We start from the raw sequence: 115,343 nt of genomic DNA, 5'->3' as shown, positions 1-115,343 counted from the left end.
ATGGCATTGTACTAACGGTCATACCGGACGTGGCTTTTTCCTTTTGTCCGGAACGATTGAGAACTGGCGTCCCAATAATAAAATCTTTTTGCTGGTATCTTTTATGCAAGTAGACGAAGAGTCCTAAAGTAAATAAAGAGTTGATTGAACAATGATGGACATCTATAAATTCATAGATTCGTTCTGAGAGTTGTCGATCAAGATAATGGCTTTGCCGATGGCCTTTGATTTGGTCAGTTCCCTGTACCAAATAACTATCAGACACATCAGATAATGCTTCTTTCCAAAATTGCTGATCTTTTTTAAATCTTGGGGAGTTCATATATTTTGATTCTTTATCAATAAATACAGAGTGATTGTCTGCTTCTTGTTCGATAGAGGAGCTGTGGGTAAGAGCAGTGTAAAGCTGGCTAATTTTATCGATGATTACTTTCATCGACCATCCATCTGCTACTGTATGATGGCATTTGATGAAATAACCGGATTGTTGTTCACTGATTTTTAGTACCGCAAATTCGGCGAGAGAGGTTTCTGTTAATTGAAATGGTGTTTTAAAGGCTTTTTCGGCCCATTCTAGCATGTCTTCATGTGTGGAAAACTCATAGGTAGGAATAGGGCTATCGGCGTTTGGATCAACGTATTGAAGCGTTTCACCATCTTTCTCTACTAGCTTGAGACGAAGAGATTCTGTCATCATGATACAAGATGCAATGGCCTGCTTCAGTTTATCGAGATGCAATGGCCCATTGACGAAAATGATACCGCCAATATGATTGATCGGTGTTCCTGGATAAAATGTTTCCATGTTCATCACGCGCCGCTGCGGATGTGTTAATGGCCAATATACTAAACTATTAGTCAATTACGCCACCTCTACTTTTCATATAGTTAACATTTCTACCAACATATTAAATCACATAATGGTATTTTTGTAAATAATTGAGATAAAATGTCTAAATTTGTTCATTTTTTAATCTAGACGCTAGGAAAGCCGACACAGTAAACAGGGCAACGTTTATAAAAAAGACGACTCTTGCCCCAAAGAGATCGGTCATGGTGCTCATAACGAGGATGGACATTCCGTATATAAAAGTTGATAGTGTATGTTGAGCTGATAGTATTTTGGGCAATTCAATTTCACTCAGTGTATCTTGTACATAGGTTCGAATGGAAATACTGCGAAGCTGAAAGGCTGGTCCTAATAAAAAGACAAACAACAAACTCATCCATGCAGAATGATTCAATCCTAAGCAAAGGGTTAGCACAGCCACGATCACCGAACTGTAAAAAATGTGATCAAACAAACGCTGTTCCACATGCTTTGCGAACCGCAACACAAGCAGGCCGCCTAGAATGGTTCCGCCAAAATAGCTTGCGTTAATAAAGCCCCACCATGTTTCAGGCTGATGTAAAACTTCTGTGACATACACAAGGATAATGGCACCAGTCCAAATACTTCTACCGCTCATGGATAGCATTTCTAAAATCGTTAATGTTCGAATAGTTGGTTTTTCATACATGAGCTTCCACCCTGAAAAGACCCTTGTAGCAAATGATTCAGACTGTTGCTCTTGTTTAGCTGCAGCCCCAGTATCAATGATAAAGAGCATAGATATGAGTGACAAACTGTATAAAACAAGTGTCGTCAATAGGAGAAACTGTGGTCCAAGAATGCCAATAAACAGCCCTCCTAATAGCCAGCCTAGTAAAAGGACCATTTGATCAGAAGTTAAGATATAGCTATTTGCTTTTAGTAAAAAGTTCTTTTCTACTAGACGTGGGATCATCGAATTTCGAACTGGAATGGTTCCTCCATCTATCAAAGAAAGGAAAAATACAATGATAAAAAAGAGAGGAATAGTAAAAGTTGATAGTTGTAGAATATAAATGAAAATTAAGCAACCGAAGAAAGCAATTTGACACATTTGTAAATAGATAATGAGTCTTTTTAGCTTAAATTGATACATAAAGAAAGGAATGAGTACCGCTCCAAGTGCTTGTCCAACAAACTGTGAGACAGCCACCATTGAAGCAATCAGTGTAGAATTTGTTAATTGATATGTCAGGATGGTCAATACGAGGACATATAGCGAATCCCCAAAATTAGCTAGGGATTGTCCCCCTAATAAAAAGTAAAATGATTTATTTTTCATAGTGATCTCCATTTTCTCTTCATTATCACCCATAATAATACATTATTTTCTACACTTCTACTTTTTATAACAATATTTTCATAATTTGATACATTATGACTAATTTAAAAAACCGCCAAAAGGCGGTTTTTATTTAGTCATATATATGGACGGTTGGTTCTTTGTCTTCAGCATTTTTCGTGATCAAGGCTTCTTGTTGATCTGAAGATGTGATGTTAATTTCGATATTCGTACTCTTATAGTAATCCATGACTTCACCTGTTAAATATTGCGTGAAGGCTACGACTTCCGTTTTTCCGTAGAACTGCATTGGAATTTCGACTTTCATTTTTTGCAGGTTGCCGTCTTTGTAAAACCCTTTTCCTACGACACCAGTATAATTCGGGAAGTAGTCTTCGACTTTTGTTTTGAAGCGGTCAAATCGCTCGGAATCATCTTTGTAGTTGCCTTTCGCATTATCTGAAGGGAAGAAGACATTCTCCTCTTTGATCGTATCCCAATTGCCGATATCAGCTGAGCCCGCTTTCACATCCGTTTTGGCGATAAAGTTTCCTGGAACGATAGATGATTTTGGTGCTTGCTTATAAAGGGCAATCATGACAGGCACTTTTTGCAGCCCATCCATTTGACGAATTCGTTTGATCACTTGTTCAGCAATTTTTTCGCCTTCTGCCAAAAGTTTCTTTGAATTTTTCGAAGAATCGATCGTCACTTCTTGCTGCGGGTCACCGATATTTTCACGGTAATAATAAACAGAGTTCAGCGCAAGCCCAATGACAACTCCGCCAAGCTGTAAGCTGTTTTTATCTTTTCGAATTAAGTAATTATGCTCTAGCATCGAAGCTAAGTAAATTGGACTACTTTCATTTTTAGACTTTGTTGAACCTGAGTTCGGAAGAGCAGGGTTTAAGCCTAGATTCTTAAAGTCTTTATCTTCTTTTTCTGCCTTTTTCAGATCACTGCCTGTTTTTTTGCGCGCCAGCCAGCCTAGAACGGTGTCCTCATCAAAATGCTGTCCTTCTTGGAAAAGGTAGTCGTTTGTATTAAATGACTCTGTTGCAAGGCGCATGAGTCCTGTTTCAAATTCATCGATGTCCAGGCGTGTGTTGAGACGCTCTGCTGTTAATCCTCTCGCAGCCCCTTGTTTAAACGGCAGCACCATTTTGTAATAGGAGTCAGAGATATTGTACATCGGGATGATGGCTGTTTCCTTCGTTTCATCCGTTTTTTGTGTGACCTCTTCCTCTTCCTTTCCCCCAAAAGGTGCACACGCTGACAATATCAGTGTGAGCATTGTCAGCAGCAATAACAACTTTTTCAATAGAAAACACTCCTCTTATTTCTTTAGCTCCTCGAGCATTTTAGCTTCGTCCCAAATTTCTATATTGAGTTCTTCTGCCTTTGTCAGCTTACTTCCCGCTGCTTCTCCGGCTATGACTAAATCTGTTTTCTTACTCACACTACCTGCCAGTTTACCGCCTAGTGCTTCGATCGCTGCTTTTGCATCGTTTCGAGCCATTTCTTCTAATTTCCCTGTCAGCACAATGGTTTTGCCTGCAAAATAGGAATCACTTTCTTCAACCTTCACCGGTTTTGGTCCTGTGTAGGTCATATTAACCCCAAGCTCTTTTAGTTCATTTAGCAGATTGAGTATTTCTTCTTTCTCAAAGTATGTGACGACAGCATCAGCCATTTTTTCACCGATTTCATCGACTTCGAGTAATTGTTCTTTCGTCGCTTGCTTTAATTGATCGATATCACCGAAATGCATCGCCAAGGTCTTCGCCGCTTTAGAGCCAATAAATCGTATACCGAGTCCAAATAGTAAACGCTCTAGAGAGTTTTCTTTCGATTGCTCAATCGAACGCAGTAAATTGTCGACAGATTTTTCGCCCATTCGCTCAAGCTGAATGAGCTCTTCTTTCGTTAATCGGTAAAGATCAGACACACGAGAGACAAGCTGTTCTTGGAAAAGCTGTGTAATGACCCGCTCGCCAAGCCCATCAATGTTCATTGCATTGCGGGAAACAAAGTGAATGAGTCCCTCACGTATTTGGGCAGGGCATTCTGGATTGATGCAACGCAAAGCCACTTCGCCTTCAATTCTCACCAGCTCACTATGACACTCCGGGCATTCAGTCGGCATGTGAAACGGCTTTTCTTCTCCTGTACGCTGATCGATCAGTACACCTGCGACTTCCGGAATAATATCGCCCGCTTTTTTCACAATCACTTGATCAAAAAGGCGAATATCCTTTTCTTTGATCAAATCTTCATTATGAAGGGAAGCTCGCTGCACTGTCGTTCCTGCTACTTTGACAGGCTCAAGGATCGCCGTTGGTGTGATGACACCTGTACGCCCGACACTTAGTTCAATATCAAGCAGCTTTGTCACCACCTCTTCAGCTGGAAACTTGTACGCAACAGCCCAGCGGGGACTTTTTGCTGTAAAGCCGAGCTCTTCTTGCTGAGCTAACGAATCGACTTTGATCACAATTCCATCGATTTCATATGAAAAGTCGGCACGCTTCGTTTTTAGTGTTTCAATGAGCTCAATCACTTCCTCAATCGTTTGGCACATCCGTCTTTCTTTGTTTGTTTTAAAGCCAAGTTCGTCGAGAAGATCAAGTCCTTCGCTTTGCGATTCAACACCAATTTCATCAAGCTCCGCTATACTGTAGACGAAGATATCAAGGTTTCGTTTCGCCGCAATTTTCGTATCAAGCTGACGAAGCGAGCCTGCCGCCGCATTACGCGGGTTCGCAAACGGCTCTTCTTCGTTTTGTAATCTTTTTTCGTTTAATGCTTCAAAAGAAGGTTTTGGCATAAATGCCTCGCCTCTCACTTCAATTGACAAAGGACGTTTGATTTTGAGCGGGATGGATCGAATGGTTTTGAGGTTTTCTGTAATATCCTCACCCGTTGTCCCATCTCCACGTGTGGCACCTCGGACAAACAGGCCATTTTCATAACGGAGAGAAACAGCGAGTCCGTCAATTTTCAGCTCGACATTGTATGCAATATCGTCACCGACTGCTTGACGAACCCTGCGGTCAAAATCAAGAAGGTCCTGTTCATTAAACGCATTCCCGAGGCTGAGCATCGGTGTGCCGTGGCGCACTTTTTGGAAGGCGTCTAACACAGCGCCTCCGACTCTTTGTGAGGGAGAATCCGCTGCTTTTAAATCAGGGTGCTCTTCCTCTAAAGAGATCAGCTCACGCATCCGCGCATCATATTCAGCGTCAGGAACACTTGGACGATCCAGTGTATGATATTCGTAGTTGTATTGGTTCAAAATCTGGTGCAGTTCCTCGATCCGGCGTTTCGCTGCTTCTTTATCCATCTGCTTCTTCCTTTCAATTCATCCGTTTTATATGTCCTATCGGTTTATTGCTTCTCAATTGGCGCAAATGCTGCGAGAAGACGCTTAATGCCTGTAGGGCTTGGGAAAGCAATATCAAGCTCCGTGCTGTCTCCACTGCCTTTTACGCTCACAACCGTTCCAACGCCCCATTTTTTATGAGCCGCTTTATCGCCCACAGCCCAGCCAATACTTCCGCCGCCTGTGTTTTGAATGGTTTGAGTTTGCGGACGTGAGACAGGTCCCCGTCTTTGTGGTCTTTCTCTAGTTTGGCCAAAAGGTGTTTTCGTTTCTTTTTTCTCATTTAGGTTGTCCAATAAATCGGCTGGTATTTCTCGAATGAATCTTGATTCAAGGTTCATGTTTGTCCGGCCGAAGAGTGTTCTCATCTTGGCACTTGATAAATAAAGCTCTTCTTCCGCCCGTGTGATGCCTACATAAGCAAGGCGGCGCTCTTCTTCCATCTCTGCATCTTCCATTAATGAGCGGCTGTGCGGGAAGACACCTTCCTCCATGCCCATTAAGAAGACAACCGGGAATTCTAGACCTTTTGCGGCGTGAAGCGTCATTAAAATGACCGCATCTTGATCTTCTTCCTCATTCTCATCCAGCTTATCAATGTCTGCGACAAGAGCGAGATCTGTCAGGAAGGTCACAAGGGACTTGTCTTCATTTTGTTCTTCAAAGTTCTTAGTCACAGAGAGAAACTCATCAATATTTTCTAGACGGCTTTGTGCCTCAATCGTTTTTTCAACCTTTAGTGCCTCTCGGTAGCCTGTTTTCTCTAAAATTTCTTCTGTTAGTTCTGTGACAGATAAATAATCCTGCATATTTGTCAATTGATCGATGAGCTGTTTGAACTCATCAAGCGCATTGGCTGCCCTTGCACTGAGTCCAATGAAATCTACCTGACCAAGCGCTTCAAACATAGACAGGTCATTCATCTCCGCGTATGCTGCGATTTTATCAACAGATGTCGCACCGATTCCGCGCTTTGGTACGTTCACAATTCGTGCAAAGCTAATGTCGTCATCTGGGTTAGCTACTAGGCGTAAGTACGCCAAAATGTCCTTGATCTCTTTTCTGTCATAGAACTTTGTGCCGCCGACAATGTTGTATTGAATGTTTGACTTCAATAATGTTTCCTCTATGACACGAGACTGGGCATTGGTTCGATAAAGAATCGCAAAATCGGATAATTTACGCTTACCGCTCTGATAAAGCTGATGAATCTTTCCAGCAACAAATTGACCCTCGCCGAATTCATTATCTGCACGGTAATAGGCAATCTTCGCCCCTTCATCATTTTCTGTCCAAAGGTTTTTCGGCTTACGGTTTGAATTGTTTTGAATCACCGTGTTTGCGGCATTCAGTATACGTTTCGTCGATCTGTAATTTTGCTCAAGCAGAATCACTTCACTGGATGGATAATCTTTTTCAAAGGAGAGAATGTTTGTAATATCCGCTCCGCGCCAGCGGTAGATGGACTGATCCGAGTCACCGACCACACATATATTTTGAAAACGCTGAGCAAGCAGTTTCACAAGCATGTACTGCGCTCTGTTCGTATCCTGATACTCATCGACATGAATGTATTGAAATTTTCGCTGATAGTGTTCTAATACTTCAGGGATGCGCTCAAACAGACGAATCGTCATCATAATAAGATCATCAAAATCGAGTGATTGGTTCTTAAGTAATCGCTTTTGGTAATCTGTGTAGACGTCGCTAACAACTTGATCATAGAAATCACTGGCTGTTTTGGCGTATTCCTCTGCGTCAATGAGTTCGTTTTTTGCACTGCTGATTGATCCTAAAATGCTGCGAGGATCGAACTTTTTAGGATCGATATTTCGTTCTTTTAAAATGTTTTTAATGACTGAAAGCTGATCAGATGTGTCTAATATAGAGAAGTTGCGATTTACACCAATACGGTCAATATCGCGTCGTAAAATACGCACACACATGCTGTGGAACGTAGAGATCCAAATGTCATCCGCACCAGGTCCTAAAATGGCTTGGACACGCTCACGCATTTCACGTGCTGCTTTATTTGTAAACGTAATCGCTAAAATGTTCCACGGAGCCACATGCTTTTCTGCCATTAAGTAGGCAATTCGGTGTGTGAGCACCCGCGTTTTCCCGCTTCCTGCTCCTGCCATCAAGAGTAGCGGACCGTCTGTTGCTTTGACCGCTTCTTTTTGCGCGTCATTTAGCCCTTCTAATAGATGATTCGATATTTCATTCATTCCATTCACCGCCAATTCGAACTTATGTTCTATTTTAACCCTTTTCGTCTTGTTTGACTATGATGACTTTTTGACTGCGCTCACTGTCTTTAATGCTTCTTTGAAATTGTCATAAATGACGTTTCCTACAACAACCACGTCCGCATGCTGCGCAAAATCTTCCGCCTGCTTTGCGTTTTCAATGCCCCCGCCATAAAAAAGAACCGTATCAGAAAGCACTGCTTTCGTTTCTTTCACAAGCTCTATATCTCCAAGCGTTCCGCTGTATTCTAGATAAAAAATGGGCAGCTTCATCAAATGCTCTGCCACTCTTGCATATGCTCTTACGTCATCGATGTCCAGTGCTGTATTTGCCTCTGTGAGCTTGGCCGCTTTACACTCTTCATTTAAAATAACATAGCCTTCAGGCACGATCTCTTCCATCGACATCAAATCACCGAATTCCTTCATCGCATCCTTGTGAAGCCCAACAATCCAATCAGGATGAGAACTGTTTAAGACGGTCGGGATGAAATACAGATCGAAGCCCGGCACAATCATTTCATGTGTTGAGATTTCGAGTACACATGGCACAAGAAACCGGCGGACCTTTGACATCAATTGAAGCACGTTGTCCTCTGTCACATTGTCACTGCCGCCAATCAATATAGCATCCGTACCAGATTCGCAAATTGCCTCTAGCTGTTCATCGGATATTTCTTTATTTGGATCGAGTTTAAAGACATGCTTCCACTCGGTAACATCATACATGAAAAACGTTCCTCCATTCGTTTCATTCCATTTAAATATTATAACAAAATCAGTGACCGCAAAAAATGGGTAACCTCCTTCAGCTAAAAATTTCATTCTTTTGAAAATGGGGTTCGTGACTTTCGGTTAGAATGCTGAAAACATCTAGGAGCTGAGAGGGATGATCTTTGACCGTTCACTGATAGAAGAGCTTTGTATCACCACATGTTATTATACAATAAAGGCACATTTTACTATTGATCAAAAAACCATACATAAAGCAGGTGACCCACATGAAAAGAACCATCACATATGATCAAACGATCAACATCGGATACATCTATCTCCTGCCTGTAGGAATCGGGACAATCAAAGAAACCATTGAATTAAATGTGAATGAATGTATGAACGCAGATATCGACAAAGAGGGACGAGTAGCTGGTCTGGAGTTATTTGCAGAAGAAGCCGAAGTTTTGAAGCATGCACTCGTGTATGAGGACGAGCTTTCTTTACGTTTTACAGATCAGGACGTTCTCTCAACCTATCATTTATCAGGCATTGAATTTCATTTCTCGACGCCTGATCACAAAGGGCTAATCGGTTTTACGTTTGTCGATCCTCATCGATATAACGTCAAAAGAAAGACAAGAAAAAACCGTTTTGAATGGTCAAAACGGTTTTTCCAAGCTATTGTCTCACTTCATTGAAATAATGGACGGATGTCATGGCCCCTTCATCGACCATCTTGTTGTCTTGAATATCTAATGGATCAGGGTGTCCAGCTTTTTCAGGAATCTTTTCATCTGAGCGGAACATGCTTGCCCATTTTTTGAGATGCTGTTTATTTTTCACTGCTAATAACACTGCACCACCAACCCCTAATCCTGCAAGTACATACGCATTCGGACGCTTATTCATGTATGTTCCCTCCCCTTATGATCTTATTTGTAAGTTACCCCGCCTTTTTATTTCTAAACGTCACAATATGTTGAAGTGGTTTCTCTTTCAATGAAAAGTGGAATAACAACAACAATGATAGAGAAAAGAGGGGATCTTCGTGACAACAACTTTCATTGTCATTGTTGGCGCACTATTAGTGATTTGTTTCATCATACCAATCATTTTATTCATCTGGATTTGGATGAGAGATGAAAAACAGGAAGAGCATTCTGTCCTGCGAAATTATCCGGTCATTGGAAAGCTGCGGTTTATTTTTGAAAAAATAGGACCTGAGCTTCGTCAATATCTGTTTCTGAATGATCGCGAGGAGCTTCCTTTCTCAAGAAGAGAATACGAGCAAGCTGTCATGTCTGGAAAGTACAAAAGCCGGACGATGGGCTTTGGATCAAAACGTGATTTTGACAAGCCTGGTTACTACATTCGCAATGTTCTATTTCCAAAGCAGCGAGATGAGTTACGCATCGATCAATCTGAAAAAATCCAAACAAAAGTGTATCAGATTGATCAAGACAATTTACTACGAAGAAGTGAACATACCAAAGAGGTCGAAGCAAAACCTTACTATCTCCATCAAGACGATGTACAAGTGATTGGCGAGCACACATGTCAAAAGCCATTCCGTGTAAAAGGCCTGATTGGGCAGTCTGCCATGAGCTACGGCTCTTTAGGCGACAGGGCCATTACAGCACTATCCTCGGGATTAAAAATGGCTGGCGGTACGTGGATGAACACAGGTGAAGGCGGGCTTTCTCCCTATCATCTCAAAGGCGGAGCCGATATCATATGCCAGATTGGGCCCGGTCTATTCGGCGTGAGAACAGAAGATGGCGCTTTTTCCTTTGAAGAATTTAAGAAAAAAAGCGAGCATGAGGAAGTCAAAGCCTTTGAGCTGAAGCTAGCACAAGGAGCTAAAACACGCGGCGGTCATATTGACGGCGAAAAGGTCACCGAAGAAATTGCGAACATCCGTAAATTGCCGCCCCATCAATCCATTGACAGCCCAAACCGATTTGAGATGTTCCACTCCATTCCGGATATGTTTGATTTCATTGAACAGCTGCGAAGTATAGGCGGAAAGCCTGTCGGCATCAAGCTTGTGGTCGGACATAAAGAAAACATTGAAGAGCTTGCAACGTACATGAAAAAAAGCGGAAAGCACCCTGATTTCATTACAGTGGATGGCGGAGAAGGCGGCACTGGCGCATCTTTTCATGAATTGGCAGATTCCGCAGGGCTGCCGATTTTCACGGCACTCCCAATGGTTCATCAAATATTGAAGGAATACGGTGTCAGAGATCAGGTCAAACTCTTTGCTTCTGGCAAACTTCTCTCACCAGATAAAATTGCAATTGCCCTTTCCATGGGTGCTGACTTTGTCAATATCGCACGGGGACTCATGTTTTCAGTCGGATGCATTCGCGCCCAAGTGTGCCACACGAATAAATGCCCAGTCGGGGTCGCCACAACTGATCCAAAACTGCAAAAGGGTTTATCAATTGAAGAAAAGAAATACCGAGTCTGCAATTATATCCTTTCTCTAAGAGAAGGCTTGTTTAACTTATCCGCAGCCGCTGGTATTGAATCTCCCATTCATTTTAATGAGAAACATATTGTCTATAGACAAGAAAATGGTCAGACAAGTGAAGTGCCTATTTTTACAGGGACACAGCCATCCGTCTAGTTTGAGAAAGGTGCGTTTTTGCACCTTTTTTTCAATTGCCATTTTGGCTCAATCGCGTATAAAGAACTTAGGGCAAATAACCAGGAAGTGGAGAGATGGAGGATGCGTGAGAAAAAGGTTCGCGGGATGAAACGGAAGACGAATGAGATGGTTACAAGAATTGAGGAAAGTACACGAGAGTTCCCGGCAGATATTGAACAAGGGTATTGGCATCTTCCTCTACCATTTGCTTATGATTTTATTTGTACAAACAAAACACCTTAAAAAATCAAGCGATTGTCCATCCAGACACTGATAAATAGAGCTGAACATCTCATTGATTTGAAGCCAATTGATGGAGAAGTATATCGTGTCGTGGTTGTAGTAGATGCCATTGAATGATGGGGATCACAAATCATTGTGTTTAAAGGAGATTCCTATGTTAAAGACTTTTTCAATAGACATGATGATGATCAGAGTTGACTGCCTCTTTCCGATGCGAGAAACATTCAAAGGGAATGGCAGTAACACAAATTTAAAAATAACCGTTGTCCTTTTCGGCAATAGTCAATTTTTTGTATCTGTACTCATGTATCTCAAAATAAAAAAAAGTAGCCGCAGCCACTCTTAATTTTACTTATTCAACAATCGCGCCCTATTCTGGAAGAGACTTTCATGTTAACCTGCCATTTCTTGCGAGAACCTAAGTAAATATCCATCAGGATCTTGAACAAGAAATTCCTTTTGTATAAACGTAGTATCATTACTTTTATATTTGCTAACAGTTGGCTCTCTGAATAGTGGAATGTTTTGCTTTCTTAAACGGTCAATGACAGGCTGTACGTCTTCAATGTCTATTTGAAAATTGATTCCCCGTCCAAATGGGTATTTTAACTCCCCAGTGTCCCAATGGCCATTGATTTCTTCTAACATCATTTGTGTTTCCTCTTCCAACGAAACAAATATAAATTTATCGTCTTCACGCTCATATTCCAATTTAAAACCAAGCAATTCTATATAGAACCATTTAGACTTTTCGATGTCTATTACAGATAACTCTGGTATCAAAGCATTGAATCTCATTTTTTCTTCTCCACAACCTTCTGATAAAGTTATTCGGTTAAATGACCCGTTTGTTGCTTCTTTCAAGCCAGTCCTTGCTTGTCTTTTCAGCGCTCTTCATAAAAAAACTGTAAACAACGCCATTCTTGTTGAATAGGATTGTTTACAGTGAAGTCTGCTTTATTTTGTTTCGTCATTTGCCTGCTGTTCTGCTACGCGGTCAAGTGCCATTGTGTAGGCATCATTTCCGTAGTTCAAGCAGCGTTTGACACGTGAGATGGTTGCAGTGCTCGCACCTGTTTCCGTCTCAATTTTATGATACGTGTTCCCCTCGCGAAGCATACGTGCTACTTCAAGACGCTGTGATAAAGATTGGATTTCATTGATGGTACACAAATCATCAAAGAATCGATAGCATTCTTCCAGGTCTTTAAGGGATAAGATGGAGTTGAATAACTGATCTAAGCTTTTGCCCCTTAATTTATCAATTTGCATCTTTATACATCTTCTCCTTTACTATTGGCACCGCTTCGCACGACATTCTGCGGAGAAAGCGGTATCTTTCCTGACTATTTTTTTTCAACCTCAGCAATGAGCTTTGAACGAATCATGACAGGTTTGGTTATACGCTGGAAATGCCGTCAGTTCTTTCGTAAGCCGAAGCTTCTTTATCGTATACAAAATCGACAAGTTCTGTCATTTTCCTTGTTCGACAATCTGACAAACTTGTTTGCTTCCGATATCAAGAACACTTCTGCTTGATTAGGTCTGCCCTAAAAATACAGGTTGTGCGGAAAGCTCGGCGAGACCACAAACATGCGCCCCGCCTCGCTCAATTATTCAAAATATGTTGGTCGGTCAGCGTAACCGACAGATTCATTTTTCAATCAGGCCATTTCACTCGTCATGTCAAAGCCCTCTGCTTCAACAACTCCACATAAGTATTTTCACTTACATGGCAGTGAAGAGATCCATTGCTCACGTCTGCCCTATAACAGTTGTCAGAAATGTGGCAAAGATGATACAGCTCCACTCTGTTATATTTTAACGCATTATAGACGGAAAGAGTACAGTTTTTTTCATGACATCAAATATTCCTCTTGGTGTCACTCGAATATACGGCAAATGGGTACTTTGGAAAAAGACAAGTGTATCAATTGGGCAATCAAATGGATAGCCTCGCTCAATGAGCAGCTCACGCAAGGTTTGTATTTGCTGAAGAACTGTCTCAAACGGTTCAGCAGAGGCACAGCCTGATAATTGCAGCGGGATTTCGTGCAAAATTTTCCCGTTCTCTGTGAGGACGATCCCCCCGCCGATTTCTTTCATTCGCTTATGTGCCAGCATCATATCTTCTTTATTTTTCCCGATCACTAAAATGTCACCCGTGAGCGAAAATGAGCTGACAAACCCTTGCACTTTGTTTGCAAAGCCTTTGAGCATCGTATTCACACGCCACTCGCCTTTTCGGTCAATCAGGCTAAAGAAACTTTGATCATGATCACATGACAGCTGGTTCACAGAGTTATCAATCTCCACTGTATAAGGCTCCATGATGACAGCATTTCTCATTTTGACACCTAGCGGCATGGAAAATTGCAAATCACTCGTCGTCAGATCATAGCCTAAATCTAATGGAACAAGCCCGCCATTTTCCCATTTAGTTTCTTGAAATTGATGCTGGTTCTCTCCATCTAATTTGAGGATAACCCCTTTAGATATCACCGTTTCCGGATTTGGATTCATTGGATCATCTAACACATTCAATGAAGCCAGACGTCCTGGACCGACAACACCTAATAGGTCATCAATTTGATAGTATTTCGCAATGTTAAAGGTCGCCATATTGTATGCATCGATGATAGGCACGCCTTCTTCAAGGGCAATTGAAATCAAACGATTAATCATACCCTCCTCATAAAAATGAGGCGCTGCTCCATCTGTTGTATAGAAGAAGTGATCATAGTGTCTAAAATCACGCTCGTGCAGCTCTCTTAAAATGTTCACTAAATCTGGGCGGATGGAAGAATGACGAAGTGAGACATGGTAGCCAAGGGACAAGCGTTTGAGCACATCGTCTGCATTCATCGCTTCATGATCGCTGTCCGCGCCAAACAGCTTCATTTTTGTTAGCGTTTTCTCAGAAGCTCCGGGGAAATGCCCTTCAATTCGTTTCCGCTGCTTCTTCGTTTCTTGCATGCAATATAAAATGAGATCATCACCGTCCATCAATCTTGGCCAGCTTGTTAATTCGCCGCCTTGAAGGACATCAGGATGATCAATCCATTCCTTCCGGTAGTTGATAGGAAGCATCTCATCTTCATATCTGACTTCAGTTTGAAGATCATATCTAGACCACCAGAAATACTGAAATGGCTGCTGTTTTAATTCACACAGAGTGGAAAGCGCTTTCTTTTCATTGCTCTGCAAAAGAAGAAATAAGTTATCACTGACCATCGTTGTTGTGCCAAATTGAGACACATATTCTGCAAGTGATTGGGGATTATAAATATGGAACGGGTGCGCGTGAGGCTCTATATACCCAGGCACAATGTATTTCCCTTCACAATCAATCACACGTTTAGCTGATTTATTTTGAGGAAGCTCTGCTCCGACATAAACAATTCGATCATCATGTATCCAAATATTTGCCTTCACCCATTGTTTTAAAAACGGGTTTAGCACGAGTCCATTCGTTAAAAGGAGTGTTGGAACTATTTTTGAGTCGACTACATCGATTTGTGTGCGGATGTCATTGTTTCTCCAATTAAAAGTACGTTCGGACATTCACATACTCTCCTTCATTTGTATTAGCCCTATCGTAACATAACGAACCACGTTACGCATTAATGAAACGTTACAATTTCTTGAAATCACACTTAAAATATTTAAAAAAGGAGATTTACCTTCAATGAAACCTAATCTCGGCTTAATGGAAGCGCTCATTCGAATTGCCTGTGGAATGACAATATGTACTGTAGCTGGTTCTTTATATGCTAGAAAACCATGGAGTAAAATGCTTCTTTTCAGCATCATGTTCGGCGGAATGAAACTGGCATCTGGCATTCTTCGTTTTTGTCCAGTGACGTATATGTGTGAGCAGCAAGACACACATAAAGAGAAGGCTGAGTGAGACAGCCTTCTTTTTTTGTGATCGTTTTCATATCACTCCGCTGCTTCACACCATTCCACCATCGTACCTGCGATAATTTCCGCTGCTTCAATCACATGCTCAATGTCGATGGATTCATTCGGGAAATGGGCAAGCTCCGTTGTTCCAGGTCCGAAGACGATGATCGGGATACCTGCCGCCTGTGACAGTAATCCGCCGTCTGTTCCCCAAGGAGCGGCTTCGATCTTTGGCGGCTCCTTCTTGACCGCTTCATATTGTTCCTTCAATAGGCCTAAAAGTAGATGATCCGTATCAATTGAGCCTGGAAGCCATCTTGCCCCAAACCATTCGACCTCAACAGGATGCTCTTTGAACCATTCATCCTTTTCCCCAAGTCCCATCATCCAATTTTCTAGTTCCTTCTCTGCCTGCTCAACCGTCTCACCTGGCATCACACCAAGTCTTCCCTCCATTGTGACCAGATCTGCTACAGAGGACGGCCAATCACCGCCTTGAATTTTCCCTATGTTGATGGGGATTGGAATCGGGATATGCTGAAATAACGGCTCGGTGATGCGCTGATTTCGTTCTTCTTCAAGTGCTGCTATATGTGAAAGAACGATCATACTTTTTTCAATAGCGGAAACGCCGTGATATCTTGTTCCGCCATGAGCTGCCCTTCCTTTAATATGCAGTCTGAACCACTTAGATCCCTGCTGAATCGGAAAGATTTTCATATGACTTGGTTCTGGAATGATGGCCGCATCTGCTGTATACCCTCTCAGTATGGCTGCAAGGGTGCCTGCACCGCCGCTCTCTTCTTCGACGACACTATGAAACACGACATCTCCTTTCAGCGGAATCTGTAGTGCATGCAGTGCCTCTAGTGCAAAGAGTAAAGAAACGTTTCCGCCTTTCATATCTGTTGCCCCGCGTCCATAAAGTCTCCCGTTTATGATATGCCCGCTGTAGGGCGGATATGTCCATTGTTTCGTATCTCCTGCTGGCACAACATCGACGTGCCCATTTAATAAAATGGATTTGCCGCCCCCTTTTCCCTTCAATCGTCCGGCGACATTGGGACTTCCTTTAAAGGAACGTCTCGGGGAATAGAAATACGGGTGTTCTAGCAAGTCTTCTCCGCCAATGTCCCATACATCTACATCAAAACCAATGGCAGACAGCTTATTTGCTACGATTTGCTGCACACCTTGTTCATTCCCTTGGGTGCTCTCACATTGCACCATTTGCTGAAGAAGCGCAATCGCTTCATCTTGGTGCTCTCTCATCCAGCTTCTGATACGTGTGATTGGCTGCAAGTCATTCATCCTTTCTACACAACAGATTTGACATCAGGCGCTAAAATTAAAGGTGCCTCTGTCGCCCTTATGACATCTTCCGGCTGATACGGCGGCATGACTTCACGTAAAATGAGCAGCTGCGATTTGACCTCAATGACTGCCATATCCGTTATAATCAGATCCACACAAGACTTAGCAGTTAAGGGCAGTGTGCAGGCAGATTTCACCTTTGATTCACCGTGTTTATCGAGGTGGCTCATCACCACCACAACCTTTTTCGCCTTTTGCGCAAGCTCAATCGCTCCGCCCATCCCGGGTACTCGTTTGCCTGGCACAATCCAATTCGCAAGATCACCCTGACTGCTTACTTCAAGTGCACCTAAAATGGTCATATCCAGCATGCCTTTTCGAATGATGCCAAAAGCAGTCGTGCTGTCCATGTATGAGCCGCCTTTTGTTAACGTAATAGGAAAACCACCGGCATTGCACAAGTTCGAATCTTCTTCTCCTTGTGCTGGTGAGGCGCCTGCCCCCATAATGCCGTTTTCTGCATGAAGCCATACGTTGTAATGCGCTGGAATGTAATCAGCCGCAAGGGTTGGGATGCCGATCCCAAGATTGACGATCATGCCATCTTCAATTTCCTGCGCCGCCCGTTTGGCTATGCGGTGTCTTATATCGTTGTCTCCCATGCCCATGTCCAGTTCACTCCTTTTGATTGCACGATCTGGTTCACAAATACGCCTGGTGTCACGATTTCTTCTGGATGAAGACTACCTACAGGCACAATCTCTTCCACTTCCGCAATGGTCCAGTCTCCTGCCATCGCCACAATCGGGTTTGTATTCCGTGCACTTTTATCAAATATCAGATTTCCTGCTTCATCTGCTTTGAAGGCATTCACAATGGCAATATCCGCTGTCAGCGCAGGTTCAAGGATATATGTCTTTCCGTTTAGTGGCACGAGCTGCTTCTCATCAAGATTGAGGCTATCCATGCCGACATCTGTTACAATGCCTGCCAAGCCCATCCCGCCTGCTCGTATTTTTTCTGCTAGAATGCCCTGCGGGTAAAAATGAACATCTAGTGTACCTGATTGCATTTTCTGTCCGGCTATTGGATTTGAGCCAATATGAGAAGCAATGATCTTCTTGACTCTTCCTTCTGTGATCAGCCGGCCAACACCTATTTGCGGGAAGCCTGCATCGTTTCCGATCAATGTCAGATCTTTGATATTGGCTTCTAGGATGGCATCGATCAATGATGGCGGCGACCCTACGCCGCCAAATCCGCCAAACATGATGGTCATGCCGTCCCTAAAATGCGTGATCACTTCATCTACATTCACTGTTTTGTTCATCATCTTTCCTCCCTACATCGCAGATGGGAAAAACCCTCGGTTGATGACTTCTTGTTCGACCTGCGTGATTGTCTGCTCAAATAATTGAATGAGTTCATCCATCTCCTGCTGCGTGATAGAAAGCGGCGGAGCGATCATGACCGCTGCACCTCCCACTCCATCCTCTCCAGCGCTTGCTGGGTAAACGAGCAAGCCATTTTGCTTCGCTGTCTCAACGACTAAATGCGTCATTTGAGCATGGGCAGGAAATGGTGTTTTCGATAAACGGTCTGCGACAAACTCAATGCCGATGAGCAGTCCCTTTCCTCTCACATCTCCTATGATGAAATGGTTTGTTTGCACATCCTTTAAAGCATTCATTAAATAGCGGCCAGACAGATCCGCTCGTTCAGGAAGCTGATGTTTTTTCATATATCGAATGACAGCCAGTGAGACGGCTGCTGAAAGCGGGTTGCCGCTATAGGTGTGACCTGCCATCACAGAGCCGGAACCGCTCAGAATTGGTGCGATGACATGATCCGCTGAGACGGCTGCCGCAATCGGTGAATAGCCAGCACTCATCCCTTTGCCGAGAACCATAATATCTGGTACGACGCCCCAATGCTCCATCGCAAACATTTTCCCAGTTCGTCCAAAGCCTGTCATGACTTCGTCTGCAATCATTAAAATATCGTTTTCCTCACAGACACGCTTCATTGCTTCAAAATATCCATCTGGCGGTACAAGTGCCGCTCCCGATGCTCCAACAATCGGCTCTGCAATAAAAGCGGCAATCCTCTCTTTTCCTATACGCTGAATGACGGTTTTAAATTCCTGAACATACCATTCAACCTGCTTGCCCTCTTCCTTCGGCAGCCATGAACGATAGCTATATGGCGGAGACAGCACTGGGTTCTTTTCGAGCAATGGTTCAAAGCGCTCTCTCCTTGCAATATGTCCTGACATCGACAGTGCACCGAGGGTGATGCCGTGATAACTCATCCATCGTGAGATAATGTGATTCTTCTCAGCCTTTCCTTGCTCCTGCCAATGCTGAATTGCAATTTTCATAGCCGTTTCCGTTGCCTCTGATCCGCTTCCGACAAAAAAAGACCAGTTCAGGTTACCTGGACAAAGCGTACTCAATTCATAGGCAAGTTCTTCTGCTGGTTCATTTGTGAATTGTGATCTGTACGTAAAGCTCACTTTTTCCGCTTGCTCGGTCATGGCATCAACGATTTCACGTATGCCATGTCCAATACTTGCCGTGACAGCCCCCGATGAGCCGTCTATATATTTTTTTCCGTCCCGATCATATAAATAAATTCCCTCTCCTTTCACAGCCACAGGATAATGCTGATTCAACATCGGTTTGATTAAGTAATCCCGGGTCTCCACTTTGCCATTCCTCCCTCTCTCGTCAGCAGCTGCCTCTTTCTTTTTCATGAATCGCAAGAAAATTTTGTATACTTGTTATAAGATTAGCTTAATCAAGAGGGCAGTCATCCTCCATTCGCCACATGCCCGAATTTCAGACGCATTTTTTATACATCGTGTATAAGAGTGTTCAAAAGGAGGTCATGAGTCTATGGCGATTCTCGTCAAAGATGCACTTTCGCTCGATATCATGAAGGGAACAAAGCTGCTCGCTGGAGAAAATGGACTGGACCGACTCATTCAATGGGTGACCATCGTGGAAATCATCGAAGACACGTCGAGGCTTTCCGAAGGAGAATTGCTCGTCACAACCGGATTTGGACTCGCAGACAATCAAGAAAGACGCAACCGGCTTGAAGAATTGATTCAATCTAAAAGGCTATCAGCCATCGCTATTTATAAAGGTGTATACTTAAGCGACATTCCAGCATCACTCATTCAAGCGGCGAAAAATAGCGGCATTCCGCTCATCGAGATTCCCCCGCACATCAATTTCTCGGACATTACAAAAGCCGTCTTAGAACAAATCGTGAGCAGTCAGCTTCATCAGCTTAAATATTCTTCCGCGATTCATCAAAGACTGACCCAATTAAATGTAAGGAATAAAAATGTGACGCAAATTACAGAGGAACTGGCACATCTCACTGCAGCAAACATTGTCGTTCTCGATGTCTTTTTACATCAAACAGCGGCTCATCTCATAAAAGATGAAGTGACGTACTCTCCAGCTTTTGGCTTTCTGACAGATCATGAACCAATTGAAACCATGCCCCTTCTCAAGCAGGCAGAGGAGAAAGGGCGGCTCGTTTATGACACGTGCGGAGCATTTGTCCTCGCCGCATGTCCGGTGATTGCGATGGGTGATATTTTTGGATTTATTGTGTCTTTAAAGAAAAAGGATACGTGGCATCATCTCGACGCGATTGCGATCGAGCATGCCGGGGCCGTGTATGCGATTGAATGGCTGAAGCAAAAAGCCATTCAAGATACAGAAAACCAAATGCAGGGACATTTGTTAGATGATATTTTGCAGCAGCAATATACAGAAGAAAGCTACGTGGTCGAACAAGCAACAAAGCTGCAATATGATATGAGCGAGGAGCAGGTGGTGATCTACTTTCAATTCCAGCATCAGCACACACAGCTCGATCACCAAATGATGCAGCGTCTATCGCAATTACTCACCTCGATCTTTGAACGCAGACATATTCCTTTTTTACTAAAGACAAGGCTCGATTCCATTTTTGTCCTAACACCAGCAGGAAAAAAAGCGTTTCAAGAAGCGGAGTGGTATCGCGCAGCAGAGGAGTGCCGGAGCACTTGGTCGTATTTTTTCCCCGTCCATCCGATTGTCATTGGCATTGGGAAAGCCTATGACCAGATCAGTCTCTTTGCAAAAAGCGCAAAGGAAGCGCAGTATGCAGCAAGGCTTCTTCCGCTTTTAAAAACAGACGAAAGCATCATTCATTATCAAAAGCTCGGCTTATATGGGATGCTTCTTGAAATGAATGAAGCGGGTATGAATTTGCATGATTTTTACGTGGAGCTGTTAAGTCCTTTGCTTTATACGAAAAAACAAGGGGCTGACCTGATCCATACACTCGAAGTCTATTTGGCACACAATGAAAATATTCAAAAATCTGCGGGAGAATTGTTTATTCACAGACATACGTTAAGCTACCGGCTGAAACAAATTGAAACGAGAACAGGCTGCAGCCTCAAATCCACTGATGATCGGATGAAGCTGCAGCTCAGTATCATGGCGTACCGCCTATCTGGTCTGCTTGATCAGATGAGAACCATTTCATGATTCATTTGGCGTTTTGACCCATAGATTCATATCTTCAATTTTGTCAAAAATATAGCAGTTGTTTTGAAAGCGACCGGTATACGTATAACCGAGCTGATAAAACACTTGATTCATTCCATAGGACAAAGCACGGGCAAGAGAATAAAAGACATAGATATGCATCGACTGGAGTTCTTTTTCAAGGGCTAGAATCAAATGATGCATCAATCCTAGTTTTCTATATGAAGGAAGGGTCGCACAGTCTGTTAATTCTGCATGACCATACGGCGCATTGATCTCAGCGGATGCTGCACTCACAATGTGTCCGTCATGTTCAACAGCATAAAAAATTGTCCCTTCCTCCATTACCTTTTGAATATAATCTGACTCGTTCATTGGCGTAGGGTACGTTTCAAAGACGGTATCATAGAGCTTTGCCAGCTTGTGAATATCCTTTGGATCGGCTTTTCTCATCACATACTCATCCTGCCATGTGCCTTGGTCTTTTTTGATTTCTTTTGCTTGAATGGATGCGACGATCTCATCCTCCTCCAGCCAATACGAACTGTTCATTCGATCCTCAGTGAGAAAAAGCGACATGCCGTACGCATCACTTCCAAGAAAATAATGAGAAAACACCCCTTCAAGCCGAAAGCCTTTTTCTAAAAAAAGAGGTACATGCTCACGTCTTACTTTCACAATGACCTTAGAAGCCTTACAGTCCGCCGCTTCCTTTAGAACCGACTGAATCACATCCCGCACCCTGCCGCTATAATCATCTAAACGGATTCGCTCATTAAATGAATCAATACAGATCGAGGCAGAAAAACGCTCATTCGCAAGTTCCTTCAATTGCACCATACACTCATTCCTCTCTAATGAATTATTTAATAAAGAATGTCCAAATTAGAAATGACGAAATAGCGACGCCAGAAAAAATTGAAAGTATCATATAACTAATGGCTGAAGCCTTTTTCATTTTATTGTGCTTAATGGCAATCAACATGATGTTATTTATAGTTATGAGAAATAAAATAAGTATGACGATTGCAAAGATAATAAATGCTTTGATTTCCATGTTTCCTCCCGATATCTATTCGTGATCCCATACTACTTCTTCATTTTCAATCGGCATCCCTTCTCATGAACAAAAAACACCTTTCCATCTCATCAGATAGAAAGGTGTTTTGATTAAACGGTTTTCCCCGCAGCCTTAAGCGCACGGGCACCGATGTCACGGCGATAAAATAGACCTGGCTGAATGATTTCTTCAACCGCTTCATACACTCTTGATCTTGCCGCTTCAAATGTGTCGTCAAATGCCGTCACATTTGCTACACGGCCGCCATTTGTGACGAATTGGTCGTTTTCTTTTTTTGTTCCTGCGTGGAAGGTCACGACATCAGAGACCGTTGTTTGCAAAGTACCGATCGGTGTGCCTTTTGCATAGTCTTCTGGGTACCCTTCTGATGCAAGGACCACACTGACAGCCGCAGTATCTTTCCACTGCAAGTCTACATCTTTTCCATCAAGAATATCGAGGAATACTTGGACTAGATCTGATTCAAGACGTGGGAGAACCACCTGCGTTTCAGGGTCGCCAAAGCGTGCATTGAACTCAATGACCTTTGAGCCTTCTGGTGTCAGCATTAAGCCAGCATATAAAATGCCTGTAAACGGACGCTCCTCCTGCACCATGGCGCGAGCCGCTGGTTTGACGACATCTTCCACCGCTTTTTGGACGACTTCATCTGAAATTTGTGGAACTGGTGAATAAGCGCCCATCCCGCCGGTATTCGGTCCTTTGTCATCTTCAAATGCCCGTTTGTGATCTTGCGCGATCACCATTGGGTACACCTTTTCTCCATTGACAAAGGCCATCAATGAAAATTCCTCACCTGTTAAAAATTCCTCGATGACGACCGATGCACTTGCATCGCCAAACTTTTCATCCTCTAAAAAATCGTGCAGACAGTTGATCGCCTCTTCAAGTGTCATCGCAACTGTCACGCCTTTTCCTGCTGCGAGACCATCTGCTTTAATGACAATCGGCGCACCCTTTTCTTCCACATATGCCTTCGCTTCTTCAAACGATGTAAAAGTGGCATAAGCGGCGGTCGGGATCTCATAATTTTTCATTAAGTCTTTTGCAAATTCCTTTGAGCCTTCAATGACTGCGGCTTTTGCATTTGGTCCAAATACCTTTAGACCTGCCTCTTCAAATGCATCGACGACACCTGCAATTAAAGGAACCTCTGGACCGACAATCGTTAAGCCGATTTCATTGTCTTTTGCAAAACGAATTAATGCCTCATGATCACCTTCGTCGATCGGTACAAGCTTCGCAGCGTCTGCCATTCCATCATTGCCAGGTGCGACAAATACTTGGCTGACAAGTTCACTTTGGTTCACTTTCCATGCGATGGTATGCTCTCTTCCGCCTCTGCCGATAATTAATACGTTCACACTGTCATCCCCTTAATGTTTGAAATGTCTAACGCCAGTGAAGACCATGGCGATGCCGTATTCATCTGCTTTTTGGATTGATTCTTCATCACGAATGGAACCACCTGGCTGGATGATTGCTGTGACGCCTGCCTTTGCAGCAGCTTCCACTGTATCGCCCATCGGGAAGAATGCATCAGAGCCTAGTGCGCTTCCTTTCGCTTTTTCACCTGCTTGCTCAATCGCAATATTTGCTGAGCCCACGCGGTTCATCTGACCAGCGCCGATCCCTGCTGTCATTTGATCTTTTGCAAGGACAATCGCATTTGATTTCACATGCTTGACGACTTTCCAAGCAAGCTTTAAGTCTTTCCATTCGTCTTCTGTAGGTTCTCTTTTCGTTGGAATAGAGATCGTTGCTTCCTCTAAGCCATACGTATCAATATCCTGCACGAGCAGTCCGCCATGAACACTTGTCAGCTGCTTTTCTTTTTTCTCAAGATCTACTTCTACATCTAATGTTAATAGACGAAGGTTCTTTTTCGCTGTTAACACGTCAAGCGCTTCTTGGCTAAACGATGGAGCGATGACGATTTCTAAGAAAATCGTATGCAGTACCTCAGCCGTTTGCTTGTCTACTTCACGGTTCAGCGCCACAATGCCGCCAAAAATAGAGGTTTCATCTGCTTTGAAGGCACGATCAAACGCTTCTGCAATCGTTTCTCCTGTACCAACGCCGCATGGGTTCATATGTTTTACAGCCACAGCCGCTGGCTCCGTAAATTCACGTACGATTTGAAGAGCTGCATCTGCATCTTTAATATTGTTGTAGGAAAGCTCTTTTCCATGTAACTGTGTAGCTGTTGCCAAAGAGCCTTTGCTTGGAAGAGCATTTTCATAGAAAGTCGCCGCTTGGTGCGGGTTTTCTCCATAACGAAGGGATTGTTTTTTCTCAAACGTGACGGTGAACTGCTCTGGCTCTGTTTCGCCAACAAAGTTCGTTAAATAATCTGCAATGAGGGCATCGTAAGCAGCTGTATGACGGAATACCTTCGCCGCAAGCTCACGTTTTTTCTCAAGTGACACGCCGCCTTCTTTGATTTGCTGAACGACTGTATCATAGTCACGAGGATCGACAATCACTGTGACGTCTTGGTGGTTTTTCGATGCCGCACGAAGCATTCCCGGTCCGCCAATATCAATGTTTTCAATTGCTTCTTCATACGTTACATCGTCTTTTGAGATCGTCTCTTTGAAAGGATAGAGATTCACGACAACAAGATCAATCGGCTGAATGCCATGCTTTTCAATCTGTGCCATATGCTCATCATTTTCTCTCACTGCCAATAATCCACCATGAATGTTCGGGTGAAGCGTTTTGAGTCGTCCGTCCATGATTTCAGGGAATCCAGTGACTTCAGAAATCCCAATGACATCAATGCCATTTTCTTGAAGAAGCTTATGAGTACCTCCAGTTGAAATGACTTCAACACCAAGTTCTGTTAATTCTTTCACAAAAGGTACAAGATTTGTTTTATCAGAAACACTGATTAATGCGCGTTTGATCGTCATGCCTTCGTCACCTCATTAAGATAATTCTAAAAGTGATTTGATCACTTTTGGATATAGTGTGTGTTCTAGTTCATGCATTCTTTTTTCAATTGATTCAAGCTCTTCGCCTTGTTCAATATAGATCGCGGCTTGGTCAATAATCGGACCTGTATCCATCCCTTCATCAACAAAATGGACGGTGATGCCTGCCACTTTGACGCCTGCTTGATACGCCTGTCCGATGGCATCAAGACCAGGGAAAGCTGGCAGCAAGGATGGGTGGATATTCACGATTTTCCCTTTGTATGCTTCAAGTAATGTCGGACCGATCAGTCTCATGTACCCAGCAAGGAAAACCCATTCTACTTCATGAAGCCTCAGTTGTTCGATGATTGTTTGTTCAAAAGCGGCTTTATTCGGAAAAGCCTTCGGGGTAAAAGCAAAGGAGGGAATGCCCTCTTTCTCAGCACGCTCCAGCACCTTTGCACCCGGTTTATCACAAATCACAATGGCGGCCTCTGCCTGCCACTTTTCTTCTTTTAACGTATCTATAATGGCTTGAAAGTTCGTCCCACTTCCAGAGGCGAAGATCGCAAACTTCTTCATGAGAGGCTTCCACCGCCGAATGTGACACCTTCTCCTTTTTTAACACGTCCGATGAGAAATGCTTTCTCTCCATCTTGTTCAAGTCCGCTAATCACATCCACAAGATCGTCCTCTTTGACAGCTAGGACAAAGCCAATGCCCATATTAAACACGTTGAACATCTCTTCTGCCTTCAACTGACCCTTTTCTTGAATAAAGGAGAAAATGGGTGGTACTGGCCATGAGCCGTTATCTACCTCAACACCAAGACCTTCAGGCAGCATACGTGGTAAATTCTCAATAAAACCGCCGCCTGTCACATGTGCCATGCCGTCAACCTTGCCGGCTTTCACTTGTTTGAGTACGGGCTTCACATAAATTTTTGTCGGTTCAAGAAGCTCTTCTCCGAGCGGTCTTGTAAAAGGTTCATACGTTTGATGCAGGTCAAGACCAGCGTCTTCCAGCAAGACTTTACGAACGAGAGAGTATCCATTGCTATGAATTCCGCTTGAGCTGAGTCCAATAAGCAAATGCCCTTCCTTGATGCCCTCTCCCGTTACGATTTCGTCCTTTTCAACGACACCTACTGAAAAACCAGCAATATCATATTCCTCTTCTGTGTAAAGACCTGGCATTTCGGCTGTCTCACCGCCGACAAGCGCTGAACCAGACTGCTCACATCCGTCAGCCACACCTTTGACAATGGATTCAATTTTTACCGGATCTGCTTTTCCAACGGCTAAGTAATCTAAGAAAAAGAGCGGTTCTGCCCCTTGTGCAAGCACATCGTTGACACACATGGCCACGGCATCGACGCCGATCGTATCGTGTTTATCCATTAAAAAGGCAAGCTTTAATTTTGTTCCGACACCATCTGTTCCTGAAACAAGAACGGGCTTTTTGTATGGCAGCTCAGATAGATCAAACATACCGCCAAATCCACCTAGAGCGCCCATAACACCTGCTCGTTTTGTACGTTCTACGTGTGTTTTCATTCGTTTGACGGCTTCGTACCCTGCTTCGATGTCGACACCGGCGTTTTTATATGCTTCTGACATCCCATTCACTCCTTTTAGCTGCTGCTTTCCATGTATTTTCGGCAGAATGAAAGAGCAGCATATCAACTCATCTTGACTGCTGCTCCTTTATTCGATTATTTCGTCAAGACCGTTTCCTTCACATGCGGAAGAACCGTATCTTCATATATTTCAGTCGGGTATTTCCCAGTAAAGCATGCTAAACACTGACCGCGCTGCGGATCATCATACTTCCTGCCAATCCCGTCCATTAAACCGTCTACAGATAAAAATGCAATGGTGTCCGCACCGATTTCCTGTCTAATTTCTTCCACTGAATGAGAAGAAGCAATCAGCTCTTCGTGTGTGGATGTATCAATTCCATAAAAACATGGGTGTGCGATTGGCGGTGAACTAATGCGTACATGGACTTCCGTCGCACCCGCTTCCCTTAGCATCGTGACAATTCTGCGGCTCGTTGTCCCGCGTACGATGGAATCATCCACCATCACAACACGCTTTCCTTCGACTACACCGCGCACAGCAGACAGCTTCATCCGTACGCCCTGCTCACGCAATGCTTGAGACGGCTGGATAAACGTCCGGCCAACATAACGGTTTTTAATCAAACCGAGCTCATACGGAATACCTGTTGCTTCGGCATATCCAATCGCTGCAGAAATACTGGAATCTGGTACACCTGTCACAACATCTGCTTCGACATGCGCTTCCTCAGCAAGCTTTTTGCCAAGACTCTTTCTCGCACTATGCACATTGATACCGTTGATATTGCTGTCAGGTCTTGAGAAATAAATGTATTCCATGCTGCACATGCTGCGGTTAATATTCATCGAGAAGCGCTCAGATTTTAAGCCTTCATCATTAATGATCAGCATTTCGCCAGGCTCCACATCACGTAAATACGTGGCACCGACGACATCAAATGCACATGTTTCAGAAGCGACAACATAAGCATCCCCAAGCATACCAAGTGAAAGCGGGCGTAAGCCGTTTGGATCAAGCGCCACGATCATTTCTGTTTCCGTCATGATTAAGAAAGCATAGGCTCCCTTAAGCATGGACAGCGCATTTTTGATCTGTTCCTTCAATTCCATATGCCCGCTGCGCTTAATTAAATGTGCCAGCACTTCGGTATCAGAAGAGGTCTGGAAAATGCTCCCTTGGTTCTCTAGCTGCTGCTTTAACTGCGTTGCATTCACTAAGTTTCCATTATGAGCAAGGGCAAGACTGCCATTGTTTTGCGAACGGAAGAAGAGGGGCTGCACATTTTCAAAGCCGCCTCCGCCTGCTGTCGCATATCGAACGTGTCCGATCGCACCTTTTCCTTTCAAATCCTTTAGCTCACCGTTTTGAAAGACTTCCGTAATCAGTCCAAGGCCTTTGTGTGATGTGAGGTTCTCACCATCTGTTGCAATGATTCCCGCACCTTCTTGTCCTCGGTGCTGAAGGCTATGCAATCCGTAATATGTGATTTGCGGGGCTTCTTCGTGTCCCCAAACCCCAAAGACACCACACTCTTCATTTAAGCCTCTGATTTCAGCAAGCATGGGATCGCTCCTTTCCATGCACGTTCAAGCTCGTTGACCGCTGCATGAATCCATTGTTGTCCTTCTTGATTTTTGACAGTAAACACACCATCATTTGTAACCGTTCCGACTTCTTTCGCATCTTTGACAGCCGCAGCAAACGCTTCGCGGTGCTCCAGTTTAACTGTGACGACAAAACGTGACTGTGTTTCACTGAATAATGAAGCTTCGCTGTTTAAATCGATTTGGATATCTGCACCAAGCCCGTCAGTTCCAAATGTACTTTCAGCGAGTGCTACACCAAGTCCGCCTTCAGACACATCGTGTGCTGATTGAACGAGACCATTTTGAATCGCGGCTAGCAGGGCTTCTTGACGCGAAAGCTCTACGTTCAAATCAATTTCCGGTGCTTTTCCGTAAATACGACCTTCTGTCATCTTTTGAAGCTCACTGCCTGCAAATTCTTCCTTCGTCTCACCAATGACGAAAATGACATCGCCAGCCTGCTGGAACGATTGAGTCGTAATATGAGCAGTATCTTCGACCAAACCAACCATCCCAATGACTGGTGTTGGGTAAATCGCTGTTCCATTTGATTCGTTATATAAAGAGACGTTCCCACCGATAACTGGTGTGCTTAGCGTGCGGCATGCTTCGCTAATCCCGTCAGCAGATTTTTCAATTTGCCAGAAAATTTCTGGTTTCTCCGGGTTACCGAAGTTCAGGTTATCTGTCACTGCAAGTGGACGAGCGCCTGAGCAGACAATGTTACGTGCTGCTTCTGCGACGGCGATTTTCCCGCCGACCTCTGGATCAAGGTAGAGATAGCGTGCGTTACAATCTGTTGTCATCGCTAGGGCTTTTTTCGTTCCGCGGATTCTTAGTACACCTGCATCAGAGCCAGGTGCAACGACGGTATTTGTCCGAACCATGTAGTCATACTGATCATAGACCCATTCTTTACTTGCAATCGTTGGCTGCTGAAGGAGCTGCTTTAATGTCTCTGCTGCATCTGTGATCGCTGGAGCTTCCACTTTCGTTTCTAAAAACTCACGATAGTATGCAGGCTCACTTGACGGCTTGTGATAAACCGGTGCTTCTTCTGCAAGAGCGTCAACAGGAAGCTCACATACCACTTCACCTTGATGGAGTAAACGAAGCATTTTATCGTCTGTCACATGACCGACTGATACTGCTTCAAGATCGTATTTTTCGAAAATATCAATGATTTCTTGCTCACGGCCTTTTTCAATGACCAGAAGCATTCTCTCTTGTGATTCAGACAGCATCATTTCGTATGCGGACATGCCTGTTTCACGCTGCGGAATGAGGTCTAAATTCATCTCAATACCAGAACCTGCTTTACTTGCCATTTCCGCACTTGAGCTTGTTAAGCCAGCCGCTCCCATATCTTGAATCCCAACGAGCGCATCGTTTTTGATGACTTCAAGGCATGCTTCAAGCAGCAGTTTTTCCATGAATGGATCACCGACTTGAACCGCTGAACGTTTTTCTTCTGATTCATCAGAAAATTCTTCAGACGCAAATGTTGCACCGTGAATACCGTCACGTCCCGTTTTAGCACCAACGTACATCACCGTGTTGCCAACACCTTTTGCCTGCCCTTTTTTGATGTCTTCATGGTTGATTAATCCAACACACATCGCATTCACGAGCGGATTGCCTTCATAGCTTTGATCAAAATGAACTTCTCCGCCGACTGTAGGAATTCCGATACAGTTTCCATAGCCTGCGATCCCTGCCACTACTTCTTCAAACAAGTACTTCACGCGCGGTGAAGTCAGTTCACCAAAACGAAGAGAGTTTAGTACAGCAATTGGACGCGCACCCATGGAGAATACATCACGGATAATTCCGCCGACACCAGTAGCTGCTCCTTGATACGGTTCAATCGCAGATGGATGGTTATGTGATTCGATTTTAAATACAACCGCTTGGTTGTCTCCAATATCAACGATTCCAGCGCCTTCCCCAGGACCTTGAAGAACATGCTCTCCTTTTGTCGGGAATTTGCTTAAGACAGGCTTTGAGTTTTTATAACTGCAATGCTCTGACCACATGACAGAAAAAATGCCTATTTCTGTGTAGTTTGGCAGCCTGCCAATAATGGATTCGATTAAAGCGAATTCTTCATCACTCAATCCCATTTGCTGATACAATTTCTCTTCTTTAATTTGCTTGTGACTTGGTTCAAGCAGTAGTGACATGAGTGTCCCTCCAATTTTTCACGATAGATTGAAACAATTTAAGTCCGTCTGCGCTGCCTAGTAATGTATCCACCGCGCGCTCAGGGTGCGGCATCATGCCGAGTACATTGCCCTCTTCATTCGTTATACCTGCAATTCGATTGACACTGCCGTTAATATCGTCTCCGTAAGTGAAAGCGATTTGGTTATTTTCAATCAGCTTCGCTAAAGTGTCTTCATCACAGTAGAAGTTGCCTTCACCGTGCGCTACAGGAACCGAAATGGATTCGCCTTTTTGATAGCCGCTTGTAAATTGCGTTTCGTTGTTCTCTACAATGAGTTCAACTGGACGACAGATAAATTTTAAGTCTTTATTTCGTCTCATCGCACCTGGAAGAATGCCAAGCTCCTGAAGGATTTGGAACCCATTACAAACACCAAGAACAGGTTTTCCTTCCGCAGCTGCTTTTTTCACCGCCGGCATGATGTTTGAAAAGCGAGCAATCGCACCGCATCTTAAGTAATCCCCATAAGAGAAACCGCCTGGTACGAGTACACCGTCAAATCGGTCTAGACTCGTTTCGTCGTGCCATACATATTCAACTTGTTCACCTAACTCATCTTGAATCGCATGGTACATATCGATATCACAGTTAGAGCCAGGCAAGACGATCACTGCAAACTTCACTGTGCGACAACCTCCTCCACCTCATAGCGGTAATCTTCAATCACCGTGTTGGCCAGTAATTTTTCACACATTTCTTTGACGACTGTATCTAAATCACGATCTGATTTTTCAATGACAAGCTCCATGTATTTCCCGATACGGACATCCTTTACTTCCTGATAAGACATGCTGTGCAAGGCGTGCTGCACGGCACTTCCTTGTGGATCAAGAACGCTCTCTTTTAAGCTGACAAAAATTTTCACTTTATACATGTTTATGGCCTCCAAGTCTTTTGAAAATTTCTTCGTATGCATTTGTTAAGCCGCCCAGGTTTCGTCTAAACACGTCTTTATCAAGCTTTTCGTTTGTATCTTTGTCCCAAAGCCTGCACGTATCAGGTGAAATCTCATCAGCTAGCAAAATACGATTCTCGTGATCTATTCCGAATTCAAGCTTGAAATCAATTAAATTCACATGGCATTCTGAGAAGATTTGCTTTAACTCTTCATTTACTTGTCTTGTGATCTGCTTCATTTCCTCGACCTGCTCTGGTGTCGCTGCATCTAAAATGCGAATATGATCTTCTGTAATGAGCGGATCGCCGAGTGCATCATCTTTGTAGTAAAACTCGATCAATGGTGTATCCAGTTTTGTTCCCTCTGGAATGCCAAGGCGCTTTGACATACTGCCTGCCACCACATTTCGTACAACGACTTCAAGCGGCACAATCTGCACCTTTTGAATGAGCTGCTTTGTTTCAGAAAGTCGTTTCACAAAGTGATTGTTGATCCCTTTCTCATGTAGCATTTGAAAGATTAAGCTTGAAATTTCGTTATTCAGTCTGCCCTTGCCTTCGATTTCAGCTTTCTTTTCGCCGTTAAATGCTGTCGCAGAGTCTTTATATTCGACATATAAAATTTGCTCGTCATCGGTCTGATAGATTTTTTTCGCTTTGCCTTCGTAGAGAAGTTCTTGTTTCACAGTCATTCAGGTTGGCCTCCTAATTTGAATGTTGGCAATTTTCAGGATTGGGCACCTGACAAGCAGGTGGCCCTTTTCTTACGCAAGACCTAGACGTTCGAAAATCATATCGACATTTTTCAAGTGATAGTTGTAATCGAAGCAGTCAGCGATTTGTTCAGGTGTTAAGCGTGATGTGATTTTTTCTTCCGCTTCTACTAATGAACGGAAATGCACTTGCTTTTCCCACGCTTCCATTGCCTTCGGCTGAACCGTATCATATGCCTCTTCACGTGCCATGCCTGTATCGATTAATGCAAGAAGAACGCGCTGTGAGTAAATCAAGCCAAGTGTGCGGTCCATGTTGCGTTTCATGTTCTCAGGGAAGACCGTCAAGTTTTTCACAATGTTTGAGAAACGGTTTAGCATATAGTTCAGTGCAATCGTTGCGTCTGGTAAAATGATGCGCTCAGCAGACGAATGAGAAATATCACGCTCATGCCAAAGTGGTACATTCTCATAAGCTGTCAGCATATATCCACGGATGACGCGGGCAATTCCCGTCATATTTTCAGAGCCGATTGGGTTGCGTTTATGCGGCATTGCTGATGATCCTTTTTGTCCTTTTGCAAAGAACTCTTCTACTTCACGTGTTTCACTCTTTTGAAGTCCACGAATTTCAACAGCAAATTTCTCAATGCTTGTTGCGACGAGTGCAAGAGTTGCCATGTAATCTGCATGACGATCACGCTGCAAGGTTTGGGTTGAGATTGGTGCAGCTTTGATACCAAGCTTCTCACATACATATTGCTCAACAAACGGGTCGATGTTCGCATATGTGCCAACAGCTCCAGAAATTTTACCGTATTCGATGCCAGCTTTTGCTTGTTTAAAACGTTCTAGGTTACGCTTCATTTCTTCGTACCAAAGACCAAGCTTCAGGCCAAATGTTGTCGGTTCAGCGTGTACACCGTGTGTACGGCCCATCATGACGGTATATTTGTGCTCTTTTGCTTTTTCTTTTAGGATGTCAACAAATCTCTCAATGTCCTTGAGCAAGATATCGTTCGCCTGCTTTAATAGATATGAAAGCGCCGTATCCACTACGTCTGTAGAGGTTAACCCGTAATGAACCCACTTTCTTTCTTCTCCTAGAGATTCAGATACAGCACGCGTAAAGGCAACCACGTCATGGCGCGTGTCTTGTTCAATCTCTAGAATACGATCAATATCAAAGCTTGCATTCTTGCGCATGGTCACAACGTCTTCTTTTGGAATAACGCCGAGCTCTGCCCAAGCTTCACAAGCGAGAATTTCTACTTCAAGCCATGCATTAAATTTGTTTTCCTCTGTCCAGATTGCTGACATTTCTGGTCGTGCGTAACGTTCGATCATTTCCCGTTTCCTCCATCTCTTTCAGTCCATATCTTTGTGATGTTTGTCATCCATTCATCATCAAGCTGTTTCATAAAAGTCATATGACCCATTTTGCGGCCGGTTTTTACTTCATGCTTTCCATATAGATAAAGCTTCGCTTCTTTGAGAAGCTCAGGATGCTCTTTTGGGATGTCTACTTCATCGCCTAATAAGTTCACCATCATGCCCTCTGATAAAAGGGCTGTACCGCCAAGCGGCAAACCGCATATCGCGCGAATATGCTGTTCAAACTGACTCGTCTCACATAAATCGAGCGTATAATGACCAGAATTATGCGGGCGAGGCGCCAGTTCATTGACGAGTAGCTCTCCTTCGTTTGTCAGGAACAGTTCTACAGCAAGTGTACCAACTAGCGCTAGCTTTTCAGCCAGTGTCGTTGCCAGCACTTTTGCCTTCTCCTGAATGCTTTCACCTACTCTTGCAGGCACAATGCTCTGGAACAAAATGTTGTGCTTATGAATGTTCTCAGCGACTGGAAATACCGCAATCTCCCCGTGAATAGAACGAGTGACGATCACCGAGAGCTCCATTTGAAATGGGACCCAGCTTTCTAAAATACATGCTCCATGTGTGAGCAATTCAGCTGCTTCGTGAAGCTGTCCCTTTTCCTTGATCACATACTGCCCTTTTCCGTCGTAGCCGCCTCTGCATGTTTTCAGCACGGCTGGCAAACCAAGTACGGTTACTGCGTCTTCCAGCTCTTTTTCATCATGAATGATGCGGTAAGGTGCGACTTCACAGCCTGCATCTACAATCCCTTTTTTCTCCGTTTCACGATTTTGAGTTAAAAGAAGAAGTTCACTTCCTTGCGGTAAATTGGCTTCTTCCTTCAATTGATTAAGTGCATCGTAATCAATATTTTCAAATTCATAGGTCACGACATCGCTGATTTCTGCGAGCTGTTTGATTCCATCCAGGTCACTATATGCAGCTGTGATTTCTGTATCAGCAACCTGTCCACAAGGAGATTGTGCGACCGGGTCTAAGACAGCTGCCCGGTACCCCATTTGCTTTGCGCTGACGGCCATATATCTGCCAAGCTGTCCTCCGCCGATAATACCGATGGTTGCGTTTGGAAAAATGGTCTGCTTAGCCAAGCTGATCACTGCTTTCTAGTACAGTCTGTTTTGTTTGCTCTCTTCTTTCTTCAAGGCGAGCAGCGATTGTTTCATCAAATGCTGAAATCATTTGTGCAGCTAGAAGGCCTGCATTTGTTGCACCGGCTTTGCCAATCGCCACTGTCGCAACTGGTACACCGCCTGGCATTTGAACGATGGATAATAAGGAATCCAGTCCATTCAGTGCTTTTGATTGTACGGGCACACCAATGACCGGCAGTGTCGTTTTCGCTGCGACCATCCCCGGTAAATGTGCTGCGCCTCCAGCACCGGCAATGATGACTTTTAGTCCTTTACCTCTTGCTTCTGTCGCATATTCAAACATCAAGTCAGGTGTCCGGTGTGCGGATACTACCTGTTTTTCATACGGAATGTCTAATTCCTCTAAGATATCGCACGCATTCTTCATTGTTTCCCAATCAGATGTACTTCCCATGATGACACCTACAAGCGGCTTCATTTTGTCCCCACCTTTAAGCTGATATTCGATTTTGTATCGTTTGACACGCTTCCCAAACCTAAGCAGCTTGTCAAACGCCGAACAAAAAGGCCCGATTTGCATTGCATTGTTAGGAAGCAACACAAACCGGGCCATGGTAAGCGCTGTTCGCTTTTGAAACGCCATGTCAGTTTTGTTCACTATCCTGCATAGTCCAGTCATTTACGGTAACTGGGTAGAAACTTATGGGCCATATTCCCAAGATTATATGAGGTTCGTGTTTTGAATTCATGTTTATCTTAACAACGGATGTTCATGATGTCAACGGATTTATCGAACAATCTATGAAGTCGTCGTTTTAATGTTCGGATTTAGACTGTTTTTCCTTCAAATACGATTTTTTTCCCAATCGGAATGATCTGAATCGACCCATTTTCCTTCTTTTCCTGAAAAATGGGCTCCTCCATTCGTCGGACAGGCGCGTAGCCTTCCGCTGCCATCTGGGACAACACTTGATCGATCGTCATGTCGTCTTCCACATAGAATTTCTTCTTCTTTGGTTTTGCGGTCATTCTTTAATTCTCCTTTTCTTCACAGCCTTCACCCAGAAGCCGCCGTGAATCGATTTGGGCTCATATGAAATGATAAATGCCTTTGAATCCAGCGTTTTAATCGTTTCATATAATTGCAGTTCATATTTTCTCGGTGTTAAAATTTGCAATGCTGTCCGGTCTCCTTCAAGACCGCCTGCTACCCAGCTGGTGACACCATATCCTTTTTCTCTCAATTGCCTTGGGAGATCGACATCTAATTCTTTTGTGATCACGTTAACAGTTGTGTAGCCAAGTGCCAGCTTCTCTTCAATTTTCATCCCGACAATGATCCCCATCCCATAACCTAACGCATACGCAATGACATTTTGGATTTGATCTAAGTTATCAAGTACGATACTTAATCCAATCACATAAATCAGCATTTCAATCGTACCAGCAAAAGCTGCTGCGTACCGTCTGCCTTTCATTGTTAAAATCAAACGCATGGTGGAAAATGAAACATAGACAATATTAATCACTAAAATGATCAAAACCATGGTGAACGCATTGGATAAAAGTTGTTGAAGCACGATTCGAACCCCCTGCACTAAAAAATCAAATAAAGCACCCCATATTCTACTAGAGAACATACCTTGATACAATCAAATTTGCGCGAGAAAAACACATATATCTTTCGACAAGAACGGTGGTCTTTGTTACCAAGAGTTTACCCGTTTTTTCCTCTTCTCAACATGAAAACCTCCTTTTTTGAAAAAGGAGGTTTTCAGTGTGTGTATTATCCAAATCGAACAGGCACAAGTGAAGGAATCAAATACTCTCCGACAATGCCCCAGAGCAGTGCAATGATGACAAGCTCCACCAATAAAAAGATCCAGCCAGCATACATCAAATCACCGCGCACCGCTTCATGCTCCGATTGAATCGAGCGAAACAGCACGACCGCAATCAACTGGAGACCAAAAAACATCATCACAGATAAAATGACCGTCACATATGGAATATTCAGCATGGCAAATACAAGCCAAAGGATGGATAAAACCAAAACCGGTACAAGTGCGGCACCAAACTTCATGATCACTTCTTTCAGTGATATGTTTCCTTTTAGCATGTACTTACCGAGTAACCAGACGGTCAGCATCATCAATGTGAGCAGAATGAGTGTAAAGACCGCTACCCTCAAAAAGGCGTCACCAAAAGAGTAATGAATGCCAAAGCCTAATAAACGAGTCTTTGACGCCTTTAATTGAACATAGTTGCCTAAAGCAAAAAACACGCTGAATAACACAATCGAGATCCAGGCATACTTCATCCGTAATGTTTCCGCTTGATTGATGGCCCGGCTCGGTGATTTTAACATCGCAAGTCCATATGAGCCATAGCGCTTAAACGCGCCTCCTACACCTTGCAGCATACGCTGAATGGCAGAACGCTCATCATCCGCTGCTGCTTTTACTTTCGACGTTCTTCCACGTTTTGCAGCGCTTCTGCTAAGGCGGGATTGCCTCGTTTCTTGATCTATTGATGGCTCTTCATTTTTTACGTCTGATGTACTTTGCTCTTCATCTTTTTCTAACATCTCATATCAACTCCTATCCAGCACAATCCTTACAGGCTCATACGAATGACCTGTAAGGATGACTCCTCTTAAAGTAGCGGAGTCTCTCTGTTCAGTCAAGATTCCTTGACGTTCATACGAATAGACGGCTAAAGGGCAGCAGAGGTTTTAAAATGGCAAGAAAATTAGGGCAAAACAAAAAAACAGCAGCTTCCATGAGCTGCTGCTTCAGGCGAACTATTAATGATTTAAGAAAGCAAAGTAGAGAATAAAGATCACAAACAATCCGTACATAATCGGATGTACTTCTTTGGCTTTCCCTTTAAAGATCATCGTAATCGGGTAGAAAATAAAGCCAACCGCAATCCCTGTTGCAATACTGTATGTGAGTGGCATCATAATCATCGTTAAGAACGCTGGTACGGCAATTTCAAAACGATCCCATGCAATCTTCGCAAGCGGAGCGACCATCAGTGCACCAACAATGATTAAAGCAGGTGCTGTCACATTCGAAGTAACGATGGATAAAAGCGGCGAGAAGAACATCGCAAGCAAGAAGAAAATACCTGTCACGACAGCTGCAAATCCAGAACGTGCACCAGCAGCAACACCTGAGCTAGATTCAACATAAGATGTTGTCGTCGATGTTCCAAGAATAGAACCTACAACGATTGAAGATGAATCCGCTAGAAGTGCTCTTCCTGCACGCGGCAGCTCATTATTTTTCATTAAACCAGCTTGGGTTGCAACAGCCACAAGCGTTCCTGCTGTATCAAAGAACCCAACGAATAAGAACGTTAATATCACGACAAGCATTTGAATCGAGAAGATGTCTGGCAAGTGAATCAAGGCTTGTCCAAAGGTTGGAGATAAGCTTGGAATACTTCCCACAATTTGCGTCGGAACTGGTATAAGACCAACAATCATTCCTGCAATAGCTGTCACAAGCATCCCAATGAAGACACCTGCATTCACTCGAAGAACCATTAAAATAACGGTCACTACGATACCAAACACCGTCAATAGAACAGGACCACTATGAATGTTTCCAATCGAAACGAGCGTATTATCATTATTGGCGATAATACCAGAGCCTTGCAGACCGACAAACGTAATGAATAGACCAATACCTGCACCAACTGCCAGCTTCAGCTCAGCCGGAATGGCATTGATGATTTTTTCACGGAAACCTGTTAAAGAAAGGGCAACGAAAATCAATCCTGAAACAAATACACCAGAAAGTGCTGCTTCCCATGTGATGCCCATGCCAAGAACAACCGAGAAGGCGAAAAAGGCATTCAAGCCCATACCTGGTGCAATCGCAATTGGATACCTAGCAATCAGCCCCATCAGAATACACCCTGCGGCAGAGGCTAACGCCGTCGCTGTAAAGACAGCGCCCTGATCAATTCGTAATTTATCTGGAAAATCCGGTACCGACACTAAAGCAAGTGTGATCGGATTGACAAACAAAATGTAAGCCATCGACAAAAATGTGGTTAAACCACCGATGATTTCTCTGCGGTAATTCGTTCCTAACTCATCAAATTGAAAAAACTGTTTCAAGCCAACTGACTCCCTTCATGTCCTTTTGCTTTAGTCTGCCCCATTCACAAGTCAAATAAAAAACGCCCCAACAGTTTTGGGACGCTTGACTACATATGTGAATTCAGACGGTGACATAAAACAAGAACAATGCATGATTTATATCAAACGAGTGTGAATTGACGTAGTCAAGCTATTTACGGTAGCTTGGTAGAAACTTGCGGGCCATATCCCCGCCATTATACGACTTCTATCTATTTGATTTCTGTGTCTATTGTACCAACTTCATTTTTAAAAGACAATATGAAAAGCGAACATTTTTCAAAGAAATGTCCGCTTCATTCGTATTATTACACGAATTTGGAAAATCACATCTAGTTCTTGTTACTTCTTGTCTAAATATTCGAAATTGCCAAGAAACACAGAGAAAGCATGAAAATATAAACTTTCTAACAGGAAAAAATTAATACTATCTCAGAAATTTAGCGCATCACTTTTTAATTAATTCAATACGGTACAATTTATCTTCATTAAAGAAAAATTCTAGGAGAAGCTGTTCATCTTTATCTTGATACTGAATACCTGTTTCATACCCTTCTACAAACCAAAGGTTTTTGTATTCTTTCCCATACGCCTTTACTACATCTTGAAACGTATCGTTAACCTTAATACCTTTTGATGTCTTAATATTTCCATCTTGTGATTCATTAATAATAGAGATAATTTGTTGCTTATTATTAGATGTTACTAAAAAATCTTCATTTCCTTTTTTGGAATATACCACTTCATTTTCAAACGAAAACTGATCATTTTTTTCGAGTTCATTGTTATCTATCTCTTGACCAGTTTTAAAACTGCCTAAAGATTCATTTTCAAGTGAAACTGAATGGAAATTCACAAAAATTAATATAGAAAAAACAATTATTATTATTAAAAAAGGAATACCTATTATAATGATTAATTTCAAATCTATAATCTTCTTTAAAAGCAAAAAAATTAAAAAAAACATTGATAATATTAATAATACACCCATAATTAGCGTAACTCCCAAAATTCTAATACCCCCCCTTCTTTACTTACTAGGTGAGAACCATCCTGTATGTTTATGATAGAGCCTTGAATGCTTAGCAATGTTAGGAGAACATTTGCCGGCTGTACTTTTATTTTTAGTTGAGCAGTAACGGTTATTGGTATAATCTTTTAAACATTTAAAACTTCTAGCTAATGCTACATCACAATCACTTTGAAAAAAATTAATACCTGGTTGTACAAGGAATTCGTTAATTACGACTTTCAATGATTCTAAAATACTAACCTCTGATATTCACATCAACCATTTTGAAAAATTAGCTAATATTAGGAATTTCATCGTATTACCACATTAGTTGAATTCGGGCCGTTATTTATTTTCTCAAAGTTTATTGGGATGTTACGACTTGAATTCTTTCAATCATTAGGCTGCTGGAAACAGTTCGTTGAACAATATTTCCTTCATCTTTTTGATTCCTTTGTCTATTGTACCAAATACCAACTTCATTTTTAAACACAATACGAAAAGCGAACATTTTTCAAAGAAATGTCCGCTTCATTCGTCTTATACACGAATTTGGAAAATCACATCTAGTTCTTTATACACCCTTCTCCAAATCCTTCTCTTTTGCAAAAACTGCCTCGGCTACATGAAAAAACTCTTTCACTGCCGGAGAAGCTTGGGAGAGAGACGGACAGGCGAGCGCAACCTCACGATGATGAGAGACATTCAACTGTCGAATGTGCACAAGCTGCTGCGTTTTTAAAAACAGCTCAGGTCCTATCGTGACACCAAGCCCTTCCCCAACCATACGAGCAATGGTCGTACAATCGTGTACTTCAAATAAAGTAGCTGGCTTCAATTGAGCGTCAGAAAAAATATCCTCTACATGTGATTGATACATGCCAGTCGGCATAATAAATGGTTCATCCGCCAAATCTGTGATGTCTACAATGGACTGCTGGTGAAATCGATGATTCGGATGATAGGCGACCACCATCTCATCTTTGATCAGCGGAAGCAAGTCAAAGGCTTCATCTGCATGACCTTTCACAACAAATCCAACATCAATGATGCCAGAATCTAGCCACTCCAATATTTCTTCATACGTTCCCTCATAAAATTTAAATTCGATTTTCGGATGCTTTTTCTGATAGCTCACAAGCAGTTTAGGCAATAAACAAGCAGATGCACTGGCAAATGTGCCGATACGAATCAAGCCCGTTTCGATATTTTTCGTTAACGCAATTTCCTGCTGGATCTTCTCCACTCTATTTAACACTTCTCTAATATGCGGGAGAAGCGTTTGACCGATATCTGTCAGCATGATGCCCTTTTTTCGATCACGAATGAATAAAGACACACCCCACTCCGTTTCTAAACTCGCCACCGCATGACTCACTGCGGACTGCGTCATATTTAATGCTTCAGCTGCTGCGGTAAAACTGCCAAGCTCGACCACTTTTGCGATGATATCAAAGCGAACAAAGCTCATGAGTATTCACTCATCTCCTTCATGAAAAACATCAATTTTACTTATGTTAGCACGGAATTTAAACTAAAAACAACGTATCAAATTGAAGGAAGGGTTCAAAAATGAAAAACACATCACATCAGCTATTGATTATTCTTTTAGCTGTCGGTTCATTCGTCACAGGCACGTCAGAATTCGTCGTGTCAGGCATTCTAGATATGATTTCTGTTGATTTAAATATCTCTATTCCTGCTGCCGGGCAGCTTATCACCGTGTACTCTCTCTTTTATGCAGTAGGTGCTCTCTTTTTAGTCATGGCAACATCGAGATTGAACCGAAAAAAGGTTCTGTTAGCTGGTATTTTTGTGTTTATTTTAGGCAATGTGGTCGCCTTTTTTAGCCATCACTTTGTGCTGCTCCTGCTATCCCGAGTCATCATGGCGATGAGTGGCGGCTTATATATTGTCGTCGCCACGAATTATGCAGCGCAGATCGCCCCTCCAGAAAAAAAGGGAAGTGCGATGGCAACGGTCATTACTGGTTTTACCGTTTCACTCGTACTTGGTGTCCCTATTGGCACATTTCTATCAGGTCATGTGGATTGGCACTATATTTTTCTCATCATTGCACTAGGTACTGCTTGTCTTTTACTACTGCTTTATCAATTACTTCCACGCATGGAAGGACATTCACATCTGCCATTGAAGCAGCAATTACATCTCCTTCAAGATCGCAGGGTGATCAGCGGATTAGCCACGACCGTCTTTTGGATCTTAGGCTACACAATGGTATTCGCTTATATCTCGCCTTTATTACGACAGACCGCTGGCTTTTCTCTTGAAATGACAAGTATCGCCTTACTCATTTTAGGAATCGCTGCTTTTATAGGCTCACGATTTGGCGGCTTCGCCGTTGATCAATGGGGACCAAACCGAACCATCTCGATCAGCATCATGATCCAGATGCTCGCTCTCTTTGCTTTATTCTTTACGCAATTCTCTACAATAAGTATCTTGATTACGCTTGCCATATGGGGCATCGCTACATGGACGACAACTCCGGCGAAGCAGTTTTACCTCATCTCTCTAAAACCCCAAGCATCAGAAACCGTGCTGAGCTTTAATACAGCGATTATGAATATCGGCATGATGCTTGGATCGTCAATGGGCGGTGTGATTATACAATATACAAATGTCACGAACTTAAGCTGGATTGGCGGTTTAGCCAGTTTTGTTGCATTCATGTTGATTCGGTACTCGTTCCAGCGTAATCGACTGGTCCAAAAGCAGACAAAAAGCGAACATGTGTAATCATGTTCGCTCTTTTATTTATTGACTAGCTTTTGATGTTTCTTTTTTGACTGGAATGGTTACAAGTATATCTTTGTGTGGTGCCAACGTATTCAGAACTGACAAATCAAGATAAAGCCCATAATCCTTAAATGAAAAATGGTTTAATGATAATGTGTCTAACTCCTTCACATCAAAATCAAAAGTGGATTGCATAGAAGCTGTCTTTAAATTGGTCACCTTCGCATTGTTCCCCTTCAAGTAATATCCGTTTTCGTAATTTGCTTCAGGGTCTGACCATGATTTCATCTTTTCAACATCTCCTAATCCAATTGATTCACCGACATTCTTCATCACATCCTCGTCTAATTCTTTTTGATCTACTCCAGTAAATTGATAATCAACGATCACAGAACGCCCTTTTTGCTCCATTTTATTGATTTCAATCCCAATTCCATAGTGTTTTGTCTTAAGCTGAACAGGTAGCTTTGTTTGGAGGGGAATGATTTTGCTTTCTTCATGTTCTACCCACAAAGTAGTGAAAAATGTTAGTTCTGTCGCCTTTGGATCGATTGGCTGATTTAAGATTGTCATATGATTTATCCTAGTTTTTTTGTTTGAAAGTTGTTTTTCCTCAAATCTTGTCCCGGTCTTAAGCCTGTATTCATTTCCTAAATTATCTCTCATTCTATCTATTAGTACCTGATCACCTTTTGCGACACCATTGTAATCAATCGCATATTGAATCACAGAGGAATTCACTCCATTTTCCACCTTTATATCTTTCACTTGATAACGTCCATTTAAAATAGATACTTCTTTTTGTCCTGCTAATAAAGTGGTTTTTTGCTTAACCACAGGTAACTCAAAGCGCCAATTCCCTACAATATCTCCGATTTTCGAAATCACGAGTGGCGCTTTTTGGCCTTGTTTGATCACCTGTCCATTTGTATAGAATTCCATTCGTCCTGCATATCGACCATCTTTTAATTTTTTCAACTCCGGACTATCTATATTCGGTTGGAAATTTCCATTGATCTGATCTGAATCAATCTTGATCGGTATAAATTCTTCTTTTGTATGGAAATTCTCCACAGTAAACGTATAAACAAGCCGCCCGGCATCATAGTACACACTGTTTACTTTCACAGTAACCCCTCTTGATTCAGCCCCCTCATTGACATGCTTCACCACATCACTCTGAAAAAGAGACATTCCTACTTTATCGTGAAACATCATATAAAACTGCCCAATAATCGGGACACGTGCCATTGCTGTATTAAGCGAAGGAAAAAGGAAACCAGATGAAAAATAAAGGACAACAAGGACGATGACTGAGTATATTGGTGTTCTCCAATTCCATGTGAACCAACGTCTTTTCTTTTCCGCTTTCACATCTCCTATTGCTTGGCGAACCGCAGAAGTTACTTCCACCATTGGTACTTCAATCTCATCATAAAGCTTTTTCATTTCTTTTCGTTCCATCGACACTCTCCTCCTTCTCCAACGTTTGCTTTAATAACTTTCTTGCTCGATACAAATGAGTTTTAACCGTTCCTTCAGGCATTCCCATTTGTTCAGAAATCATCGAAATTGAATAATCTTGAAAATAAAACAACTGAATGACTATCTGGTATTGCTCATCTAACACTTCAAGTGCGTTTTTTAAATCGAGCTTGTCTTCCAATAAATCATGACGTTCAATGCTTTCGTGCTGCTGTTCAAACGGAACAACATCTTGCTGTTTTTTCTTCATCGCAAAAATTGTATGAATCAAAATTCTCGTCAGCCAGCTAGAAAAATAAGTCGGTTCTTTTAATCCAGATAGATGCTTAAACGCTTTAATGACCGTTTCTTGAACAGCATCTAACGAATCCTCTTTATTTCTTGTGTAGAGAAAAGCCGTTTTATATAAACGCTCCTGATACATCAGCATTAATTTCTCAAATGCCGGGACATTCCCTTTTTGTGCTTTTTTAATTAGACGCACTTGCTTCATCTCACTCACACCTCCTACACCTGTTAGAGCACGCTTTCTCTCAAACGGTTTCAACAAACGGAAATTTCTTTTACTTAGCATATGTCGGATAAAAATAGAGAAAGTGAAGAATGGAGTCAAAAGAACAAGTTGAATATTTGATATAATGGAAGAAATATCTACAAAAAGGAGTATGTCGATTGTTTCGATTCGAAGAACCCACTTGTGCTAGCTGTCAGAAAAAAATAGAAGGAAACGAAGAAGTGTACGTCAAGCTGGTCTATCCAAAGAGAAGAGGGATGACAGAAGTGAAGGCTTGGTTGAGGAATGAAGGGGTTTTTTATTGTAAGGCATGTACAGAACAAAAGACATCGCATGGAGGATAACCAAATGAACAACATCACCTTTCCAAAATCATTTCCAACAATACATACTGAAAGACTAATCTTAAAACAAGCAACGACCGAAGACGCTAAGGATATGCATATCTATTTATCCAATGAAACCGTGTGCCGCTACATGGGCATTGATGCTCATGAATCCATCGAAGACACAAAAGGAGAAATCAAGTGGTATGACAATATCTTCAAAGAACAAACAGGCATCCGGTGGGGCATTTCTTTAAAAGAAGATCCTGCGATCATCGGCAGCTGCGGCTTTCTCAATCTAGAAAAACAGCACTGCCGCACCGAAATTGGCTATGAATTACACCACGATCATTGGAGAAAAGGCATCATGAAGGAAGCGATTGCTGCGGTGTTACGATATGGATTTCAGGAGATGAATCTGAATCGAATTGAAGCAATCATTGATCCTAAAAATACGTCGTCTGTTCAATTATTGGAGAAGATTGATTTTGTGGGAGAGGGATTATTGAGAGAGTATGAATTGGGTCAAAAGGGGTTCGATGATGTGTATATGTATTCGATTTTGAAGAGAGATTACGAAAAATCCTAATAGACAGAGGAGAAACAAATGAAAACGGATATTCATTTCATCCAAAAGCCGCAATCAGAGTATGTTTCTTTTCACATTTATGAGCTAAATCCTACTATTGAAAAGCTAGTTCAACAAGTGAAGCAATCATCACCCTATTTCCTAGCGCAAGAGCCCACGAAAGAAAGAATGAAGAAGGTCTATTATCACGAGGTTTTATATATAGAAAGCGTCGATAAAAGATCGTTCTTGTATACGTCAGATGGGGTGTTTCTCATAAAGGAAAAGTTATTTGAACTTGAAGAACGGCTTGAAGCGCATGATTATTTGAGGGTATCTAAATCGATGATTCTTAATATTGATCAGATCGCCGCTATTTCTCCTAAAACGAGTGGCCGTTTTGAAGCAAGCCTTATGAATGGAGAAAAGGTAATGATTTCACGTTTTTATATTCAAGCATTAAAAGAGAAGCTTGGGTTACGGAGGAAGTGAACAGGATGAAACGTTATATCACAAATCTTTTGATCACATTTTGTCTGATCTTTACTGCACTCGTATTGATTTACTGTTTCACGTTTGGAACAATGCCCATCTATATTTTACAAGCAATCATGTTCAGTTCCTTTTTTTCAAGCGCCCTGACCTTCTTGCTATATCCAAAACAAACGTACAGCCACAAACGGATTCTTTTTCAACAAATCTTATATATCGTCCTTGTGATGTGTATGATTATGACAACCATCATCATCGTCAGCGGTGAAATCAGTCTCCTTTCGTTCATCGTGAATTTCCTTGTGGTCATGGCATTATTCTTTTTGATGAAGTACCTATTGTATAAAAAAGATCAAGCAACTGCTGAGGAAATCAACGAACTTTTAAAGCAGCGAAAGAAACGAACAACATCTTAAAGTGCATCTTAGGGCTAAATATTGACATGTTAGGAAGATTTAATTGTGACTTATGCTTGATTCCACTACTCTGACGTTAGAGGAGGAATCAAAACATGAAACCAATCACAATCATTCGAAAATCAGTACTTCTACTGTTGTTTTCTTTAATCATCCCAACAAGTGCAGGTGTCTATATATCCATCAAAGAAGTAACCGATCCAACGAACATCTATCTCATCAATGGCTGTGCGATGCTGGCTGGGTGTCTTTTACTTCTATTCATTATTCAAAAAAGTCGTTTTCACTTGAAAGAAATAGGTTTTCGAAAAGGGTCTCTTGGTATGTGGATATTTCCCATCCTTATCATCGAGGCCATTCCATTTATTGCTGGATTAAATAAGGATCTAACCCTTTCTTCCTTTATAGCACTTTGTTTCTTCATGGTGTGTGTCGGTCTGTTTGAAGAAGGAATCTTTCGAGGCATCCTGTTTCAATATTTAAAACAAATCAACTTGAGCACTGCCATATGGGGCTCCGCCGTACTATTCGGCCTCGGTCATTCTGCCAATTTACTAAGCGGAAAAATCCTCACATTAACAGTGACACAAATCATATTCGCCTTTTTATTTGGATTCGTTGCAGCTGAAATTGTGGCACTCACAAACAGCCTGCAATGGGTCGTCCTATGGCACGCGGTGCATAATATCGTGGATCAAATGACAAGTGGGCAAACGCCTATGGCAATGCAAATGCTTTTGCTTTCGTTTCAATGTGTCATCTTACTTGTGCTTGCAGTGGTGTTGTGGAGAAGATTAAGAATGAAAAAAGTGTTCAATAGATAATGAAAAGAGGAGGAAAGAAATGAAGGAGAACACATGGATAGAAGGCTGGTTTGAAAAGTGCGAAGGACTTGAAATAAAGCCTTGGGAATGGGATTTTAAACAAAGTTATATCAAAGAGCCGATACCAAAAGATAAATCATCAATTGAGTTAATATTAGATTATAAAAGTCGTAAACTCAAAGAAATTGGAATCTGTAATGTCACCAAAAAAGCCGGTCGCAAAGCTGACTGTGATAAAGAACCTTTTTATATTTATCAATTACTTTGGAGTACTGAATATGAGCCAAAGCCTAAATCACAGCTTTCTTTAGATCGTCACAATTTGCTCCGTGGAGAAACAATGAATTCGTTCATTACGACTTTCAATCATTCTAAAAAACTAACTTCTGATAATCATCTCAACCATGATTTTGAAAAATTCGCTACTGCCACCCACTGCATTGGGAATTTTACCGTATTACCACATTGGATGAATTCGGGCCGTTATTTATTTTCTCAAGATTATTGGGATGTGACGATGTATTCACTTTTTGAATTCTTTCAACCATTAGGATGTTGGAAACAGTTCGTCAAACGATATTTCCTTCAACCTTATGTGAATAATGATGAAGAATGGACAGTGAGTGAATTTTGGAAAGGTCATTTTGATAGCATAGGAAATTACAATCATTTAAAACCTCAAAATGAACAAGAATTAAGTGAGTACCTACATAAAGTAAATCTTAGGATTGAAGAACGAGGCAAATGGATCATCAAAAAAGTCTGTGAAGAATTAGAGTTACAACACTTCACATTTTATGATGAACTAAAAGATAGACAAATTCGATTTTCAAACGAAATGAAATAAACCTTAAGGAGCGAGCTCAGTGTTCGCTTTTTTATTTTCTAAAAGGAATTCCGAAATACAGAAAAATGAGATCGTAACAAAAAGCCGATATCCTAAACGCCATATCAGCATCATCATGTTCTCGTGCTTATTCACTCATGTAATCCTCCTTCAGCATGCTGTATATTTCTAAATCAACAACTCCTTTGCCTGACCATAAAACAGCTTGTCTAAGCAGTCCTTCTTTGATAAAACCATTTTTCAAAAGGACTTTTTTTGATACCTCATTTGCCGGCATGACCTCCGCTTGAATTCTATTGATATCAATCTCTTCAAACAGAAATTTCACTAGTGTAGAGACAGCTTCTGTTGCGATGCCTTTGCCCCAATGTTCCTCCGCAAAGAAATAGCCAATCGTCACCGCATTCACTTTTTGATTGAGGTCCATTGTTTCGATGATACCAACTAGCGTATGAGGATTATCCTTTTGAAAGATTCCCCATTTCACTCTGCTTTTCTTCGTATAATCCCGTTCGAAATGTCCAATCATTTTTTTTACCGTTTGGAGATTATGTTTGGGAATGATCCCACAATACTGAAAGACTGTGTCATTGTCGTAAATTGAAAATAACTCTGGCAAATGACGCTCTTCCACCTTTTTTAACAATACATTCTTTGACGCAACTACAGGAAAAGTGCCAAAAAGACTTTCTATTTTCATCTCTTAATCCCCCTTATTCCTCGATAGGAATATAGATTTTCATTTTGATATCGTTCGGGCCATTCGAATGTAAGACATCTGTTATTTCAAAATCTGGTCCACTCGTTCTTTCATAATTAGAATTTGGAAGCCAGCTACCATAGATATATCTTCTAGTGTTTTGCACCATTTCATGAGATCCACTCACTTTAAATTCTGCATATCTCCCCTCAGGAATCACTATTTTTACAAACCCTTCATTTAATTCTATATCGGATTCCTCCACTTCTTCCCCTACCACAAACGAAAAACGGCCGTCATCTTGAAAAGAAGTAGATACACCATAAGCCATATGAGGTGCTATTTTCTTTGGAATCTGTTGATAATACTCCTTTTTTCCAAAATCCATATAAAACAAAGGAATATCCGTGAAATATTCCTCATTTTGAAGATTCGTTTGATACTCGTAACCAATGATATAAAAATTGCTTAATTGAGTCATGACAGGTTTATTCATATTGAATTCACTGTCTAGCTTAGACTGGTACGCTAAAAAATCCATTTTGTTTTGTTGCTTTAACACCATTTCTTCTTTTCTAAACCTACCTGGTGTCACCCCAAAGAATTGTAAAAAAGCACGAGTAAACGCTTCTTGAGAACCATACTGGAAAGCAATCGCTATGTGTAAAATGTTCTGCTTTGTCTCTTTCAGTAACCTAGCAGCTTCAGAGAGCCTTCTATTTCTGATATACTCTTGCACAGAAAAACCTGTAATGGCTTGAAACAAACGCTGAAAATGAAACGCTGAAAAGCAGGATTTCGAGGAAATATCCTTTATACATATATTGTTTTGGAGATTCTCCTCAATAAACTCAATCGAATGCTGTATTCTCTCATAGTAATCCATTGTTTCTCCCCCCTCTACCTTTTATTTTATTACTTCCCTCCTCTTTTTTTTGATCATTTGTGCTAATTGTTGATTTTTTAATAGCCTTCCACAAAATAATCATTAAATTTCTCTTACAGAAAGTTTTCTTAATTATTTCTTAAAATGCTTTTCCTCCATTCTTTGATATTGCAACATAGCACAAAAAGTCAAGTTTCTTAAAAATGATTTCCGTTATGCTAAACTCGTAAGGTAAAGATGTGCTCGGTTGTCCTATCAAGAACATGAGAAAACGATTCAAGGACCATTAACATCTGAAAGATGAATTACCGCTTCAAACTCTAGCAAAAAACGCTAGTTATTCTAGATTTCAATTTCACCATTAAAACAGAAGTAAAATAAAATTGAAAATAAAGATAAGACACCCATAGGACAAAAAAAATCAATTGAAAAAGATATCCCTACCACTATCTCTTTTTTGTCATCTTGGTATAATAGAAAAAATCAAAAAAATTAGAATGCGATGATAAGGAATAGTACTTGCCGAAATGTTTTCAGAAAGTTGCTGGTTGATGAGAAGCAATAACAAGAAGGCAGGGAACTCACCTTAGAGTAGCCTTAGTGAAGTGAAAAGGATTGATGTAGTTAAGGTCGGCACCCCACCGTTATATGGGAAGGATATAAGATATAACAATCTGTATCCGAATAAGGGCATGATAATGTATGGTTATCATGAAACAGGGGTGGTACCGCGTAAGATGAAGTCTTTCGTCTCCAAGTTAAATCTTGGAGATGATAGGCTTTTTTTATATTCCAATTACAGGAGGAACCGATGATGTTTAACCACAAAAAATACGAAAAGAAATACTTTTTGCCACCGAACCTTACTTATGATTGGGTGAAGAAAGAAACATTAGAAAGTGCTCCGATATGGTGCAGTGTGGATTTACGGGATGGAAATCAAGCATTACCTATTCCTATGAACTTAGAAGAAAAATTGGAAATGTTTCAGTTACTAGTAGAGATAGGTTTTAAAGAAATTGAAATCGCATTTCCAGCTGCTTCCGATACGGAGTTTAGGCTATTACGGACACTGATTGATCATCATATGATTCCAGACGATGTAACGATTATGGTGATCACGCAAGCGAGAGAGCATATTATCCGCCGAACCTTCGAAGCCATTAAGGGGGTACCGAAAGCGATTGTTCATTTATATAATTCGACTTCAGAAGCGCAGCGCAGACAGGTATTTAAGAAAACAAAAGATGAAATTAAACAAATTGCCATTGATGGAGCTATTTTAGTAAAAGAACTTGCCGAAAAAACAAATAGTGATATTTATTTTCAATATAGTCCAGAAAGCTTTCCAGGAACTGAAGTTGATTATGCGTTAGATATTTGTAATAGTGTTTTAGATATTTGGAAACCGACACCAACTCATAAAGCAATCATCAATATTCCGACAACAGTTGAATATTCAATGCCTCATATCTTTGCAAGTCAGATTGAGTATATACACAAAAATCTGTCTTACCGAGACAGTGTGACATTATCTGTTCATCCTCATAATGACCGCGGCTCTGGGGTGAGTGATGCAGAATTTGGTGTTCTGGCTGGCGCAGAAAGAGTCGAAGGTACATTATTTGGTATCGGTGAACGTACAGGGAACGTAGACTTGATTACCTTGGCAATGAATATGTATTCACAAGGTTATAATCCAAAATTGAATTTCAATAACCTAGAAGCTATTCGGAAAAAATATGAAAAACTAACCAAAATTACTGTTCATGAGAGACAGCCATATTCTGGCGAGATGGTTTTCACCGCATTCTCTGGGTCACATCAAGATGCTATATCTAAAGGTATGAAATATAGAAAGGAAAATCATGTTGATAAATGGGACGTTCCGTATATCCCAGTAGATCCAGTTGACTTGGGGAGGAATTATCAAACGGATGTGATTCGAATCAATAGCCAGTCTGGAAAAGGCGGCATAGGCTATATACTAGAAACAAATTATGGCATTCAACTTCCTTATCAAATGAATGAAGCCATGGGATATGAAGCGAAGAAAGTATCTGATCAGACAAATAGGGAATTGTCTGTCGAAGAAATATATCATGTATTTGAAGAACAGTATGTTGATTTTCACCCTCATTTCCAGGTGCTTGATTATCAATTTCATAAAGGAGAGAAGCAGGAAGTCACCTTAACTTTGCTGAGAGATCATCAACAAATTGAAATACAAGGAACTGGCACTGGAAGTTTAGATGCAATCAGTCATGCGTTAAAAGCTTACTTTAATCTCGAGTATGTTTTGGAAGTCTATGAGCAGAATTCTTTGGGCAAGGATTCTCAAGCAAAAGCCTGTGCACAGATTGGTATTTCATATCAAGGAAAAATGCATTGGGGTGCTGGAATTGATCAAGATATTATTGAAGCAACAGTGAAAGCCCTGGTGGTTGCAGTAAATAGACTAGAGGTTTGGATGTAGATGGAAAAAGATAAACTTGAAAAACATGAAGCGATGCAATATTTAAGAGAATATAACGAGCAAGAAATCTTTTATCAACAATACCAACAGAAAAAGCATGACAATCAATCATTGCAATTATTTTTGAAGGATTATGATCAAAACACTTTCATGCATAAGCAAATATATATAGAAGAATTTTTGCTTAAAGGGCAGAACGAATTTGAAAAAGAGGATACCATGTGGTTAGGTCAGGAGAAAGATATCGAAGTGAGAAAGTATAGCCGTTTTATGCCTCCATTGTCGGCTATCCATGATTTCTTTGAGATGATCTATGTTCTGGAAAATGAGATGTATTTAGAAGTGGAAGATAAAAAAATGACTTTAAAATCAGGAGATATTGCCTTTATTCCACCTGATACAATACACAAGCCAATTGTCATGGAGAATACAATCGCAATCCAAATCATGATCCGTAAAAGTACTTTTCAAAAAGTGTTTTTTAAAATGTTAAAAGGCAATCATGTCATTTCAGAGTTCTTTTTGAATGCATTGTATATAAAAGAAAATAAAAATATTCTTATTTTCCATAGTCGCTTGGATAAAAATTTGCTAGACTGCTCTCTTCAACTATTTACAGAAAATTATAATCGGTTTCCTAGTTACCAATTGATTATGAATAATTTGTTTGAGATATTATTATGCCTCTTATTAAGATTCAAACCAAGTCATATGAACGTAAATCAGGTCAAACAATATAGTGATATACGTATTATTCAAATGCTCCAATATATTCAGCAATGTTGTGAGCATATAACAATCCAGGAGATGGCAGAGGAATTTAACCTTTCACAATCTTATCTGTCTAAATATATAGCTCATAAACTTGGCAAATCATTTAGTGAAATTCGACAAGAAATAAGATTGGAAAAAGCCTGCGAAATGATCACTGGTAGTGATTTAAAAATAGATGATATTGCGACAGCTGTTGGTTATCAAAATGTAGAGCATTTCATTCGTTTATTTAAGAGAAAGTTTCACCTAACACCACATCAATATCGTTTAAATAATAAAGTCGAGCAAACTTCAAATCAATACTAATAAAAAGGAGAAATCATCATGTCGATCAAGAAAGTAAAAGATTATTTTAAACAATATGATATGGATACTCGAATTCAGGAATTTTCAGTATCTAGTGCAACCGTAGACTTGGCTGCTTCTGCATTAGGCTGCGAACCTGAAAGAATCGCAAAAACACTCTCCTTTCTAGTAAATGGACAAGCTATTTTAGTTGTGACCTCTGGCGATGCAAAAGTTGATAACAAAAAATTCAAGGAATATTTTAAAACAAAAGCTAAAATGCTGCCTCCTCATGAGGTCGTTGACTTGGTCGGTCATGAAATTGGCGGAGTATGTCCTTTTGCTATAAAGAATGGCGTTTCTGTTTATTTAGATATTTCACTAAAACGTTTTGAGACAGTTTATCCAGCCTGCGGGAGCAGTAACAGTGCGATTGAACTAACAATAAAACAATTAGAAAAATACTCCGGTTATTCACAATGGATTGATGTGTGTAAGGGATGGAATGATTCATTAACACATTAAAAAGGAAGGAAAAAGTGCAATTAAAAATAAAGAAGAGCTAAAAACCCTTGATACACAAAGGTTTCTAGCTCTTTTATAACTATTCCCACTCAATCGTAGCAGGCGGCTTACTCGTAATATCATACACCACGCGGTTCACATGCTTCACTTCATTCACGATACGAGTTGAGATCTTCTCAAGTACATCCCAAGGGATTCTTGCCCAGTCACTAGTCATACCGTCAATAGATGTAACAGCACGGATACCGATTGTGTAGTCGTATGTTCTTGCGTCACCCATAACACCTACACTGCGGATGTCTGGGAGGACCGTGAAGTATTGCCAGATGTCGCGATCAAGGCCGAAGTTGGCAATTTCTTCGCGTAGAATCGCATCCGATTCGCGGACGATTTCTAGTTTTTCTTCAGAAATTTCACCTAGTACACGGATACCTAGTCCTGGACCTGGGAATGGCTGTCTCCAGACGATGTCGTCAGGAATACCCAGCTCTGAACCTAGGGCACGGACTTCATCCTTGAATAGCGTATTCAAAGGCTCAATCAATTCGAACTGCATGTCTTCTGGAAGACCACCTACGTTGTGGTGAGATTTGATTGTTTGTGCTGTTGCTGTTCCGCTCTCAATGATATCTGTGTAAAGTGTTCCTTGTGCTAAGTAGTCGATTCCTTTTAGCTTGTCCGATTCATCATCGAATACATAGATGAATTCGTTACCGATGATTTTACGTTTTTGCTCAGGATCAGACACACCTTTTAGCTTGTTTAAGAAACGATCTTTCGCATCTACTTTAATCACGTTCATGTTGAAACCTTCGCTAAATGTCTTCATAACCCCTTCTGCTTCGCCTTTGCGAAGAAGACCGTGGTCAACGAAAATACATGTCAGCTGATCGCCGATTGCTTTGTGGATCAATACCGCCACAACAGATGAATCTACACCGCCGCTTAGTGCGCACAGTACTTGTTTGTCGCCTACTGTTTCACGGATTTTCTGCATTTCGATTTCAATGAAGTTCTCCATTGACCATTTGCCATCGCAGTCACACACGCCGAAGACAAAGTTTTTCAATAGGTCATTTCCGTACTCAGAGTGACGAACCTCTGGGTGGAACTGAACGCCATAGAAATTCTTCTCAGCTAAGCTCATCGCTGAGTTTGGACAATGTGCACTTGTTGCATCAACAGTAAAGCCTTCTGGTACTTCAACAACAAGGTCACCATGGCTCATCCAAACGACTTGATCAGTCGGAAGGTCTTTGAATAAAGCAGGCGTTCCATTAATGTGGATATCTGCTTTTCCGTATTCACGCTGGCTTGCCGCTTCTACTTTCCCGCCTAAATAATGAGTCATAAGCTGCATGCCATAGCAAATGCCTAGAACCGGAATGTCTAGATCAAAAATCTTTTCATCACAGCGGAAAGATCCTTCATCATAAACACTGTTTGGTCCGCCAGAAAGGATGATTCCTTTAGGCGCCATTTCTTTAATTTCTTCAGCAGTTAAAGTGTGCGGATGAAGCTCACTGTACACACCAAATTCACGAATACGGCGTGTGATCAGCTGATTGTACTGACTGCCGAAATCTAGAACCAAAATCATTTCATTTACTAAATTTGTCATGGTGTCACCTCTATGTCCAATATAGTTTTTATAAACGCACAGAAAAAATGAGAGGAGAAAACCTGCTCTCAGTGTGAATCACGCTTTTGAAGCGCCCAGACTCACATCCGAACGCTTCAATTTCATGTATTTTAGAAGGTTTTAATATTCACCTATTCTAACAACAGGAAGGTACGCGGTCAAGACTATCTCCTGTTTATTAAATTTTCCCATAACTTCGCCGACTGCCGCCAAAGCGCCGATGCATCTTCTCGTCGATAGAGCGCCCGCTCATAGAGCTGCGTCAGCTCTGACATCCGATGATCTCCATCCTTGTCATCGATCAAAGAAGCGAATTCTCTCAGCGTCATGCCAGGTTTTTTCTCAATTCCTCTGCGTTTCAGCTGCTTTAATAGAGCAGCATACGCATAAAAGAATGCTTCCTCCTCTGGCAGACGTTTCACCTTGCTCACAATAAAGAATGGCAGCCATCTTGCTCTGAATCGATAAAGCAGCCAGCTTATCAATCCTAGAAGGATCATAGCTCCTGCCGCAAAACCAAGGATTGAACCAACATGTACCATATTAGGCTTCGCTTGCGCTGTTTGTTTCTTTGGTTCAGCCGGCTGCGCTGTCTCCTGCTGCTGTGGCTGTTCTGCCTGCTGATCTTCGTTTGTATTAGAGCTAGGCTGATCTTCTTCCTTTTGATCATCATCTGTCTGATCGCTAGAAACCGATTCATTTGTAAAGGTCTCTGGGTTCGTAAACCCTTTTGTCGGTTCGAAGGTCACCCAGCCTCTATTTGGAAAATACACCTCTACCCATGAATGCGCATTGTTATTGGTTACTTCATACACATTGTTTCCATCCATCTGTGTTTCATATAATTGACCTGACGTGTACCCTTTCACCCATCTCGCCGGAATCCCGATCGAACGGAGCATCACAATCATAGAGGATGAAAAATTATCACAGTAGCCGATCATCGTATCAAATAAAAATTGATCCACATAATCTTCATTACGACTAGGCACAGCGACATTTTGCGTTTCATATGAAAACTTCGCTGACCCTAAGTAGTCCTCAATCGCTTTGGCCTTATCGTACATATTATCCTTCGTTTCCGTTAAGCTGTTTGCCAATGTTTTCACTCGCTCTGGCAATGAGGAAGGAAGCTGCAAGTATTCACGGCCAACCTCCTGATTGACCTTTTGCTTTGTCGGTACTTTGATGCTCTGCAAATCCTCAAGGATAAATGTAGGCGATAAGAAGCTGACTTGGTAGTTCCCTAAATTTTTAGGCGGATTTTGAATGGATGGGACGATTTTCTCCGTTTTACCCATTATTTGCAGCGGAATGTTTTCCATTGGCGTCAGCATGATCGTCCCAATCGGATAGACGGCATGATTAAATCGATAGTCCGATTCCATATCGATCCTCGTTTCATGCTCCTCAGTTTTCACACGATTAGTAAACCACCGATTCGGCACATCATGGTCCTTTAGCCGCGTAGGCTTCGTATCATTTGAGGCATCCTCCCAGCCCTTTCCGGTGTAGATGCTCTTTGTTTCGACACGAAAGTAGGACGGCTCCTTACCGATCCATTTAAAGACCGGCGTGCGGTCCTCACTAAACGGTCCGCCAAGCGAAGAATCATCTGTACTATATCCCACCTTATTCTGTCCGGCAGAGCCATCTTGATTCGTCACCGCCTTAAAAAATGGGACAGGATCAGGCCATTTCGGATCAGACTTTGGTAAAGAAGCGCCGAGTGTCGCTGACAGAAGAACGAGCGCCAGCATGGGCAAAAACCACTTTAGGCGCGCCTTCTGCGACACCCGAATGCCTTCAGCCGAACGCAGTCGATCGAAATACAGCAACCCAAGCAAACAAAAACCAAACACCATAATACGAACGATCGCAAAGGTTGCATCATATGGCGTAAACGTATCCAGAATGGTGACATACACAATCGTCATGAGTAAAAAGAAAAAGATACGCTGCTGATAGACCACCCAATAATGAAGCAAGTAGACAAGCAGCCATAACAAAATATAAAACAATAATGTGCGGAAGGAGGGGTACATGTCACTCCACATGCCTGTGCTCATCAAGGTGATATTATCTTTGATATCAGCAAATAATGCAGCCGGATAGCTTGGCTCTGCTTGATAAAAGATCAAATATAAGGCGAGTAGAATCAAGCCAGTACAAATAGGAAACATCACATACCATTTCAAACGAAAGAATGTAAACAAACATGTAAGCCCTATAAAAATGATGAAATAAGACGTATGACTCGTCTCTGTAAAATCTTGAAGCGGTCGAAGCCACTCCCAAAGCAGCAGAAATGCTACAGCATAATAGATGAACAACTCAAAACGGCTTTGCCGCTGATGCGTATGCAGCATAAATGTTTGTCACCTCACAGTTCTTTCGTACAGCCGGTCTTCAAATAAAACGGTCGTGCGTATTCCAGATGCCCTAAGCCGGTCTACAAGCTGTTTTTCTTTTGTCGTGAATCGATCCACGGCTCTCTTCACTAAAAGAACAGTGATGTTCTTTCTGTTTCGATTTCCAAAGAGACTCGCAGCAAGCTCTTCCTGCAGCTGACCCGTGATGACATATTTTCCAGAATGCTGATACTCACTCGCTGCTAACGCCTTATACTCTTGTACGCGAGAAGGGTGATGCTGCACTCTTGTTAAATAATAAAGCATGTCCTGCAAATGAAGTTCTCCTTGATCCACTCGAAAGGCATGCTGATCTCCTAGAGGTACAAGACCTGAAGGCAATCCTTTTTTCACTGCCGATTGTAGGACAGACGCTGCAATAGACACGACGGTCTCAAATACCGCTTCGTCGGTAAAATCAGCAAACACGACAAGATCCTTTGTTTGATTCTGTTCAAATTCCTTCGTCATCAGCTGACCCCTTCTAGCCGTCGTCTTCCAGTCCACCCAAGCAAAACGATCTCCTTGCTGATATTCCCTTACGCCTGTTGTCACATGGGTCGGTTCATTTAACCACGAGTGAACCGCTTTGCCTCCATTTTCATTCAATGACTCAGCAGACTCCACCTGAAGATCGAGCATTTTCGGATAAACAAGCAGCTTTTTTTCTAACGGAATGATGACTTCTTTCTCCACAAAACCAAACATATCACCCGTTTTGATTCGAACTGCTGACAAATGATGTTCTCCGCGCATGACATCATTCAATTGATAGGAAAAACGCCATGTTTTCCGAAACCAAGGAAACAGCATTTGCTTCATTTCAATTTGTTCCTGTAAACGAAAGGTGTCCGGCGGATCATCCTCAATCAAGACGTAAACGTATGGAAATAGATTTGTCCGCTTAATTTCAAGGTCAACAGGCAGCACGTCTCCCGCCTTCAAGCGGGTTTGTTGTAAAGTCCTTTTCACTGTCACTCTCAGCGGAACGAGCGCAAACAGCAAAGCATACAAAGTATATGGTAAAAATGCATAAAAAAGGAACCAGCTCACAAACCCTCCCTGAAACATGGCATAACAAAAGACTGCCGCAGTGAGGATGATAAGCATCATCACCCGTAACCATAATGAAAAAGCGAAACGATGACCTAATTTCATTGAGTCATCGACTTTTGAACTGGCACGCCAATTTGCTCAAGCATTTGTCGCAGCAGTGTCTCCGCCTTCTTCCCTTCATACGTCGCTTCTGAAGTCAAAATCATACGATGCGGTAATGTATATGGCACTAAATACTGTACATCATCAGGAATCACATAATCGCGCCGATTCAACAGGGCATACGCCTGAGCCGCTTTCATGAGGGCGATCGATCCCCTTGGACTCACACCTAAATAAACAGATGGATGCTGCCGCGTCGCTTGTGCAATTTCCACAATATATTCTTTAATGGATACATCCACATGAATAGTCTGAACCGCTTGCTGCAACGCATGGATATGATCCTTGGTCATGACTGCTTGGAGCGTATCAATCGGGGACTGCTTTTCCTGCAAGTTGAGTACCTCCAGCTCCTCCAGCATGGTCGGATACCCCATTTGCAGCTTGAATAAAAACCGGTCCATTTGTGCCTCTGGCAGTGGATAGGTCCCTTCATATTCAACTGGATTCTGCGTAGCCATGACGAAAAAAGGATCAGCAAGCAGCATTGTTTCTCCGTCCACTGTAACACTGCCTTCCTCCATCGCTTCGAGCAATGCCGACTGTGTTTTGGGAGAGGTCCGGTTGATCTCATCAGCCAAAATAATCTGCCCCATAATCGGTCCTTGCCTAAATTCAAATTCATTTGTCTTTTTATTATAAATCGACACGCCTGTTACATCTGAAGGCAAAAGGTCAGGAGTAAATTGGATTCGCTTAAACTCACAGCCAATGGATTTTGCCAAAGCACGAACCATCATCGTCTTCCCAACACCAGGCACATCCTCTAGCAGCACATGCCCCTTCGCCAAAATCGCAACAAGGCTTAATATCGCAATGTCTTTCTTCCCAACCATGACTTTATTGATGTTATCTACGATTTTTTGTAAATCTGAATGCATCGGTTCATCAAATGCCATCCTGATCCTCCTATCACGTTTCCGTTAAATTTCATATAGTCTAACTTTACCATACAACGTGCAATAGCATAAAACATCAACACGTAGAAAAAAAGAAGCCTTCTCACGATGGATAAGACTTCTTCTCTTCTTTTGGCTCACCCGCTGGCTCCATATGAACATGAGAGTGTAAAATATCATGTTCCTTCTTCATTCTACGTTCGATCTCATCTGCAATATCATGGCTTTCTGCAATGTTCAAGTGCGGCTCGACCTCCACTACTACATCCACATGGACCGTACTTCCAAGATACCGCGCCTTAATATCTTTCAAATCGCCCACCCCAGGTGTTGCTTCAATGGTCTCTTTATATTTGGACATATCTTTTATATGAAAACCGTCCGTTAACGAATGAGAGGCATCTCTGAAAATCTCCCACGCCGTTTTACAAATAATGAGCCCAATCACAAACGCTGCAAGCGTATCAATCCATGCCAGTTGAAATTGAGAGGCGATAATCCCTACAAATGTTCCGATACTCACATACGCATCTGATTTATTATCAGCTGCTGCTGCATGAAGAGCTTGGCTATTGATCCGTTTGGACAGATTGCGGTTGTAAATATACACACCATACATCACCACAGCACTTCCTGCTGCCGTCCAAGCTGCGATCATATCGGGCGTTTGATGCTTAGATGAGAAGAGCGACTGGCCTGCACTCAGCAGAACCTGAAGTCCAACAAGCATCATAATAAAGGACGCCACAAGTGACGCAATATTCTCTGCTCTAAAATGACCGTATGGATGATCTTCATCAGGCGGCTTTTGAGAAATACGCAATCCAATCAACACTGCAAGGGATGCAATAATATCCGTCGTATTATTCAATCCATCTGCCGAAAGAGCCTCTGAATGAAACGTATACCCAATCAGAAGTTTCACCGCAGATAAGATCACATAGGCAATGATGCTGACCCAAGCACCTGTTTCACCTTGTCTTAATTCGTTATAGCGCTCCATGTCGAACCGCGCCTCCTCACACATCACTTTTCTATTATTTATCTTACAAAGCAAAGCCCATGTGGGTCTACAGCAACATGATTCGCTTGTGTCAGCAAAATAGGATACATAGAAATGTGTTGACCTAAGTAAACTTAATTTTATAAGGTCAATTGACCTCAAGACCTACTCCCATCAACCTTTCTCCAATTCACTCTGTGATGATTATATTGGCAATATCACTCTTTCTGAGAAGTTATCAGAATAATTTTATTTTGAGACACAACTTCTCCCCATCCGATCTTATGCTATTTTTAAGAATGAACAGAGGAAAAAGAGGGAACATAATCTCTCAAATCCTTTATACTTTTTAACATCATGTTAAGAGGTTTGAAATGTCAGTTTGATAACCTGTCCAATGCTGAATGACAATTCAGTATGATAAAATTTAAAATATTCTAAAAACAAATTCTCTATCAGGAGAAATGTTTGGAGGTAAAGACATGTCCAACATGACAAACGGTCTTCAAAAAAATCTGAAAACAAGACATATTTCAATGATCTCCATTGCTGGGGTTATTGGCGCAGGGCTATTTGTTGGTAGCGGCGCTGTCATTCATTCTGCAGGGCCTGGATCCATTCTTTCCTATTCTTTTGCAGGACTTCTCGTGATCTTTATTATGAGAATGCTTGGAGAAATGGCATGCGCCTATCCGACAAGCGGATCCTTCTCACAATATGCGAGCGATGCCATCGGTCCATGGGCCGGTTTTACAATTGGCTGGCTTTATTGGTTCTTCTGGGTGATTGTCATCGCGATCGAAGCCATTGCCGGTGCTGCCATTATTCAGTATTGGTATGGAGATGCACCTGTTTGGCTCACAAGTCTTATCCTCACTATCCTCTTAACATTAACAAATATCTTTTCTGTTAAATCTTTTGGCGAATTTGAATATTGGTTCTCATTAATAAAAGTCGTCAGCATTATTCTCTTTCTACTCATCGGTTTTGCATTTATCTTTGGTTTTGGTGGTCATCATACTGTAGGTCTTGCCAATTTAACGGGGAACGGCGGTTTCCTTCCAAATGGATTCAGCTCTGTTTTACTCGGAATTGTCGTCGTCATCTTTTCCTTCATGGGAACCGAGATTGTGGCAATAGCGGCCGGAGAATCAGCAGACCCCGTCAAGTCTGTGACAACAGCTACCCGCTCTGTTGTATGGCGTATCATCGTGTTCTACGTCGGTTCCATCGCTGTCGTTGTGACCTTGCTTCCATGGAATTCAGCGAGTATTTTAACAAGCCCGTTCGTTGCGGTATTAGAATACATCGGTGTCCCATCGGCTGCTCAAGTGATGAACGTCATTGTTTTAACAGCTGTTCTATCTTGCTTAAACTCTGGGTTGTACACAACGTCCAGAATGCTTTATTCATTGGCAGAAAGAGGCGAAGCACCGAAACGCTTTATGAAAATCAGCAAACGTGGTGTTCCCGTAGCGGCTACAGTCGCAGGCACCTTCTTTTCCTACATTGCCGTGATGATGAACTACTTTTATCCTGAAACCATCTTTTTGTTCTTAGTCAACGCATCAGGCGCGATTGCCCTTCTTGTCTACTTGGTCATTGCTGTTTCACAATTAAGAATGCGCCGTAAAATCGAAAAAGAAAATCCAGAACAGCTCAAAATCAAAATGTGGCTGTTCCCATACCTCACGTATTTTACCATTTTGGTCATTTGCGCCATCTTGGCATCAATGCTGTTTATCGAATCAATGAGACCGCAGCTCATTTTGACGAGTATCATTACCTTCGGTGTGCTTGCCGCTTATTTCTTCTTTAAACCGAATAAAAAAGTGCCTGCAAATGCAGCGCTTGAAAATAAACATCCGTAATGCTCCCGCTGAAAAGCGGGTTTTTTATTTTATTCACCTATTTTGATGTCCGCACTTATACTGTATCAAATTGGATTTTAAGTGAGGATTAGATAACATGAACCTAGAAAAATTTGTTGACGAGCTGCCAATTCCAGAAGTTGCGAAGCCCGTCAAAAAGAACCCAAGACAAACGTATTATGAAATCGCTATGGAGGAGGTATTTCTAAAAGTTCATAGAGACCTGCCCCCAACCAAGCTATGGACCTATAATGGCAGTTTGCCTGGTCCAACCATTCATGCGAATCGAAATGAAAAAGTCAAAGTGAAATGGATGAACAAATTGCCACTTAAGCATTTTCTACCGGTCGATCATACCATTCACGAAGGCCATCATGATGAACCAGAAGTCAAAACCGTCGTTCATTTACATGGCGGCGTCACACCAGCAAGCAGTGACGGCTATCCAGAGGCTTGGTTTTCACGAGACTTTGAAGCAACCGGCCCCTTCTTTGAACGAGAGGTGTACGAATACCCAAATCATCAGCAAGCCTGCACATTGTGGTATCACGATCATGCGATGGCATTGACACGATTAAATGTGTACGCCGGATTAGCTGGATTTTATTTGATTTCAGATGCGTTTGAAAAATCGCTAGAATTACCGAAGGGTGAGTATGATATTCCGCTAATGATCATGGACCGTACGTTTCAGGAGGATGGCGCGCTGTTTTATCCAAGCAGACCAAACAACACGCCAGAAGACAGTGACATACCAGATCCGTCTATCGTGCCCTTCTTTTGCGGAGAAACCATTTTGGTCAATGGAAAAGTATGGCCGTATTTAGAAGTAGAGCCGCGAAAATACCGTTTTCGTATTTTAAATGCGTCCAATACAAGAACTTACGAGCTGCATCTAGACAACGATGCGACGATTTTGCAAATTGGATCTGATGGCGGCTTTTTACCAAGACCTGTTCACCATCAATCCTTTAGCATTGCTCCTGCTGAGCGATTTGATGTCATCATCGATTTTTCAGCTTATGAAAACAAAACGATCATCCTTAAAAATAAAGCCGGCTGCGGACAGGAAGTGAATCCTGAAACAGATGCGAACATCATGCAATTTAAAGTCACACGTCCGCTAAAAGGGAGAGCACCTAAAACATTACGGCCTATTTTCAAACCGCTTCCACCGCTTCGTCCTAGTCGAGCTGATAAAGAACGTACGCTCACACTTAGCGGCACACAGGATAAATACGGCCGCCCCATTTTATTGCTAGATAACCAATTTTGGAATGACCCTGTCACGGAAAATCCTCGTCTTGGCAGTGTGGAGGTTTGGTCTATCGTCAATCCAACAAGAGTCACACATCCTATTCATTTACACCTTGTTCAATTCAGAGTGATAGACAGAAGACCATTTGATACTGAGGTCTATCAATCGACAGGGGACATTGTATATACAGGACCAAACGAAGCACCTCCCTTACATGAACAAGGCTACAAGGACACCATTCAAGCGCATGCCGGTGAAGTCATTCGGATCATCGCTCGCTTTGTTCCATACAGCGGCAGGTATGTGTGGCATTGTCATATATTAGAGCACGAGGATTATGACATGATGCGGCCGATGGATATTATTAAGTAACATGAAACCGATCTCCCGTCACATGCGTAAACACATATATTGACTACATCATTGCGAAGGGCTAACAGACAGCGTTATATTAGCCCTTTCCTTTCTTTTCATTGAATCATTCTAAAATAAAACAATGCATGACTTGAAATGGCATTTATTTGTACATTCAACACTTAAAAAATTGACGCAGCAAACCGATAATACTACTATATACCCATTGCATCTATCAAAAGGCACATTTGCCACACTGAACGAACAAATGGAAAATTGCGATAAAAAACGGAGGAGTTCAATTTGAATGAAGAAAAAGAGACTTGCCAGATCACACAAGAAACAACGGCAGGTAACATAGAGAAGCTTTCAATTCAGAAAAACGAGAGCATTCGGTCAAATATTGAACAGCTAACAATTGAACTCGGTGAACAAAAAGAATTCAACCACTTCATTTTAGATGAAAAACAAAAGGCCATCAGTACATTATCTGCCCTCATTACAAAAGGCGATTGTGATGAAGAATTAAAGACTCATTTTGAACAAGCATTACATATCGGACTTTCTGTCATAGAGATTATGGAGATTATTAAGCACTGTACAAAAGTTGCTGGATTCCCTCACTCCATTAATGCCCTGTTTATCTTTCAAAACTTATTAGACAATAACACCAAATAAATCAGAGAAAACGAGAAGCATCTGTCCTCTCGTTTTTTTATGTCCACTCATATTACTCTCTTTCCTTTCCTCTGTCACTTAAGCAAAATATGAAAATACCACACGTTTCCCACCTTAAAAACTGATTTTCCTTACATAAATTCCTTAATTTCTGCAACATGTCAAATGGCAAAATAAAAAAACGTCCAGTTATATAAAAATAACTGAACGTACCTTTTATCGATTGACAGTGAAATTGTTAACAATCCCGCCATCCTTCTCCCAAACGGCTTCCACTGTTTTCTTCTTGATATTGTATTCAAATATCGTTCTTACCTTTGCTTTTCGTCCGGTGTCATCCTTTAATTCCTTTGCGCTTTTAGCAACACCTAAGAAATAAACAGAAGACCCATCCGTAGAAAATTGCGGCTGTGCTGCACTTAAAATATGCACATCCTTACTGTTCTTAACGAGTGTCGCCTGTTTTCCTGTTTCTACATCAAGCATTTTAATAGAGGCTACTTCTTTTTCGTTTCGCACCTTCACTTCTGTATAAATCAATGTCTTATGATCTGGTGAAAATGAAATATCATTGATCGTTTGCGAGATACGTGCAATTCGCTTCCCCTTCACGCCTGTTTGAAGGGTGATCTTCATGGTCGTTGGTTCAGGGTCTCTTCCCTTTTCATTCGCTTCATCGGTTTTCTTGTAATCTTCTTTTAAGGAATAATGCTGGATTGCCAGAAGGTTTGACGCAGGATCATATGCAAAAGAACTTACCGTGTCATCCTTGCTTTTTTCTGGATATAATACCTTCACTTTGTGTGTGTTTACATCAAACATAGCGACATAAAATTGTTCCCCAGAATCCTTATTATACCTAAGATATAACTGTTTCCCGTCTCCAGACAGCCTCATACTGTCGATGGAATCTTCACTCGTAAATAGCGTTTTTTCTTCATCCGTTTTTACATTCAGTTCTCGAATACTCACTTTTTGCGTGTCTTCATCCGTATACGTGTAATATAAAAGCTGTTTCGTAGAATCATAAGCAATCGAAGGATAGGCTGTCAGTTTCTCCGTATGAAGCGCCCGGTCATGCAAGTAATACGTATTGTTTAACTGTTGATCTGTAAATGAAACGAGTAATTCGTCTTTTGCATCCTGATTTGTTTTCACTTTTACCGCATGCTTCGGCTCTTGCCCCGGCTTCATCATAAAGAAAATGATGGCCGCAATCACTGCGACTCCGATGACCGTGATGATCCACCATGTTGATTTTTTCATTGCCTTTCAGACCCTCTCTACAAGAAAAGAAGCCAGAAAATGAACTTTTCCCGCTTCTTTGCATGCCTATGTATTAATAAGTGTAATGTCCTTTTACGACACCTTTACTTGTTTTAAACCCTAGTGCTTTGAATGCTTTTGGGCTGACGTCTAATACAGCGTTTGGCATTCTACCTACATCATATTTATATACTGTAATCACTTTATGTGGTTTCGCTTTTGTTGTCACTCTTAGTTTTGTACCTTTTTTTGGCACGTCAAATCCCATTTTAGTTGCTGCATCCCAATGACCGAGTTTTTTTCCATCTGCGCCTTTTTTACCGACACCATTATACCAAGTAATATTGCCGCTTACTTTTTTTGCACTTGCTCCATGTGAGAAACTAAACGCCAAAAATAAACTAGCTACTGTTACGATTGTCGCGATAAGCTTTTTATTCATTAAAAAATCCTCCGTATTTGGTTTCTGCACTTATTATACATGAAGATGCCCCCAGTTATTTTACAGTCACATTACAATTCGAATACAAATTGACCACTTTAAGACCGATTTTGTTCATAAAAATTACCAAAATCAGCCAGAACAATGTAAGCAACTCCTCTCTTTCATTTTATATAATAAAAATGAATCAAATATAAGGAGGGATTTTTATGAAAAAGTGGTTCATCGTTTTAAGTGTGAGTTTAGCGTTGGTTTTGATGCTTTCAAGTCTACCTGCCTCAGCAGCTAGTCCTCGTCACGGTGCGATTGTGACACAAACGGATGAGGCCAAATGGTCAGGTATCTCGGCTGATATTGTGCTGCCGAAAACAGCTACCATTAAAAATGGCTATGCGGACTGGTACCTCGGTCTCGGCTCTGCCGTTATAGAGAGCGGTATTTCAAAAACGTCTTCTGGCTATAAGGTCTTTCTTGGCAGCGGCTCACAAGGTGGCAGTCAATATTGGAACAGCGAATATGATAAGAGCATTAAGGATGGTGCACGTGTCAATTTAAAGCTCATCAACAATGGTGATGGCACAGTCTCACTATACGTCAATGGGAAATTGCGCTATAAACAGCCTGTTTACAAACCTAGCCGTCTGAAAAACCTCGATGTCGTCAAAATGGTACACGGTGTTCAGGATAATGGGGCAAACAGCTACACACAAGCAAGCTTCTCGAATGTACAGCTTCGTGCAGATACATCAGGAAGCGTCTATAAAAAATGGGATGGGTCCATCAAATCATCGCTTTTACGTAAAAATTTAGAATCAGGTGCTGCAGCTCCTAAATTCACCGTCATTTCTTCTGTTCCATTAAGTACAAGCCTTTCAGCACAATAAGAAAAAAGCGCCCTTTTTGGGTGCTTTTTATTGTTCACAGCTTATCAGCACTTCTCTTTTAATCAAAACAAGGATTCGTGGTAACATAAACATACATACTTCGAAGAAAAAAGGAGAACGAACGTGAAAAAAAGTCTACTTGTTTTCATGAGCCTAGTTGCAAGTCTCTTCATGCTAGCAGCTTGCTCAAATACAACAAACGAACAAAAAACAGAAACGAAGGCACTTCCAACGATCAATGAACGCATTCAAAAAGAAACGAAAGAAGTCATGGAACAGTCTAAACTCATAAAAGACACAGCGATTACCGTTGATCAAAAGAAAAAAGTCATTTCATTAAACGTGATCGCTTCCTCTGACACCAATAGTGATTACGCTGAAGTCATCGGTTTAAACTTTGCCAAGACACTGGCCATTGGAGCTTCAACTGAAAAAGAAAACAACCTGCACAAACCCGAAAATGACAGTCTTGGTGCTCTCTATTCCTTTTACGACCTAAACATCACCGTGAAACAAGAAAACGGCAAAGTGCTGGCAAAGGGAAAGAAAAAAACAAATGAAACAAAGATTACTTGGGAAAGAGCCCAGTAATTTAGAAAGGCTTGTAGAGGATCGCTCTACAAGCTTTTTTCAAGTTTATACAGACAAATCGTCTCTCATCGCATCGACCAGTGTGTGAATATCTGAGTGAGCCCACGATGCTAATCGTACCAACAGATCATCTATACACTCATACAAATGATGTTCCCTCAAAATATACTCCTTATAAAATGGAATGACAAAGAAATAGAGCAAATCAGCCAATTCAAGTGCAACGTTATCGTCATCCTCATCTTCTAACGCCTGTCCAACACTTTGAATCAACCAATGCAAATCTGCTTTCTTTTCAATCGGAACATACATCAGTTGATGAATATTATCCGTATCGTTCGTTTGTAAAATCCGCTCAGCCGCTTCCTTTGACAGCGCCCCAATTTCTGTAGAAGATATATTCACAACCTCTAATTCATCCTCTGATCTCACTTGATTCATTTGCAGCAAGTTTTGGTCCATCTCGACTCACTCCCCATTCTCAGATACTTTTATTATAAGGAATTGATCTGATTTTTTATGGAAATAGTGGATTTTTTTATGTAATTTTAAAGAAAATGTGACATTATAAGTCAAGGTATCTCATATCTCTCTGAAAACAAAAAAGCACTCTTGATTATAAGATTGGTTTTCTTATACGTCCTTTACTCTCTCTTTCATTGTTTCAGCCATTTCCACTTCCCCCTCTGCATCATCTTTTCAATGATGCGAGCACAATCTAAAGCCTACAGTGCTTTTCATTTTGCTTCTCTTAATAGTTCCTCAGACAGCGTCTCCCATAAAAACTCTCTGAAGTCGGTCATATCAACCACTTCAATTTTTTTTATATATGATCACAATGACAAATAACATCATATTTCACAACTTATATTTTTCTATTTTAGAAATATTTTTATACAGAGGATAATTTTAGATTAAAGAAGAGACAATCTTGAATATACTAACAGGTTCTATTTTGAGGTACAAAACCACAAATAAACATCAATTTATAGTCTAGTTTCAAAAGTATGAGGTATAATCATCTTATAAAAAATACCAATTAAAAAGGAGAAGCATTAATAATGAAAAAGTTCGATTTGAACATCGAAAAAGTATTAGAGCACTGGACTATTCCTCACGCCTTAAGAGAAATCATAGCAAATGCACTGGATGAATCAAATTTAACGAACACGAAAGAGCCCCTTATTTTTAAAGATGAAGATAATAAATGGCATATCAAAGATTTTGGGAGAGGTCTAAAGTATGAACATCTAACGCAAAACGAGAATATAGAAAAGACAGAGAACCCAGATAAAGTCATTGGTAAATTCGGGGTAGGTTTAAAAGATGCATTGGCGACATTCGATCGAAGGAACGTAGAAATCCTCATCCAATCAAAATATAGTGATATTACAATAAAGAAGTTATCTAAGGGAGACTTTGACGATCTGGTAACCTTGCACGCCATCGTCCATAGTCCGACTAATCCTAATTTGGTAGGCACAGACTTTACGTTTACTGGTCTCAAAGATGATGATATCGAAAAAGCCAAGGATTTCTTCTTACTTTATTCCGGAGAAAAGACAATTGAAAAAACGAAGTATGGGGAACTCATTGAAAACAAAAAAAAACGTTCAAGAATTTACGTTAACGGAATTTGTGTAGCTGAGGAAGACAATTTACTCTTTTCTTACAATATCACTTCCACCACTAAGAAACTTCGTCAATCTTTAAATCGGGAGCGAACAAATGTAGGAAGAAGTGCTTACACAGACAGGGTGAAGTCTATTCTCTTAGAATGTAAGAGCCCAACATTTGCTAGAAAGCTGGTGGATGATTTACAAAGGATTCAAACAGGAGATTATCACGATGAATTACAATGGGTTGATGTTCAACTACACGCCTGTAAAATATTAAGTAGCAAGGACAAAAAAGTGATGTTTTTAAGTGCTTATGATTTAATGGATGGCGGTAAATACTTAAATTACGCAAAGGAGGAAGGGATACGTATCATTACTGTTCCTGATTCACTAGCGAATAAACTTGAAACTAGTAAAGATCTGAATGGTAATAACTTCAGAAATTTGGAAACTTATGCGTTAGAATGGAACGAACAATTCGAATTTGATATCGTAAAAGTCAACCAGTTAACGGCTAAAGAAAAAGAAATTTTCAATTACAAAGATATCATTGTAAGTTGGTTCCCAAAAAAGAGTAATCTCGTCAATGATATTGTGATTTCCAATTCAATGCGACCAGACAATTATACGGGTAATGATGCACTTGGGTTATGGGAGCCGTCCACTAAACGAATTATCATTAAACGTAGCCAACTGAAAAATATACAATCATTCGCAGGTACACTTGTGCACGAGTTGGTTCACGCTCATACAAATACTGATGATAACACCTTAGAATTCGAAAGTGAATTAACTGAAATGCTTGGGAAGTTATCTACCCTTATCCTTGAAAGTTCAAATCCTGTAAAACCCAAAAGTATGCTAAAAAGATTATTAAACAAATAGAATGTGTGAATTATACAAAGATTTATCAAATCACATATAAACAATAAGGAGCCGCTCATATTGTGGAAGAGCGACTTCTTTTTTAATATTTTTCTGCCCTAAAAACGATGTATAAAACCGCTACAAAGAAGCACAACATCAAGTAATCGAACGAATGACTTATTACAATGTTAAATAATAAATGAAAAAAGAGGCTTCCCACAAGTTTGTTCAACTTAAGAGAAGCCTTCGTTAAAAACTTCATGTTAACAACCCGCTCTATTCTTACATAAAATCCCTATATATTAAGGGATTGGAGCGCGTATTATATCATTCTACCAATGCATTGCCTAGTTATATGTATTTTTATGACCTTATGTAAAATGAAGCGGGGAATTTCCTAAAGGTGATTTAATATGATCACTTTTACTTCTCTATATTCAATTATACAGCTTTCAACATCAAAAAAGTCTCCTTCTGGGCGGCCATGGTGCGAGCTAACCAATGCAATGTATGAATTTTCAAATCAAAAAACTCATCTACATTACAAAAGACAGAAAAAAGAAGCTTCTCAAAAGTTCGGAGAACTAATGAAAAGCCTCTAATTTTTCTATGTGGTATCAAAATGGCACCAAAATGAGTGCGACTTACGGTTAAACCCTTGATTAATAAGGGTTTAAATCCGTAATTACATCATTCCGCCCATTCCAGCCATGCCGCCCATATCCGGCATTCCACCGCCTGAGCCGCCTTCTTCTGGTTTGTCAGCAACGACTGCTTCAGTTGTTAGAAGCATTGCTGCAACAGAAGCTGCGTTTTGAAGTGCAGAGCGAGTTACTTTTGTTGGGTCAACGATTCCTTTTTCGATCATGTTTACCCATTCGTTTGTTGCTGCGTTGAAGCCTACGCCAATTTCTTCGTTTTTCAAGCGCTCAACGATGACTGATCCTTCAAGACCTGCGTTGTGAGCGATTTGGCGGATTGGCTCTTCAAGAGAACGTAGAACGATGTTTACACCTGTTTGAACGTCACCATCAGCTTCGATTGAAGCGACTTTTTTGTATACATTCACAAGTGCTGTACCACCACCGGATACGATACCTTCTTCAACTGCTGCACGAGTTGAGTTGAGTGCATCCTCGATGCGTAGTTTACGCTCTTTTAGTTCTGTTTCAGTTGCAGCACCAACTTTGATGACAGCGACGCCACCAGCTAGTTTAGCAAGACGTTCTTGTAATTTTTCTTTATCGAATTCAGAAGTTGTTTCTTCAACTTGCGCACGGATTTGGTTTACGCGTGCTGCGATTTGAGCAGAATCTCCTGAACCTTCTACGATGGTTGTGTTTTCTTTTGTCACAACGACTTTAGACGCGCGGCCAAGCTGACCGATTTCAGTTGATTTCAGGTCAAGTCCTAGATCTTCTGTGATTAACTCTCCGCCAGTTAGAACAGAGATGTCTTCAAGCATTGCTTTACGACGATCACCGAATCCAGGTGCTTTTACTGCCACTGCGTTGAATGTTCCACGAAGTTTGTTCACAACAAGTGTTGCAAGTGCTTCGCCTTCTACATCTTCAGCAATGAGCAATAATGGTTTTCCTTGTTGTACAACTTGCTCAAGTACAGGAAGGATTTCTTGAATGTTTGTGATTTTTTTATCAGTGATTAAGATGTAAGGATTTTCAAGAACCGCTTCCATCTTATCAGAATCCGTCACCATGTATGGTGAAGCATATCCGCGGTCAAACTGCATTCCTTCAACCACTTCAAGCTCAGTTGTGAACCCTTTAGATTCTTCGATTGTGATCACGCCGTCGTTACCTACACGCTCCATTGCTTCAGCGATCAGGCTTCCAACTTCTTCATCTGCTGCAGAAATAGACGCAACTTGAGCAATTGATTCTTTGCCTTCGATTGGTTTAGAAATCTCGTGCAAGCCTTCAAGTGCTACTTTCACTGCTTCTTCGATCCCTTTACGAACGCCAACAGGGTTTGCACCAGCTGTTACGTTTTTAAGACCTTCACGGATCATCGCTTGAGCTAGAACTGTTGCAGTCGTTGTACCGTCACCAGCTACGTCGTTTGTTTTGCTTGCAACTTCAGCCACAAGTTTTGCACCCATGTTTTCAAATGCATCTTCTAATTCGATTTCTTTTGCGATCGTTACACCATCATTTGTGATAAGTGGAGAACCGAATTTTTTCTCAAGAACCACGTTACGTCCTTTAGGTCCTAAAGTTACTTTTACAGCATCTGCAAGTGCATCTACACCACGTAGCATCGCGCGACGTGCTTCTTCACTGAACTTAATATCTTTTGCCATAATAACGAAACCTCCTCAGTCTTTTTAAAAATGTATCTCAATGTTTTTTATGTGATTAACCAATAACAGCTAAAATGTCGCTCTCACGAAGAATTAAATATTCTTTGCCTTCATATTTCACTTCAGTGCCTGCATATTTTGAGAAGATAATGCGGTCGCCTGTGTTTACTTCTAACGCAACGCGCTCACCACTTTCAAGTACACGACCTGAACCTGCTGCAACAATTTTACCTTCTTGCGGTTTTTCTTTTGCAGAATCCGGTAACACAATACCGCTAGCGGTTTTTTCCTCAGATTCAACGAGTTCAATGATTACGCGATCGCCTAATGGCTTTAACATAAGAAACAACCTCCTCAATTTTTATATGTAGTCTTTTTTTAGCACTCATCACCAGTGAGTGCTAACACATTTATTATAATAAAGAATGTCTTCTGCAATTTCAAGTAAAAACCTTTAAAAATTTTTACGCTTTCATGATCTTTTTTCATCTCAGATTCTTTCCTTTTCATCGAAAAAGAAGACTTGTGTTACAATAAATCTAGTTCTTTTAGTAAAGGGGTTTTCGTTACTTGAAAAAACAATATTGGTACATCATCTTAACGTATATATTGGTGCAGTTTTCTGCGTTTCCGTATGTATTCATCATGAAGTGGTTAGGTTACATTCAGACACCGATGACACAAGCAGAGCTCTCTAAATTGTCAGGTACATGGACAATTATCAGCTTCTGTGTCGGATTAATCATTATTCTGCTCATTCTTCGGACTGTGCCAAAAGCTTCACTTCGAAATGAGGCACCGGCTTCAGTCGGCGCGGCAATCGCTTGGATCATTGGTGGTTTCTTTCTTTCCCTCTTTGCACAATCGATTGCAGGAGCGATTGAACAATATGCATTTGGCATTGGCCGTGAATCCGAAAATACTCAAAACATTTTAGCCATAATGGATGCAGTTCCATGGCTTGTGATCGTCATCGCCCTGATTGGACCGATATTAGAGGAAATCATTTTTCGAAAAATCATTTTTGGTGTGATTTATGAAAAAACAAATTTCTTCATTGGAGCGCTTGTCAGTTCAGTCGTATTCGCAGCTGTACACAACGATTTTGCTCATATCTTACTTTATACCGCAATGGGCTTTACCTTTGCCTTTTTATATGCGAAAACAAAACGAATCATTGTTCCAATCGTTGCTCATATGCTGATGAACTCACTCGTTATTCTTGTGCAGATTGAGCCAGTAAGAAAAATGATTGAAGAACAATCTCAAACAATGCAAATGATTATTGGAGGCTTTTTCTCATGAGAAACCCTGTTGTATGGGGCATCATTTATTTTGCCGTAGGTGTGGCTTTCACCTATATGGCCATTCAAAATCCAGGTGACATGTGGTCATTTTACAGCATTTTGCTGATGGTGTTTGCGGCCTATAATATTAATATCGCGCTTAAAATGTTTGCCTTCTCAGTCAAACTCAAAAAACAGCAGCAAAAATAAATCAAAAACCATTTTCCGTACTTGGAAAATGGTTTTTTTATGGAGGACAAGTTTTCATGGAACAAGAAAAACTGAACATCTTAAATGAGCAGCATGAAACGATTGGAGTCGCTGCCCGATCAGATATCCACGCCCAAGGCCTTTGGCATGAAACCTTTCATTTTTGGCTTCTCAAAAAGGAACATGACACCATCTATCTCTATTTTCAGCTAAGAAGTCCCGCAAAAAAGGATTTCCCTTCTCTTTTTGATATCACCGCAGCAGGTCATCTTCTTGCAAATGAACAGCCTTCTGACGGTGTGAGAGAGGTAGAAGAAGAGCTTGGTCTTACTGTCCCTTTTGAAGATCTAGCCTTTGCAGGTGTTATACAGGATGAAATCCATCTACCCGGTTTTACTGATCGTGAATGTTGCCATGTCTATCTTTACGTCCATCAAGAAGAGCAGATGAACATTCAATTACAAAAGGAAGAAGTCGCTGGACTTTACAGAGCAAAGCTAATGGATGCACAGCAGCTTTTCACAAGAAAATGTGAAAACATGCAGCTTGATGGCTTTGAAGTTGATGAATTCGGAGAACGACGTGAGAAAAGCAGAGTAGTCTGTATACAAGATTTTGTCCCGCATGAGACTGCCTATTATCAGCATCTATTTCAAGCGATCAATCAATTCCTTTCATAATAGAAAAAGCATCGTGACCCTTATTTGGATCACGATGCTTTTTTATGTGACATCATAACTTTCTTTCTCCTCTGTTTGCTGCATTTTGCGATAGGTCACTCTCGAAATGACGATACTCACTTCGTATAAAACGAGCATCGGCAAGGTAACCATGAGGTGAGAAACAAGCTCTGGTGGTGTAATGAGTGCGGCAATGACAAGGAGGACAAAATAGGCATACTTCCGTATTTTTGATAAAAACATCGGTGTGATGATGCCAAGTCTTGTGAGAAACATCAACACAACGGGCATCTGAAACAAAAAGCCAAATGGAAGTGTTAACTGCATCAGAAATGTAAAATACTCATGAATCCCAATGACTTGCTCTACATTTAAATCATTCGACATTCGCATCATAAAATCAACGACAAACGGAAACAAAATAAAATAAGAGAAAGCCACACCGCTCAAAAATAAAAGCAGTGCAATCGGAATATAAGCAAGTGTCACCTTTCTTTCTTTTTCATATAAGCCGGGGCTCACAAACGCCCAAAGCTGATATAAAATCACGGGACACGTCAAAACCAAAGCGATGACAAATGCGAACTGCATAAACACGTACAGCGGATCTGTGAGCTTAAATGCATTCAGTGTCAGTGTGGCCGCTTCATCGGTATTTTGTAAATACACAATGACCGGCTTAGCAAGAAAAAAACCAGCCACCATAAAGGCGACAAAAAACATCGCAATGATCACTAAACGTTTTCGCAGTTCCACAATATGCTCCATAAGCGGCATATCTTTGACATTCATGAAGCTCATCCTATTCTACTGATCTTCTTTTTTCTTTTTTTCTTCCTGATCATCAGCTAAACCTTTTGTGGCATTTTTGAATTCACGTAATGTATCTCCTGCTGCTCTTCCTAATTCAGGAAGCTTTTTCGGCCCAAAAATAATGAGCGCAACAATCGCAATCAGAACCAAACTTCCAGGACCGATCGGACCCATTTGCTCCACCCCCTTTACCCCTTTTCGTCAATCCTCCTGTGTAACAGAGTAATGCTTTAAGAAATACACAAGTGACTGAAGTTCAACCGCCAAATCTATATGATGAATTCGAATGTGTTCCGGCACATTCAATCGAGCCGGCGTAAAATTAAGGATTCCTTTGATGCCAAGGGCAATCAAACGATCTGTAATGGGTTGAGCTGCTACGGCAGGTACTGTCAAAATGGCAACAGGAATATCTCCTACCTCTTGAACATGCTCTTCAAGCTTATCCAAATCATAGACAGGCACGCCGCCTATCTCACTTCCTATTTTACTCTCATTGACGTCAAAAGCCATTGAAATTTTTGTATTATTGTTTTTGATGAAATTATAGTGTAAAAAAGCAGTCCCTAAATTCCCGACACCGATGAGCATTACATTGGTCATTTCATCTTGGTCAAGTGTCTTTCTGAAGAAGGTCAAAAGGTAATCGACATTATAGCCATAGCCCTTCTTCCCAAGTGCACCAAAGTACGAAAAATCTCGGCGAATGGTAGCAGAATCCACTTTGACTGCATCACTAAGCTCTGCTGATGACACCCTTTGTTTTCCTGATGCATGCAGATTTTTTAAAAAACGGTAATATAGCGGCAAACGTTTGGCTGTCGCTTGTGGAATTTTTGACTGATCTATATTCATATAAGGTCCTCCAACTTAAATATCAGATGCTCTGTGAAAATCACCGTTTTTCCCGCCTGTCTTTTCAATTAAATAGGTAGGACCGATGATCATGCCTTTATCAATCGCTTTGCACATGTCGTAAACAGTCAGTGCACATACTGAAGCAGAAGTGAGCGCTTCCATCTCCACACCCGTACTTCCTTTTGTTTTCACTTGTACTTGTATGTTCAGAATGTGCGCATTTCCGTCTTCCTCCCAATCAAAGGAGATATCCACACCTTTTAGTGCAAGCGGATGACACATTGGAATGATGGTAGATGTTTGCTTTGCTGCCATAATGCCAGCAACCTGTGCAACAGACAGCACATCGCCTTTTCCAATTTCACGCTGCTCTATTTTATGAAACACTTCTTTTATCATACGAACGCTAGAAGCAGCAACGGCGGTTCTCACGGTAGACGATTTGTCACTAATGTCGACCATCTTTGCTCTTCCCTGTTCGTTAAAGTGGCTAAATTGACTCATCTTTTCAACGCTCCCTCACTCAAATGATACACTATTTTTTCCTATCTGTCTTTCATTTGAATATGGCGATTGTATGTAACATTTGCTGGTTTACTGCTGATAAGCTACACTTAACATATTATAGCAGAGGTGAAGTTACATGATGATTCTACAAGTGAATCAGCTGTCCAAATCGTTTGGTGCTGATACCGTTTTAACGAATATAAAATTGGAAGTCAAAGCAAGGGATCGGATTGCCATTGTAGGTCGTAACGGCGCAGGCAAATCCACCCTTTTGAAAATCATTGCCGGTCAATTGTCTTACGAGCAAGGTGAGATCATCAAACCGAAAGACCTATCGATCGGCTATTTAGCACAGCATACCGATGTGACGTCTACACGTACGTTAAAAGACGAATTATTATCGGTTTTTGATCATTTGAAAAAGATGGAACAAGAGATGAGAACCATCGAGGAGAAAATGGCTTCCTCTACAGGTTCTGAGCTAGATTCCCTCATGAAAACCTATGACAGGCTACAGCAGGAATTTAAAGACCAAGGCGGCTATCAATACGAAGCAGACGTCCGCTCCATTCTTCATGGACTCGGCTTTAGTCACTTTGAAGATGAGACAACCGTTCAATCCTTAAGCGGCGGCCAGAAAACCCGTCTAGCGCTTGGAAAGCTCTTATTAATGAAACCAGAACTCTTAATTCTGGACGAGCCGACCAACCATTTAGATATTGATACCTTATCATGGCTGGAGCAGTATTTGCAAAATTATACAGGCGCCATTCTGATCGTGTCCCATGACCGCTACTTCTTAGACAAAGTGGTGAACCATGTTTATGAAGTCTCAAGAACTGCCATGAAAAAGTTTGCAGGCAACTATAGTAAGTATCTTGATCTGAAAGCTGAGCAGCTAGAGCGCGATATGAAGCTTTACGAAAAGCAGCAAGAAGAAATCTCAAAGCTTCAGGATTTCGTAGATCGCAATCTAGCAAGAGCCTCAACCACAAAGCGCGCTCAGAGCAGACGCAAGCAGCTGGAACGGATGGATCGTATAGATAAGCCATTAGGTGATGAAAAATCTGCAAACTTTCATTTTGATATTACGAGACAAAGCGGCAATGATGTGCTGAAGGTACATGATCTCGACATTCGTTATGATGAAAAAACACCGCTCCTATCCTCTCTTTCTTTTCAGATCAAACGAGAGGATAGCGTGGCACTCATTGGTCCTAATGGGATCGGGAAATCAACCCTTTTAAAAACGTTAACGAACACAATAAAGCCTGTAAAAGGCGACATCACCTTTGGATCTCATGTCACAATCGGCTACTATGACCAAGAACAAGCCAAACTGACATCCTCCAAAAAAGTGCTGAATGAGCTTTGGGATGACTATCCTCATATGAATGAAAAAGAAATTCGGACATGTTTAGGGAACTTCCTCTTTTCCGGTGACGACGTCTTAAAGCCCGTTCATGCATTAAGCGGTGGAGAAAAAGCGCGCCTTGCCCTGGCAAAGCTGATGCTCCAAAAAGCCAATTTCCTGATACTTGATGAGCCTACGAACCATTTAGACTTAGATAGTAAGGAAATTTTAGAAAATGCACTGATTGATTACCCAGGAACCATCTTATTTGTGTCTCATGACCGTTATTTTATCAACCGTCTGGCAACGAAAGTATTCGAACTGTCGCCTACAGAAACAAAAGAGTATCTCGGTGATTATGACTACTACCTTGAAAAGAAAAATGAACAATTAGAGCTTGAAGCGATTCAAGAAAATGAAGCGCTGAAAAAACAAGCAGCCAAGCCAGTTGAAACGGCAAAGCTTTCTTATGCGGAAGAAAAAGAACTGAAAAAGAAAGAAAGACAAAAGCAGCGCAGAATCGAGGAAATTGAAGAACGGATTGCTGTCATTGAAGCTAAGCTTGGTGAAAATGAAGAGCTTCTATGTGATCCTGCTATTTTTCAAGATCACGAGAAGGTCCAAAACATTCAAACAGAAAACGATACACTTCATCAAGAGCTGGAATCCCTTTTCGCAGAGTGGGAAGAGCTATCCGAATCGTAAAGAGTGCCCTAATGGGTGCTCTTTTTTCTTTTAGTGAAAATTTCTTATCCACATTAATATCCACAATAACTTCTTTATTATTCTTTTAAAAATCGGACTTATCCACTTTATCCACAGAGATTTAATCACATATCCACATAAAAGAACGTATTTGTGCACATCCACTTCATTTTAAAACGAAATTTTCTAACAATTGTGGATATATCACGTTTACTTGTGAATAACTCGCTTTCATTAAAAATGAAAAAAACCTGTGTATCCACAGGAGTTTTTATTCATATGAGACAAGCGGTAAGCCCGGCTGGCCATTCATCGCCATATCGCCTCTTATACCTTTTTCAAACGCAATGGTTCCAGCAGCAGCGATCATGGCTGCATTGTCTGTACAAAGAGATAATGGTGGAATAATGACCTTCACGTCAGGAAGCTTCGTGAATGCTGTCGTTAAAGCTTCTCTCAGTCCTTTATTGGCAGCGACTCCACCAGCTAGGACAACTTGCTTGACGCCATAGGCCTCAGCCGCTTTTAATGTTTTCCCAACAAGCACCTCAATGACACTTGCTTGAAAACTTGCTGCCAAATTCTCTGGAGTAATTGTTTCTCCTTTTTGAGATGCATTGTGTAGTGTGTTAATAACAGCTGATTTTAATCCACTAAAGCTAAAGTGATAGGAACCTTCTTCAAGCCATGCACGTGGAAGCTTAATCGTTGGCTCTCCTTCATGTGCTAACCGATCAATATGAGGTCCGCCTGGATACGGGAGACCCATCGTCCGGGCCACTTTATCGTATGCTTCTCCAGCCGCATCATCTAATGTTTCTCCGATAACCTCAAAAGACCCGTGCTCTTTCATTAGTACAAGCTCAGTATGTCCACCAGAGACGACAAGAGCCAAACATGGAAACTGCAATTCATCTACAAGTTGGTTTGCATAAATATGCCCCGCGATATGATGTACACCAACAAGAGGAATTTGATGAGCAAAGCTCAGTGCCTTGGCTGCATTGACACCGATCAGAAGAGCACCGACTAAGCCCGGTCCTTCTGTGACAGCAATGGCATCTAAATCCTGAAAGCTCATATTGGCCTGTGCCATTACTTCTTCTAACACGATGGTGACTTGCTCCACGTGATGCCTTGAAGCAATTTCTGGGACAACTCCGCCAAATCGTTTATGGCTTTCTATTTGCGATGCGACAATATTCGCTACAATTTCTTTCCCATTTTTCACAATAGATGCCGCTGTTTCATCACAGCTTGTCTCTATACCTAATATAAATCGATCTGTTTGTTCACTCATTTATATTCACCCACATGACCAATGCATCTTCCCCATTATCCGTATAATAATTCTTTCGAATAGAAGCTGGTCTGAAACCAAGCTTTTCATAAAGGGATTGTGCAGGTGTATTTGACACCCGCACCTCTAAAGAAAGATGATCTGTCTTTTTTTCTTTACAAAATTCCATGACATATCGCAGCAATGCTTCCCCGTAACCCTTTCCTCTATGCTCAGGGAGAATCGCAATGTTCGTAATTTGTGCATCGTCCATGACGATCCAGACCCCGCAATAGCCAACAGGCTGCTCATCTTCTTCAATGAGGAAATAATGGCTGTACTGGTTATGGAGAATCTCATAGACAAATGATTCTTTTTTCCAAGGCGCAGTAAACGAATGCACTTCAATCGTATATACCTCTGGAATGTCCGCTACCGTCATTTTTCGAATCTCGGTTATGTTGAGATTATTTTTGTCCTTCAAGCCATTTCACTTCCGCTTCTGCCAAACGAATATAGTTAGGAACAAGCTGATGGACATCTTCAGCAGGACGATCTGCCCCTAAAAACGCAAGCATTGAAGATCTTGGGTTATGAAAAGCTCCCTCCGCTATCACAGCCGTTTCTCCTAAAATGGAGCCAATGCTTTCTTCATGAAGATGCACATCCTGTCCAAGGAATAGGACAGGCTTTCCTGTCTGCTTCAGCTCATGAAGCCAATCCGTGAGCAAGATATTTTGGTCTGGTTTGATCTCTTTGATTTTTCCTTCTTTAAACGTATATAGCCCAGTATATACTTGTCCTCTTCTCGCATCGAATAGTGGCGAGATCCATCCATCAAAGTATTGACCATTTGCCGCAAGTGTTTCTAAACTCGAAACAGCCGATATCGGGATAGACAGCGTCCATGCGAGTGTTTTGGCAATGGTCACACCAATTCGGACGCCAGTGTAGGAACCAGGTCCTTTTGCTACAACAATTTTACTTAGTTCACTTGGGGCTACACCACATTCTTTCATCAATGCCTCAACAGTCGGCATCGCTCGGACGGAATGGTTCTTTTTTAAATACGTAATGCTCTCACCAATCACTGTGGAATCTTTGACAAGGGCAATTCCTAGTGTATGGTTTGACGTATCAATTGCCAGTATGGTCAAATTCTTTCATCTCCTTACAAAGGGTCTCATAGCGTTCCCCTTTTGCACTAAACGTAAGATGACGTTCTTCTTCACGTTCTGTTCTTAGCATTTCTATTTTCAAGTAGGAGGAAGGCAATTGAGGTCCAATAAGATGTGCCCACTCAACCAAGCATACACCTTCGCCCTCAAAATATTCTTCGAGCCCGATATCTTCTTCCGCATCTTCCATGCGGTACACATCCATATGATAAAGTGGCAGTCTGCCATCGGTATATTCTTTAATAATCGTAAAGGTAGGGCTGTTGACGATACGGGTAATCCCTAAGCCTCCTGCAAAACCTTTTGAAAAAGTCGTTTTGCCTGCGCCTAAATCTCCTTCTAATGTCAAAACATCGCCTGGCATCACAAGTTTGGCCAATGCAGCGGCAATTCGTTTCGTCTCATCCGCACCTTTTGTCGTCCACGTTAATTTCACAGTTGATGTCACCTCATTTCTTAAAATGATTATATCCTTTTTTCATTAACATTGTTTGCTGTTCATTGTCTTTTAATAGAACGCTTGCTGCTTGATCACCTTTGACTTGTCCAATGCGTTTGACTTGAATGTCTTTTTTTCTACATTGCATTTCAAAGCTATCCCAATCAGCCTCTGAAATTGTACCAGTTAATACAAAGTCTTCCCCGCCAAATAACACCCATTCCAGCCAGTCTTTACGCAGCACTGGTAAATTTGGATGTACAGGGAGCTTGTTTGCTTCTATCTCTATCGTCACACGACTCGCTTCGGCTATCTCATTCAGCTCACTCGCTAATCCATCACTCACATCATTCAAGGTGACCCGCGGGAAGCTTGAGCAAATGAGGCCAGCAGTAATGTGGGGCTGAGGCTTTTTATGACGCTCAAGAAAAAAGGCTGTGTCGACTGCCTTGGGAGGGGCTACTTCGTTCATTAAAAGTGATAATCCAGCAGCTGATGAACCAAGCTCACCTGTGACAAAGACGACGTCTCCTGTCTGAGCACTGTGACGATAACAAGCTTTTCCCTTTGGTACCTCGCCAATGACCGTCACTGTAATGACAAAGTCACTTCGAGTGGCAACCGTATCTCCACCAATCAAATCCATATGATAAATATCAGCCAATGCTCTCATTCCCTCGTAAAGAGCTGAAACGATCGTCTCATCACCATGAGGCGGGATCGCAATTGATACAAGATAATACTTTGGGGTTCCTCCCATTGCGGCGATATCACTGACATTGACCGCTAGTGCTTTAAAGCCAATCTCAAAAGGTGTGGAAAAATCAAAGCGAAAATGAACATGCTCCACCATTGTATCAACACAAACGACCTCTTCACAATGTGAATGAGGTTGATAAACACTTGCATCATCTCCGATACCCATAACCAAAGAACGCTGATGTGTTTCTTTTGGTGTAATTCGGCGAATAAGATCAAATTCATCCATAAAAAGACAGCCCCTTCATGCAATCAATTGATTGAATAGACACGATGTCAGACATAATTAGTATTAGTGTAAGCCAATATGAGTTTCAGTTTCAATTAAAAATGATATAAAGAAAGCCTGGTATGAAAAAACCAAGCTGGGTTGAAGTGATCTATCTTTTCTTTTTACATAACGTGTAACCAAACACAACGCCATTCAATGTATATTGGATACGTATGAAAAGAAAAAGACATAAAAAAAAACGAAACTATACGTTTTCGTTTACAAGTCATAAAAATGGCGGTCCGGACGGGACTCGAACCCGCGACCTCCTGCGTGACAGGCAGGCATTCTAACCAACTGAACTACCGGACCATTTTGGTTGCACTCACTGAGCACTACCCATTGGTATATAAAATAATTTGGTTGCGGGGGCAGGATTTGAACCTGCGACCTTCGGGTTATGAGCCCGACGAGCTACCGAACTGCTCCACCCCGCGACGATATAAATATAACAAGCTTGGCGGCGTCCTACTCTCACAGGGGGAGACCCCCAACTACCATCGGCGCTGAAGAGCTTAACTTCCGTGTTCGGTATGGGAACGGGTGTGACCTCTTCGCTATCGCCACCAAACCTGATGGAGAGAATGTTCTCTCAAAACTAGATAACAATGTTCAAACTTCACATTAGAATATAGGTTAAGTCCTCGATCTATTAGTATCTGTCAGCTCCACGTGTCACCACGCTTCCACCTCAGACCTATCAACCTGATCATCTTTCAGGGATCTTACTTCCTTGCGGAATGGGAAATCTCATCTTGAGGGGGGCTTCATGCTTAGATGCTTTCAGCACTTATCCCGTCCGCACATAGCTACCCAGCGATGCCCTTGGCAGAACAACTGGTACACCAGCGGTGCGTCCATCCCGGTCCTCTCGTACTAAGGACAGCTCCTCTCAAATTTCCTGCGCCCGCGACGGATAGGGACCGAACTGTCTCACGACGTTCTGAACCCAGCTCGCGTACCGCTTTAATGGGCGAACAGCCCAACCCTTGGGACCGACTACAGCCCCAGGATGCGATGAGCCGACATCGAGGTGCCAAACCTCCCCGTCGATGTGGACTCTTGGGGGAGATAAGCCTGTTATCCCCGGGGTAGCTTTTATCCGTTGAGCGATGGCCCTTCCATGCGGAACCACCGGATCACTAAGCCCGACTTTCGTCCCTGCTCGACTTGTAGGTCTCGCAGTCAAGCTCCCTTGTGCCTTTACACTCTGCGAATGATTTCCAACCATTCTGAGGGAACCTTTGGGCGCCTCCGTTACATTTTAGGAGGCGACCGCCCCAGTCAAACTGCCCACCTGACACTGTCTCCCTGCCCGATAAGGGCAGCGGGTTAGAAGGTCAATACAGCCAGGGTAGTATCCCACCGATGCCTCCACCGAAGCTAGCGCTCCGGTTTCCAAGGCTCCTACCTATCCTGTACAAGCTGTACCAACATTCAATATCAGGCTGCAGTAAAGCTCCACGGGGTCTTTCCGTCCTGTCGCGGGTAACCTGCATCTTCACAGGTACTATAATTTCACCGAGTCTCTCGTTGAGACAGTGCCCAGATCGTTGCGCCTTTCGTGCGGGTCGGAACTTACCCGACAAGGAATTTCGCTACCTTAGGACCGTTATAGTTACGGCCGCCGTTTACTGGGGCTTCAATTCGCACCTTCGCTTACGCTAAGCGCTCCTCTTAACCTTCCAGCACCGGGCAGGCGTCAGCCCCTATACTTCGCCTTACGGCTTCGCAGAGACCTGTGTTTTTGCTAAACAGTCGCCTGGGCCTATTCACTGCGGCTTCTCGGGGCTTTAACACCCTAAGAAGCACCCCTTCTCCCGAAGTTACGGGGTCATTTTGCCGAGTTCCTTAACGAGAGTTCTCTCGATCACCTTAGGATTCTCTCCTCGCCTACCTGTGTCGGTTTGCGGTACGGGCACCTCTCACCTCGCTAGAGGCTTTTCTTGGCAGTGTGGAATCAGGAACTTCGCTACTAAATTTCGCTCGCCATCACAGCTCAGCCTTCACGGGAAACGGATTTGCCTATTTCCCAGCCTAACTGCTTGGACGCGGATATCCAATACCGCGCTTACCCTATCCTCCTGCGTCCCCCCATTGCTCAAATGGTGAGGAGGTGGTACAGGAATATCAACCTGTTGTCCATCGCCTACGCCTTTCGGCCTCGGCTTAGGTCCCGACTAACCCTGAGCGGACGAGCCTTCCTCAGGAAACCTTAGGCATTCGGTGGACGGGATTCTCACCCGTCTTTCGCTACTCATACCGGCATTCTCACTTCTAAGCGCTCCACCAGTCCTTCCGGTCTGACTTCACAGCACTTAGAACGCTCTCCTACCACTGTTCGTAAGAACAGTCCGCAGCTTCGGTGATACGTTTAGCCCCGGTACATTTTCGGCGCAGAGTCACTCGACCAGTGAGCTATTACGCACTCTTTAAATGGTGGCTGCTTCTAAGCCAACATCCTGGTTGTCTAAGCAACTCCACATCCTTTTCCACTTAACGTATACTTTGGGACCTTAGCTGGCGGTCTGGGCTGTTTCCCTTTCGACTACGGATCTTATCACTCGCAGTCTGACTCCCAAGGATAAGTCATCGGCATTCGGAGTTTGACTGAATTCGGTAACCCGGTAGGGGCCCCTAGTCCAATCAGTGCTCTACCTCCGAGACTCTTACCTTGAGGCTAGCCCTAAAGCTATTTCGGAGAGAACCAGCTATCTCCAGGTTCGATTGGCATTTCACCCCTACCCACACCTCATCCCCGCACTTTTCAACGTGCGTGGGTTCGGGCCTCCATTCAGTGTTACCTGAACTTCACCCTGGACATGGGTAGATCACCTGGTTTCGGGTCTACGACCACGTACTCATGCGCCCTATTCAGACTCGCTTTCGCTGCGGCTCCGCATCTTCTGCTTAACCTTGCACGGGATCGTAACTCGCCGGTTCATTCTACAAAAGGCACGCCATCACCCTTTAACGGGCTCTGACTACTTGTAGGCACACGGTTTCAGGATCTATTTCACTCCCCTTCCGGGGTGCTTTTCACCTTTCCCTCACGGTACTGGTTCACTATCGGTCACTAGGGAGTATTTAGCCTTGGGAGATGGTCCTCCCGGATTCCGACGGAATTTCACGTGTTCCGCCGTACTCAGGATCCACTCTGGAGAGAACAACATTTCAGTTACAGGGCTGTTACCTTCTTTGGCGGGCCTTTCCAGACCTCTTCGCTTATATCGTTCCTTTGTAACTCCGTATAGAGTGTCCTACAACCCCAAGAGGCAAGCCTCTTGGTTTGGGCTGTTCCCGTTTCGCTCGCCGCTACTCAGGGAATCGCATTTGCTTTCTCTTCCTCCGGGTACTTAGATGTTTCAGTTCCCCGGGTATGCCTTCTCATACTCTATGTATTCAAGTATGGATACTACTCCATTACGAGCAGTGGGTTTCCCCATTCGGAAATCTCCGGATCAAAGCTTGCTTACAGCTCCCCGAAGCATATCGGTGTTCGTCCCGTCCTTCATCGGCTCCTAGTGCCAAGGCATCCACCGTGCGCCCTTTCTAACTTAACCATTTCTTACTTTAGAAAGAATCACTATGTGTGATGAACTTTGCATTGCATTCAATGTGAATGTATTACTTATTGTTATCTAGTTTTCAAAGAACAATCCTGTCTCGCTAGAGACATGTCTTGAAGGAATGATCCTTCAAAACTAAACAAGACGAAAACGCACACTGCTCCATATATCCTTAGAAAGGAGGTGATCCAGCCGCACCTTCCGATACGGCTACCTTGTTACGACTTCACCCCAATCATCTGCCCCACCTTCGGCGGCTGGCTCCATAAAGGTTACCTCACCGACTTCGGGTGTTGCAAACTCTCGTGGTGTGACGGGCGGTGTGTACAAGGCCCGGGAACGTATTCACCGCGGCATGCTGATCCGCGATTACTAGCGATTCCAGCTTCACGCAGTCGAGTTGCAGACTGCGATCCGAACTGAGAACAGATTTATGGGATTGGCTAAACCTTGCGGTCTCGCAGCCCTTTGTTCTGTCCATTGTAGCACGTGTGTAGCCCAGGTCATAAGGGGCATGATGATTTGACGTCATCCCCACCTTCCTCCGGTTTGTCACCGGCAGTCACCTTAGAGTGCCCAACTAAATGCTGGCAACTAAGATCAAGGGTTGCGCTCGTTGCGGGACTTAACCCAACATCTCACGACACGAGCTGACGACAACCATGCACCACCTGTCACTCTGTCCCCGAAGGGAAAGCCCTATCTCTAGGGTTGTCAGAGGATGTCAAGACCTGGTAAGGTTCTTCGCGTTGCTTCGAATTAAACCACATGCTCCACCGCTTGTGCGGGCCCCCGTCAATTCCTTTGAGTTTCAGTCTTGCGACCGTACTCCCCAGGCGGAGTGCTTAATGCGTTAGCTGCAGCACTAAGGGGCGGAAACCCCCTAACACTTAGCACTCATCGTTTACGGCGTGGACTACCAGGGTATCTAATCCTGTTCGCTCCCCACGCTTTCGCTCCTCAGCGTCAGTTACAGACCAGAGAGTCGCCTTCGCCACTGGTGTTCCTCCACATCTCTACGCATTTCACCGCTACACGTGGAATTCCACTCTCCTCTTCTGCACTCAAGTTTCCCAGTTTCCAATGACCCTCCCCGGTTGAGCCGGGGGCTTTCACATCAGACTTAAGAAACCGCCTGCGAGCCCTTTACGCCCAATAATTCCGGACAACGCTTGCCACCTACGTATTACCGCGGCTGCTGGCACGTAGTTAGCCGTGGCTTTCTGGTTAGGTACCGTCAAGGTGCGAGCAGTTACTCTCGCACTTGTTCTTCCCTAACAACAGAGCTTTACGATCCGAAAACCTTCATCACTCACGCGGCGTTGCTCCGTCAGACTTTCGTCCATTGCGGAAGATTCCCTACTGCTGCCTCCCGTAGGAGTCTGGGCCGTGTCTCAGTCCCAGTGTGGCCGATCACCCTCTCAGGTCGGCTACGCATCGTCGCCTTGGTGAGCCATTACCCCACCAACTAGCTAATGCGCCGCGGGTCCATCTGTAAGTGACAGCCGAAACCGTCTTTCATCCTTGAACCATGCGGTTCAAGGAACTATCCGGTATTAGCTCCGGTTTCCCGGAGTTATCCCAGTCTTACAGGCAGGTTACCCACGTGTTACTCACCCGTCCGCCGCTAACATCCGGGAGCAAGCTCCCTTCTGTCCGCTCGACTTGCATGTATTAGGCACGCCGCCAGCGTTCGTCCTGAGCCAGGATCAAACTCTCCGAGGTATGCAGGATGCATATCACACATGCGTTGCTACACGATGTAGCGAACTTAGCATGTGATCATTTCCTGCCTCGTCAGCGTTTGACTGACTACCTATGATATAACATAGGATTTTTTATAAAAACTCGAATTAACAGGTACGTTTTGTCTTGTTTAGTTTTCAAAGATCATATTTCAAAAAATGGAGCGGGTGATGAGAATCGAACTCACGACATCAGCTTGGAAGGCTGAGGTTTTACCACTAAACTACACCCGCGTGGTTTGTATTGGCGCGCCCGAGAGGAGTCGAACCCCTAACCTTTTGATCCGTAGTCAAACGCTCTATCCAATTGAGCTACGGGCGCTTAATCAGGCGACTTAATTATCTTAACATATCGTTTTTATCAAGTCAATATCTTTTTGAGATTTGTTTGTCGCATGTGTTTGAATGTCTTTGTTTCAAATACGTCATCAGCGACGAATAAAAATATACCATGGATCACATAAAAGGGTCAATACATTTTTCTAAAAAAGTTTCATGTTTTTTAAGAAGTGGTTTTTTCTTAGATAAATAGAGATGCAATAACCCTATTTTCTTCCCTTTCTTCATAATTCCAATGATTCTTAAATAAAATCTTTCTAAATCCAAAGGAGGACAAAACATGGTCACATAGAATTTTTATTTATTGGAAAATTCTTAAAATTTTCCAAGCATTTAAAGGGGGTAGGAGATGATGAAAAAGTTCGTCGCTTTTCAAATCATGATCGCTTTGGTGATAGGAGCTCTTATCGGCCATTTCTTTCCTGACTTCGGGATGGCTCTCAGGCCAATTGGAGATGGATTCATCAGGTTGATTAAAATGATCGTTGTTCCTATCGTTTTCTCTACCATTGTTATTGGTGCAGCTGGCAGTGGTGGTATGAAAAAAATGGGCAGTCTAGGATTAAAGACGATCATTTGGTTTGAGGTCATTACAACCATCGTTCTAGGAATTGGTCTATTGCTGGCTAATGTTCTAAAGCCAGGCGTTGGCCTTGACTTCTCTAAATTAGCTAAGAAAGATATTGGTGAATTAGACGGCTATACGCAGAAAGTCGTCGACTTTAAACAAATGGTACTCGATATCATTCCAACGAATATCGTCGATGTCATGGCTCAAAATGATTTACTAGCTGTCATTTTCTTCGCCATATTATTTGGTGTAGCGGCAAGCGGTATCGGTAAGGCATCCGCTCCTGTTCTCAACTTCTTTGAATCAGTGGCACAAATTATGTTTAAGCTAACGCAGATGGTCATGGTGACAGCACCTATTGGAGTGCTTGCATTAATGGCTGCTTCTGTTGGTCAATATGGCATTGTGTTATTAATTCCAATGATGAAGCTTGTTGGGACTGTATTTTTAGGTTTATTCATTATTCTCTTTGCTTTGTTCCCTCTGGTCGCACTGATCTTCCGTTTTAACTACTTCGAAGTTTTAAAAATGATTTGGGATTTGTTCTTGGTTGCCTTCTCTACTACAAGTACAGAAACCGTCCTTCCTCAGCTTATGTCACGAATGGAGAAATACGGCTGTCCGAAAAGAATTGTCTCCTTTGTCATCCCATCTGGTCTTTCTCTCAATTGTGATGGGTCCAGTTTATATTTATCGGTTTCCTGTGTGTTTCTTGCACAAGCGTTTGGTGTCGACATGAGTTTGTCACAGCAGCTTTTGATGATGCTTGTTCTTGTGTTAACGAGTAAAGGGATTGCAGCGGTGCCATCCGGTTCACTCGTCGTACTTTTGGCAACCGCCCATGCAGTAGGTCTTCCAGCAGAAGGCGTCGCCATTATCGCCGGTGTCGATCGAATTATGGATATGGCACGAACTGGTGTGAACGTTCCAGGTCATGCCGTTGCATGTATTGTCGTATCGAAATGGGAGAAAGTATTCCGTGAGTCTGCTTGGGAAGTTCCAAAAGCAGGTGAAGAAACAAAAGGAATGTAGTGTTATATGAAGGAAAGGGCTTCCCCTTTCCTTCAGCGTGTAGACAAACCCTCGCATTCGTTGTCAGTCCTGCGCTCCGGTGCTCACGAATGTCAAATTCGCTCCGGTACTCGTCCTTCCTAGACTTCAAAGGTTTTCTATCACGCTGAAAAGAAAACAAAAGGAAAGGGCTTCCCCTTTCCTTTTCTTATGATAAAAATGCTTGCTTTAGGACCGCTTTGCCTTGAGGTTGCAGCTGCACTTCTGCATATGCGCCATTAACCAGCGTCATTTGCGGCGGGACATGCCCACAATCTATATCGTAAAAAATGGGGATTTTTAATTCCTTTTGTAATTCTTCATATACATCATGATACTGATACCCTTCCACAGGCACATCTACTGCACTTCGCCCAAACATAATACCTGAACAATGGTCAAACCATCCTGCTAGTTTCAATTGAACAAGCGATCTCTTCACGCTTACAGCATTTAATTCACAGTTTTCAAAGTACCAGAGAATTGGTTCATCTTTTAAGAATGTTTTTTGAAAAGCTTTGACATCTCCAAAAGGCGTCCCAGCTAAGTGGCGTATGACATCAATACAGCCGCCCATTAGCCTCCTCTTTACCATCTTTTCTTGTCGATCAACCGTATGCCATGCGGTCGGTTCTGTTAAATGAAAAACATGTTCAATCGGATTGTCATACTGCCATTCCTTTTGATACATAGATGAAGAATATTGGCTGATGTCCATTTCCCCTTTTGTTGAAAGTACTTCTTCCCACATGACAGTTGTTTGATCAAGCTCTTCTCCCTGAAGATCTACTAGGTTCGGTCCATGCGCAGTGGCAATGCCTGTTTTTAAAGTTAACGCCAGCAGAAGCGCACTCGTATCCGAGTAACCAAGAATCCACTTTTTTTGCATCGATGAGAAATCAAGGTGCTCTAACACCTCCATCAGAAGCTGCCCTCCCCATGGCGGGATGATGTGATCAATCTAATCACAGGTCATCATGTACTGAAGCTCCTTTGCTCGTTCTACGGCAGGAGCTGATTTTGCCTTTTCCTGGTGCCATACCGTATCTCCACATATGACATCATAGCCTCTTTTTTTCATTCGCTCGCATGAGAGCTGAAACATGTCATGCAAAGACGGCTGTACACCTGAGGAAGGTGCTGTGACGCCAATTGTTTGTCCTTTTTGTAATTGTGGAAATTGTATCATCCTATTTCCCTCCATCCTCTCTCAATCTCTCATTTATAAAGAGGAGCCCCTATTACAAGGGACATCTTCTTTTATTCCTTTTGACGCAGCACAGTATAGACACCTGCAAAGATACATAGAATGCCAATGAATGAGCGTAATCCCATTTCTTCTCCCAAAAGCAGCCAGCCAAGAACGGCACCTACGATCGGTTGAAAGAAAAAGAACAAACCGCCGCTTGAGGCATCCATTAATTGAAGCCCTCTATTCCATAAAAAGAATGCTAGAGCTGTTGAGATGATGCCTAGATAAAGAATACCGCCCCAAATCTCCGGCCTTGCCATCTGTTCCACATCTAGGTGAGGTAAACGAAATAATACAGGCGGTGTTAAAACAATGAATGCAATGATGATCGCATATGTGGTTGTCACCACCTGAGGGTACTTTCCTGGGACACGTTTGAGCAAAACAGACATCAGCGCCCATGTTAAAGCAGCGAAGACCAATGAAAGACCACCGACAAATTCATCTGTCTGTACTGCAACTGGTCCAATCATGAGCCATACACCTGCTGTAGCAAGCAGGATGGATGCGCACTTTCGAACAGTCATGGCTTCTTTTAATAGAAAGAAAGCAAACAGCACCATAAACGCAGGAGTTGCAGATGTAATAACAGCCCCCATTTGTGCAGAGGTATACATCGTCCCAATTTCTTGGGTCACGATTGAAAGGAAATTTCCGATCAGCCCAATCAACACCATAAGCGGGATATCTTTTTTATCTAATCGAAAGGAATAGCCCAAGCGCCAAATGGTGAACACCAACACGACTCCTGCTACAGCATATCTCATCCAGACGAGCTCAAGTGGCGGAACAACCGCTACTGTTACTTTGACAACAACGTACATGCCGCCCCAAATACTTGCTGCGATTGCTAGGTAAAGGGCGCCTATATATTTTTCATTCATCATTTTCCCTCCGTTATTGGATATTTTGAATACCATATCCACAAACGGAGATCACTCTCCGTTATGGACGGAGGGCATTTGGAACATCATGTTCAAACAAAGGTTTGCACAGCATCGTCGTCACTCCAATTTTTTTATTTTCTGATACTTTATAACAGATTCTGGATGACTTCAATCCTTTTTGCACCTTTTTTCTTTATATAATAGAAGATAAGGGGATATTGACATGCTAAATTCGTTTTCATATAGTAAGTAAAACTATAGGTCGTCACGCAGAAAAGGAGTAGAGGTCGTTGGATATTGAAGCTAGAAAACATATTCCCAGCACGGAACATGAACCATTTCTCGAGGGAATAAAAGATTGTGTGCCAACCCTGCTTGGTTATATGAGTATCGGGTTTGCCTTTGGAATTGTTGGAATTAGCGCACAGTTAAGCCTATGGGACATTGCGCTTCTAGCAATCTTTATTTACGCAGGTGCTTCACAGTTTATTATCTGTGCACTGCTTGTCACGGGAAGCCCCCTTTCCGCTATTATTCTCACTACATTTATTGTGAATCTGCGTCATTTATTACTAAGCCTGACGCTGGCTCCTCATTTTACACGCTACTCTTTAAAACAAAATATTGGATTCGGTCTATTGCTGACTGATGAATCCTTTGGCGTAGCTATGAATAAATTAGCTCAGCATGGAAAGCTGAATAACCGGTGGATGCACGGGCTGAACATAACGGCTTATTTGTGCTGGATTGCTGCCTGTATACTTGGCGGCATTTTTGGACACTGGATCTCAAATCCTGAAGCACTTGGTCTTGATTTTGCTCTTTCCGCTATGTTTGCTGCACTGCTGGTTCTTTCTTTGCAAACTGTGCCTAAAAGTAAATTAACCCATCGCCTGTCACTTGTTTTGTATATGGTCGTTGCGATGTTTGTCCTGCTTCATTTTGTTCCATCACACGTGGCTGTTCTGTTAGCCACCATAATTGTCGCAACCATTGGGGTGGTGACAGATAAATGATCAGCAGTTTTATGATGTGGCTCATTCTCGGCTGTATGATTGTCACTGTGATTCCAAGGGTCGTTCCCTTTATATTTGTACGAAGTATCGAGCTGCCTGAAGTGGTGCTCAAGTGGTTATCGTTTATTCCCATTTGTATCTTTACGGCTTTAATTGCAGAGCATTTGTTCATTCATACCACAACAGGTGTCACCATTCACTGGATGTACCTTGCTGTCTTGGTTCCGACCGTCGTGATCGCTGTTTGGACAAAGAGCTTATCACTTACTGTTCTTGTAGGCGTCCTGCTGATGGGGACTGCCAGATGGTTTTTTTAAAAGAAAAAGCTTAACCGCATGCGGTTAAGCTTTGTTTCATTTTACGATTCCGTATACAAATCCATCATAACCCTTTTCACCAACAGTTTGAATGGCTGTAGCCTCTATTCTTGACTCTTGTTTGAGTAAATTGAAAAATTCACGAGTTCCTTGCACTCGTTCATCCCCATCAGAGTCATGAAGGACTGCTCCATTTCTCACGACATTGTCTGCAATAATGACTGTTCCCTTTTTTGAGAAGTGTAACGCCCACTTTAGATATTTCGGGTTGTTCGGTTTATCTGCATCAATGAAAATCAAATCGAATGGAAGCACATCCCTCTCTTTTAACTGAGATAGCGTATCCAATGCCTTTCCTTGCAAAATGCTCACCCGTTCCGATAAGCCCGCTCTACTAATGTTTTGCTGCGCAATCTGTACATGGTGGCTGACAGCCTCTAATGTGATGAGTTCTCCATCCTCTTCAAGAGCACGCGCCAACCAAATGGTACTGTATCCACCAAGTGTCCCGATCTCTAAAATGCGCTTTGCATTCTTGGTTTTTGCTAATAAATAAAGCATTTTCCCTTGAGCTGGTGACACATCAATTTCTGGCAGGCCTGCTTGCTTATTATGAGTAAGAGCTTGCTCCAAAACATCATCTTTAGGAATCAACTTGTCTGTGATATACTCGTCAACTTTCTCCCACACTTGCTTCATCTCAACCATCTCCCTTGATCATGTCTTCTGTCTCAAGTCTACATGATGATAGCGAGCGCGTATAATCAATTCTTTTCACACATCTATTCATTTTATTGATGAAAGACATGTCATGATGGAGACATGAAGCAGTGCCATGTTTTCGGATTTACTGGTTCAGGTGATTTTTCAAATCCCCTTTTTTATCTTGAAGCTTTCCTTTGGCTTGATCCTTTTTCCCTTCTGCTTTCAGGTTTTGATGATCTGTTGCTTCGCCAAGCTTCTCTTTCAATTGACCTTTGGCTTGATTTGTTTTTCCTTTCGCTTTATCCATATGTCCTTTTTCTTCACTCATTTGTTCCACCTCCACGTTTGATACTATTCATTTAGCCTTTTTCACAGATACAAAACATCTGAGTGTGCGATCCAAGAAACTACAGCAACAAGAAAATCCAGCCAAGGTCGGCTGGATTAAAAATAATGATCTATAAGATAGACTTAAAAGCTTTAACCTGTTTTACTCTGATCGTACTCAACAAGATCACCTAGAATTTCGTCAATCTGATTCATCATCTCAGTTTCAATTTTCACCTCAGATGCTAAAGCATTCTCCCTCACCTGTTCTGGACTAGAAGCACCGATAATTGCTGCAGAAACGTTCTGATTTTGCAGTACCCATGCTATCGCAAGCTGAGCGAGAGTAAGATCAACCTCTTGTGCGATGGGCTTAAGCTTTTGGATCGCCTCTAAGGTATTATTATTCATCCAGCGTTGAGCAAGGTTTTTAAAAAAAGGTTTTCCAGCAGGTGAGTTAGCACGCGAATTAGTCGGAAGTGATTTTCCTGGGAGATACTTTCCAGTAAGAATTCCTTGGGCCAAAGGCGACCATACTACCTGGCCAAGTCCTTCGCGCTGACAGGTCGGTATTACATCACTTTCAATGATTCTCCATAGCATGGAGTATTGAGGTTGGCTGGCAATTAGGGGGACTTTTAGCTCTCGTGCAAGCGCTGCCCCTCGAGTAATTTGTTCTGCTGTCCACTCACTTACACCAATATAGTTCACTTTCCCCTGTCTTACTAAATCTGCGAAAGCTAACATCGTTTCTTCCAGAGGTGTAGTTGGATCAAACCTGTGTGCATAGTAAATATCAATATAATCCGTTTGTAAACGTCGCAAAGAGGCATGACAGTTTTCCAAAATATGCTTGCGTGATAATCCTCTATCGTTTTTCCCTGTACCGGTTGGATGACATACTTTTGTACATAGTTCAATGCTCTCCCGCCGGATCCCTTTTAAAGACCTGCCTAGTATCTCTTCAGCCTTGGTGTCTGAATAAACATCAGCAGTATCAAACGTCGTAATACCAACATCAAGAGCAGCTTTCACACAATCATGGGCAGTTTCTTCATTTATCTTACCACCATGATTAATCCAGTTTCCGTATGCAAGTTTACTAATTGTTAATCCACTATTTCCAAGTTTACTATACTCCATAATAATGCCCTCCTTTTGAAAGAATACTTTCATTATAAAAAGAGGCCCTTAATATGTATAATATATATATTCAGATAAATATATATATATTTTATATAACTAAAAATATTTCCATTAAAAAAACACAATAAGCAATGTTGAAATTTATAGGGGGCATAAAAAATGGATCTGAGACAAATACGTTATTTTATCATGGTTGCTGAAGAACTAAATTTTAGCCGGGCAGCTGAACGTCTTAAAATGGCACAGCCTCCATTAAGTCAGGAAATTCGCAAATTAGAAGAAGAGTTAGGTGTTACGCTTTTTCATAGAACGAGAAGACAGGTTGAACTTTCAGATTCGGGGAGAGTATTTTTAGAAGAAGCCCGCCGTACGCTTCTTCAAGTAGATAGAACGATTAAAGCAACACAACTTGCAGATGACGGAAGAATAGGTCATTTGACGATCGGCTTCGTTGATTCTACTGATATTGTGATTGATATTATTAAAAGGTTTCGAGAAAGTTTCCCTAACATCCAACTTGTCTTATGTGAAATGGCTACAGAACAGCAGTTAAAAGCACTATATAAGAAAGAAATTCAAATAGGATTTATTCGTTCTAACCAAAATAATAAGATACTTACCTCAGAAATTTGTTGTGAGGAATCATTAAGCTTGGTTTTGCCAGAAAATCATCCTTTAGCTTCATTTCCCAAAGTTCCAATTCATTTATTAGCCAATGAACCATTTATCATGTTTCCACGTCATCTAGGTGCAGCATTTTATGATTTAATTATCAGCTACTTTTGGGAAAATAGCATAAGTTTAAACGTAGTTCAGGAAGCTATTCAAATGCATACGATTGTGAATTTAGTTGCTGCAGGAATGGGAATCTCTGTGGTTCCATCCTCAGTAGAAAGCGTAAAACGTTCAGGGGTTGTTTATAGAAAAATCCAAGAAACTACACCAAAAGTAAATTTATATGTTTCATGGAGACAAGATGAAACATCAACCGTCGCTGACCACTTTTTAACAGTTGTGAGAGAAGCCTATTTAAGTTCTCAGTCTAAATCATGAAAATCCAGCCAGGGTCAGCTGGATTAAAAAATAATGATCTATAAGACAGACTTAAAAGCTTTCACCTGCTATGTACACGTTTCAGGTATGATAGACATAATGGAAAGAAAGGTTGGTGTTCTATGATTATCTCTGAAAACATATTCACCGTTCGTAACTTGACCTATCGTATTCGGTCTGCTGCAATTGGCGATGCCAAGCAGTTATCAGCGCTCAGACTGAAAATTGATGGTGAAACAGAATATTTAGACCGTGAACCAGGCGAAGCCTTTCTTCATGAAAAAGATTTTGAGGTGTTGATTCAAGATGATACCAAAAAAAGCAAACATTTATTTTTGGTCGCTGATATTGAAGGGGAAATTGTTGGTTTCTCCAGATGTGAGGGACATTCACTCAAGCGCTCTGCTCACAAAGTGACTTTTGGGGTCGCCATTCAAAAGGATGTTTGGGGCTATCACATTGGCAAAGAGCTTTTAGCCGCTTCTATTGACTGGGCTGATCAGCAAGGCATCCAGAAGATGTCACTTCAAGTGCTAGAAACGAACCAAAAAGCCATTCGGTTATATGAGCACCATGGCTTTCTGATTGAAGGGGTATTAAAAAAGGATAAACGTCTGGCAGATGGACTTTATTACAATACTGTTGTGATGGGCAGGCAGCGGCCAAGCTTCTGACTACTTACATCACATAACCCCATACCATTGAAATCGCACTGTATATTAGAAGCAGCCCCATGACATACTGGAACGGTCTTTCATAAGCAGTCAAAAAGCGCTTATACAAAGAGCCAAATAGGCTCCAGCTAAATGTACCGAGAAATCCAATAAGTGCGAGAATCAGCGTCCATATGACATACTGCATATTCGATTGTCCATATGGCAAAACAAATGTTGAAATCACAGTCAATCCATACAAGATCGCTTTTGGGTTGATAAATTGCAGCATCATACCAGGGACAAAATGATTGTAACGATCAAGTGTTTCGTCATCCCCGCCTTTACTTTTCATGATTTTGACCGCTAAATAAATCATGTATGCAGCTCCGATGAACGCCATGACCCAGCCTATTTTCGGCATCACTTGATAAAGAATGATATTAAAGAAGCAACTCAAACACAAAATAACGAGAAATCCGATACCCACACCTAAACAAAATCGAAATGTTTGCTTGACCCCATATTTATTCGTAAAGACCATGGCCATGATGTTGTTTGGCCCTGGGGTAAAGCTGCTCACAAAAGCATAGATCAACATAGAAAGAATCATAGTTGCCGCCTCCCTTGTACGTTATTGAGACTTTAATTACTTTATTGCGTATGTTACGTTTTATTGTAACGTTCGGTCTTTATAAAGTAAATAGAGAAAGGAGTTTTTTTCATGGAAGATGTACAATCGATTATTTCTAAAAATGTGAGGCTTCTTAGAGACCAAAAGAAATTAAGCCTCGAAAAGATGGCAGAATTAACAGGTGTCAGCAAAACCATGATTGGACAAATTGAAAGAGGAGAATCAACCCCTACCATCACGACTTTATGGAAAATCGCCAACGGATTAAAGGTATCTTTTAGTGAGCTCATTCACGCACCACAGCCTGAAATCAAAGTAGTACGCAATGAAGATGCACAGATTTTAACGGAAGATGATGGGCGATATCGCGTATATACGACTTTTCCTTTTGATGACCGGGGGAAATTTGAAGTGTACCGAGTAGAAATTGATCCTGGCGGGTCGCTGCATGCAAATGAACACATTGGCGGGACAGAGGAATTGATTACCGTTTTTGAGGGAGCGCTTGATATATCCATTGGAGATGAGCAATACAGCTTAAACGCCGGCGACTCCATTCGTTTTAAAGCGGACCGTACGCATGCATATAAACAAACCGGAGAACAAATGGTCCGGCTGCAAATGATTCTTTATTATCCTCATGAAAAAAGCTGACAGGCTTGTCCACCTGTCAGCTTTGCATTTTATTTAATTAAATCCTGGATCGCGTACCACTGTTCCAGTAAATGTGACACTATATTTTCCTAATCCCAATTCTTTAATAGAGGTTTGTTTTAAAATACCGACCCAGCCATCCTCTGCATATACAATACTTTCTGGGATGTTTGATGTCGTATATGTTCTTGTTACTGAAACAGTTCGACTGGCCTGAGCCGTTATTTCACTGTTTGTTTGCTCCTTTGCTTCCACTGGAGTAGTTGTGACCCCAGCACCCGTTAAGACAATTGCTCCAACTAAAACAGAAGACATGACCTTTTTCATAAAAAAATCCCTCCCTTTTTTTGTAGAACATAATAACCATACCATAATTCAGTACTTATATAAGATATTTTTTCATTTTTTTGAAAATTATGATATGATTGTCTTATGTTGGATAGAGAGTGTTTTATACTTCTGTGCTTTTATCCTCATCTCATTCCGTCAAACAATTGTGAACGGAGGTGATTTCATGAAAAAATGGCTCATCTGTTTTCAACTTGTTTTTCTCTTCACCTTGACGACCACACCACTTGCTTCTGCTGCTTCATGCCCTACAGTGAAACCTTGTGTCATTGATCCTTAAGCATCAAAAAGGTCGATCAAGCCTATTCACTTGATCGACCTTTTTCGTTATGCTTGCTCTGCTTCCCAGCGGGCAACCTCTTCTCTTACTTTAGGAGCGACTTCTTTTCCAAATAGCTCAATGGCTTTTAATACTTGATCATGCGGCATTGAACCAACTGGTACATGAAGCATAAAACGCGTGATTCCTACATTTTTTCTTAGGTGAATCACTTTCTCTGCCACTGCATCTGAATCTCCTACATACAGCGCGCCTTCTAACGTTCTCGCTGCATCAAATGTAGAACGAGTATAAGGTCCCCAGCCTCGCTCTCTTGCTAACGTATTCATCACATGCTGTGTGGAAGGGAAGAATTGGTCTGCTGCCAGTTCTGTTTCTTCCGCAACAAATCCATGCGAATGTGACGCCACGGTTAATTTCTCAGGGTCATGTCCAGCGTGCACTGCCGCTTGCTTGTACAGCTGAACGAGCGGTGCGAACTGTCTAGGACTTCCGCCAATGATGGCAAGTACTAAAGGCAGTCCCAATAATCCAGCACGTACGACAGATTCACGGTTTCCTCCACTGCCGATCCAGATTGGAAGCGGATCTTGAACAGGTCTTGGATATACGCCGACATCTTGAATAGCTGGGCGATGCTTTCCGCTCCATGTGACACGCTCAGACTGCTGTAATTTGAGCAACAAATCAAGCTTTTCTTCAAATAATTCTTCATAGTCATCAAGGTCATAGCCAAAGAGCGGGAATGATTCAATAAATGAACCACGGCCTGCCATAATTTCTGCACGCCCGTTTGATAGTCCATCTAGCGTTGCAAAATCCTGAAAGACACGAACAGGATCTGCTGATGAAAGGACTGTCACTGCACTTGTCAGGCGGATATTCTTTGTTTGTGTTGCCGCAGCCGCTAAGACAACAGCGGGATTCGATGCAGCGAAATCCTCACGGTGATGCTCACCTACGCCAAATACATCGAGACCGACTTGATCTGCTAAAATAATTTCTTCGACTACTTCTCGAATACGCTGTGCGTGACTGACTGTTTTTCCTGTTTGAAAATCAGGCGTTGTTTCTACAAATGTACTAATTCCTAGTTCCATGAGTGGAACCCCCTATCTTATAAGTATGTTACGAATTCAGAGACTGGCTTTCGGTAGCCTCTCGGTTGTCTGCTCTCTACTTTTTCTTTTCCTAGTGTGATCATTAACACGGGAACCAAATCCGACTCGATGTTGAGCACCTTTTTCATGACATCAGGGTCAAAGCCGATCATTGGGCACGTGTCCCAGCCCTTGTTTTTGGCGGCGAGCATAAACAGCATCGCAGATAATGAAGCATTGCGGATTGCCTCTTCTTTCTGAAAATCCGCTCCTCTCTGTTCATAAAAGCTCATCGTCTCTCTGACCATTTCTTCGTATTGCTGCGTGTTTAAAATGCCAAGCATTTTCAGACCTTCATAAATGTTCGCCGCTTGCTGATAAGCCTTTGTGTCTCCCAGTACAATGATCGCTGCTGAGGCGGAATGCACTTTATATTGTCCAAATGCAGCTTCTCTTACTTGTTCTTTAAGACCTTCTGTTTGGACGACGACATATTGTGTGTGCTGTAAGTTAAAAGCAGATGGTGCCATTTTGACCTCTTCAAAAATGCTGTTAAGCTCTTCTCTCGAAATCGAGATATTTGGCAAAAAATTTGATGCGGATCGTCTTTCACGTACCAATGTATCAAAGCTGAGAGTCATCTTGTTTCCCCTTTTCGTGAAGTTGTTTTGCACCTAAACCGACTTTTTTTAATAATTCAATGAGCTGTTCTTTTTCTTCTTTTTCAATAAAGGATAGGTTTTGTGAAATGACATCTGTGTGTTTAGGAAAAATGTCGTCAAACAATTGCTTTCCTTTTTCCGTCAGTAATACATGAAATACACGTTTATCAGAGGGCGCACATTGCCTTTTCACGAGCTCTTGTTTTTCTAGTTTGTTCACGACATATGTCATACTTCCACTTGGGATTGACAGGATGTCGCTGATTTTTTGGACGGGATGTGGCCCCTTACTATAGAGCAATTCAAGGATCTGAAAGTTTTCAAATCCGATATCATAACGTTCAATGTCTGTTTGAATATTTGTAAAAAGAGCTTGATAGGCTTTCATCCACACGCGGAATAGCCTTAAGTCTAATTCATGTTCATGCTGCACCATGGCAACTACTCCCTTTTTAAGAAATCCTAAAACTAGGATAAATTTATCCTAACACTAGGATATATGATTGTCAACGAGTTTGTTTCATAAAAAAAAGACCACCTCAAATCAGTGATCTTCTTCTTTTAAGACAAAATGCAATTCAGCTATCTGCTTGTATTGTTTGACTTCTTTTAATGAAAACCTGGATTCTATATCCGCTGGGGAAAACAGGGGAATGCCTCTCCCAATCATGACAGGAGCAATTTGAAGATAAAGCTCATCAACCAATCCTGCTTTTATGAAAAACTGAAGCAGTTCCCCGCCGCCGACAATCCAGATATGCTGACCTTCTTCATGTTTTAATTTTTTTATAAAAGATAAGATATCTTCACGAATGATATGTGTTCCTTTCAAACTGTCTTGTAAAGTACGTGACATGATATAACATGTCTTTCCTTCATAAGGAAACTCATCTGGTGACAGCTGTAGAACCTGCTCATATGTATTTCGCCCCATGATCAGCGTATCAACTGACGCATAAAAGTCATCATACCTCGTTTCTTCTTCGCCCTCTGTTCCTATTAACCAATCGAGCCTGTGATCCTCTCTCGCTAAATAGCCATCGATACTCATTGCCCCATAAAAAAGCAGCTTCCTTTTCTGACTCAATTCCATCACTCCCTTATCTTAAACGAGAACATATATTCTATTTTAATTGTATCAGAAAGGAAAGACAAAGTATATATGGATTTTTCATCATCCGTTTTCATGCCTTCAACACCGTGATTCACTAAGGTATCCTCTTCAAGTAATGATATAATAAAATCAGTTCAATCAATGATCATACTTGGAGGAGAAACTGATGATACGACGACTTGATCATATCGTGTTGACTGTACAACATATGGAGGACACCATTCGCTTTTATACAAACGTATTAGGAATGAAGGAAGAAACCTTTGGAGAAGGCCGTAAAGCGCTTCGTTTTGGTTTACAGAAGATCAATCTTCATGAAGCTGGTCATGAATATGAGCCGGCAGCGGCTCACCCACTTCCAGGCTCTAGTGATTTGTGCTTTATCACCGATTTAGATATGGACAGTTTGCTGCTGCACCTTCGCAAGCAAGTGGTTCCTATTGAAGAGGGGCCTGTCAGGCGCACAGGTACATTAGGTCCGGTTGAATCTGTTTATATCCGTGATCCTGATCTGAATTTAATTGAAATATCTCGATATATAGAGGAGGGTGATCCGTCATGACCCGCTTATTTTTGAGACCGATTGAAGAACAGGATTATCCGGGGATTCAAAGAGGATGCCAGCATGAAGAAACACTTTACATGACTGGCACACGAAAAACGTTCACACTAGAAGAAATTCGTTCAGCCTACACCCGATTTTTACAAGATGACAGCAGACGAGATTTCGCCATTTGTCTGTTAGACACGAAAGAAATGATTGGGGATGCGGCGATTGTGGATATTGATCCAATCAATCATACGGCAAGCTTCCGCATTGCGCTTCATGGACCAGAACATTTCCAAAAGGGCTATGGCACCGAAGCTGTCCGAATGGTTCAAGCATTCGCCTTTGAGACATTAGAACTCAATCGCCTTGAGCTCGAAGTCTTTTCCCACAATCCGAGAGCCTTCAGAAGCTATGAGAAAGCCGGATTTCAATATGAAGGAAAAAGGCGCCAAGCGCTTTATTTCAATGGTACCTACTCAGATGTGATCATCATGGGCATCCTTCGTGAAGAATACAATCAGATGAACAGTGGAGATGCCCCTGCTTAAGAAGGGACATCTTTTTTTAAAATTTGAATCGCTGTGACGATGATCAAACAAATCATGGAAGAGAGAACGATAGAGACGCTTGATATACTAAGCGCCATGCCTTCCCATCTGCCAATGAAGAAACTGGCTATCAATAAAACCAATCCAAATAGAATAAAGCATATAGGGAGGATCAGACCCGCATGACGGTTTCTGCCTTTTTTCCCTGCCCACCATGTAAAAATAGCGGTTTGCAGCCAAAACATGTTGTTTCAACTCACTTTCTCTTTTTTTATTTTATGACGATGGAGGTACTTCCAATGAACATGAGACCCATTGAGCAAAAAGACAACCCGTATATCGCAGCGATTATCCGCCAGTCACTAGAATCGGCGAATCTGGCGATTGAAGGAACCGCCTACACTGATCCCCACCTTGACCAGCTGTTCGAATACTATCAATCATTGACTCATGCAGCCTATTGGATTGCTGAAGAGAATGGCGATATTCTGGGCGGCGTAGGCATTGCTCCATTTACTAACGGAATATGTGAATTACAAAAGCTTTATCTGAGTCCAAATGCTCAAGGAAAAGGTGCTGGCAAAAAACTGATGGATACAGCGCTGCAATATGCCTCTACATACTATGAAGCATGTTATTTAGAAACCCGCCAGGAATTAACTGCAGCCACCGGCCTTTATCAGCGATATGGCTTTTCTCTTCTTTCAGAGCCGATTGAAGGCTCTGAGCATTCTGCAATGGATGCTTGGTATCTCAAAACCTTCTCATCATGAGCTGTAAAACAATCGATAGGTTTTTGTCCGCTGAAAGCCTAGCTTTTCTGCCAGTTTGATCGAAGTTAGGTGATGGACATCGCAATCCCAATGCGGTGTCCTCTTATTTTCAAGACAACTCTTGATCATATGCTGACCCGCCAGCTGCGCTAAACCTTTCCCCCGGCAGGCTTCTTCTGTCCAAATATCTATCTCTACACGATCTTCACTTGAAAAAATGGAGACACATTCACTCACCACGTTCTCACCATCTAAGATGGCAACTCCGATTCCTTTTGATAGAAAGCGCGCCGCTCTCCCCCAATAGGCTTCGTAATAGCTAGGCGTGAAAGCCCTGCTTGCATTGATCACCTGTTCTTTTGTCCGCTCTACTCTGTAGCCTGAATGAGACGCAGAAACATAAGATTGTGCTTGCGAAAAAACGTACGCATGTCTTTCCATCTCTTTCAGATGTGATCCAAGACAATTTTTCATCATCACATCTGTCGATTGATTCGCTGAAAATATGGTAAATCGGCCGTTTTGTCTTTTCTGCCTTTCGTAAATATCCACAATAAACGCCGAGAAGTGTGACAGCTCTTCTTCTCTCTTGCCTGCAACATAATAAATGCCGCATGCTGTTTCGAGAAAATAAATACGAGGGTGCACTGCATCATCTACATAAAGATTCCCTTGTATGAAACCATCCATGACCGCATCTACAAACACTGGATATGCCGGATCGATCTGGCGAATCCCTTCTTTTATCGATGCTGTCCTTTGCTTTTCCAAAAGATGCATGGCGCTCCCCTTTTCCAAACATGTTCTTTCCTTCCATTATATATAAAAAAAATGCGCGCATGCAGTGACTCTTTGCAACAAATAAAATTCTTTCTTATTCGCTTTCCTCTATTGCTATGCTCATTGTGAAAGGAGATTTATGAATGAGGCTTTGTTTTATTTGGAATCAAGAAAAGGTTATGACATAAGTAAACGTCATCAACCATCCACATGGCACAGGCATTAAATCACCTGAAGCCGCAGTCTTAAAAAAAGAGACCTCGTTTAAAAGGTCTCTTACTTCTTCATTCATTATTCTGCTGCTGTCTCTTCTGTCGCCTTCCCCCTTCCAAATCAGGGGTAAGCCTACCTGCGAATAAAAATGGGACATGAATATTTTGATCGGATAATATGCCGCCAAGTGCCGGTCAAAGATCGTACCATTACTTATGTAGGCAGAGTTCATTTTCCTACACATACTGAAACCGCAGTGGAAGAGATAATAAATCACTTGACGCTGAAACTTAACAGAGCAATGTTTCTTGTCATCTTCTCATATGATCATTCTCTCTCTCTAAAAATGAATCACCCCTAATTCTAATGCTGCTTTAATTGCTTCCGCTCTTGAAGTGACCTCCAGCTTTTGATAAATATTTGTTAAATGAGCTTTGACAGTTCTTTCGGAAATCCCCATATCAAATGCAATTTCCTTACTTCGTAATCCTCTAGCCACTGCTTGCAAGACAAGCATCTCTTTTTCAGTCAGCATGTTTATTTCTTTTTTCAAATGGTTCGGAGTCACTTGATGCTCTGTTGATTCAAATACCTTAGCAGCGACGTTTGCTTGAAGAAGAATATCTCCTCTGATAGCTGCTTCAATTGTATAAAATAAATTTTCCCTGCTGGCATCCTTTAAAAGATAGCCCTTTGCTCCAAGTTGCAGCCCTTCAATCATTAATTTCTCTTCGTTATAGGTAGTGAGAATCAGGACCGGTACTTTTAATTGAAGAGACTGCATCTCTTTTAGCATCTCAAGCCCACTCATGTTAGGCATGTTGAGGTCAAGTAATACAAGGTCTGGAGCCTTCTCTTTCAAGACATCTAACCCCTTTGCCCCATCCTCTGCTTCACCAATAACATCAAATCGTTGATCTGTCTCAAGAATTAATTTTAATCCTTCTCTAACAACAAAATGATCATCGACAATCACAATTTGATAAGACATTGTTTTTACTCCTTTTTTAAAGGTATGGTTACCGTCACTTGTGTACCTTCATTTTTTTCACTTTTTAAGTGTAGCTGTGCATCAAGCAGTCGGGCACGTTCTGACATACCTATTAGACCGTAATGCCCGGAAGTGGATTCTTGTTTTTTCTCATCAAAACCCACTCCATTGTCTGTGATTTGCAAGGAGATGTGATCTTCTTTTTGCTCCATCACCAATTCGACTTTACTTGCTTTGGCATGCTTGGCAATATTCGTCAAACATTCACTGACAATGTATACGGTATGTTCGATGAGAAAAGGGGACACTTGATAGGAGACAGCCACTTTTGTATGAACTGGAATATTCGTCGCCGTCATAAACCGATTCACTTCATCTTTCACAGAATCAGCTAAGTCATATTGATCCTGGCTATATGTTCGAAGGTCGTCAATGACCAATCTCGCCTCACCTAATGTCGTCCGCGCATGGGTCATTGAACCTTTAATAATGCTTTGAGCACGCTCAACATTCTGATTCTCTAAATGTGCATGGGCCGCTTCTAGCTGCATAATAATACCTGCCAGTCCTTGTGCAAGGGTATCATGTAAATCTCTCGCCATTCTTTGACGCTCATTTGCAAGTGTCAGCTCTTCCACTTGTTGATGTGCCAATTCAAGTTCCTTTAAAAATGTTTGTGTACGAATTCTAGCTTTGACTTGTCTAAAAAATAAAATGGAGTATGCGATGACTACAATCAGAATCAAAAACAAAATAGGAATGTATACCGTCAAATCATCTGTATCATTGACCAAAATAAGGGCAAGAAAAAAAAGGACATAAAAACTAAGCCCTGTCAAAATCACCTTCAATGTATGATAATATACCCCAATACTTTGCGCAATTAGTACCGGTAACAGACCAATTAAGATCACAGGGGAAGCCGCCTGCATGACTGAAACACAAAGTAGAATCACAATTCCTTGAATCAGAAAATATACCCATGGATTCTGCTGAAACCAGTAAAATGACCACCAATGCAGAATCAGATGTATGGCAATAAGTGCAGAAAAAAACAGGCCAGAAAGTGCTAATGAATTGGTTATAAACTGAAATATCATTGCTGCAATATAAACAAGAATGACCCATAATAATGTTGGAATCCGCGAATAGATCATTTCATTAAAAGGGTCTACCCGTCGTTTCGCCATAAATAATCACCATCCGAGCCTCATATTCACTCAAAAAATACCGCCCACCCTTTATCGAGGTAATGGCGGTATCATCAATCATACCATGTAAGACTATCAGTGACTAAATCACCTTCTCTTCTTTCTCTTCTTTCTGAGAAATAGACTCACCTTCAATGTCTATACGTGGAAGCCAGCTTTCGAACCATTTGGGTAAGTACCAAGCAGCTCGTCCGATCAGCATCATACAAGCTGGGATAAAAGTCATTCTTATGACAAATGCATCAAACAGAACGCCGAATGCCAACGTTAATCCCATTGTTTTAATGATCAAGTCATCTGCAAAGATAAAACTAGCAAAGACGAGGATCATGATTAAGCCTGCGGCAGTCACTACTCTTCCACTGTGCTTCAAACCTGATACAACGGACTTTTTCGCATCACCTGATAGAAGGAAATCTTCTCTCATTCGACTGACTAAAAAGACCTCATAATCCATTGCGAGACCAAATAATATTCCTGTCACTAGTACAGGCATAAAGTTTAACAATGGGCCATTTGCTGGTATTCCAAACAATGGCGCAAGGTGTCCATCCTGTAAAACAAAGACTGAAAAACCTAGTGTAGCCGTCAATGTCATAAGGAATCCTAAAACCGCTTTTAATGGAACAAGGAATGATCTAAACACAAGAATCATTAAAATCAAAGCAAATCCAATAATGACCCCTGCAAATTTCGGTAACGCTTCACTGAGTCTATCTGAAATATCTATATTAACTGCCGTAGAACCAGTAACAAGTAATTTCGTATCATACTTTGCAGCAGTCTGACTAGATTCATTTCGTATATCTTTGACTAATTGCTTTGTCGCCTTATCTTCTGGACCGCTTTTCGGTAAGATGGTCAGCATGGCATACTTACCCGATGGATTAGGAACAGCCGGTGCCATTTGTTTGATGCCATCCATCTTCTCTAATACTTTTGTTGTTTTCTCAATAGATTTCATTGCGTTATTTGCATGGGAGGCATCAATGATAACAACCAGTGGCCCATTAAACCCTTTGCCAAACCCTTCTGCTAACAGGTCATAGCCCTTGCGTTCAGTTGTTTCCTTCCCCTTCATACCGTTATCAGGAAGACCCAACTCCATATGAAGTGCTGGCCAACTAAATAGACCAGTCAATACAATGACACCTAGGATGATTTTACCTGGATACTTTTTGATAAACCTTCCCCAAGCTGTTGTTTCTTCTTTTTGTTGAGATTGTAATTTAGAGAACCATTTATTCTTTCTTGAAGGGCTTACTTTATCACCAAGAATCCCTAGTATCGCAGGAACAATTGTCAGAGACACAAGCATAACTGATAGTACCATGAATGCAGCTACAAGACCCATAACGCCTAAAAATGGTATACCGACTAATACAAGTCCGCATAGTGCAATCACGACGGTGACACCTGCAAACAATACAGCACTGCCTGCTGTAGCAACAGCTCTAGCAGCTGCTTCTTTCAATTTGTAACCCTCTGCTAATAACTGTCGATATCGAGAAATGATAAATAATGCATAATCAATTCCTACGGCAAGTCCAATCATCACAGCTAATGTAAGACTAAATGCAGACATATCAACAAAGTTTGAGGTAATTAATATGACCATCACGCCGATTATTAACCCAATGACAGCCGTCAAGATCGGTAGTCCTGCAATCAATAATGAAGCGAAGGTAAAGGCTAAAATAAAGAAGGCCATGACAATACCTATGACTTCCGAAATCCCGCCTACCTCAATTTCTGAGAATGTGACGGAGCCTCCTAATTCTGTTTGGATGCCAGCCTTTCTTGAAATCTTAATACTATCTAATACTTTCTCTTTTGAGGATGCTTTTACCTCACCCGCCTTCACCCGGTATGAAATATCCGCATACCCTATTTTCTTATCTTTACTAATAGCAAATGTCTGATATAAATCCGTCACTTGCTTGACTGCTTTATCCTTTTTGACTTCTTTGATCGTTTCGTTCAATTTATTTTTTACTTTTTTTGTTTCTAATGTTTCGCCCTTAGGTGCTTTAAAGATCAGACGAATCGTCCCGCCATCATCACCTGCTGGGAACTTTTTCTCCAAGAGATCCATTGCCTTTTCTGACTTTGTTCCTGGAATCGACATATCTCCATTAAATGAAACACCTGTCCCTATTGTTGCCGCCACAACAGCTACTAAAACAAGTAACCAACCGATAATCATCCGTTTCGGCTTAGAAAAAGCACTTTTTCCTAAATGATATAAAAATTTTGCCATTCACTTACTCCTTTTTCTTCAACTTCATGAACTTCATCTTTTTATTCTAAGCAATGAGATGATCGATTAAAATTGTACTTTTGGGCAAAAAGCACTGTACTTTTAGGCAACAAAAAAAGGGCATCTTCTTAAGATCCCCTTTAAATCGTTTATGAGGCGACTGTTTTTCGTCTCGTTCTGTTGATTTTACCGACAAACATATAGCCATATTTATAATGATTTGCTAACCGAGACAATAGGATAGGTCCAGCAATTGCAAGTGCTGATATTATGAATGTCCCCACAAAGAATGGATAATCTTTTAATTGTCCCCATAGTAACACAGAGATACCTAGAAAATACCCGTGAAGCAAATAGATGGTGAATGAATATTGACTAATGACAGCTACGAAAGGTGGAACGCTTTTTACTTTAGAAAACAAGAGAAAGCATAAGAAGACAATACTGATTGTATAAAGAACAACATCTGGCCTCTTAGAAGAAGGCTCGAAAAAGCCTACATATGTATTGCTTAGAAGGGTCACTGCTGAAATCAGAACAAGTCCATACACGGCAAACTTAAATTGATGAAGTCTTGTGATAAACTGCTGATAATTCACTCCACAATAATAGGCTAAACAAAAATAGAATAACCAACCTGGAAATGGAATCCATTCTAAGCCGAACATTGGATTAGGTAATTGAGGTTGTGGGATTTTGACGAGGTTCATGACACTTAAATAACCAACTGTGATGATAAAGGAGATCGGCAATACCCATTTGGCTGAGGTACGCTTAGCCATTTTGTGAAAAAACATATGCAAAAAGTAAAACTGAAAAATAATCAGAACAAAATAACCAATATAATTTCCCAATAAGACATTTGCTGAAGCTCTTTTAAAGAAGTCAGCTGCCCCTCCATTTAACGATGCAGAATACAAAAACCCATCGACAATCCCAATAAATGCAAATGGGAAAAAGATGGCTTTCACTCTCTTCCACATAAATCCTTTAGGTGTACCATTTGGATAAGAATGCGCCAATAAAAACTCAGAAATGAAAATAAAACTCGGTGTACTGAACATGAGTAGTGCTACAAGAATAGATGATGATTGTGGGCTAGATAAAATGGCTATTGCATGAATGAGCACAACACTCAAACACGAGATACACCGAATATAAAAAATCTCTTTAATTTGCATTGAAAATCCTCCTCTAGCATTTTGGTAAAATATGTATCATGTTAACATGAATAACACCTCATCAACAGTGACCTTGTGATTATTTCAATACTCTATCCACAGGAACAAAAAAAGAGCCCTAGTTAGAGCCCTTAATTAGATACAACCGTCGCCTTCCCCTTCCAAATAAGGGTTAAGCCTAATCCGAGAAATAAGACAACACCTGCGAATAGAAATGGGAAATGTATATTTTGATCGAATAAAATACCGCCAAGGGCTGGGCCGAAAATCGTACCTAGGCTTGTGTAGGTAGAGTTCATCCCTGCGACAAATCCTTGCTGATTGCCAGCGATTTTTGATAAGAAGGTCGTTAATGCTGGACGCAATAAATCAAACGCTAAGAAAATCACACATGTGACAATGAGGACTACCATAAATCCTGAGACGACAGTTGAAACAAAAGCGAGCACCGCTCCGACAATCAAGCAGAGCTGAATGACTCTTTTTTCCCCTAGGGTATTTACGAGTTTCCCAAAAACCAGCACTTGGATGATAACCGCCACAATCGAACTGACCGTAATAATCACCGCAATATCTTTTGGACCAAAACCAAACTTATGATTTGTAAACAAGCTGAAGACCGTTTCATACGCAGACAGTCCAAACGCGAGGACAAACACAATGATAAAAGCGATGAGATAGCTTGGATGGATCGATTTTTTCAAATCCTTAAAGAAGGTCGATTCCTTCACTTGATCCATCTGCTTCGCTCGCTCTTCTTTTGTTAATGGCTCCTTCAGCAAAAGCATAGACGAAATGACGGCTATAAAGGCAATCCCTGCTGCAAAGAAGAATGGCAGGCGTACACCGTATTCTGCAATAAATCCGCCAATCCCAGGTCCGATAATAAAGCCGGTACTAATGGCCGCTGATACATATCCCATTGCCTTTGATCTTTCTTGAACGGTCGTGATATCTGCGACATAAGCAGTCACAGCTGGCATAATAAATGCCGCACTAATACCGCCTAACAGCCTTGCAAAATACAGCACATACACGTGTGTCCCAAGACCGAAGACGAGTTCTGATAACGCAAATAGAAATAGTCCTGACACAATCATAATCTTTCTTCCATAGCGGTCTACCCATCTCCCTGCAATAGGTGATGCAATGAGCTGAGCCACAGCAAACGCCGCCACAAGGTATCCCATCGTACTCCCTGTTAGATGCATCACATTCATGAATAGCGGCATGACAGGAATAATAAGACCAATGCCTAAAAACGCAATAAATATGTTACTTAATAAAATAACGAGTACAGCTTTTTGCTCACGAATCGGTTTTTGCATGATGTTTGTTTCCCCTTTATTGATTCAATTGTTACTCATGATGGTTGATTCCGTGAATAATCAATGAGATCGCTTGTTTTTGTAATTCTTTTTTCTCTTCGATTGGATCATTTTTATACAACACGTCTAATCCGTAAAAAACGGATAATAATATTTTCACTGTTGACTCAACATGCTGGATCGACCAGCTGCCATCTTTGTTACCTTCAAGTATGATGTCTCTCATCACATCATCAAAGTCGGCGTCAATCTTGTTCAGCCGTTCCATGACCTCGTCTGATGTAAAGGCACTTGCACAAAATTCCTCACTTGCTCTCATTAATGGGTAGTTAATGCCCATTTGACTGAGCAGCTCTGCAAATCCTGCGAGCTGATCAATGGCCTGTTGCATCGTTTGTTTTTCCTGATGCCACGTCTCCATCATCAAGAGGTGATCCTCTTCCATGATATGAAGGAACAAAAACTCTTTTCCTTTAAAATGGTGATAAAGATTGCCTTTACTCACTTCAGCCGCCTCTAGAATATCTCGCACAGATGTTTCTGAGTACCCCTTTTTTGCAAATAAATCACGTGAAGCGGTGACGATTTTTCGCTTCGTCTTCTCGCTCTTTTCAGCCCCGCTTTGTGTACTTGTCATCTTTTACAATCCCTTCTATCTTGCTTTTCTTCATCAGGACAATCCAAAACCGACCAGTTGGTTTATTTTTTATTATAAATGGATCTTTTTCAAAATACAATGAAAAAGTCGTCGAAACAATCACTCATGCCATCTCCTTATTTAAATTACCTTAATATTTAACTTCACTTAACTATAAACAATGCCTATAATGGAATAGAGGTGATGTCATTGGATGCAGAAATCATTCATTACAGTAAAAAAATCATTGAATACTCGAATGCACTAGGCTCCATCTACGTAGAAGAGTATCAACGATTTTTAAAACATGAATATGCAGATTTATCAGCCAAACAAGAGCTGACACTTGAATTATTACGGACAAAAACAAGAACAATCAACGAACTAGCTGATTACTTTTCCATTTCGGCAAGTGCCGCCAGCCAGCTTGTATCAAAGCTTGAACAGCTTGGCTATGTCAAACGAGAAATTAATCCACATAACCGGCGGGAAATCATTGTTGATTTTGCTGAAAAGGGTCATGACTTTCACAAGAATACAGAAGAAATTCAATTGCACCTTATTCAAAAATACTATGCAAAGCTTCCAAAAGAAGATTTAAAAACATTATTGTCTCTATACGAAAAAATCTATCAGATTGCGAAAGAAACGCCTTAATCCGGTGTTTCTTTCTCTGACATTTAAGTTAGATAAACTATTAAGGGGATGAAAGTATGGATAGTATTCATTTACAAGATGGACGTCATATTGGTTTGTGTGAATACGGGGATCTTGAAGGGTTTCCAGTATTCTTTTTTCATGGAACTCCTGGATCAAGAGTGATGTTTTTAGATGATGACCCCATTTCTAAAGAGCTCGGTGTTCGTCTCATCTGTTTAGACAGACCAGGATTTGGTTTATCTACCCCTCAACCTGAACGTACGATTTTAGATTGGGCAAAAGATGTGTTGGAAGTCGCAGATCATCTTGGCGTTCACCATTTTTCAGTGATGGGTGTATCTGGAGGCGGCGCATTCGCTGCTGGCTGTGCTTATCAATTGCCGAACCGAGTCCTTTCAGCCGCTCTGATTTCAAGTACAACGCCATTTCAGGACGGAAAACCGCCAAAAAGTATGCTCAAAGAAAACAAATTGGCTTTTTTCCTCAGTAAGAAGTTCCCTTGGCTATTAAGAGCAAGCTATCGTTCCCAGAAGAAAATGATTGAGAACAAACCAGAGAAATTTAAAAAGCTGGCCAAAAACGGGAACAAGCATTTACATCCATGGGACCGTCAATTTCTTCAAACCGATGAGCAATTAGAGATGATGATGACACATTTACATGAAGCCACTCGTCAATCGGTGGATGAATGTATTCATGAACCAGATTTGCTCTCGCGTCCGTGGGCATTCGATATGAAGGATATTCAAATCCCTGTTGATGTATGGCATGGAAAAGAAGATGCGATGGCTCCGTTTGTCGAAATAGAAAAATTAGCTCCTAGCATTCCAAACGTCAAAACCTATTATATCGATGAAGCGGGACATTTTCTTACAGATGTAGACGATATTTGGCGAGATATTTTACTCTCTTTAAAAACACGTGCAGAAGAGCATCATCAGGAGCACGTATAAAAAAAGACCCGAAGCTTCGGGTCCCTTTCTTCATTAATACTTTTCATAATATGCCTGCACTTTACTTGGATCTTTTGTCTTCGTTAGAGCGAGCATAAGCAGAATGCGTGCTTTTTGTGGATTCAATGAATCCGATGAGACAAAGTGATGTTCATCATCCATTTTTTCATGGGTCACAATCCCATTTCCTGCACGGCTTGACCTCACGACGACTACATCTTTCTTTACGGCATCTGTTGCCCCTTTGATGGCTTCAGTTGACATCGTTCCATTGCCTGCTGCGGCAACGACAATGCCTTTCGCTCCTGCTTTTACTGCTGCATCATACATGTATTTTTGATCATTTTGATAGCCGTATAAAATATCGACTTGTGGTAATTCTTTTATTTTTGATACATCAAATTCACTTTCAGACGTATGTTTTCTTGTTGGTTCGTTATAAAAGGAAACCACTTCACCAGCAA

110 protein-coding genes, 4 tRNA genes, 3 rRNA genes, 2 pseudogenes, 2 riboswitches and 1 other annotated feature (2 of these 122 cut by a window edge) are annotated in these 115,343 nt (G+C 41.8%); of the genes and pseudogenes, 36 read left to right on the top strand and 83 right to left on the bottom strand.

Going from position 1 to position 115,343, the window contains the following annotated elements:
• From NSQ36_RS03450 to NSQ36_RS03425, 6 genes are all read right to left on the bottom strand, one after another.
• Positions 1 to 862, bottom strand: the start of a protein-coding gene (locus NSQ36_RS03450) for an amino acid adenylation domain-containing protein (protein ID WP_339206777.1). The gene continues 3,605 nt to the left of window position 1, outside the view; only the first 862 of its 4,467 coding nucleotides appear in the window; its start codon is at positions 860 to 862; its stop codon lies off the left edge, out of view.
• 91 nt (positions 863 to 953) lie between these two features.
• Positions 954 to 2,153: an MFS transporter gene (locus NSQ36_RS03445; RefSeq protein WP_034620241.1), complete on the bottom strand. Its 1,200-nt coding sequence runs from the start codon at positions 2,151 to 2,153 to the stop codon at positions 954 to 956.
• Positions 2,154 to 2,286: 133 nt separating this feature from the next.
• A complete protein-coding gene (locus NSQ36_RS03440; RefSeq protein ID WP_223251227.1) occupies positions 2,287 to 3,447 on the bottom strand; it encodes a CamS family sex pheromone protein in 1,161 nt (386 codons plus the stop codon).
• A gap of 42 nt (positions 3,448 to 3,489) precedes the next feature.
• Positions 3,490 to 5,496: an NAD-dependent DNA ligase LigA gene (ligA, locus tag NSQ36_RS03435; protein WP_212046324.1), complete on the bottom strand. Its 2,007-nt coding sequence runs from the start codon at positions 5,494 to 5,496 to the stop codon at positions 3,490 to 3,492.
• Between the two features lie 44 nt (positions 5,497 to 5,540).
• Positions 5,541 to 7,763 (bottom strand): DNA helicase PcrA, encoded by a 2,223-nt coding sequence (gene pcrA, locus NSQ36_RS03430; protein WP_339206776.1) that lies wholly within the window; start codon positions 7,761 to 7,763, stop codon positions 5,541 to 5,543.
• 57 nt (positions 7,764 to 7,820) lie between these two features.
• A complete protein-coding gene (locus NSQ36_RS03425; protein WP_041816135.1) occupies positions 7,821 to 8,513 on the bottom strand; it encodes a heptaprenylglyceryl phosphate synthase in 693 nt (230 codons plus the stop codon).
• Between the two features lie 272 nt (positions 8,514 to 8,785).
• Here NSQ36_RS03425 and NSQ36_RS03420 point away from each other — a divergent pair, with 272 nt between their 5' ends.
• On the top strand, positions 8,786 to 9,199 hold the full coding sequence (locus NSQ36_RS03420; protein ID WP_339206774.1) for a DUF2283 domain-containing protein: 414 nt from the start codon (positions 8,786 to 8,788) through the stop codon (positions 9,197 to 9,199).
• On the opposite strand, the gene NSQ36_RS03415 is transcribed toward NSQ36_RS03420, so the two are convergent.
• The gene (locus NSQ36_RS03415) at positions 9,180 to 9,410 is read right to left on the bottom strand and encodes a hypothetical protein (protein ID WP_003214314.1); all 231 of its coding nucleotides are present in this window, start codon (positions 9,408 to 9,410) and stop codon (positions 9,180 to 9,182) included. The genes NSQ36_RS03420 and NSQ36_RS03415 overlap by 20 nt on opposite strands.
• Positions 9,411 to 9,549: 139 nt before the next feature.
• On the opposite strand from NSQ36_RS03415, the gene NSQ36_RS03410 reads away from it, so the two are divergent.
• Positions 9,550 to 11,133, top strand: coding sequence for an FMN-binding glutamate synthase family protein (locus tag NSQ36_RS03410; protein ID WP_050945723.1), 1,584 nt, complete (start codon positions 9,550 to 9,552; stop codon positions 11,131 to 11,133).
• Positions 11,134 to 11,235: 102 nt separating this feature from the next.
• A pseudogene (locus NSQ36_RS03405) lies at positions 11,236 to 11,514 on the top strand (DUF3916 domain-containing protein).
• 276 nt (positions 11,515 to 11,790) lie between these two features.
• On the opposite strand, the gene NSQ36_RS03400 reads toward NSQ36_RS03405, so the two are convergent.
• The 3 genes from NSQ36_RS03400 to NSQ36_RS03390 form a co-directional block, all read right to left on the bottom strand.
• Positions 11,791 to 12,195: a VOC family protein gene (locus tag NSQ36_RS03400; RefSeq protein ID WP_309217375.1), complete on the bottom strand. Its 405-nt coding sequence runs from the start codon at positions 12,193 to 12,195 to the stop codon at positions 11,791 to 11,793.
• A 159-nt stretch (positions 12,196 to 12,354) separates the two neighbouring features.
• Positions 12,355 to 12,669 carry a YerC/YecD family TrpR-related protein gene (locus tag NSQ36_RS03395; protein ID WP_003214053.1) on the bottom strand — a complete coding sequence of 105 codons (315 nt, stop codon included), beginning with the start codon at positions 12,667 to 12,669 and terminating at the stop codon, positions 12,355 to 12,357.
• 549 nt (positions 12,670 to 13,218) lie between these two features.
• Positions 13,219 to 14,961, bottom strand: coding sequence for an adenine deaminase C-terminal domain-containing protein (locus NSQ36_RS03390; protein WP_003214450.1), 1,743 nt, complete (start codon positions 14,959 to 14,961; stop codon positions 13,219 to 13,221).
• A 124-nt stretch (positions 14,962 to 15,085) separates the two neighbouring features.
• On the opposite strand from NSQ36_RS03390, the gene NSQ36_RS03385 reads away from it, so the two are divergent.
• Positions 15,086 to 15,307: a DUF2892 domain-containing protein gene (locus tag NSQ36_RS03385; protein WP_034320223.1), complete on the top strand. Its 222-nt coding sequence runs from the start codon at positions 15,086 to 15,088 to the stop codon at positions 15,305 to 15,307.
• A gap of 32 nt (positions 15,308 to 15,339) precedes the next feature.
• Here NSQ36_RS03385 and NSQ36_RS03380 read toward each other — a convergent pair whose 3' ends face one another.
• The 4 genes from NSQ36_RS03380 to NSQ36_RS03365 are packed head-to-tail and all read right to left on the bottom strand — an operon-like array spanning position 15,340 to position 19,324.
• A complete protein-coding gene (locus NSQ36_RS03380) occupies positions 15,340 to 16,605 on the bottom strand; it encodes a peptidase (RefSeq protein ID WP_113386802.1) in 1,266 nt (421 codons plus the stop codon).
• A 14-nt stretch (positions 16,606 to 16,619) separates the two neighbouring features.
• Complete coding sequence (locus NSQ36_RS03375) at positions 16,620 to 17,285, bottom strand: 3-oxoacid CoA-transferase subunit B (protein WP_050945720.1); 666 nt, start codon at positions 17,283 to 17,285, stop codon at positions 16,620 to 16,622.
• On the bottom strand, positions 17,261 to 17,947 hold the full coding sequence (locus tag NSQ36_RS03370; protein WP_050945719.1) for a CoA transferase subunit A: 687 nt from the start codon (positions 17,945 to 17,947) through the stop codon (positions 17,261 to 17,263). The genes NSQ36_RS03375 and NSQ36_RS03370 overlap by 25 nt, the downstream gene beginning before the upstream one ends.
• A gap of 12 nt (positions 17,948 to 17,959) precedes the next feature.
• Complete coding sequence (locus tag NSQ36_RS03365; protein ID WP_113386801.1) at positions 17,960 to 19,324, bottom strand: aspartate aminotransferase family protein; 1,365 nt, start codon at positions 19,322 to 19,324, stop codon at positions 17,960 to 17,962.
• A 190-nt stretch (positions 19,325 to 19,514) separates the two neighbouring features.
• Between NSQ36_RS03365 and NSQ36_RS03360 the strand changes: the two genes are divergently transcribed.
• Entirely contained in the window at positions 19,515 to 21,173 is a 1,659-nt protein-coding gene (locus NSQ36_RS03360) for a PucR family transcriptional regulator ligand-binding domain-containing protein (protein ID WP_339206771.1), read from the top strand.
• Here NSQ36_RS03360 and ablB read toward each other — a convergent pair.
• From ablB to NSQ36_RS03265, 19 genes are all read right to left on the bottom strand, one after another.
• Positions 21,168 to 22,013 (bottom strand): putative beta-lysine N-acetyltransferase, encoded by an 846-nt coding sequence (gene ablB / locus NSQ36_RS03355; protein ID WP_339206769.1) that lies wholly within the window; start codon positions 22,011 to 22,013, stop codon positions 21,168 to 21,170. The two genes, NSQ36_RS03360 and ablB, sit on opposite strands and share 6 nt — an antisense overlap.
• A gap of 330 nt (positions 22,014 to 22,343) precedes the next feature.
• Positions 22,344 to 23,618, bottom strand: a complete 1,275-nt coding sequence (purD, locus tag NSQ36_RS03350; RefSeq protein WP_251191439.1) for a phosphoribosylamine--glycine ligase — start codon at positions 23,616 to 23,618, stop codon at positions 22,344 to 22,346.
• A 12-nt stretch (positions 23,619 to 23,630) separates the two neighbouring features.
• Complete coding sequence (gene purH / locus NSQ36_RS03345) at positions 23,631 to 25,169, bottom strand: bifunctional phosphoribosylaminoimidazolecarboxamide formyltransferase/IMP cyclohydrolase (protein WP_251191438.1); 1,539 nt, start codon at positions 25,167 to 25,169, stop codon at positions 23,631 to 23,633.
• Positions 25,170 to 25,184: 15 nt separating this feature from the next.
• A complete protein-coding gene (purN, locus tag NSQ36_RS03340; RefSeq protein WP_044141522.1) occupies positions 25,185 to 25,754 on the bottom strand; it encodes a phosphoribosylglycinamide formyltransferase in 570 nt (189 codons plus the stop codon).
• Complete coding sequence (gene purM, locus NSQ36_RS03335; RefSeq protein ID WP_251191437.1) at positions 25,751 to 26,791, bottom strand: phosphoribosylformylglycinamidine cyclo-ligase; 1,041 nt, start codon at positions 26,789 to 26,791, stop codon at positions 25,751 to 25,753. Before purM ends, purN begins: the two co-directional genes overlap by 4 nt.
• Positions 26,792 to 26,886: 95 nt before the next feature.
• Complete coding sequence (purF, locus tag NSQ36_RS03330) at positions 26,887 to 28,317, bottom strand: amidophosphoribosyltransferase (protein WP_003213939.1); 1,431 nt, start codon at positions 28,315 to 28,317, stop codon at positions 26,887 to 26,889.
• Positions 28,293 to 30,524, bottom strand: coding sequence for a phosphoribosylformylglycinamidine synthase subunit PurL (gene purL / locus NSQ36_RS03325; protein ID WP_050945711.1), 2,232 nt, complete (start codon positions 30,522 to 30,524; stop codon positions 28,293 to 28,295). The genes purF and purL overlap by 25 nt, the downstream gene beginning before the upstream one ends.
• A complete protein-coding gene (gene purQ, locus NSQ36_RS03320) occupies positions 30,508 to 31,191 on the bottom strand; it encodes a phosphoribosylformylglycinamidine synthase subunit PurQ (protein ID WP_044141518.1) in 684 nt (227 codons plus the stop codon). The genes purL and purQ overlap by 17 nt, the downstream gene beginning before the upstream one ends.
• On the bottom strand, positions 31,188 to 31,442 hold the full coding sequence (gene purS / locus NSQ36_RS03315) for a phosphoribosylformylglycinamidine synthase subunit PurS (protein ID WP_003214349.1): 255 nt from the start codon (positions 31,440 to 31,442) through the stop codon (positions 31,188 to 31,190). Before purS ends, purQ begins: the two co-directional genes overlap by 4 nt.
• Entirely contained in the window at positions 31,435 to 32,157 is a 723-nt protein-coding gene (purC, locus tag NSQ36_RS03310) for a phosphoribosylaminoimidazolesuccinocarboxamide synthase (protein ID WP_050945710.1), read from the bottom strand. Before purC ends, purS begins: the two co-directional genes overlap by 8 nt.
• Before the next feature lie 72 nt (positions 32,158 to 32,229).
• The gene (gene purB / locus NSQ36_RS03305; protein WP_003213884.1) at positions 32,230 to 33,525 is read right to left on the bottom strand and encodes an adenylosuccinate lyase; all 1,296 of its coding nucleotides are present in this window, start codon (positions 33,523 to 33,525) and stop codon (positions 32,230 to 32,232) included.
• Complete coding sequence (gene purK, locus NSQ36_RS03300; protein ID WP_251191435.1) at positions 33,522 to 34,664, bottom strand: 5-(carboxyamino)imidazole ribonucleotide synthase; 1,143 nt, start codon at positions 34,662 to 34,664, stop codon at positions 33,522 to 33,524. Before purK ends, purB begins: the two co-directional genes overlap by 4 nt.
• Positions 34,657 to 35,145, bottom strand: coding sequence for a 5-(carboxyamino)imidazole ribonucleotide mutase (purE, locus tag NSQ36_RS03295; protein ID WP_050945777.1), 489 nt, complete (start codon positions 35,143 to 35,145; stop codon positions 34,657 to 34,659). Before purE ends, purK begins: the two co-directional genes overlap by 8 nt.
• Positions 35,146 to 35,314: 169 nt before the next feature.
• Positions 35,315 to 35,416, bottom strand: a riboswitch (purine riboswitch).
• Positions 35,417 to 35,495: 79 nt separating this feature from the next.
• Positions 35,496 to 35,696: an NETI motif-containing protein gene (locus tag NSQ36_RS03290; RefSeq protein ID WP_050945708.1), complete on the bottom strand. Its 201-nt coding sequence runs from the start codon at positions 35,694 to 35,696 to the stop codon at positions 35,496 to 35,498.
• The gene (locus NSQ36_RS03285; RefSeq protein WP_024424505.1) at positions 35,693 to 36,247 is read right to left on the bottom strand and encodes a DUF2179 domain-containing protein; all 555 of its coding nucleotides are present in this window, start codon (positions 36,245 to 36,247) and stop codon (positions 35,693 to 35,695) included. The genes NSQ36_RS03290 and NSQ36_RS03285 overlap by 4 nt, the downstream gene beginning before the upstream one ends.
• 206 nt (positions 36,248 to 36,453) lie before the next feature.
• Positions 36,454 to 37,254 carry a hypothetical protein gene (locus NSQ36_RS03280; RefSeq protein ID WP_251191434.1) on the bottom strand — a complete coding sequence of 267 codons (801 nt, stop codon included), beginning with the start codon at positions 37,252 to 37,254 and terminating at the stop codon, positions 36,454 to 36,456.
• A 219-nt stretch (positions 37,255 to 37,473) separates the two neighbouring features.
• Positions 37,474 to 38,799: an NCS2 family permease gene (locus tag NSQ36_RS03275; protein WP_137055449.1), complete on the bottom strand. Its 1,326-nt coding sequence runs from the start codon at positions 38,797 to 38,799 to the stop codon at positions 37,474 to 37,476.
• A 144-nt stretch (positions 38,800 to 38,943) separates the two neighbouring features.
• A riboswitch (purine riboswitch) is annotated at positions 38,944 to 39,045 on the bottom strand.
• A 223-nt stretch (positions 39,046 to 39,268) separates the two neighbouring features.
• Positions 39,269 to 39,811 (bottom strand): hypothetical protein, encoded by a 543-nt coding sequence (locus tag NSQ36_RS03270; protein ID WP_251191433.1) that lies wholly within the window; start codon positions 39,809 to 39,811, stop codon positions 39,269 to 39,271.
• Positions 39,812 to 40,406: 595 nt separating this feature from the next.
• On the bottom strand, positions 40,407 to 41,303 hold the full coding sequence (locus NSQ36_RS03265; RefSeq protein WP_226804736.1) for a LysR family transcriptional regulator: 897 nt from the start codon (positions 41,301 to 41,303) through the stop codon (positions 40,407 to 40,409).
• Between the two features lie 101 nt (positions 41,304 to 41,404).
• Between NSQ36_RS03265 and NSQ36_RS03260 the strand changes: the two genes are divergently transcribed.
• Entirely contained in the window at positions 41,405 to 42,592 is a 1,188-nt protein-coding gene (locus tag NSQ36_RS03260; protein ID WP_339206760.1) for an MFS transporter, read from the top strand.
• Between the two features lie 18 nt (positions 42,593 to 42,610).
• Here the strand turns inward: NSQ36_RS03260 and NSQ36_RS03255 are convergent, their stop codons facing one another.
• Together NSQ36_RS03255 and NSQ36_RS03250 are read right to left on the bottom strand one after the other, a co-directional pair.
• Complete coding sequence (locus NSQ36_RS03255; protein ID WP_339206758.1) at positions 42,611 to 44,056, bottom strand: DUF4179 domain-containing protein; 1,446 nt, start codon at positions 44,054 to 44,056, stop codon at positions 42,611 to 42,613.
• The gene (locus NSQ36_RS03250; protein ID WP_339206756.1) at positions 44,025 to 44,570 is read right to left on the bottom strand and encodes a sigma-70 family RNA polymerase sigma factor; all 546 of its coding nucleotides are present in this window, start codon (positions 44,568 to 44,570) and stop codon (positions 44,025 to 44,027) included. The genes NSQ36_RS03255 and NSQ36_RS03250 overlap by 32 nt, the downstream gene beginning before the upstream one ends.
• 179 nt (positions 44,571 to 44,749) lie before the next feature.
• On the opposite strand from NSQ36_RS03250, the gene NSQ36_RS03245 reads away from it, so the two are divergent.
• From NSQ36_RS03245 to NSQ36_RS03220, 6 genes are all read left to right on the top strand, one after another.
• On the top strand, positions 44,750 to 44,935 hold the full coding sequence (locus tag NSQ36_RS03245; protein WP_339206754.1) for a Fe3+ hydroxamate ABC transporter substrate-binding protein: 186 nt from the start codon (positions 44,750 to 44,752) through the stop codon (positions 44,933 to 44,935).
• Positions 44,936 to 44,939: 4 nt separating this feature from the next.
• Positions 44,940 to 45,506 carry a GNAT family N-acetyltransferase gene (locus NSQ36_RS03240; RefSeq protein WP_339206752.1) on the top strand — a complete coding sequence of 189 codons (567 nt, stop codon included), beginning with the start codon at positions 44,940 to 44,942 and terminating at the stop codon, positions 45,504 to 45,506.
• Between the two features lie 18 nt (positions 45,507 to 45,524).
• Positions 45,525 to 45,977 (top strand): LytTR family DNA-binding domain-containing protein, encoded by a 453-nt coding sequence (locus NSQ36_RS03235; RefSeq protein WP_065099138.1) that lies wholly within the window; start codon positions 45,525 to 45,527, stop codon positions 45,975 to 45,977.
• 5 nt (positions 45,978 to 45,982) lie between these two features.
• Complete coding sequence (locus tag NSQ36_RS03230) at positions 45,983 to 46,393, top strand: hypothetical protein (RefSeq protein WP_137055457.1); 411 nt, start codon at positions 45,983 to 45,985, stop codon at positions 46,391 to 46,393.
• 95 nt (positions 46,394 to 46,488) lie between these two features.
• Positions 46,489 to 47,217: a CPBP family intramembrane glutamic endopeptidase gene (locus tag NSQ36_RS03225; RefSeq protein ID WP_339206750.1), complete on the top strand. Its 729-nt coding sequence runs from the start codon at positions 46,489 to 46,491 to the stop codon at positions 47,215 to 47,217.
• Positions 47,218 to 47,236: 19 nt separating this feature from the next.
• Positions 47,237 to 48,064: a hypothetical protein gene (locus tag NSQ36_RS03220; protein ID WP_339206749.1), complete on the top strand. Its 828-nt coding sequence runs from the start codon at positions 47,237 to 47,239 to the stop codon at positions 48,062 to 48,064.
• 127 nt (positions 48,065 to 48,191) lie between these two features.
• Here the strand turns inward: NSQ36_RS03220 and NSQ36_RS03215 are convergent, their stop codons facing one another.
• Positions 48,192 to 48,764: a GNAT family protein gene (locus NSQ36_RS03215; protein ID WP_339206747.1), complete on the bottom strand. Its 573-nt coding sequence runs from the start codon at positions 48,762 to 48,764 to the stop codon at positions 48,192 to 48,194.
• A gap of 13 nt (positions 48,765 to 48,777) precedes the next feature.
• Positions 48,778 to 49,650, bottom strand: a complete 873-nt coding sequence (locus NSQ36_RS03210) for an AraC family transcriptional regulator (protein ID WP_339206745.1) — start codon at positions 49,648 to 49,650, stop codon at positions 48,778 to 48,780.
• Positions 49,651 to 50,143: 493 nt separating this feature from the next.
• Positions 50,144 to 50,408: a binding site (T-box leader), on the top strand.
• Between the two features lie 56 nt (positions 50,409 to 50,464).
• Between NSQ36_RS03210 and NSQ36_RS03205 the strand changes: the two genes are divergently transcribed.
• From NSQ36_RS03205 to NSQ36_RS03195, 3 genes are read left to right on the top strand one after another with little or no spacing between them, the layout of a single operon-like run.
• On the top strand, positions 50,465 to 52,126 hold the full coding sequence (locus NSQ36_RS03205; protein WP_335356303.1) for a 2-isopropylmalate synthase: 1,662 nt from the start codon (positions 50,465 to 50,467) through the stop codon (positions 52,124 to 52,126).
• Positions 52,127 to 53,206 carry an AraC family transcriptional regulator gene (locus NSQ36_RS03200; protein WP_339206742.1) on the top strand — a complete coding sequence of 360 codons (1,080 nt, stop codon included), beginning with the start codon at positions 52,127 to 52,129 and terminating at the stop codon, positions 53,204 to 53,206.
• Between the two features lie 18 nt (positions 53,207 to 53,224).
• A complete protein-coding gene (locus tag NSQ36_RS03195; RefSeq protein WP_310026611.1) occupies positions 53,225 to 53,710 on the top strand; it encodes a YbaK/EbsC family protein in 486 nt (161 codons plus the stop codon).
• Positions 53,711 to 53,789: 79 nt separating this feature from the next.
• Here NSQ36_RS03195 and guaA read toward each other — a convergent pair whose 3' ends face one another.
• The 5 genes from guaA to NSQ36_RS03170 form a co-directional block, all read right to left on the bottom strand.
• Positions 53,790 to 55,331 (bottom strand): glutamine-hydrolyzing GMP synthase, encoded by a 1,542-nt coding sequence (guaA, locus tag NSQ36_RS03190; RefSeq protein ID WP_113386774.1) that lies wholly within the window; start codon positions 55,329 to 55,331, stop codon positions 53,790 to 53,792.
• A gap of 185 nt (positions 55,332 to 55,516) precedes the next feature.
• Positions 55,517 to 57,721, bottom strand: a complete 2,205-nt coding sequence (locus NSQ36_RS03185) for a transglutaminaseTgpA domain-containing protein (protein ID WP_113386773.1) — start codon at positions 57,719 to 57,721, stop codon at positions 55,517 to 55,519.
• A gap of 9 nt (positions 57,722 to 57,730) precedes the next feature.
• Positions 57,731 to 58,816 carry a DUF58 domain-containing protein gene (locus NSQ36_RS03180; protein WP_236638974.1) on the bottom strand — a complete coding sequence of 362 codons (1,086 nt, stop codon included), beginning with the start codon at positions 58,814 to 58,816 and terminating at the stop codon, positions 57,731 to 57,733.
• Between the two features lie 101 nt (positions 58,817 to 58,917).
• Positions 58,918 to 59,880 carry a MoxR family ATPase gene (locus NSQ36_RS03175; protein WP_050945682.1) on the bottom strand — a complete coding sequence of 321 codons (963 nt, stop codon included), beginning with the start codon at positions 59,878 to 59,880 and terminating at the stop codon, positions 58,918 to 58,920.
• 103 nt (positions 59,881 to 59,983) lie between these two features.
• Positions 59,984 to 60,883: a cation diffusion facilitator family transporter gene (locus tag NSQ36_RS03170; protein WP_003214299.1), complete on the bottom strand. Its 900-nt coding sequence runs from the start codon at positions 60,881 to 60,883 to the stop codon at positions 59,984 to 59,986.
• Between the two features lie 482 nt (positions 60,884 to 61,365).
• Here NSQ36_RS03170 and gabP point away from each other — a divergent pair, with 482 nt between their 5' ends.
• The 3 genes from gabP (at position 61,366) to NSQ36_RS03155 (ending at position 65,044) form a co-directional block, all read left to right on the top strand.
• Positions 61,366 to 62,754: a GABA permease gene (gene gabP, locus NSQ36_RS03165; RefSeq protein ID WP_137055467.1), complete on the top strand. Its 1,389-nt coding sequence runs from the start codon at positions 61,366 to 61,368 to the stop codon at positions 62,752 to 62,754.
• A gap of 97 nt (positions 62,755 to 62,851) precedes the next feature.
• Positions 62,852 to 64,384 carry a multicopper oxidase domain-containing protein gene (locus NSQ36_RS03160; RefSeq protein WP_050945680.1) on the top strand — a complete coding sequence of 511 codons (1,533 nt, stop codon included), beginning with the start codon at positions 62,852 to 62,854 and terminating at the stop codon, positions 64,382 to 64,384.
• Positions 64,385 to 64,669: 285 nt separating this feature from the next.
• On the top strand, positions 64,670 to 65,044 hold the full coding sequence (locus tag NSQ36_RS03155; protein WP_003214068.1) for a carboxymuconolactone decarboxylase family protein: 375 nt from the start codon (positions 64,670 to 64,672) through the stop codon (positions 65,042 to 65,044).
• Between the two features lie 216 nt (positions 65,045 to 65,260).
• On the opposite strand, the gene NSQ36_RS03150 is transcribed toward NSQ36_RS03155, so the two are convergent.
• Together NSQ36_RS03150 and NSQ36_RS03145 are read right to left on the bottom strand one after the other, a co-directional pair.
• Positions 65,261 to 66,310, bottom strand: coding sequence for a hypothetical protein (locus NSQ36_RS03150; protein ID WP_268458116.1), 1,050 nt, complete (start codon positions 66,308 to 66,310; stop codon positions 65,261 to 65,263).
• Positions 66,311 to 66,383: 73 nt separating this feature from the next.
• The gene (locus NSQ36_RS03145; RefSeq protein ID WP_044141453.1) at positions 66,384 to 66,752 is read right to left on the bottom strand and encodes a septal ring lytic transglycosylase RlpA family protein; all 369 of its coding nucleotides are present in this window, start codon (positions 66,750 to 66,752) and stop codon (positions 66,384 to 66,386) included.
• A gap of 209 nt (positions 66,753 to 66,961) precedes the next feature.
• On the opposite strand from NSQ36_RS03145, the gene NSQ36_RS03140 reads away from it, so the two are divergent.
• Both NSQ36_RS03140 and NSQ36_RS03135 read left to right on the top strand, forming a co-directional pair.
• Complete coding sequence (locus NSQ36_RS03140; RefSeq protein WP_339206736.1) at positions 66,962 to 67,636, top strand: hypothetical protein; 675 nt, start codon at positions 66,962 to 66,964, stop codon at positions 67,634 to 67,636.
• 123 nt (positions 67,637 to 67,759) lie between these two features.
• Positions 67,760 to 68,227, top strand: coding sequence for a hypothetical protein (locus tag NSQ36_RS03135; RefSeq protein WP_050945677.1), 468 nt, complete (start codon positions 67,760 to 67,762; stop codon positions 68,225 to 68,227).
• A gap of 45 nt (positions 68,228 to 68,272) precedes the next feature.
• On the opposite strand, the gene NSQ36_RS03130 is transcribed toward NSQ36_RS03135, so the two are convergent.
• Entirely contained in the window at positions 68,273 to 68,689 is a 417-nt protein-coding gene (locus NSQ36_RS03130; protein WP_309217225.1) for a hypothetical protein, read from the bottom strand.
• Between the two features lie 599 nt (positions 68,690 to 69,288).
• Here NSQ36_RS03130 and NSQ36_RS03125 point away from each other — a divergent pair.
• Positions 69,289 to 70,731 carry an ATP-binding protein gene (locus NSQ36_RS03125; protein WP_137055472.1) on the top strand — a complete coding sequence of 481 codons (1,443 nt, stop codon included), beginning with the start codon at positions 69,289 to 69,291 and terminating at the stop codon, positions 70,729 to 70,731.
• Positions 70,732 to 71,398: 667 nt separating this feature from the next.
• Here NSQ36_RS03125 and groL read toward each other — a convergent pair.
• Together groL and groES are read right to left on the bottom strand one after the other, a co-directional pair.
• On the bottom strand, positions 71,399 to 73,033 hold the full coding sequence (groL, locus tag NSQ36_RS03120) for a chaperonin GroEL (RefSeq protein ID WP_339206733.1): 1,635 nt from the start codon (positions 73,031 to 73,033) through the stop codon (positions 71,399 to 71,401).
• 55 nt (positions 73,034 to 73,088) lie between these two features.
• Complete coding sequence (gene groES, locus NSQ36_RS03115) at positions 73,089 to 73,373, bottom strand: co-chaperone GroES (protein WP_003214120.1); 285 nt, start codon at positions 73,371 to 73,373, stop codon at positions 73,089 to 73,091.
• A 230-nt stretch (positions 73,374 to 73,603) separates the two neighbouring features.
• Here groES and NSQ36_RS03110 point away from each other — a divergent pair, with 230 nt between their 5' ends.
• Genes NSQ36_RS03110 through NSQ36_RS03100 form a run of 3 tightly spaced genes read left to right on the top strand, consistent with a single transcriptional unit; the run spans position 73,604 to position 75,209 of the window.
• Positions 73,604 to 74,338: a CPBP family intramembrane glutamic endopeptidase gene (locus NSQ36_RS03110; RefSeq protein WP_050945674.1), complete on the top strand. Its 735-nt coding sequence runs from the start codon at positions 73,604 to 73,606 to the stop codon at positions 74,336 to 74,338.
• Entirely contained in the window at positions 74,335 to 74,529 is a 195-nt protein-coding gene (locus NSQ36_RS03105; RefSeq protein ID WP_003213897.1) for a YdiK family protein, read from the top strand. Before NSQ36_RS03110 ends, NSQ36_RS03105 begins: the two co-directional genes overlap by 4 nt.
• Positions 74,530 to 74,585: 56 nt before the next feature.
• Positions 74,586 to 75,209 carry an NUDIX domain-containing protein gene (locus NSQ36_RS03100; protein WP_339206730.1) on the top strand — a complete coding sequence of 208 codons (624 nt, stop codon included), beginning with the start codon at positions 74,586 to 74,588 and terminating at the stop codon, positions 75,207 to 75,209.
• 42 nt (positions 75,210 to 75,251) lie between these two features.
• Here the strand turns inward: NSQ36_RS03100 and tatC are convergent, their stop codons facing one another.
• From tatC to moaC, 4 genes are read right to left on the bottom strand one after another with little or no spacing between them, the layout of a single operon-like run.
• Positions 75,252 to 76,010 carry a twin-arginine translocase subunit TatC gene (gene tatC / locus NSQ36_RS03095; RefSeq protein ID WP_095117754.1) on the bottom strand — a complete coding sequence of 253 codons (759 nt, stop codon included), beginning with the start codon at positions 76,008 to 76,010 and terminating at the stop codon, positions 75,252 to 75,254.
• A 6-nt stretch (positions 76,011 to 76,016) separates the two neighbouring features.
• Positions 76,017 to 76,196, bottom strand: coding sequence for a twin-arginine translocase TatA/TatE family subunit (locus tag NSQ36_RS03090; RefSeq protein ID WP_003214302.1), 180 nt, complete (start codon positions 76,194 to 76,196; stop codon positions 76,017 to 76,019).
• 27 nt (positions 76,197 to 76,223) lie between these two features.
• Positions 76,224 to 76,877 carry a redox-sensing transcriptional repressor Rex gene (locus tag NSQ36_RS03085; RefSeq protein ID WP_003214118.1) on the bottom strand — a complete coding sequence of 218 codons (654 nt, stop codon included), beginning with the start codon at positions 76,875 to 76,877 and terminating at the stop codon, positions 76,224 to 76,226.
• A gap of 15 nt (positions 76,878 to 76,892) precedes the next feature.
• On the bottom strand, positions 76,893 to 77,384 hold the full coding sequence (moaC, locus tag NSQ36_RS03080) for a cyclic pyranopterin monophosphate synthase MoaC (protein WP_003214058.1): 492 nt from the start codon (positions 77,382 to 77,384) through the stop codon (positions 76,893 to 76,895).
• 139 nt (positions 77,385 to 77,523) lie between these two features.
• Between moaC and abc-f the strand changes: the two genes are divergently transcribed.
• Positions 77,524 to 79,446, top strand: a complete 1,923-nt coding sequence (abc-f, locus tag NSQ36_RS03075; RefSeq protein ID WP_335356069.1) for an ABC-F type ribosomal protection protein — start codon at positions 77,524 to 77,526, stop codon at positions 79,444 to 79,446.
• A gap of 271 nt (positions 79,447 to 79,717) precedes the next feature.
• Here the strand turns inward: abc-f and tsaD are convergent, their stop codons facing one another.
• The 12 genes from tsaD to NSQ36_RS03015 form a co-directional block, all read right to left on the bottom strand.
• Complete coding sequence (tsaD, locus tag NSQ36_RS03070) at positions 79,718 to 80,746, bottom strand: tRNA (adenosine(37)-N6)-threonylcarbamoyltransferase complex transferase subunit TsaD (RefSeq protein WP_339206728.1); 1,029 nt, start codon at positions 80,744 to 80,746, stop codon at positions 79,718 to 79,720.
• Positions 80,739 to 81,167, bottom strand: coding sequence for a ribosomal protein S18-alanine N-acetyltransferase (gene rimI / locus NSQ36_RS03065; protein ID WP_003214231.1), 429 nt, complete (start codon positions 81,165 to 81,167; stop codon positions 80,739 to 80,741). The genes tsaD and rimI overlap by 8 nt, the downstream gene beginning before the upstream one ends.
• A 25-nt stretch (positions 81,168 to 81,192) precedes the next feature.
• A complete protein-coding gene (gene tsaB, locus NSQ36_RS03060) occupies positions 81,193 to 81,882 on the bottom strand; it encodes a tRNA (adenosine(37)-N6)-threonylcarbamoyltransferase complex dimerization subunit type 1 TsaB (protein ID WP_339206726.1) in 690 nt (229 codons plus the stop codon).
• Complete coding sequence (gene tsaE / locus NSQ36_RS03055; protein ID WP_003214433.1) at positions 81,863 to 82,339, bottom strand: tRNA (adenosine(37)-N6)-threonylcarbamoyltransferase complex ATPase subunit type 1 TsaE; 477 nt, start codon at positions 82,337 to 82,339, stop codon at positions 81,863 to 81,865. The genes tsaB and tsaE overlap by 20 nt, the downstream gene beginning before the upstream one ends.
• A gap of 13 nt (positions 82,340 to 82,352) precedes the next feature.
• Positions 82,353 to 83,330, bottom strand: coding sequence for a thiamine-phosphate kinase (thiL, locus tag NSQ36_RS03050; RefSeq protein WP_339206724.1), 978 nt, complete (start codon positions 83,328 to 83,330; stop codon positions 82,353 to 82,355).
• A gap of 277 nt (positions 83,331 to 83,607) precedes the next feature.
• Positions 83,608 to 83,684, bottom strand: a tRNA-Asp gene (locus NSQ36_RS03045).
• Between the two features lie 48 nt (positions 83,685 to 83,732).
• A tRNA-Met gene (locus NSQ36_RS03040) sits at positions 83,733 to 83,809 on the bottom strand.
• Between the two features lie 18 nt (positions 83,810 to 83,827).
• A 5S ribosomal RNA gene (rrf, locus tag NSQ36_RS03035) occupies positions 83,828 to 83,943 on the bottom strand.
• A 61-nt stretch (positions 83,944 to 84,004) separates the two neighbouring features.
• Positions 84,005 to 86,935: ribosomal RNA gene (locus NSQ36_RS03030) — 23S ribosomal RNA — on the bottom strand.
• A gap of 182 nt (positions 86,936 to 87,117) precedes the next feature.
• Positions 87,118 to 88,666 (bottom strand): 16S ribosomal RNA (locus NSQ36_RS03025).
• The 16S, 23S and 5S rRNA genes sit together here with 4 tRNA genes alongside, the layout of an rRNA operon.
• Before the next feature lie 180 nt (positions 88,667 to 88,846).
• A tRNA-Gly gene (locus NSQ36_RS03020) sits at positions 88,847 to 88,920 on the bottom strand.
• Positions 88,921 to 88,931: 11 nt separating this feature from the next.
• Positions 88,932 to 89,008, bottom strand: a tRNA-Arg gene (locus tag NSQ36_RS03015).
• 369 nt (positions 89,009 to 89,377) lie between these two features.
• Here NSQ36_RS03015 and gltP point away from each other — a divergent pair.
• Positions 89,378 to 90,628, top strand: coding sequence for a glutamate-aspartate/proton symporter GltP (gltP, locus tag NSQ36_RS03010; RefSeq protein ID WP_034620243.1), 1,251 nt, complete (start codon positions 89,378 to 89,380; stop codon positions 90,626 to 90,628).
• A 187-nt stretch (positions 90,629 to 90,815) separates the two neighbouring features.
• Here the strand turns inward: gltP and NSQ36_RS03005 are convergent.
• Together NSQ36_RS03005 and NSQ36_RS03000 are read right to left on the bottom strand one after the other, a co-directional pair.
• Positions 90,816 to 91,835: pseudogene (locus NSQ36_RS03005) on the bottom strand (S66 peptidase family protein).
• 71 nt (positions 91,836 to 91,906) lie between these two features.
• The gene (locus NSQ36_RS03000) at positions 91,907 to 92,782 is read right to left on the bottom strand and encodes a DMT family transporter (RefSeq protein WP_335356284.1); all 876 of its coding nucleotides are present in this window, start codon (positions 92,780 to 92,782) and stop codon (positions 91,907 to 91,909) included.
• Positions 92,783 to 93,075: 293 nt separating this feature from the next.
• Here NSQ36_RS03000 and NSQ36_RS02995 point away from each other — a divergent pair, with 293 nt between their 5' ends.
• Both NSQ36_RS02995 and NSQ36_RS02990 read left to right on the top strand, forming a co-directional pair.
• On the top strand, positions 93,076 to 93,801 hold the full coding sequence (locus tag NSQ36_RS02995; RefSeq protein WP_003214127.1) for an AzlC family ABC transporter permease: 726 nt from the start codon (positions 93,076 to 93,078) through the stop codon (positions 93,799 to 93,801).
• Complete coding sequence (locus tag NSQ36_RS02990; RefSeq protein ID WP_106030211.1) at positions 93,798 to 94,118, top strand: AzlD domain-containing protein; 321 nt, start codon at positions 93,798 to 93,800, stop codon at positions 94,116 to 94,118. Before NSQ36_RS02995 ends, NSQ36_RS02990 begins: the two co-directional genes overlap by 4 nt.
• 36 nt (positions 94,119 to 94,154) lie before the next feature.
• Here the strand turns inward: NSQ36_RS02990 and NSQ36_RS02985 are convergent, their stop codons facing one another.
• The 3 genes from NSQ36_RS02985 to NSQ36_RS02975 form a co-directional block, all read right to left on the bottom strand.
• Positions 94,155 to 94,817 carry an O-methyltransferase gene (locus tag NSQ36_RS02985; RefSeq protein ID WP_106066398.1) on the bottom strand — a complete coding sequence of 221 codons (663 nt, stop codon included), beginning with the start codon at positions 94,815 to 94,817 and terminating at the stop codon, positions 94,155 to 94,157.
• Between the two features lie 148 nt (positions 94,818 to 94,965).
• The gene (locus NSQ36_RS02980) at positions 94,966 to 95,151 is read right to left on the bottom strand and encodes a CsbD family protein (RefSeq protein ID WP_003213978.1); all 186 of its coding nucleotides are present in this window, start codon (positions 95,149 to 95,151) and stop codon (positions 94,966 to 94,968) included.
• A 152-nt stretch (positions 95,152 to 95,303) separates the two neighbouring features.
• Positions 95,304 to 96,293 (bottom strand): aldo/keto reductase family protein, encoded by a 990-nt coding sequence (locus tag NSQ36_RS02975; protein ID WP_050945658.1) that lies wholly within the window; start codon positions 96,291 to 96,293, stop codon positions 95,304 to 95,306.
• Between the two features lie 162 nt (positions 96,294 to 96,455).
• Here NSQ36_RS02975 and NSQ36_RS02970 point away from each other — a divergent pair, with 162 nt between their 5' ends.
• Both NSQ36_RS02970 and NSQ36_RS02965 read left to right on the top strand, forming a co-directional pair.
• On the top strand, positions 96,456 to 97,349 hold the full coding sequence (locus NSQ36_RS02970; protein WP_137055591.1) for a LysR substrate-binding domain-containing protein: 894 nt from the start codon (positions 96,456 to 96,458) through the stop codon (positions 97,347 to 97,349).
• A gap of 122 nt (positions 97,350 to 97,471) precedes the next feature.
• Positions 97,472 to 98,023 carry a GNAT family N-acetyltransferase gene (locus NSQ36_RS02965; RefSeq protein WP_050945657.1) on the top strand — a complete coding sequence of 184 codons (552 nt, stop codon included), beginning with the start codon at positions 97,472 to 97,474 and terminating at the stop codon, positions 98,021 to 98,023.
• Positions 98,024 to 98,027: 4 nt separating this feature from the next.
• On the opposite strand, the gene NSQ36_RS02960 is transcribed toward NSQ36_RS02965, so the two are convergent.
• Entirely contained in the window at positions 98,028 to 98,615 is a 588-nt protein-coding gene (locus NSQ36_RS02960) for a LysE family transporter (protein ID WP_003214091.1), read from the bottom strand.
• Positions 98,616 to 98,726: 111 nt separating this feature from the next.
• Here NSQ36_RS02960 and NSQ36_RS02955 point away from each other — a divergent pair, with 111 nt between their 5' ends.
• Positions 98,727 to 99,290, top strand: a complete 564-nt coding sequence (locus tag NSQ36_RS02955; RefSeq protein WP_050945656.1) for an XRE family transcriptional regulator — start codon at positions 98,727 to 98,729, stop codon at positions 99,288 to 99,290.
• 33 nt (positions 99,291 to 99,323) lie between these two features.
• On the opposite strand, the gene NSQ36_RS02950 is transcribed toward NSQ36_RS02955, so the two are convergent.
• The 5 genes from NSQ36_RS02950 to NSQ36_RS02930 all read right to left on the bottom strand — a co-directional run bounded on the left by NSQ36_RS02950 (position 99,324) and on the right by NSQ36_RS02930 (position 102,767).
• Positions 99,324 to 99,617 (bottom strand): hypothetical protein, encoded by a 294-nt coding sequence (locus tag NSQ36_RS02950; RefSeq protein ID WP_044140610.1) that lies wholly within the window; start codon positions 99,615 to 99,617, stop codon positions 99,324 to 99,326.
• 348 nt (positions 99,618 to 99,965) lie between these two features.
• On the bottom strand, positions 99,966 to 101,018 hold the full coding sequence (locus tag NSQ36_RS02945) for an LLM class flavin-dependent oxidoreductase (protein WP_050945655.1): 1,053 nt from the start codon (positions 101,016 to 101,018) through the stop codon (positions 99,966 to 99,968).
• A 17-nt stretch (positions 101,019 to 101,035) separates the two neighbouring features.
• Entirely contained in the window at positions 101,036 to 101,659 is a 624-nt protein-coding gene (locus NSQ36_RS02940; protein WP_339206722.1) for a nitroreductase family protein, read from the bottom strand.
• Positions 101,643 to 102,116 carry a MarR family transcriptional regulator gene (locus NSQ36_RS02935; protein ID WP_003213943.1) on the bottom strand — a complete coding sequence of 158 codons (474 nt, stop codon included), beginning with the start codon at positions 102,114 to 102,116 and terminating at the stop codon, positions 101,643 to 101,645. The genes NSQ36_RS02940 and NSQ36_RS02935 overlap by 17 nt, the downstream gene beginning before the upstream one ends.
• A 108-nt stretch (positions 102,117 to 102,224) precedes the next feature.
• The gene (locus NSQ36_RS02930) at positions 102,225 to 102,767 is read right to left on the bottom strand and encodes a dihydrofolate reductase family protein (protein WP_050945667.1); all 543 of its coding nucleotides are present in this window, start codon (positions 102,765 to 102,767) and stop codon (positions 102,225 to 102,227) included.
• Between the two features lie 193 nt (positions 102,768 to 102,960).
• Between NSQ36_RS02930 and NSQ36_RS02925 the strand changes: the two genes are divergently transcribed.
• Positions 102,961 to 103,356 (top strand): VOC family protein, encoded by a 396-nt coding sequence (locus NSQ36_RS02925; RefSeq protein WP_003214262.1) that lies wholly within the window; start codon positions 102,961 to 102,963, stop codon positions 103,354 to 103,356.
• Positions 103,353 to 103,892, top strand: coding sequence for a GNAT family protein (locus NSQ36_RS02920; RefSeq protein WP_106030203.1), 540 nt, complete (start codon positions 103,353 to 103,355; stop codon positions 103,890 to 103,892). The genes NSQ36_RS02925 and NSQ36_RS02920 overlap by 4 nt, the downstream gene beginning before the upstream one ends.
• Here the strand turns inward: NSQ36_RS02920 and NSQ36_RS02915 are convergent.
• Positions 103,889 to 104,137 (bottom strand): YesK family protein, encoded by a 249-nt coding sequence (locus tag NSQ36_RS02915; RefSeq protein ID WP_339206719.1) that lies wholly within the window; start codon positions 104,135 to 104,137, stop codon positions 103,889 to 103,891. The two genes, NSQ36_RS02920 and NSQ36_RS02915, sit on opposite strands and share 4 nt — an antisense overlap.
• A 54-nt stretch (positions 104,138 to 104,191) precedes the next feature.
• Here NSQ36_RS02915 and NSQ36_RS02910 point away from each other — a divergent pair, with 54 nt between their 5' ends.
• Positions 104,192 to 104,665, top strand: a complete 474-nt coding sequence (locus NSQ36_RS02910) for a GNAT family N-acetyltransferase (RefSeq protein ID WP_137055586.1) — start codon at positions 104,192 to 104,194, stop codon at positions 104,663 to 104,665.
• Here the strand turns inward: NSQ36_RS02910 and NSQ36_RS02905 are convergent.
• The 7 genes from NSQ36_RS02905 to NSQ36_RS02875 all read right to left on the bottom strand — a co-directional run bounded on the left by NSQ36_RS02905 (position 104,660) and on the right by NSQ36_RS02875 (position 113,266).
• Positions 104,660 to 105,445 carry a GNAT family N-acetyltransferase gene (locus NSQ36_RS02905; protein WP_339206717.1) on the bottom strand — a complete coding sequence of 262 codons (786 nt, stop codon included), beginning with the start codon at positions 105,443 to 105,445 and terminating at the stop codon, positions 104,660 to 104,662. The two genes, NSQ36_RS02910 and NSQ36_RS02905, sit on opposite strands and share 6 nt — an antisense overlap.
• Positions 105,446 to 105,998: 553 nt before the next feature.
• Entirely contained in the window at positions 105,999 to 106,649 is a 651-nt protein-coding gene (locus NSQ36_RS02900; protein WP_339206715.1) for a response regulator transcription factor, read from the bottom strand.
• Between the two features lie 5 nt (positions 106,650 to 106,654).
• Positions 106,655 to 107,839, bottom strand: a complete 1,185-nt coding sequence (locus NSQ36_RS02895; RefSeq protein WP_339206713.1) for a sensor histidine kinase — start codon at positions 107,837 to 107,839, stop codon at positions 106,655 to 106,657.
• A 103-nt stretch (positions 107,840 to 107,942) separates the two neighbouring features.
• A complete protein-coding gene (locus NSQ36_RS02890) occupies positions 107,943 to 110,120 on the bottom strand; it encodes an MMPL family transporter (protein WP_339206711.1) in 2,178 nt (725 codons plus the stop codon).
• 149 nt (positions 110,121 to 110,269) lie between these two features.
• The gene (locus NSQ36_RS02885; RefSeq protein ID WP_050945647.1) at positions 110,270 to 111,301 is read right to left on the bottom strand and encodes an acyltransferase family protein; all 1,032 of its coding nucleotides are present in this window, start codon (positions 111,299 to 111,301) and stop codon (positions 110,270 to 110,272) included.
• A 131-nt stretch (positions 111,302 to 111,432) separates the two neighbouring features.
• A complete protein-coding gene (locus tag NSQ36_RS02880) occupies positions 111,433 to 112,629 on the bottom strand; it encodes an MFS transporter (protein WP_137055580.1) in 1,197 nt (398 codons plus the stop codon).
• A 31-nt stretch (positions 112,630 to 112,660) separates the two neighbouring features.
• A complete protein-coding gene (locus tag NSQ36_RS02875; protein ID WP_106030194.1) occupies positions 112,661 to 113,266 on the bottom strand; it encodes a TetR/AcrR family transcriptional regulator in 606 nt (201 codons plus the stop codon).
• A 204-nt stretch (positions 113,267 to 113,470) separates the two neighbouring features.
• Between NSQ36_RS02875 and NSQ36_RS02870 the strand changes: the two genes are divergently transcribed.
• Positions 113,471 to 113,923, top strand: a complete 453-nt coding sequence (locus tag NSQ36_RS02870) for a MarR family transcriptional regulator (RefSeq protein ID WP_050945644.1) — start codon at positions 113,471 to 113,473, stop codon at positions 113,921 to 113,923.
• Between the two features lie 56 nt (positions 113,924 to 113,979).
• Complete coding sequence (locus NSQ36_RS02865; protein WP_339206708.1) at positions 113,980 to 114,879, top strand: alpha/beta hydrolase; 900 nt, start codon at positions 113,980 to 113,982, stop codon at positions 114,877 to 114,879.
• A gap of 33 nt (positions 114,880 to 114,912) precedes the next feature.
• On the opposite strand, the gene NSQ36_RS02860 is transcribed toward NSQ36_RS02865, so the two are convergent.
• Positions 114,913 to 115,343, bottom strand: partial view of a type II asparaginase gene (locus NSQ36_RS02860; protein ID WP_137055579.1) — the 3' end only. It continues 718 nt past the right edge of the window; only the last 431 of its 1,149 coding nucleotides appear in the window; its start codon lies off the right edge, out of view; it ends in the stop codon at positions 114,913 to 114,915.

It is taken from the genome of Bacillus sp. FSL W8-1143, assembly GCF_037965155.1.
GTDB classification, from domain to species: domain Bacteria; phylum Bacillota; class Bacilli; order Bacillales; family Bacillaceae; genus Bacillus; species Bacillus pumilus.
This window is presented reverse-complemented; position numbering and strand designations above follow the sequence as displayed.

Excerpts from the sequence above, each read along its gene's own strand:
- NSQ36_RS03250 (WP_339206756.1), bottom strand. The coding sequence starts at position 44,570 with ATGAAGCAAGTGCGTCTAATTAAAAAAGCACAAAAAGGGAATGTCCCG.
- NSQ36_RS03210 (WP_339206745.1), bottom strand. The coding sequence starts at position 49,650 with ATGGATTACTATGAGAGAATACAGCATTCGATTGAGTTTATTGAGGAG.
- NSQ36_RS03260 (WP_339206760.1), top strand. The coding sequence starts at position 41,405 with ATGAAAAACACATCACATCAGCTATTGATTATTCTTTTAGCTGTCGGT.
- NSQ36_RS02960 (WP_003214091.1), bottom strand. The coding sequence starts at position 98,615 with ATGATTCTTTCTATGTTGATCTATGCTTTTGTGAGCAGCTTTACCCCA.
- abc-f (WP_335356069.1), top strand. The coding sequence starts at position 77,524 with ATGATGATTCTACAAGTGAATCAGCTGTCCAAATCGTTTGGTGCTGAT.
- NSQ36_RS03085 (WP_003214118.1), bottom strand. The coding sequence starts at position 76,877 with ATGAATATAGATCAGTCAAAAATTCCACAAGCGACAGCCAAACGTTTG.
- gabP (WP_137055467.1), top strand. The coding sequence starts at position 61,366 with ATGTCCAACATGACAAACGGTCTTCAAAAAAATCTGAAAACAAGACAT.
- NSQ36_RS03270 (WP_251191433.1), bottom strand. The coding sequence starts at position 39,811 with ATGGGTGTATTATTAATATTATCAATGTTTTTTTTAATTTTTTTGCTT.
- NSQ36_RS03145 (WP_044141453.1), bottom strand. The coding sequence starts at position 66,752 with ATGAATAAAAAGCTTATCGCGACAATCGTAACAGTAGCTAGTTTATTT.
- NSQ36_RS03420 (WP_339206774.1), top strand. The coding sequence starts at position 8,786 with ATGAAAAGAACCATCACATATGATCAAACGATCAACATCGGATACATC.
- purE (WP_050945777.1), bottom strand. The coding sequence starts at position 35,145 with ATGAAGCCGCTTGTAGGTGTCATCATGGGAAGTACATCTGATTGGGAA.
- NSQ36_RS03425 (WP_041816135.1), bottom strand. The coding sequence starts at position 8,513 with ATGTATGATGTTACCGAGTGGAAGCATGTCTTTAAACTCGATCCAAAT.
- thiL (WP_339206724.1), bottom strand. The coding sequence starts at position 83,330 with ATGGATGAATTTGATCTTATTCGCCGAATTACACCAAAAGAAACACAT.
- NSQ36_RS03170 (WP_003214299.1), bottom strand. The coding sequence starts at position 60,883 with ATGGAGCGCTATAACGAATTAAGACAAGGTGAAACAGGTGCTTGGGTC.
- purC (WP_050945710.1), bottom strand. The coding sequence starts at position 32,157 with ATGACTGTGAAACAAGAACTTCTCTACGAAGGCAAAGCGAAAAAAATC.
- NSQ36_RS03105 (WP_003213897.1), top strand. The coding sequence starts at position 74,335 with ATGAGAAACCCTGTTGTATGGGGCATCATTTATTTTGCCGTAGGTGTG.
- purH (WP_251191438.1), bottom strand. The coding sequence starts at position 25,169 with ATGACGATCAAACGCGCATTAATCAGTGTTTCTGATAAAACAAATCTT.
- NSQ36_RS03195 (WP_310026611.1), top strand. The coding sequence starts at position 53,225 with ATGTCGATCAAGAAAGTAAAAGATTATTTTAAACAATATGATATGGAT.
- NSQ36_RS03255 (WP_339206758.1), bottom strand. The coding sequence starts at position 44,056 with ATGGAACGAAAAGAAATGAAAAAGCTTTATGATGAGATTGAAGTACCA.
- NSQ36_RS02970 (WP_137055591.1), top strand. The coding sequence starts at position 96,456 with ATGGATCTGAGACAAATACGTTATTTTATCATGGTTGCTGAAGAACTA.
- NSQ36_RS03150 (WP_268458116.1), bottom strand. The coding sequence starts at position 66,310 with ATGAAAAAATCAACATGGTGGATCATCACGGTCATCGGAGTCGCAGTG.
- NSQ36_RS03185 (WP_113386773.1), bottom strand. The coding sequence starts at position 57,721 with ATGCTGCATACGCATCAGCGGCAAAGCCGTTTTGAGTTGTTCATCTAT.
- NSQ36_RS02950 (WP_044140610.1), bottom strand. The coding sequence starts at position 99,617 with ATGAAAAAGGTCATGTCTTCTGTTTTAGTTGGAGCAATTGTCTTAACG.
- NSQ36_RS03130 (WP_309217225.1), bottom strand. The coding sequence starts at position 68,689 with ATGGACCAAAACTTGCTGCAAATGAATCAAGTGAGATCAGAGGATGAA.
- NSQ36_RS02900 (WP_339206715.1), bottom strand. The coding sequence starts at position 106,649 with ATGTCTTATCAAATTGTGATTGTCGATGATCATTTTGTTGTTAGAGAA.
- purF (WP_003213939.1), bottom strand. The coding sequence starts at position 28,317 with ATGCTTGCTGAAATCAGAGGCTTAAATGAAGAGTGTGGTGTCTTTGGG.
- NSQ36_RS03370 (WP_050945719.1), bottom strand. The coding sequence starts at position 17,947 with ATGAACAAAACAGTGAATGTAGATGAAGTGATCACGCATTTTAGGGAC.
- NSQ36_RS03385 (WP_034320223.1), top strand. The coding sequence starts at position 15,086 with ATGAAACCTAATCTCGGCTTAATGGAAGCGCTCATTCGAATTGCCTGT.
- NSQ36_RS02915 (WP_339206719.1), bottom strand. The coding sequence starts at position 104,137 with ATGTTTTGGCTGCAAACCGCTATTTTTACATGGTGGGCAGGGAAAAAA.
- NSQ36_RS02865 (WP_339206708.1), top strand. The coding sequence starts at position 113,980 with ATGGATAGTATTCATTTACAAGATGGACGTCATATTGGTTTGTGTGAA.
- NSQ36_RS02910 (WP_137055586.1), top strand. The coding sequence starts at position 104,192 with ATGAACATGAGACCCATTGAGCAAAAAGACAACCCGTATATCGCAGCG.
- NSQ36_RS03280 (WP_251191434.1), bottom strand. The coding sequence starts at position 37,254 with ATGTTAGAAAAAGATGAAGAGCAAAGTACATCAGACGTAAAAAATGAA.
- NSQ36_RS03395 (WP_003214053.1), bottom strand. The coding sequence starts at position 12,669 with ATGCAAATTGATAAATTAAGGGGCAAAAGCTTAGATCAGTTATTCAAC.
- NSQ36_RS03175 (WP_050945682.1), bottom strand. The coding sequence starts at position 59,880 with ATGGCATTTGATGAACCGATGCATTCAGATTTACAAAAAATCGTAGAT.
- tsaD (WP_339206728.1), bottom strand. The coding sequence starts at position 80,746 with ATGAGTGAACAAACAGATCGATTTATATTAGGTATAGAGACAAGCTGT.
- NSQ36_RS03225 (WP_339206750.1), top strand. The coding sequence starts at position 46,489 with ATGAAACCAATCACAATCATTCGAAAATCAGTACTTCTACTGTTGTTT.
- NSQ36_RS03235 (WP_065099138.1), top strand. The coding sequence starts at position 45,525 with ATGAAAACGGATATTCATTTCATCCAAAAGCCGCAATCAGAGTATGTT.
- NSQ36_RS03390 (WP_003214450.1), bottom strand. The coding sequence starts at position 14,961 with ATGTCCGAACGTACTTTTAATTGGAGAAACAATGACATCCGCACACAA.
- NSQ36_RS03360 (WP_339206771.1), top strand. The coding sequence starts at position 19,515 with ATGGCGATTCTCGTCAAAGATGCACTTTCGCTCGATATCATGAAGGGA.
- purN (WP_044141522.1), bottom strand. The coding sequence starts at position 25,754 with ATGAAGAAGTTTGCGATCTTCGCCTCTGGAAGTGGGACGAACTTTCAA.
- NSQ36_RS03100 (WP_339206730.1), top strand. The coding sequence starts at position 74,586 with ATGGAACAAGAAAAACTGAACATCTTAAATGAGCAGCATGAAACGATT.
- guaA (WP_113386774.1), bottom strand. The coding sequence starts at position 55,331 with ATGACAAATTTAGTAAATGAAATGATTTTGGTTCTAGATTTCGGCAGT.
- NSQ36_RS03160 (WP_050945680.1), top strand. The coding sequence starts at position 62,852 with ATGAACCTAGAAAAATTTGTTGACGAGCTGCCAATTCCAGAAGTTGCG.
- NSQ36_RS02885 (WP_050945647.1), bottom strand. The coding sequence starts at position 111,301 with ATGCAAATTAAAGAGATTTTTTATATTCGGTGTATCTCGTGTTTGAGT.
- NSQ36_RS03215 (WP_339206747.1), bottom strand. The coding sequence starts at position 48,764 with ATGAAAATAGAAAGTCTTTTTGGCACTTTTCCTGTAGTTGCGTCAAAG.
- NSQ36_RS02880 (WP_137055580.1), bottom strand. The coding sequence starts at position 112,629 with ATGCAAAAACCGATTCGTGAGCAAAAAGCTGTACTCGTTATTTTATTA.
- purL (WP_050945711.1), bottom strand. The coding sequence starts at position 30,524 with ATGTCACTACTGCTTGAACCAAGTCACAAGCAAATTAAAGAAGAGAAA.
- NSQ36_RS03265 (WP_226804736.1), bottom strand. The coding sequence starts at position 41,303 with ATGAGCTTTGTTCGCTTTGATATCATCGCAAAAGTGGTCGAGCTTGGC.
- NSQ36_RS02985 (WP_106066398.1), bottom strand. The coding sequence starts at position 94,817 with ATGAAGCAAGTGTGGGAGAAAGTTGACGAGTATATCACAGACAAGTTG.
- NSQ36_RS03445 (WP_034620241.1), bottom strand. The coding sequence starts at position 2,153 with ATGAAAAATAAATCATTTTACTTTTTATTAGGGGGACAATCCCTAGCT.
- gltP (WP_034620243.1), top strand. The coding sequence starts at position 89,378 with ATGAAAAAGTTCGTCGCTTTTCAAATCATGATCGCTTTGGTGATAGGA.
- NSQ36_RS03440 (WP_223251227.1), bottom strand. The coding sequence starts at position 3,447 with ATGCTCACACTGATATTGTCAGCGTGTGCACCTTTTGGGGGAAAGGAA.
- NSQ36_RS02965 (WP_050945657.1), top strand. The coding sequence starts at position 97,472 with ATGATTATCTCTGAAAACATATTCACCGTTCGTAACTTGACCTATCGT.
- NSQ36_RS02925 (WP_003214262.1), top strand. The coding sequence starts at position 102,961 with ATGATACGACGACTTGATCATATCGTGTTGACTGTACAACATATGGAG.
- NSQ36_RS03125 (WP_137055472.1), top strand. The coding sequence starts at position 69,289 with ATGAAAAAGTTCGATTTGAACATCGAAAAAGTATTAGAGCACTGGACT.
- ablB (WP_339206769.1), bottom strand. The coding sequence starts at position 22,013 with ATGGTGCAATTGAAGGAACTTGCGAATGAGCGTTTTTCTGCCTCGATC.
- purM (WP_251191437.1), bottom strand. The coding sequence starts at position 26,791 with ATGTCAGAAGCATATAAAAACGCCGGTGTCGACATCGAAGCAGGGTAC.
- NSQ36_RS03290 (WP_050945708.1), bottom strand. The coding sequence starts at position 35,696 with ATGACCGCAAAACCAAAGAAGAAGAAATTCTATGTGGAAGACGACATG.
- pcrA (WP_339206776.1), bottom strand. The coding sequence starts at position 7,763 with ATGAATGAAATATCGAATCATCTATTAGAAGGGCTAAATGACGCGCAA.
- NSQ36_RS02955 (WP_050945656.1), top strand. The coding sequence starts at position 98,727 with ATGGAAGATGTACAATCGATTATTTCTAAAAATGTGAGGCTTCTTAGA.
- NSQ36_RS02980 (WP_003213978.1), bottom strand. The coding sequence starts at position 95,151 with ATGAGTGAAGAAAAAGGACATATGGATAAAGCGAAAGGAAAAACAAAT.
- NSQ36_RS02975 (WP_050945658.1), bottom strand. The coding sequence starts at position 96,293 with ATGGAGTATAGTAAACTTGGAAATAGTGGATTAACAATTAGTAAACTT.
- groES (WP_003214120.1), bottom strand. The coding sequence starts at position 73,373 with ATGTTAAAGCCATTAGGCGATCGCGTAATCATTGAACTCGTTGAATCT.
- NSQ36_RS03240 (WP_339206752.1), top strand. The coding sequence starts at position 44,940 with ATGAACAACATCACCTTTCCAAAATCATTTCCAACAATACATACTGAA.
- NSQ36_RS03375 (WP_050945720.1), bottom strand. The coding sequence starts at position 17,285 with ATGGGCATGGGAGACAACGATATAAGACACCGCATAGCCAAACGGGCG.
- NSQ36_RS02895 (WP_339206713.1), bottom strand. The coding sequence starts at position 107,839 with ATGGCGAAACGACGGGTAGACCCTTTTAATGAAATGATCTATTCGCGG.
- rimI (WP_003214231.1), bottom strand. The coding sequence starts at position 81,167 with ATGACGGTAGCGGACATTCCAGAGGTATATACGATTGAAGTGCATTCG.
- NSQ36_RS03400 (WP_309217375.1), bottom strand. The coding sequence starts at position 12,195 with ATGAGATTCAATGCTTTGATACCAGAGTTATCTGTAATAGACATCGAA.
- ligA (WP_212046324.1), bottom strand. The coding sequence starts at position 5,496 with ATGGATAAAGAAGCAGCGAAACGCCGGATCGAGGAACTGCACCAGATT.
- NSQ36_RS03205 (WP_335356303.1), top strand. The coding sequence starts at position 50,465 with ATGTTTAACCACAAAAAATACGAAAAGAAATACTTTTTGCCACCGAAC.
- NSQ36_RS02945 (WP_050945655.1), bottom strand. The coding sequence starts at position 101,018 with ATGGAACTAGGAATTAGTACATTTGTAGAAACAACGCCTGATTTTCAA.
- NSQ36_RS03220 (WP_339206749.1), top strand. The coding sequence starts at position 47,237 with ATGAAGGAGAACACATGGATAGAAGGCTGGTTTGAAAAGTGCGAAGGA.
- purB (WP_003213884.1), bottom strand. The coding sequence starts at position 33,525 with ATGATCGAACGTTACGCACGACCAGAAATGTCAGCAATCTGGACAGAG.
- NSQ36_RS03200 (WP_339206742.1), top strand. The coding sequence starts at position 52,127 with ATGGAAAAAGATAAACTTGAAAAACATGAAGCGATGCAATATTTAAGA.
- NSQ36_RS02940 (WP_339206722.1), bottom strand. The coding sequence starts at position 101,659 with ATGACTCTCAGCTTTGATACATTGGTACGTGAAAGACGATCCGCATCA.
- NSQ36_RS03415 (WP_003214314.1), bottom strand. The coding sequence starts at position 9,410 with ATGAATAAGCGTCCGAATGCGTATGTACTTGCAGGATTAGGGGTTGGT.
- NSQ36_RS02920 (WP_106030203.1), top strand. The coding sequence starts at position 103,353 with ATGACCCGCTTATTTTTGAGACCGATTGAAGAACAGGATTATCCGGGG.
- NSQ36_RS03000 (WP_335356284.1), bottom strand. The coding sequence starts at position 92,782 with ATGAATGAAAAATATATAGGCGCCCTTTACCTAGCAATCGCAGCAAGT.
- NSQ36_RS03140 (WP_339206736.1), top strand. The coding sequence starts at position 66,962 with ATGAAAAAGTGGTTCATCGTTTTAAGTGTGAGTTTAGCGTTGGTTTTG.
- NSQ36_RS02905 (WP_339206717.1), bottom strand. The coding sequence starts at position 105,445 with ATGCATCTTTTGGAAAAGCAAAGGACAGCATCGATAAAAGAAGGGATT.
- moaC (WP_003214058.1), bottom strand. The coding sequence starts at position 77,384 with ATGAGTCAATTTAGCCACTTTAACGAACAGGGAAGAGCAAAGATGGTC.
- NSQ36_RS02875 (WP_106030194.1), bottom strand. The coding sequence starts at position 113,266 with ATGACAAGTACACAAAGCGGGGCTGAAAAGAGCGAGAAGACGAAGCGA.
- NSQ36_RS02870 (WP_050945644.1), top strand. The coding sequence starts at position 113,471 with ATGTCATTGGATGCAGAAATCATTCATTACAGTAAAAAAATCATTGAA.
- groL (WP_339206733.1), bottom strand. The coding sequence starts at position 73,033 with ATGGCAAAAGATATTAAGTTCAGTGAAGAAGCACGTCGCGCGATGCTA.
- NSQ36_RS03230 (WP_137055457.1), top strand. The coding sequence starts at position 45,983 with ATGAAACGTTATATCACAAATCTTTTGATCACATTTTGTCTGATCTTT.
- NSQ36_RS03090 (WP_003214302.1), bottom strand. The coding sequence starts at position 76,196 with ATGGGTCCGATCGGTCCTGGAAGTTTGGTTCTGATTGCGATTGTTGCG.
- NSQ36_RS02890 (WP_339206711.1), bottom strand. The coding sequence starts at position 110,120 with ATGGCAAAATTTTTATATCATTTAGGAAAAAGTGCTTTTTCTAAGCCG.
- NSQ36_RS02935 (WP_003213943.1), bottom strand. The coding sequence starts at position 102,116 with ATGGTGCAGCATGAACATGAATTAGACTTAAGGCTATTCCGCGTGTGG.
- purS (WP_003214349.1), bottom strand. The coding sequence starts at position 31,442 with ATGTATAAAGTGAAAATTTTTGTCAGCTTAAAAGAGAGCGTTCTTGAT.
- NSQ36_RS02990 (WP_106030211.1), top strand. The coding sequence starts at position 93,798 with ATGATCAGCAGTTTTATGATGTGGCTCATTCTCGGCTGTATGATTGTC.
- tatC (WP_095117754.1), bottom strand. The coding sequence starts at position 76,010 with ATGAGCTTCATGAATGTCAAAGATATGCCGCTTATGGAGCATATTGTG.